Here is a 114,032-nt window from a genome sequence, read left to right on the forward strand (position 1 = left end):
CACATCACCGCGCCCGACCCCAGCGGCAGCGGCGTGGTGCTGGTGATGAAAAACGCGCTGCGTGATGCCGGCATCGCGCCGGAGGAAGTGGATTACATCAACACCCACGGCACCAGCACGCCGCTCGGCGACGGGGCTGAAATCAAGGCAATCGAGCAGGTGTTTGGCGCGCACGCCGAGAAGCTGAACATTTCCTCGACCAAGAGCATGACCGGCCACCTGCTGGGCGGGGCCGGCGGTATTGAGGCCGTGGCCTGCCTGCTGGCTATGCAAAACGGCCTGGTGCCGCCCACCATCAACCTGCACACACCCGACCCGGAAATCAACCAGGCGCTGAATTTTACGCCGAACGTGGCCCAGGCCCGCGATGTGCGCGTGGCCGTGAGCAACACGTTTGGCTTTGGCGGGCACAATACTTCGGTGGTATTCCGGAAGCTGTAGTTTCAGCATACCACACATCGCCAGAACGTCATGCTGAGCGCAGTCGAAGCATCTCTACCGCACCGGTAATCCGTACGATTGGATTACTATTGCACGCGAGATGCTTCGACTGCGCTCAGCATGACGTTCTTTGTTTACAATAGCGCCGTCCTCTACCAACTTTAACTCTTCCTTTCCCTTGCTCGGTTTCGTTTCCCGTTTTTTTGCTTCTGATAAGTCGTTTCGGCAGGCCGTGGCGACGGTGACGGGCCAGACGCCGAAAAATGCCAAGCTGTACCGGCTGGCGTTTACCCATTCGTCGGCGGTACGGCAGCAGCCGGGCGTGGGCCGGCACCAAACCAACGAGCGCCTGGAGTTTCTCGGCGATGCCGTGCTGGGCACGGTGGTGGCTGAGTACCTGTTTAAGAAATACCCCTACGAGCAGGAAGGCTTTCTGACGGAGGTGCGCTCGCGCATCGTGAACCGCGAAAGCCTGAACGGCATTGCCCTCAAGCTGGGACTTGATAAGTTGGTGCAATTGGATGCCGCGCAGGGCCGCGCCGCCCGCTCGCGCTCCGTAAATGGTAATGCGCTGGAGGCGCTGGTGGGGGCGGTGTACCTGGATTTAGGCTATGCGGCGGCCCGGAAATTTGTGCTCAGCCGCCTTGTAAAGGGGTTTGTGGATGTACATACCCTCACCACCACCACGGCCAACTTCAAGAGCAAGCTGGTGGAATGGGCCCAGCGACAAGGCAAAGCCCTGCGCTACGACATCACCGGCGAAGCCCGGCCGGGCGGCATGATGGAATTCACGGCCACGGTGCTGCTGGATGAGGAAGTCGTTGCCACCGGCATGGGCCTAAGCAAAAAGCAGGCGGAGCAGCTGGCGGCGGAACGGGCGCTGACGGAGCTGGGGGTAGCTTAACGCTTCGCTTAATGAAGAATTAGGAATGGGGAATGAAGAATGGTTTGAGTCAGGTTGAAGAAAATGGGCTTGATGAAAACACGGCTTTGAATTGGGTCGTTGTTAAGCCGGAGAGCCTCCACTCTTCATTCCTCATTCCTAATTCTTCATTAAGCGAAGCGTCATGCGTATTGCCGGAGCCGCCCTCAACCAGATTCCCATTGACTGGGAGAACAACCTGCGCAACATCAAAACGGCCATTGAGCAGGCCAAAGCGGCCGGGGTGGAGCTGCTGTGCCTGCCCGAGCTGTGCCTGACGGGCTACGGCTGCGAAGACCTGTTTTTGAGCGACTGGATGCCCGAGGCGGCGCTGGCGCACTTGCAGCAGGTACGCGAATGGACGCAGGGAATTTGCGTGGTGGTGGGGCTGCCGGTGCGCCTCAACCACCGCACCTACAACACGGCGGCGGTGCTGCGCGATGGGCAGATTCTGGGCTTTGCGGCCAAGCAGTTTCTGGCCAATGATGGGGTGCATTACGAAACGCGCTTCTTCGCGCCGTGGGTGGCGGGCGAGACGACGACCGTGACGTGGGAAGGGGAAACCTGGCCGCTGGGCGACCTGATTTTTGAGCACCAGGGCGTGCGCTTCGGTTTCGAGATTTGTGAGGATGCCTGGCGGGCCGATAACGTGCGGCCCGCCTGCCGGCTCATGGGCAAGGTGGATTTGATTGTGAACCCCTCGGCCAGCCACTTTGCCATGAGCAAAACCGACGTGCGCTACCAGCTGGTACTGAAGGCCTCGCGCACGTTCGACTGCACGTATCTGTATGCCAACCTGCTGGGCAATGAAGCGGGGCGCATCATTTTCGATGGGGAAATTCTGATGGCGCGCAACGGCCACTTGCTGAAGCGTAACCAGCTGCTGAGTTTCAAGGAAGTTGATTTGGAATGGACGGACGTGGACTTTGCCACCAAGCCCGAGCCCGCGGCGGCAATAGTGCCTTTGCCCACGCCGGATGAATATAAGGAGCTGAACCAGGCCATGAGCCTGGGCTTGTTTGACTACCTGCGCAAGGCGCGCAGCCGCGGCTTCGTGCTGAGTTTGAGCGGCGGGGCCGACTCGTGCTTCTGTGCCGTGGGCGTGGCTGAGATGGTGCGGCTGGGCGTGGAGGAACTGGGGTTGGAGGAATTCAAACGCCGCAGCGGCTGCTTTCCGGTCTCGCCATCGGCGGGCAAGGAAGAATTAGCCGAATCAGCTAACCAGACAATTCCTCGTTCCCAAAAAGAATTGGTGCAGCAGCTGCTGACTTGTGCTTACCAGGGCACCGTCAATTCTTCGGACGATACCTTTAATTCGGCCAAAGAACTGGCCGATAGCATCGGGGCGCGGTTTTATAACTGGGGCATTGATGAAGAAGTGACCGGCTATGTGGGCAAAATTCAGAATGCATTGGGCCGGGAGCTGACCTGGAAAACCGATGACCTTGCGCTGCAAAACATCCAAGCGCGGGTGCGGGCCCCCGGCATCTGGCTGCTGGCCAACGTGCAGAACTGCCTGCTCATCACTACCTCCAACCGCTCCGAAGCCAGCGTGGGCTACTGCACCATGGACGGCGACACGGCCGGCAGCATTTCTCCCATTGCGGGCGTCGACAAGGACTTCGTGAAAAAGTGGCTGCGTTGGGCCGAAACCGAGCTGGGCTACCTCGCCCTGCGCCATGTGAACGCCCTGCAACCCACCGCCGAGCTGCGCCCCCTCGAAGACAAGCAGACCGATGAGCGCGACCTCATGCCCTACACCCTGCTCAACCGCATCGAGCGGCTGGCCTTCTACGACCGCCTCAGCCCGAAGCAGGTGCTGGCCGCACTGGGCGGGGAAGAAACCGGGTTTGATACCGAGCAGCTGAAAACGTTCGTGCGGCGTTTTTATACCCTCTGGAGCCGCAACCAATGGAAGCGGGAGCGGTATGCCCCGAGCTTCCATTTGGATGATTACAACGTGGACCCGCGCTCCTGGCTGCGGTTTCCCATCCTCAGCGGCGGCTTCTCGGAGGAACTGGCGGGGCTGTAGCTGGCAAAATAGGGTTGGGCAAGGCTTTTTGTGATAATTAGTTATTGCCAATCAGTATTTTACAAAATATATTGAGTTGCCGCCGCAAGTTTTGGCTGCTGATGGTACCTGACTGGCCATATCCCTGGTAATTGCCGCGACGAGCCGGCGCGGGGGATGCTTATCATACCTTCAGGCCTGTTCCTTTGGCTAATTCATTCCCGCTGCTTGTGGCTCAGGGCCTCCTCACTGATACTCGACTGAGCCCGCTGCCGGCCGCTGATGCTGCTTTGGTGGCGCAGTTGCAGCAGGGCAGCGAAGTTGCGTTTCGCACGTTGGTGGCGCGCTATCAGGACCGGATTTATCAGACCGCGTTTTCGCTCCTGCGGTCGGCGGAAGAAGCCGAGGACGTGGCCCAGGAAGTATTTGTAGAGGTTTACCAAACCATTGGCCGATTTCGGGGCGAGGCGGCCCTGAGCACCTGGCTCTACCGGCTGGCCACGTCGCGGGCCCTAAAAAACCGGCAACGGGCTCGGGCCAAAAAGCGCTTCGCCTTTTTCACCAGCTTGCTGGGTTTTAACAATGAAACCCTGCACGAGCCGCCCGACCATGGCCACCCTCAGGCACTGCTTGAAGGCCAGCAGCAGCTGCAATTGCTACTGGCCCACATCGCCCGCTTGCCCGACCAGCAACAGGTAGCTTTTACGCTGCGCCACGAGCAGGAATTGAGCTACGAGGAAATTGCGGCCGTGCTCGAAACCACCGTGTCGGCAGTGGAATCGTTGTTGTTTCGGGCCCGCCAAACCTTGCGCAAACACGTTAACCCTCTCCTTCGCCATGTCTGATTCTGCAGCTCACTCCAACTCTGATGAAGCCTGGGATGACTTGATGGGCCAGTTGGCTGCCCAGCCAAAGTACCAGCCCCAGCCCTTTTTTTATACTCGGGTGCAAGCCCGGCTAGCCGCCCAGTCGGCCACTCCTCCCATATTAGGTTGGCTGCGCCGGCCCGCCTACGCGGTGCTGCTGGGCGCTTTGGTGCTCATGCTAAGCGGCGACGGCTCGGCGCTGCGCCCGGCTGTAGGAGTTGTGCATGACAACGCCAGCCCCCGGTAGCTGGCCGCCTTCATTGTTGCGCCGATAAAGGCGCAAGCCCAAGGGGGAGTACCTTTGAAACCATATTTCACTTACGCTACGCATGTCGCCTTTTCTCGCCGCCATTTATTGGAACGTTAACCCCATCATTGCCCACATTGGCTGGGTTACCCTGCGCTGGTACGGGCTGTTTTTCATGCTGCCTTTCGTGGTGGGCACGTTCATTCTCACGCACATCTACCGCTCGGAGCGGGTATCGCCGCAGTGGGTTGATGTGATTACGATTTACATGCTGGTGGGCACCATTGTGGGGGCGCGGCTGGGCCATATGTTGTTTTATGACTTTGACGCCCTGATGGCTGACCCCATGGTGGTGTTTAAAATCTGGCAGGGCGGATTGGCCAGCCACGGCGCGACCATCGGCATCTTGCTGGCATGCTGGCTGTTTGCCCGCAACAATAAGTTCGACTACTTGTGGGTGCTCGACCGCATTGTAATTGTGGTGGCCTTGGGTGGGGCCTGCATCCGCACGGGCAATTTGATGAACTCCGAAATTGTGGGCAAGCCGACGAATGCGCCGTGGGCCTTCGTGTTCCCGCGGGATGCCGAACACCTGCAAAGCTTTGCGCCCAACCAGCCGGTACCGGCCGGCTCGTACGCCGTGCAGCGGGTGGCCAATCCGCAGGCCGACAAAGAGCCCGATGTAGTGGGCCAACCGATAAACGGGCCGGTTACTCCTGATACAAAAGTGGCCGTGCCGCGCCACCCAACCCAGATTTACGAGGCGCTTTTCTGCATCTTCCTGCTCATCCTGCTTTATTCGATGTGGAACCGCACCAAGGAGCGCACACCCCGCGGGCAGCTGTTTGGGTTGTTTGTGGTGCTGCTGTTCATCCAGCGTTTTCTGGGCGAATACCTGAAGGAAAACCAGGTTGATTTCGAGAATGGCCGCCTGCTCAACCAGGGCCAGCTGCTAAGTATTCCGCTGATTTTCATCGGTATCTGGGTGCTGTGGCGGGCCGGCAAAGACCCCGAAAATCCCTACGGCTACGCCCCGCGCGACCTGGGCAAGGAGGGCGACCCGCAGCCGAAAGTGGAAACGACTGCTCGGTAACGCTTTCGCGCGAAGTTTCGCGAAGTTGAAAAGGGAAGTCCCGCAAAGTTTGACGTTCTGCCAGACTTTGCGGGACTTCCCTTTTCAACTTCGCGAAACCCTGCGCGCCTATGGCAAAGTGTACTCAAAAAGCCCGCCCTGCTCGGTGCTGATGAGCAAGGTATTGTCATCTTTAAATACGGCACCTTCCGTCTGGCCGGCGCCGGTGAGAGGAATTTCGCGCGGCGTGGCTTTCAGAATTTCCGCCCAGGAATTTCCGTCGAGAATGAACAGCTCGCCCCGGCCCAGCAGCACCAGCCGGTGGCCGTCGGCGCGGATGGCGGCGTCGGTTACTTCGCCCGGAATGGGCAGCGAGGTTATTTTTTTGGCGGTGTAGGTGCCGGGCTGGTCGGGCACGGTGTAAACGTTGCTGGTGCTGGACTGGCCCCGGTCTTTGGTGAAAAGCCACACCTGGCCGTCGTGCCAAAGGCTGGCTTCGCAGTCGAAATTGCGTTGCTTTTTCTTGGGCGGAAACTCGCGTTGGTCGGGGTAGGAGAAGGAGATGGTGCCGACTTGCTTGGGCGAATCGGGCCGGAACTTGTAGAGCTTGAGGTCGCGGCGCGAGCTTTCGTTGTTGCCACAGTCGCCGATGTAATAGTTGCCCTGGCCGTCGCGGCTCAGGCTTTCCCAGTCGGTGTTGGTGGCCGGTACCTCAATGGTCCGAATGAGCTTGCCCACGCCGCTGATTTCGTAGAGCGTGGCCGAGTTGCCGTCGTCGCCGAAGCTATAGTAGCTCTGGCCCGAGGCTGCGGAAGCCAGGCCCGAGCTTTCGGGCACCACGCCTTTAAGGGAGCCTACTTTGCGCAGGCCGGGAATTTCGGCGGCGGCGCTTTTGTCTTTGCGCCGGTCGCCGCCTTTCACTTTCGCCGCTTCGCTGCCGGGCGCTTGGGTGGTATTGTCAGACTGGGCTTGGGAGCAGGCCGAGGTAAATAAGAGGGCCACTGCGGCCGGCAGGAGGGGAATGAAACGCATTAACAGAAAAGCAGAGTGTGAGGTCGGCTATACGAAGCCAACGGCTCAGGGTACGGGGTCGTAGCCGTGGCCGCCCCAGGGGTGGCAGCTGGCAATGCGCCGCAGGGCCAGCCAGCCGCCGCGCCAGGGCCCGTATTTGCCAATGGCTTGGGCCGCATACACCGAGCAGGTGGGCGCATAGCGGCAACTGGGCGCGGTGAGCGGCGAGATAAAGCGCTGGTAAAACCAGACGAGGCCGAGGAATAAGGCGCGGAATAGCCGGGAAAGCATCGAGTGAAGGTAAAGAAAACGAAAAGGTTCGGCTACTTCGGTAGCGCGTTCAGCTCCGTTTTCCAGTGCTGCCAATCGGGCATGAGGCGCGTTTGCAGGTCGTAGAAGGCCTTGGAATGGTCGCCTACCAGCAGGTGGCAGCACTCGTGCAGCAGCACGTAATCGAGGCATTCGGGACGGGCGCGCACCAGTTCAGGCGAGAGGCGAATACGGGCCGTGCGCGGCGTGCAGCTGCCCCAGCGGCTGCGCATCTGGCGTACAAACAGGGTAGGGCGCCCGAGGTGGAACTCGGCAAAGCGCGGCCACACCCGTTCCAGCGACTCGGCAAAAAGCGAGCGGGCCTGGCGGGCGTACCAGGCCTGAAGCAGCGTTTCGACCTGGGGGGCTGTGAGCGCGACGGGAGCGCCGAGCACCAGCTCATCGGCCTCGATGGCTACGGTGGGGCGGCTGGCGGTGGCAAAGCGCAGGCGGTAGGGGAAGCCCTGGTAATAATGTACGCTGCCGGCGTCGAACAGCCGGGCGGGTGCCGGGGCCGGGCGGTTGGCAAAGGCCTGCTGGTGCTTGAGAATCCAGTCGGCTTTTTTGAGCACCTGCTGGGCCACCCACTCGGGCGAAGTGCCGGCGGGGGCGCTGATGTGCACGCTGCCATCGGGCCGCACGGCGAAGCCGATGGTGCGCCGTGAACGGAACACGAGGGTATAGTGAAGCGACTGGTTTTGGTAAGCGAGGGTTTCGCGGCGCGGCGCGGCGGAGAAGGAGCGGGGCATAAAGGTGGCAAGTTCGGCAGGAGGGCCGCAACGAATAACCACGAAGCCCGGCAAAATAATTTCTTGCTGAAATCAGCCAATTGGGGCCAAAATGCTACCTTCCGGTTATGGAACACTGTTTACCCCGGTATTTTTCTATTCTCAGTCTTTTTTTGGCCTTGTTGGTGCTGCCGGTGGCTTCGGTGTGGGCGCAGGGCAACGGGCCAGGGGTGCGGGGTGCCCGCGCCGCCGGGCTCAGCAATGCCTCCGTGGCCCTGGCCGGGGAGGTATGGAGCATGGGCAACAACGTGGCCGGCATCAGCGAGATACAGCGGCCCAGTGTGGGCTTTTACGCCGAAAACCGCTACTTCAGCTCGGCGCTCAACGTGGGCGCCCTCACCGTGGCCCTGCCCCTGGGCCGCACTGCTGCCCCCAATGCCAGTGGCGTGATGCCCGGTGCCGAAGGCGCGGCTCCGGCTTTCAGTCCCGCCGCTCCCACATATGCCCGCAACGGCGTGGTGGCTTTCGAAGCCCAGCGCTTTGGGGGCGTGCTCTACAACGAAACCCGCGTTGGGGCCGGCTATGGGTACCGCTTTGGGCAAATCAGCCTGGGTGCGCGGGTCGATGTGTTGCAGGTGAGCATCGAAGGGTTGGGGAGCAAGCGCGTAGCGCTGGGCACGCTGGGCGGCCAGATTGAAATAGTGCCCCGGCGGCTCAGCTTCGGGGCTTCGCTCTACAACATTAGCCAGACCAAGCTGGCCAGCTACCAGGACGAGCGGGTGCCCACCGTGCTCAAGGCCGGCCTGGCCTACCGGCCCGGCTCGCAGGTGATTCTGCTGGTTGAAACCGAAAAGGATGTGGAGCGCGACGCCAATTTCAAGGTGGGACTGGAGTACCGGCCAGTACCGATTCTGGCGGTCCGGCTGGGCCTGGCTTCGCTCACGGAGCAGGCCAGCGCGGGCATTGGCGTGGTAGCCGGCGCGTTTCAGATTGACTACGCGGCGGCGTTTCAGCAGGCGCTGGGATTCAGCCAGCACCTGAGCGTGAGCAGGACGCTGCGCTCAATGAAGAATGAGGAATGAAGAATGAGGAATTGGCTAGTGTGGTGGAGGAAGGAAGTGAAAATATTATTGCTTTAAAATCCTTTGGTTTGGCAGTGCGTGTGGTAAAGCTGTGTCGCTTTCTGCGCGAAACCAAGCCGGAATATGTGCTCAGCAAGCAGCTTCTGCGCAGCGGAACTTCCATTGGAGCAAACGTGGAAGAAGCAATTGGCGGCATATCACGGGCTGATTTTTCGGCCAAAGTCAGTGTCGCCTACAAAGAGGCGAGGGAAACCGGCTATTGGCTCAAGCTCCTCTATGCCACCGATTACCTGACCGAAGAGGCGTTTCAGAGCATGCAAAACGATTGCGAGGAGGTTTGTCGAATTCTGAGAGCTATTCTGAATACAACAAGAATCAAAGGCAGCCGCAACGACTTATGATGAAATACTTTACTTCATTCATCACGAAATGGCGCAGAAGGAGCGGAGCGCTGGAAGCGTGCTTGCAACCTGACGGCCAGCGGCTGCTACTGCTCGCCATACTCATTCTTCATTCCTCATTCTTCATTCCTCATTCGCTGAAAGCGCAAGATTATGTGCGGCGCGCGCCCGACCTCGACCGCCTGACGCAGGAGTTATTCGCCGAAATCCAGTCGGATGAGGTGCCGTATGAGGACCTCTACGAAACGCTGCTGCAATACTACCAGACGCCCATCAACCTCAATACCGCCACCCGCGAAGAGCTGCGCTCGCTGCTGCTGCTGAACGAGAACCAGATAACTACCCTGCTGCGCCACCGCGAAGTAAACGGCGACCTGCTGAGCGTGTATGAGCTGCAAAGCATTGAAGGGTACGACCTGCGAACCATCGGCCGCATTCTGCCCTTCGTGAGCGTGCAGAGCAGCAACACAAATTCCAGCCGGGGCAATTTGTGGCAGCGCATTGCCCGTGAGGACAACAATGCCCTGTACCTGCGCTACGAGCGGGTGCTGCAGGAGCGGCAGGGCTACACGCCGCCCACCATCTACCAGGGCCAGCCCACCACGCGCTACCTCGGCTCGGCCGACAAGATGCTGATTCGCTACCGGGTGAGCCACACCAAGGATTTCAGCCTGGGCTTTTCGATGGAAAAGGACGCTGGTGAGCAACTGATTTGGAACCCGCAGAACGGTCAGTTTGGCGCCGACTACGTGTCGGCGCACCTGCTCATTCAGGAGCGAGGCAAGCTGAAGTCGCTGGCCCTGGGCGACTACCAGCTGCAGTTTGGGCAGGGGTTGTTGCTGTCATCGGGCCTGGGCGTGGGTAAGGGCGCCGAAACCATTACCACGCTACGGCGCTCATCGGTGGGCGTGCGGGCGTATTCGTCGCTGTTGGAAAATACGTTTTTTCGGGGCGGCGCGGCCACGTACCAGGTGGCGCCCACGGTGCAGGCCACGGCTTTCGTGTCGCACAAAAACGTGGATGCCAACCTGCAGCAAAGCCTCGATTCGCTGGCGCAGTACGATGAGTTTACGTCGGGCTTGCTTTATACCGGTTTCCACCGCACGGCCTCGGAGCTGGCCAACCGCCACCAGCTGGCCGAAACCATTGGGGGCGGCAACGTGACCTACACCAGCCGCGACGGCAACCTGGCCATCGGCGGCACGGGCGTGTTCACGCACTACGGCACGGCCATTCTCAAGCGGCCCGAGCCCTACAACCACTTCGAGTTCAGCGGCAAGGAAAACCTGGCCCTGAGCATCAATTACAGCTACGTGTACCGCAACTTCCTGCTGTTTGGCGAAACGGCGCGCAGCACCGGCGGCGGCCTGGGCACCGTGAACGGCCTGCTGGCCAGCCTGGGCTCCACCGTGGACGCGGCCCTGCTGGTGCGGCACTACGACCCCAATTTCCACACCCTCTACGGCAACGCCTTCAGCGAAAATACGCGCAACATCAACGAAACCGGCGTGTACATCGGCCTGAAAGTGCGCCCCGTGGCCAAATGGGAAGTTTCGGCTTACTACGACCAGTTCCGCTTCCCGTGGCTGCGCTACCGGGCCGGCGCCCCCACCGACGGCCACGATGCGCTGGTACGCCTGGCCTACTCGCCCACCAAAACCAGCCTGCTCTACGTGCAGCTGCGGCAGCGCCTCAAGCCCCGCGACCTGAGTACTGCCGAAATTACCGACCTCAACCCCGTCCGTGCCCTGCCGCTGCCGGGCGAGCAGCTGCGCCAGAGCATTCTGGTGTACTACAACACCGCCGTGACGCCGCAGCTGGAATTGCGCACCCGCATGCAGGCCCTGCGCCTGCGCGACGACATTGGCCTGCCCTGGCGCAGCGGCTACGTGCTGGCCCAGGACGTGGGCTACCAGCTCAACCGCACGCTCAAGCTCACGGCCCGCTACTCTATTTTCGACGCCGACGACTACGACTCCCGCCAGTATGTGTATGAGCAGGACGTGCTGCTGGCCGTGTCGGTGCCGGCCCTCTACGGCCAGGGCACGCGCCTGTACGGCATCGCCGAAATCCGCCTCAACCGCGCCATGACGCTGTGGCTGCGCTACGCCGAAACCCGCTACCGCCACCAGAACACCGTAGGTACGGGCCTGGAAACCATCCAGGGCCAGCTGCGCGGCGAGGTGAAGGCGCAGCTGCGGGTGAAGTTTTAGGGGAATGGGTAAGCTTGGAATTTGAACGTCCTGCTGAGCGCAGCCGAAGTATCTCTCCCGTGGATGTAATCCAATCAACTGGGTTTACTATTGCCGGTAGAGATGCTTTGGCTGCGCACAGCAGGACGTGCTGCTTACTTTTCAGATTTCCTGCCTAACTCTCGGTCTTTACTAACACCACCTGCGCCTTGTCCGCAGCGCTGATTTTGCGGCGGAAATCCACGTAGCCGGGGTAATCGGCTTTGGGCAACCGGGCCCGCTTAAGTTCCAGGCGGCGAATATATTGGATGGTTCCGTCGGGCAGGGTGGCGTACTGGCTGGCGTAGGTGCCGAAGGCGGTGCTGAGCTGCACGGCGGCAGGTACGTTTTCGGGCCGGAAGCCGGCGGGCAGGTGCAGCCGCACGGTATCGGCGTGCAGGCTGGCGCGGGGCAGCCACAGGTCGGACTGGCGCTCGCCTATCTGGGCGGGCAGCGCGGGCAGGCGACTCAGCAAATTGGGGTTGATAAACACGCGCTTGCCGCTGGGCGGCGCAAAGCCCGGCAGCGCCAGTGCCAGGTTTTCGACCACGCCCGGCAGCGGACCGGCCGGCGCGGCGGCCAGGTTGAATTTGGTGAGGGTGAAAGTGGGCAGCTGGAGGTGGTCGGTGATGTATTTTTTCTGCTCCACCGGGCCCAGCTCGTGCAGCAGCTGGGCGTAGAGGTCCTGCTCCTGGCCGGTGCGCAGGGTGCGGGCCGTGGCCGTGGCGCTGCCCGAAGCGTCCAGAAACACATCGAGGCGGCGCACCTGGCGGTTTTCTGGCAGGCCGTAGCGGGGCGTGGCCACCAGCTTGCCGCCTTCGGGCGTGAGCAACAGCGCGTGGCGGTTGCCGGTGAAGCTGCCCATGTAGCCGAAGGCCTCCGTTTGGCTCGTGCATTCCAGCCAGAGCGTATCGGGGCGGCCGGCCGGGGCCATGGGCACGCACACAACAACGTGGTTGAACTGCGAACCGGGAAAATCGGCCCGGACGTCGGCGTGGTCCGAGCCCGCCCCCACCAGGGCCACGTAGGCCGGCACGCCGGCGGCAGCCAGCAGGGCTTTGGTGTAATTGCTCAGGGCTTTGCAGTCGCCGTAGCCGCTGCTGGCCACGGCGCTGGCCGGGAAGGTTTGCCAGCCGCCCAGGCCCAGCTGCACCGAGATGTAGCGGGTGCTGCCCTGCAGCATTTCGTAGATGCGCCGGGCTTTGGTACGGGCATCGGGGGCATTTTTCACCAACTCGGCTACTTTGGCCAGGGTGGCGGGGGGCAGCACGTCGCGGCCGGCGTTCAGGTCGTAGTTCCACTGCCCGAAGCTTTGCCAGGTGGTGGCGGCGCCCTTGTGGCCCTGCACCTCAAAGGTGCCGGGGGCCAGCACGACGGCGGGCGTGAGGTCGGCCAGTGGCGGGGCGGCTTCCTCTTCTTCCACAGCGGGCAGGCGCTTCAAATGCCACTCGTAAGTTTCCTGGCCGCCGGCGGTGGTGCGGGCCACGGCGCAGCCAGCCGGCAACTGCCGTTCCTGGTAGCGCAGGGGCAGGGCGGCCGGGGTGGTCACGCGCAGCGACGCTGCTTCCACGGCCAGGCCTTCGGCTTCCTGGGGCTGCCAATCGGGGTAAAACAAGGTATTGTCCGACACCAGCTCGTAGTCAAACTCCACGGTGTAGGGCGTTTGGGGCTGGCGCAGGTCGGCGCAGCGCACCCGCACATCGGTCATAAAGTTGCCCGTGTAGCTGTCGATGGCGGCGTCGCGGATTTCGGCCGGGCGCAGCTGGTGCAGGAGGCGGCCATCGGCATCGTACACGGCCCCGCGCAGGTAGCTGAGGCCGTTGAGGGCGTCGTAGCTCACGCAGTGGCGGCCCAGGTCATCGCCGGCGCCATCGAGCACGGTGATGACCCGATGCACGGTATGCACCAGCCGACTGGCCGATTTCACGGTCACCACCTCGTCGTTAGCCCGCAGCACAGCGTGGGCGCCTTCGCGCAGGGCGGTTGGAATATCGGCCACGGCATATTTCAGCACCGGCGCCGCGGTATGCAGGGGGGCAGCGCCGCTCAAGGGCAGCAGGAGCAGCAGGGGCAAGGCCGTGTTCAGGGCCAGGCGGCAGACGAAAAGCGCCATAAACAAGGTAGGTTAGAAAGTGGGCGAAGAGGCGTGGTGCGGGGAATTCCGGCGCTAAACCTTTTTCTTGATAATGAGCTTTTCGCCTTGTTTTTCCAGCATCAGCCGATAAAACTCGCGCAGGCTGGCGTAGTCGGTGGCCGCGTACATGGCCTTGCGCAGGTTGAAGCGGCTGGTGAGCTGCACCACGCCGGGGGCAGCCGCTGCCACCTGAAACATAAAGCGCCCGCCACCGTCGGGCAGGTCGACCACGGCGGGCTTGGGCAGCTCGGCCAGTTCGTAGCCGGCTGGCAGGTTCAGGGTTATCATCGACGTTTCTTCCTGCGCGGCCCCAAAATCGACGGGAAACAGCCGCGAATCGTGGCGGAAGGGGTTTTGCTCGCTGGCAAACAGGCGCAGCGGGCTCAGGTAAAACGTGCCGGGCGTGGAGTTGTCGTCGGCGGGCTGCGCAAATTCGTATTCCAGGGCCAGGGGCTTGGCCACGTTTTCCTTATCCAGCACCGCAAATTTGGGCACGCTCCAGCCGTTGTGCGCCGCCGTTTGGGCGGCCATGTATTTTTTCTCGCCCAGCTCCCCCAGCTCTTTGCGGGCCTGCGCGCCGGCGTAGCCGCTGTGCTCGTCGTGCACTTTGCCCGTGAGGCCACCCTGCGCGTCCAGGGTCAGGGCCACCTGCTGGTAGCGCACGTGGCGCTGGGCCGGCACCAGGTCCACCCAGCGGCCATCCTCCGGTTTTTTCATGATGAGCCGGCCGGACTGGTTCAGGCAGCGCTCGGGCAGCACGCCGCAGGGCAGCAGCGGCTCGGTAGCGTCCACCAGCAGGTCTTTGCCGTCGGGCAGGGCCACCAGGCCCACCACGTAATTGAAGCGTTCGAGCAGGGGCAACGACTCGAAAATGCGGCCGTGGTCGCGGGTGCTCAGCAGCACGGGGTTGGCCGGAATGCCCGCCACGCGCAGGGCCGAAATCAGCAGCAGGTTCACATCGGCCGAGCTGCCGAGGTGGGCGTCGTAGGCCTTGCGCAGCGAGGTGCGCGAAGAGTAGTCGTTGCTGCCGTTGTAGCGGATGCCACTCATCACCACTTCGCGCACGGCGGCAGCGCGCTGGCTCAGGTCGGGGTATTTGGCCACCAGGGGTTGGAGCTGCTCTTTCAGAAAGCCTGCCCGGTCAAGCTGAGGGCCGAAGCTGTCGTCGTTTAGCAGCTCCATATCAATTTTGGCCCAGGTGCCGGCCACGTTCTGGTAGGCCTGCCCCGGATATTGCACGCCCTCCAGCTGGAAATTGAGGCGGTCGACGTAGTCCTGGGCCGTGGTCATGTAGGGCTCGTCCCGAAACGCGGGCACGTCCTTCATGGCCCAGCGGAAGTTCATGACGCGCGCCGACACGGGCTCGTTGGTTGCCGACTGGCGGGTGGTATTAAAGCCGCTGCCCGTGGAACTGCCACCGGAGTGCACGACAAATTGGGTGGTTGCCTCGTTTTGCTCCTGCACGTCGACCGTGTGGTAGCCCTGTATCAGCTTTTGGTAGTGAAAATATTCCGGAATAGACGCCCGAAATTCGCTCCACCGCACCGGAATGTCGCTTTGAAACCGCCAGTTTTGGAAGTTGAACAGGAAGTCCGAGGTCACGGTATAGGCGTACTCAATCACGGCGCCTTCCCGCACGTCGGGCATCGTAAACTTGCGCACCCGCACGTTGGGCGTCATCTCCTCGGTGAACGCATTGCTGCCGTCGAGCTTGGTTTTTACCACCTGCCCGTTCACCAAGTTGTAGGTGGTGCCGCGCAGGCCCGAAATCTTTTCCGTTCGCGTGTCGCGGTGGTAGAGCGGCACGCGCACCGTGGCCGCGTCGTAGCCAGATTTTTTCAGGATTTTGATGCGCGTCACGCGCTCCGACACCAGCTGGAAATCGTTGCTGATGTACTCAAATCGGGTGGTGCCGTAGTCGCACAGCACCACGGCCGAGGCCGCACTGTCGCCCACGAAAGGCGCGGCGGTCAGCTCCTGCGGCTCAATCTTGCCAAGCTTGATGGGCTCGGGTTGGGCCTGGGCCGCGAAGGCCCCAAAAAAGCCGGCCAGCGCCGGGAGCAGAAAAGGGTAGGGGTTTTTCATGCAGGAAAAGGAATGGTTTGAGGGAAATATTGAACAATAGCAGCGAAGACGCCAAGGGAGTGCTTTCGATGGTTAAGGCAGATTGGCAATTATGTTTCGCTGTGCTCGGCATGGCCGGTGGCTTATAGCAGGCTTAAAGGCACTGCCTGCACGGCCGCGCTATCAGCCGCCGGCTTTTTTCTGAATAATCAATTTTTCGTTTTGGCGGGCCAGCAGCAGGCGGTAGAGCTCGCGCAGGTTGGGGTATTGGTTGGCCGCGTACACGGTGTTGCGCAGGTTGAGGCGGCTGGTAAGCTGCACGTTGCCGGGGCCCACGGCGCTCACGCTGTAGATGAAGCGGCCGCCGTTATCGGGCAGGTTCACCACGGCGGGTTTGGGCAATTCGGCCAGTTCGTAGCCGGTTGGCAAGGCGAGGTCGACCACCAGCGTTTCTTCCAGCGGCACGCCCAAATCGACGGCGAATGTGCGCGCCTCGTGCCGGAAGGGATTTTGCTCGCCGGCAAACAGCCGGAGCGGACTTAGGTAAAAAGGCCCGGTTGCCGCCTTGTCGTCGGCGGGCAGGCTGAATTCGTATTCCAGCGCCAGCGGTTTTTCCACGGCCTCCACCTGGGCCACGGCGGCTTTGGTAAATGCCCAGCCTTCGTGCCGTTGCGCCAGAGCGGCCAGGTATTTCTTTTCGCCCTGCGCGGCCAGCGCGGCACGGGCATCGGCGGCGGCGTAGCCGCCGTGCTCGTCGTGCACCTTGCCCGTGAGGCCGCCCTGCGCGTCGAGGGTCAGGGTGGCCTGCTGGTAGTGCACGTGGCGCTGGGCCGGCACCAGGTCCACCCAGCGGCCGTCCTCGGGCTTTTTGGTGATGAGGCGCCCCACTTTGTTGAGGCAGCGTTCGGGCAGCACGCCGCAGGGCAGCAGCGGCTCGGTGGCGTCCACCAGCAGGTCTTTGCCATCGGCCAGCGGCACGGCCGCCACCACGTAGTTGAAACGCTCGAGAAGCGGATATTCCTTGCTGATGTGGCCGTGGTCGCGGGTGCTCAGCAACACGGGGTGCGCCGTGAGGCCGGCATCGCGCAGGGCGGCAATCAGCAGCAGGTTCACGTCGGCTGAAGTGCCGCGGTGGGTGTCAACGGCTTTGCGCAGCGGCTCCTCGGTGCTGTAGCGGTTGGTGCCGTTGTAGCGCACGGCGGCCATCACGAGCTGGCGCACGGCGGCGGCGCGGGCCGTCAGGTCGGGGTACTGGGCGGCCAGGGCCTGCGCCTGCTCGTGGAGCGGACTGTTCCGGCCGATGCGGCCTCCAAATGCTTCTTCGCCCAGCAGGCTGGCGTTCATTTTTTCCCAGCTGCCCGAGAGGTCGTGGTAGGGCGAGTTGGGCCACTGCTCACCGGTCAGCTCAAAGTCGAGCCGCGCCAGGTAGTCCTGGGCAGTGGTCATGTAGGGCTCTTCCCGAAACGCGGGCAGGTTTTTCAGCACCCACTGGTGCTCCTCGGTGGGCGAGGCAATGGTGAGCATGCCCGCCGACTGGCCAGAAGCCAGCCCGCCGCCGCTGGGTATCTTATTTTCCACCAGCAGGCTTTCGGAGCCCACTTTGGAGGTGCTGACGTCGAACTCCCGGTAGCCCTGGTACAGAATTTTGTACTGGTAAAACACCGGAATACTCACCCGGTACTCGCTCCAGCGCACCGGAATCTCGCGCTCAAACGTCCAATCCTGAAAGTTGAACAGGAAGTCCGAGGTCAGGGTATAGGCGTACTCAATCACGGCGCCTTCGCGCACGTTGGGCAGCGTGAACTTTTGCACGTTGATGTTGGGGGTGCGCTTCTCGATGAACGCGCTGGTGGCCTCCAGCTTGGTTTTTTCCACCTGCCCGTTCACCAGGTTGTAGGTGAAGCCGCGCAGGCCCACCACCTTTTCCTGGTCGTCGTTGCGGTGGTAGAGCGGGATTTCGACGGTGGCCTGGTCGTAGCCGGCCTTGCTGAGAATCTTGATGCGCGTGACCCGCTCAAACACCACCTGGAAGCCGCCCTGGTTGCCCTTCAGGCGCGAGCGGCCGTAGTCGCAGAGCACCACGGCCGGGGCCGCGCTGTCGCCCGCAAAAGGCGCGGCCGTCAGGTCGTTGCGGTCTACCTGACCAAATTTGATGGGTTCGGGCTGGGCCTGGGCCCCCAGGGCGGCCCCAAACAGGCCCGTGAGCAGGGGCAGCGTCCGCCGCCAGCCGTTGAGCAGTATCGCTGCTTGCATCGACGAAAAAGAAAGGAGTAGACAATCTTTGAATCCCTAAAACTATAGGAATTAATTGAAAGCTCACCCATTTTTCATCTATTTCTTTACCTGTATTTGAATACGGGGTGATATGCCCCGGCTCGCTTTGGAAAGCCAGCCGATGCAACGAGTATAAACGCCTCCAAATGTCTGACCAACAACCGGCAATGGTTTATATTACTTCTTCCGGGGTAGGGGAGGGCTCCATTTCGGGCGCAATTACCGGGGGCGTGGTCGGCGTCAGAACTAAATAAACCACGGCTGCCAGCACGCTCAGCAGGCTGAGGCCGTGCACGTAGGGCAGCCGGCCGGGCTGGTTGGCAAAAATCCAGCCCGCCAGCAGCGCGCCCGCGCCAATGCCCACCTCCAAGGCAATGTACATGGTGGCCACGCCCCGGCCCCGGCGCTCGGGGTGGCTCAGGTCGACGGTCCAGGCGTAGAGCGTGGGCGAATTCAGCCCCGTGCCGATACCAAAAACGACGGCCCCCAGCAAAAACACCGGCACCGACGGCGACCACACCAGCACCGCCAGCCCCACCGCCAGCACCCCCGCCGACCACCGCAGCACCGGCACCCGGCCGTAGGTATCGCTGGCCTTGCCCGCCACCAGCCGCACCACCAGCGCCGCCACCGTGTAGCAGATGTAGAACAGCCCTTTGCTGGGCAGGCCGAGCAGCTTGCTTTGGTCGGGAATGACGGTGAGCACGGCGCCGAACGGAAACAGGCACAGGACGGTAACGATGGCCGGGGCAAATACCAAAGGCTCCAGCACTTCCTCGCGCCAGTTCAGCCTGAGCAGGGCGAAGCTAAACCGCCGCCGCTGGGCCAGGGGCAGGGTTTCGGTGAGGGAGCCCTGCACCAGCACCGACAGCAGCGCCATGCCTGCCGAGCAATAAAACATGGTGTTGAGCGAAAAATGCGCCGCCACCTGCGTGCCCAGCCACGGCCCAATGGCCATGCCCAGGCTGCCCGTCATGCCCAGCAGGCCCATGGCTTCGCCGCGCTTGTCGGCCGGCACAATGTCGGCCACGAAGGCGGCCGTGCCCGTGGGCTTGAAGCCCGTGCTGAACCCGTGCAGCAGCCGCAGCGCCAGGAAGCTGCCAACCGTGAGCGCCCACGGATAAATCAGCCCGCACACCACGCACACCAGCGAGCCAAACACCATCACCGGGATGCGGCCCACGGTATCGGCCAGCTTGCCCGAAAAGGGCCGCGAAATGGCCGCCGTGAGCGTAAACAGCGCAATGATGAAGCCTTTGTACTGGCCGCCGCCCAGCCGGGTGAGGTGGTCGGGCAGCTCGGGCAGCAGCAGGTTGAAGCTGGCAAAAAACAGGAAGGACGACAAACACATCAGCCAGAATCCCATACTGTAAGTAGGGCCTGCCGGAGCCGGTGAAAAAGTGGGTTTTTGAACGCTCAAGAGTGTTTTGCTAAATCAGGGTGTGCCAGGGTTGGCTAGGTTTTACACGAGTCTGCCACCCTTTTTGCCACCTTTTTAAGTGTTCTTACGGGCTGTGCGGCGGTACCAGGCCAGCAGCTCGGCCTCGTTGATGCCCAGGTAGTGGTTGAAACTGGCCTCGGTCTGGTGGCCGGTGGTCATCATCACCTGGGAGCGGGGCACGCCCTGGGCAATTTTGAGGGTGGCGAAGGTTTTGCGGCCGGTATGGAAGAGGATGGGCAGACGCGTGATGCCAGCCAGGTGCTGCACGTGGGGCAGGTAAAGGTACGGAAAGGTGACGCGGGGCAGGCACCATTTCGGGTCCTGGCCGGCGTAGGTCCGCAGCAGGGAGGCCGGCTTGAACACGTCGTCGTCGACCAGGGGGATGATGCAGGTGACGCCGGTTTTGGCGGCCTTCACGCGGGCCACGTCGCCGTGCAGTTGGGCGGGCCGCAGGTTGTCCGCATCGCCGATGCGCAGGGCCGTATAGGTACAGAGCAGGAACTTGTCGCGCGTGAGCTGCAGCCGGCGCAGGTGCTCGGCCGTGGTAATCATGCGGCGCGGGCCGGCGCTGGCCTGCTCGGGAAACTGCTGCTGCACGTAAGCCCAGACCTCGGGGCTGGTGAAGTCGATGCTGGCGATGGCCAGCACCTCGTCCTCAGTAAAGGATTCGACGAAGGTGTGGTGTTCGATGGGCTGCAGCACCTCGCGGAACCGCCGGTTGACCGGGTGCCCTTCCTGCGCGGCCCAAATCAGAAAGGCCCGCACCAGGCCCAAATAGTGGTTGTAGGTGCCGGGGCTGCGTCCGAGCGTGCCGAGCAGGTGATTGCGGAAGGCCTCGTTGAAGCGCGCATCGATGCCGGCGTAGGTCAGGGCCGTGGGGCTGGCCTGGGCAAAGCTGGCCAGGTCGAGGGCGGCACGGCGGTGGTTGTTCACGACCTTGTTGTTGATGCGCTGGCCGGTGCGCCGGGAGATGCGGGCGGCCACGACCGTCTCGACCCAGTGCGCCATCTCTTCGGCCACGGCGCGCGGGGCTGCGGTGGGAGGGGCAGGGATATCCGGCAGCCCACTGGCGGTGCGCAGCAGTTCCAAGTAGCGGCGCTCGATTTCGGCGCGCATGGCTTCCTTGCCGAGCACCTGCCCTTTCATGGTGGCCTCGTGCTCGGCGGCCGTGGCAGCGTCGGTGTAGTACTGCAGTACCTTGTTGATGTCGCCAAGGAAGGTGCCGGGCTTGGCTTTGGCGCGATGTTGCCGGGCGTCCCAGTCCTTGGGGGCTACCTTCTGGCCGCTGCTCAGCCGTAGGCGCTGGCCCGCCCAGCAGAAAGTGAGCTGGATGCGGGCCAGACCTTTTTTACTGGCCCGTTCGGTGAGGAGCTGGCGGGTTACTTCCATAGGTGAGCTTAGCTCGCCATTCTACGGAGCCATTCAGATTCTGTCAATCCAACGCGAGAAACCTCAACTGCAAAACGCCCAGCAATACGCTGTGCGTGTGCAAACTTGAGGTCAGCAATCCAGATATAATCAACAGGCTCTCCTAATGCGTTGATTCCTTTAAAGACCCATTCCTGAATTTCTCCTTCCCTCTTTTCAGCTCTGATTAATTCGGCTTTTGGAGTAAAGGTGAATAGCTCCATATTGTATGGCTTTACATCTACTTTTAGCTCGCAAAATTCCCCTTTATCTTTAATTACTATATCAAACTTAGGCTTTTCAGGCTCTGGTACAGGAAGCGGAATTAGTTTTAAAAAGGGGAAGCGTCGAGCACAAGTTAACCTGACGCAATCGCATACTGGTTGTATGCAAACGTAGTAGTCAGACGCTTTGCCATTCCGAACAGCAACTATACTACCTAAAGTTAAATAGGGAGGAGGTTCATTATAATGTGACCGAATCGTTGTTAACATTGAAAAATCTCTGTCCTTGTCTTTGCCCGTATCATCACTGAGCATGGTATTAGTGAACCTGCTGGCTTTATCTCGTTCGGAAGCTTTCATCTTCTTCATGAAAGCATTCCATGCGGCGTTAGGGGTTGTGTAGACAGATTCGTCATGCACTCCTTTTACTACGGCATCTAATACAAAGTCAGGCAGTTGTTCTGCTGACATGTCTCTAAAATCTGATTTAAGCTTTACTTTGGTAGATAGTCCTTTTATCCAGAATTCTATCTGTTCAGGTGCAATTGATTCCGTCACCCCATTACCTTCCAGTACGTCCTGCATCTCTGAAGCAATTAGTGCGACTGGATGGGATTGTGTTTCCTCTACTGGATTTGTAAGAGCACGGTGGGTTAGATAAGGTGCGTCAAGACTAGGATTGAATTTTTGAAGGACTTTGTGGGTGTTTTGCCTCAAAGCCGTCATTGCTTCTATCGCTACATTTGACAAAAGCCCCTCAGTAAGTAACGTGAATTCATCAATTATCTTATCTGTTAAGGCAATTACATCGTAAGTCCGACCATCGGCAGCCTTGGTCGTTCCACCTGACTTTCTGAATACACAAATTCGGGTGGATTCGTGACCTAATTCATAATCACCGAGCTTTTTAAAAACTGACGGCGAGCCAGCATTCAGGTGGTCGTAAATCGCGTCTCTGATTTTAATAAGGTCTAGGCTCTGAGTATAAATCACAATCAATCGCAGCCTGCCGCTCGATTGAAAGAGATTGTTTCTTTTACCGTCGTCGCTCAATAGAATGCGGTCGATTATAGTGAGCGCGGTCCGTCCAGGTGCGTCTCCAACCTCCATTTTCCAATCAAGAATAACGATGTCAGCCCGTTTTGCTGTCTTTTCGACCCGGTCAATTATCTCTGCTTTCCCTGCTTCTGCTACAGGCGGACGCAAAAAACCACAAACTATTCCGTGCTGAGCGAAAGCTTCGTTCAGAGCTTTAATCGGTAGAACTTCCTCATCTAATAAGTTAGGAATAGGCGATGCTGGCTCCGTCGGAACAAGTACTGAGTGTAATTTTTCCTTGTCCTCGCCTTTGATGATTTGGTCGGTGGTTTCTGCAGGCGTTTTAGATAGAGTAGATACTTTTTGCCCTCCGCGGCTTGGTGAAGTCAATACAGATGTAGGGGTAGCTTCGGCGGCACCTGGTTTCGTTTTAGGGTCGGTTTCCGCCTTGTCGTCAACAACGACGACACTCTGTAAGAAATCTGCGGCGATGCTTAGGGAGTATGCATGGAACTCCGCGTAGGCTTCTTGAGAAGACATTGCAACAATCTACTTAGGTGAAATTCTGAATGTAATACTCATGCCCGGGCGGGGTGAATCATCCACGCGAATTGAATATCCTGCTTTATCCAACGCTTCTCGCGAGATGGATAATCCTAGCCCACGGCCACCGATTTTGTAAGAAACCCCAGACTCGAAGATGGCTTCGGAGCGACTGGGCAGTAACTCAGTCCCATTATTAGAAACCAAAAAGTCATTATTCTCGGCGTCAAACTCTATTGTTTTGCCCTCTTTTCTATCCTTCGACCAATAGATAGCGTTGTCAACTAAATTGACGAATACGGGTAGGAAAGAAGATAAATACCCAGTAATCCGCTGTTTATTAAATCGTGGAGTTACCACTAACTTAATGTTGTGACGCTCAAATCTGGTCTCAAATAGATTGGTGATGTATTCTACTATTTCCGGACCAGATATAGGGGCGGCGCGACGGTAAAGGCGGCGTTGAAGCGGCGTGAATAACGCAAGGTATCCATCTAAATGTTCGAAGCTGACGCGCAGGTCTTTATATACGCCGCTGAGGTTTTCGTTCATATCAGCCCACCCTTTAAGTCGACGCAGGCCATCGCGAAAGCCTTTGACCGTCGACTCGAACTCGTGGCTAATGATTTCAATGGACATGCCCAGCTGGCTGAGGCGCATCTGCTCATCATCCTGCTCTTCTAATGTCACTACCCGCTGCTCTAGAGCATCCAATTCGTCTACCTGACGGGCGGCATTTTCAGCAAGATTAATGTTTTCGAGTTGAGTGCGTATAGCCCGAAACAATTCCTGCTTACGGTCTTTTACTTCAATAATTCGGCTCTCTAACCGGTCTCGGACTTCAAAAACGGCGGATTCATCCATGTTAGTGAAATCGATGGTGTTGAATTCCATCAGCACATTGCGCACTTCATCATTGATTTGCACAACGCTCTCCTTGACTTTGTCCTTGACCATCTCATCCATCGACTCCAAGGTGGTGATGGTATCCTTGCGTTCGGTGCGGCCTACGCTTTCGGCTTGTGTAGCCAATTCTCGTAGAGAATGCTCGACGCGCACCCGCCGGTCTAATTCTATTCGGGCACGTTGGGCAGCTTGACTTACCTCTCCTTCAACCAACTCTCTGAAGACGGAGAAAGTCTTTCGTTGGAGCTCATCGTACAGGTGGAGGTAGTCATTGTAATCTCGTTCTAAAGCACGAGTGGTGGCAAAGCCTCGTGGTTTTGCCACACGATACTTCTCTTCCAAAGCTCGCAGTTGTTGTCGAGCATTAGATTCTATTGTGAGAAATTCATGAGCTGCCCGCCGACCATCGGCAATCGTAGAGGCAAGTCCCAACTGACGTTGAAATTGAGTAGTTAACTCGAAGGCTTCGCGCTCCGGGTCATTGTTGCGAAGGGCTTGGTTAAACGATTCTAGTTGAAGAGCAAATACCTCACGTTTGCGTTTGCTTTGCTTTTCGCGCGTTTTACGCAGCTCCTCAGCCTGCTCCAGTTCTTTGCGGCGACCTATAAACTCACCGCTGTAAACCCCGGTTTCATTAAAGAAATCAGCAGCCAGTTTTAGAAAGAAGTTTTTGAGAATATCCCGGAACTCCCGGTATGCTTTGTTTTCTCTAAAGCCCTCTCTTCCGGCCTTTTCACTCAATTCCTTGTTGCTAATCTGGTCTATCTCAACGGCCCCGAACATGCGCCGATGCGAAAAGAAGTACGTGCTGGCCTTCTTTGTTCTCCGTTTTTCAATTTCCAGCCAGTCGTAGTTGGTATCTCCGTAAGGTAGAATACGGATGCCGTTTTTGTAGATATAAAGACCACCAAACCTTTCAGCCTTTTGGAACAAACGGTTAAAGTCCTCGGTAACCAGAGTGGTCTGGTTGGCTTGCCCTTGGATATACGCAATGTTTATTTTAAACGGACCGCAAGATGTTTTCTTGCCTTTTGCGCCGTTCCATTCGATGGCGTAAGGAGTATCCCGTTCTCGGTATATTGAAATCCGGCCATTGAACTGGCCAAACTCATCAAACACGCCCTCGAAGTGGTGATCGGTGCTGAGAAATTCAGCGGATGTAAAGAATTCACCTTCTCCTATCAAGTCCCTTACAAAGTCGCTGGATTTGTGGTCTCGGAATGCCGTTTTGATATCAGGCTCCATGTAATCCGGCGTCATCGTGTTGGTAAAGCCCAACAAAGCTTTTTCAAGCGGTGAAGCCTCGTCGTTTGTGGCTTTGTCGATGTCGGCATCGAGCAGTTGACTTGCCGGTGCGATGATGAAGTGCGTGCCGTGGCCTTCGGCGAGGCTCATATAAGGCACATACCCGTCCACCTCCTCCAAGCTCAGTTGAGTTGCAGCGAAATCAGCTTGGAAGCGAGCTCTCTCTCCGTCAGAAAGGTATTTTAATTTGTCCAGATTGCGTGCAAATTCAGCCAGCATTTCCGCAACTTCATGCTCGCCAGGCAACACGCCGCCAGTGTAGGTACGGATGGGAATCTGTATTTCATCTAAGTCGATACCTGGTTGCTCGAAGATGCCCCAATGAATATAGGCTACGACGGTATCCTGCAGGCTTTCATCACGCAAAGCGCGGGAAACGATGAATACTTGGCTGCCGATAGCGGCAATGGCCAAGCGGCCGATGCCCTTCTCGCCTAGCACCGGACGTGGTGCTTTGCCCAATGCCTGAGGGGGCAGTGACATACCGGAATTACCTCCAACCTTGCTCTCAGTGCCTAGCGTTAACCAACGGGTTTCAAAATCTTCCCGCGTCATGCCTAAGCCGTCGTCGCGGAGCACGAACAGCCGGTCAGAACGGTAAAAATCTACCTCAACCCGGTCGGCATAGGCATCATGGGCATTCTTGAACAGCTCACTGATAGCCGTGGGGATACCAGAAATTTGCTGACGGCCGAGCATGTCAACCGCACGCGCTCTGGTTTTGAAGTTGGCCATGTAAGTAAATCCCTGCGGTAGAAGTGGTTTAAGGGCGTTTCAGCGATGACTCTTAATTAGGCCATCAATGAAAAACGCTAGCTAGGCTACTGCGTGTCTTTGCAGTGCTGCACTGATTTGCACGGCATGGGCTTTAATGAACAGTGGTGGCAAGGCATTACCTATCATAAGAGCAACTTTTTCCTTGTTGATAGGGGTATTGAATTTGTAATTGCCAGGGAACGTCTGCAAAAGAGCTGCTTCGCGCGGAGTGATGGCACGGTCTTGCTCCGGATGCAGGAACCGGCCTTTCGATGGGTTGGTGCAGCCGCCCGTGATGGTAGGAGCCACATCATTCCAAGCCATACGCCCATAGATGTCTGTGAAACCATTGCACCGTTGGTGGCACGGCAACTGCATCTCATCCGGCAAATCGGACCGACTTCCCCCGTCATGAGGAATAGCCCTGATTTTGGTCATAACGGCCTCTGAACGCCTTTCAACAACGTCGTGCATGGCATCACCGGTTTCGCCCGGCTTTTCCAAGCCACCTATAAACTGCTGGACGGTGGCCCGCTCAGCTATCGGCTGAGCGTACGTGACTGGCCCCTTGGTGCTGGTAAGTAGCACCATGCGCTTGCGGCGCTGCGGTACACCATAATCAGAAACATCGAGCACCTGCACAGCATCAGGGCCATTATAATAGCCCAGCTTGCCAATGGCTGCCAGAAATTTGGTCATCCTTCCATCGGCTGCTAGTGCTGGCACATTTTCCATCATAACGGTCTTGGGCTTGAGTTCCTTAATCAGCCGTAGGAACTGATAGACCAAGTTATTATTCTCGTTATCGATGGTGATTTTGCCGTTCTTGGTGTTGATGGAGGAGAAGCCCTGACAAGGCGGGCATCCGGCCAATAAATCCAATTCGCCTTGCTTGAGGCCTAGAGCAGCGAGCATGTCTTTGCTTCTGACTTTGCGGATGTCCTGCTTCCAGACATGCACGTTGGGAAAATTCAGAAGGTAGGTATCGACGGCCTTCGGTTCCATTTCAACGGCGCCGACCACGTCGAAGCCAGCAAGGTCAAGGCCGCAGGTGAGGCCGCCACATCCGCTGAACAAATCGACGGCCTTGGGCTTTGGAGAGGTAGGAAGGAGCTGAACAAGCGGGGGCATTGTGAGTAGAAGTCTTGGCTGGTAACACCCCTCTCAACACATAAAGTATGCTAAAATATGCGCCAAGTCATTTGTTTGCAAGGCGTTGGGCCCATGCATTTATTGAAAAGGACCGGTTAGTGCGAGGAAGGTAGTGTAGAATTGCGCACGAAAGGTAGTAAATCCGTACGTTTGTACAGTACGTTACACTAAAATAAATAGCAAAGGGTAGACCGCATTTTGCTGGTGCCTAAAAGGACGAAGTTAAGCCTGCTCGGGTGATTCGTCGGGGGCAAGGTCGCTGTCCGGGGCTTCCTTTTGTGTATGTGGGGCATTGGGGGAAGACTTATGACGGTCTAAAAAGTGCGTAAAAAAACCACCCGTCCCAGTGGCAATGTCGAAACCTGAATTAAAGGCTGTATTGTTAACGCCCCATATATTCTCATTGAGAAAGCGCATGATTTCGGCGGCAGTGAAAAATCGGCCTTCATTGATGGATGTGGCTACGTCCTGCAGCGTGGATTTATCCTCTGCTGAAATAGTTGCCTTGGCAATAATGGCCTCCAGTTTCTTAATCTGCTCGTTCTTCTCGTGAGTAAGTTTCTCTAACTCGAACTGGCTCTGGACCATGTGCGAATTGAGTTGCTGAACAAAGCTGCTCATCTCGTCAGCACTGCCTGCCAATCGGTTTAGCTGTGATAAGAGATTGTGAATTAGCGGGTCGTTCGAAAAATTGGGGTAGCGAAGTTGATGGTCCACCTCACTCCACCCCTCTTCAAAGATGGTGCGGACTTGAATCTCGACAAAGCGCTTTGCACGTGTAGGCGAGGTTTCGACAATGTAGTGTACCGAACGGTAGCCCTCCGGATGAGGCTTTACTTCGCAGTTCTGCTTTGTAAACATGTCTAATACCTGTTCCGAATCGCCCTCGCGGTAATATGCTGTAGGCTTCTCGTGCAGCGCCCAAGAATCAGTAATGAACTTGTGAATATGCTTCCAATCTGACTTAAACAGGTGCAGGGCTCTAACGCCAGCTAGGTCAGTTAACTCTTGCTCATAGTTATCGATAGTGATGATACGCTGCGAATTCTCTATACGCTTTCTGATTATTTTTTTCAGCAGATGTGTTGAATCCTTTACCCTGTAGCGCCCGGAGTGCACACTGTGCGCCTTAAGTAGAATGCCAGTAACAGACTCGGCGGCTTGCTCATAGCTAGCTGTCTTTTTCTCAAAGTCTTTCTGAATGGCTGTGAGTTCGTCCAAGTTGGTACCAGCTTTCTCGATATTTTCCGGGTTGAAATAGTCGATTGTTGCCATGGTAAGGGTAGATAGTGACGTTGTTAATTCGGCCGGTTATATCCCCCACGCAGCAGCGCCAGCATCTCGTCCTTAGCAGCCAGGAGTTGGTCCTTCATGGCCAGTTGCTCGCGGAGCGACTGGGCCTCTTGGCGGGCAAGGTCGCGCTCGGCCTTGTAGGCGTCGCGCTCTCTTTCGCATTCGGTTAGGATGATGTTAGTCTGGTTGGCTTTGCCACCGGCTACATTGACTGCGTTCTTTTTGCCGGCAATATTGGTTTGGGTGAGCCCTCCATCTGAGTCAGTCTTGAAAGCAGCCCCTCTACCTGTTAACAACCACTCCAAATTTGTCTGGGGAAATTGGAGGGCAATCTTCTCTAGTACGTCGGAGCTAGGCTTAGTCCCTCGGTCGGTATAGTTGCGAATATTGGTTTCGCTAACATCTATCGCCTGTGCAAACTTCCTAACACTGAACTCCGTTGCCTCGATTAAAAATTTAATCCTTTGGCCTATAGATTGTTCTGTCATATTAAGGTAGATGCGCCAAATATTTGTTAAAAATATTTGCGCCATATATAACGCATTGCCGTATGTTTGTGCAGTGTACAGTACAGAGCAGTTGCAAGAAAGCAACTGTCGGGTGAATTGTGCCAAACACGAATCATGACTGAGCGTCAGAAGTACCTGCGGCTGCTCTCCCTCGTCATCGAGGACCTGCCCAGCAGCGCCGTCGACACCGCCGTGCGCGACGACTACGAGGCCAAGGCCTCCATGCTCAACAACGTGCGCATCGGCCGGGTGATGAACCTGGAGCACCTCGTGGCGCTGGTGGGCTACGGCCTGCCCAAGTATGAGATTCCGGCCGAGCTGCTGCCGGCTCCCGTCCCCGTTCCCCTCGGCCTGTAATGGAAGCGCCCGCACCCTATCACACGGCCTCCAAAGGCCCCCGCGACCTCTCGGCCCCGCTGGCCGCTTGGCTGCGTACGCAGGGCTTTGTGGCCACTGAGCAGGTGCGCCCGACGATGGCCACCGTAGCTGCGCACTGGCTGGGGCCGCAGGGCGAGCGGTTCCAGCTTGAATACGCCTGGGTGAGTGGCCCGGTGCCCAGCGCCACCTGCTGGCTCACGGTGCAGTACCCCGGCCAGCCTCGGCCCGAAACCCTCTTCACCGGCCAGTTGGTGCGTCGCCTCCGCGAGGCCCGCCAGCTGCTGCTCGGCAGCGTGCGCTACGCCAACGCCCGGCTGCTGGCCCCGGCCATACCCGTTTCTCCTTCCTGCTAAACGCTTTTCTTTACTTCATGCAAGCCACCCTCCACCTGCCCGGCACCGCCCCGCGCCTTCTCACCGCCACCGAACTGGCCGCCCTTGGCATCCACCAGAGCCCCAGCGGGCCGACCCTGGACTTTGCCGCTGCCGAGCCCGTCCTGCGCACGCTGCTGGGCACGGCCGTCCCGGTCGAGACGCTGGCCAGCGGTCCGGGCTACCTCATCGTGGTGCCGGAAAACGCCGCCGACTACGATTTCGGCGTCACGCCCAGCGCCTCGGCCGACGTAAAGCGCCTGACCGGCGTGGCGATTGACGAGGAGGACCCGCTGACCGGCCCGCTGCTCGTCATCGAGGGCTAGGCCTCCTGAAGTAAGGAATGCGGTGCACGCGCACCGGTTGCCAGCACCCTGGCGGCCGGTGAACGGTACCCTCATGCCCATTGATTTCTGCTTTTTCCTCACCTGAAGCGCTGTTTCCCATGCACCTCAACACCGACCCCGCCGTGCCGATGCGCAAGCCCTGCATCCGCGATTTGGCCACTCTCACCGCCACGCTGCTGCCCCCGGCGCTGGTGCAGCTCGCGCCCCTGAAGCAGCTCCGGCGCCGGGTGCGCGAAATCAACGCCACCCACCCGCACTACCAGGAAGAAACCCCGCTGGTGCTGGCCTGGGAAGAGCAGCGGCGCCAGCGCCTGCGCGGGGAATTGCACGTCGCGGGCCGCCCGGTGGCGCCGGCTGCTTCCGTCCACTCCCGGCCCGTCTCGGCATGAAGACGTTCGCCACGCCCGTCTCGCTCACCGACGCCCGCACCGGCAAGCGCCTGCGCCTCGACGCGCTGCCGGCGGGGGCGGCCCTGGTGGCGGCCCCGGAGCCCATCCTGGGCTACTGCTACCGCGCCGGCCACCTCACGGTCTACGTCAACGGCTCGATGCCGCTCGACCTGCGCACGGCCCAGGAAGAAGGCTTTACCGCCGCCGAAAGGTGGCTGGTGGACGAGCCGCCGGCCGGCATCCGCGAAATCGACGTGACCGATTGCCGCCGTGAATACCACGTGCTCCTTCCCCCCAAAGCTGCCTGAATCCGATGACCGCCGCCGATTTGCTCACCGTGGGCTTTTTCGACCAGTGGGCCCGCGCCCTGCTCTCCCGCGTGGAAGCCCTGCCCACCGCTTCCGCTGCCGCCCCCAGCGAGGTGGTGCTCTACAGCATCGCCAAGCTCGCCGCCGTCTGCGACGTGGACGTGGCCACGGTGCGCCGCTGGCTCAAAACGGGCAAAACCGGCAAAAAGGGCCAGCCCATCACCCTGCAGGCTTACTACTTCACCTCCGAGGCCCGCATTCCCTGGCCGGCGCTGCTGGCCTACGAGCGCGGCGAGGCCTTCGATTTGGCCACGCTGCCGGCGCCGCTGCTGGCCGCCCCCGAGACCGTGGTGCCGGCCGTGCCGCCGCGCCCCGAGCAGCCCACCCCGGACAACGCTGCCCCGGACAACGCTGCCCCGCTGCGGCCGGCCTCCTGACCCCGCTTTTCTCCCTTTTCTAGCCTCCTTCGCATGGTTATCAACGTCTACACCTCGAACCCCGCCGACCAAGGGCTGGCCGGGTTCGCCCTGGCCCTGAGCCACAACCTGTGCCGGCCGGTGCGCCTGCTGCCGCTCACCCAGTTGCCCGCCCCCGACCCGCAGCGCCGGCAGGCCCTGCGCGTGGAGCGCGGGGAACTGCTCGCCTCCATTGCCGACGCCGAGCACGATTTGGAGCGCCTGCGCTACGGCGACGTGCCGGCCGACGCGGGCCGCGAGAACGGCCTGCTGGCCGACGTGGACGCGCTGCGCAGCCGCCTGCGGGCTGTGAATGCGATGCTGGGCGCGCCGAAAGAAGGGGGGAGCCGTGCCTGAGCCCACGCCCTGGCCCCGCTTCTGCGCCGAGCCGGAGGCCGTGCTGGCCTGGCTCAACACCGTGCGCCCCCAGGACAGGGCCGGGGCCAAGGCCGTGCTCACCCTGCGCTGGCTGCTGGGCGAGGAGCTCGAGCGCCGGCGGCCGGGCCCGGTGCCGGCGGCCATCACCCAGTTCACCCCCGACAACGGCCCCGTGGCCGGCTAGGGCGCTTTTTCTTCCCCGAGCCCACCGCGTAGGGCGCCCGCCGTGGTGGCGGGAGGGCCGGCTTCGCCGCCGGTCGGGGAGCACAGGGTCTGCAGCCGCAGTTCCGGCGCGGGGCGGCAGGGGCGGACACGCCCCGCCTGCCCACGCCACTTTTTCCTCACCCCTCACCTACGACCTCACCATCCTTTTCATGCTACCACTTCCGCTGACCCTGGCCCAGGCCCGCCGGCGCTGGCACCAGGACTACGAAACGCAGTGCGCGGCCCTGCCGCTGCAGCTGCGCTGCCGCACCCACCGGGCCAAGGTCGACGCCGAGGGCCGCGTGCTCGCGCCGGCCCGCACCGAGCGCTACTACGTGCAGCCCAAGGCCGCCCCGGCCACGGCCAAGAACACGATGAGCGAGTTGATTCTGCTCGGCCTGCGCGCGCTGGAGCGCCGCAACCGCGAGGGCCTGGACCCGGGCCCGGCCGGGGCCGATGGCCTGCCGCAGCCCCCCAGCATTTCGGTCAACTGCAAGCAACTGGCCGGGCGCTTCTCCATGTCGGCGCGCTCGGTGCGCACCCACCTGGACCTGCTGCTCAAGCTCGGCGCCCTTACGGCCAAGGCCTGGCACGGCACCCGCGCCGACTTCGAGCTGTGGATAAACCCCAAATACCTGTGGCAAACCCCCGAAAACGCGGTGGAAAGCGATTTAGACCGCCTGCAAATCGGCGCGATTCTCCAGGGTGAGCAAACAAAATTTCCGCTTAGTGTAGCATTTGAAACACTGGAAACACGGAAACTGGAAACTAGCCAGGGGGAAAAATTACTGCCGCACGAGGCCCCGGCCCCGGAACGGGCCACACCGGCAACACTTACTGGCAACACAGGGCCGCAGGCCGAAGCAGCACCGGCCGTGCCAGCGTCAGAAAAGGCCCACGCCGGGCCGCGGCGCCTGCCGCGGGCCACGGCCCGCCAAAAGGCCCAGGCCGCGCCCACGGCCCCGCCAGCGGGCCCGACCCGCGAGCAGAAGCAGTGGGTGATGTCGCTCTGGGCCTACGCCCGGCAGCAGCTCTACGCCGAGGTGGCCTTCGACGAGGCCCAGCACGCTCGGGCGCAGAACGCCATCTGGTTCGGTGTGTTCGGGGCCTTCCGGGCCGAGCTCAGCGAGCGGGAGTGGGGCCTCTACCACCAGCAGGCCCTGGAGCGGGTCGATTTGGTGGCCGACTGGCTCAAGCGCCACCCCGGCCGCTTCCTGCCGGCGCCCTACGCCGAAATCGTGCTGGGCCGCGGCTACTTCGACCGCGAAAACGCCCAGGGCTTCGCGGCCACCGAGGAGTGGCTGGCCCAGAAGATGCTGCGCCGCCATGATTACCACGTGGCCACCACCCTGCGCCGGGCCGGGGCCGAGCTGCGCGGCTGGCGCCTGAAAACGGCCAGCCGGCGCGTGCTGGCCCTGACCGCCTCGCAGCTCTACCACAAGCACCTGAAGAAGGTGCAGGCCCTGCGCGACCCGCGCGCCCTGGAAAAGTTCTACCTCATCGCCGCTGGCGGCAAAGCCTGATGCATTCTCCACCTCCACTTAATCCCGACCCGTTTATGTCACATCTGCCCTCGGCCGCCGGCCAGAAACTCAAGGACGAAGCCCTCACCAAGCTGCTGATTTACTTCAAGGACGGCAACTCCCGCACTTTCCACGGCCGTCACAACGCCAGTACCTACACGCCGGCCGACCCGCGCGAGCTGGAGATTAAGCGGCTGAAGAAGTACGCCGAGCGCGTGCAGCAGCACGTGAGTGTGGCCATCCTCTACGATTTGCAAACCGGCCAGGAAGTGGCCCGCCTGAAAAACGGGGCCTGGGTATGAGGCTGCCCGCCCTCGACCAGCGGGTGCTGCTCGAGCGGGGCGAGGCCGGCGTGCTGGCCGCGGCCCTGGGCGTGCTCGTGCGCGACGTGACCCACGCCACCCGGCCGGTGCCGCTGCTGGAGGCCATCGCCCTGCCGGCCCTGAGCACCCTGGCCACCCGGCTCGGCCGCCTGCACCAGCGCGAGCGGGCCGCGCCCCCGCGGCCCGGCCAGCGGCCCCGGCCGCGCGCCTTTCGCGTGAGCTACGACCAGCTGGCCGTGCTGCTGCACTACCGGCTTTGCCTGCCTTACTGCGGCCTGGGCGCGCTCGGGCAGCAGCAGGTGCAGGTCGTGGTGGGCAAGTTCCAGCAGCAAGCCCTCAACCTGGAGCACCTCCTGCGCATTCCCACCTGAGCCCCGGCCCGCGCCGCTTCTTCGTCCTTTTGCCCCGTCGCTGCCCGCGGTAGGTTTGATTACGCCAAGTCCGCTACCCCCGTGAAGAGAATTGACTTTCCCATTCGGCCCTACCTGCTCAAGTACCTGCAGGTGCACCTCAAACTCACGCGCCTCAGCGAGGCGCCCCTGCAACTGGAGGATTACGTGCTCTCGAAAAGCAACCGCTTCGGGCTGGCCCTGGACTTGTTGCTGCGCAAGCCGGTGAAGTCGGCGCGCCACGAGGGCAGCATCGACGACTGCACGGCCACGCTGGGCGTGAACCTGCGCAATTTCAACGCCGCCTACTACGACCTGACCCGCGGCAAGCTCACGCCCTACGCCATCTTCCAGTTCAACGACACGGTGGACGACCACTTCAACGCGGAGCTCTACTGGTGGGTGGGCAAGCACGTCGACCGGCGGGCCACCATCAAGGACGCCATCCGCTCCTTCATGGTCTTTTACGACATCATGGAGGACGACCGCTCCTACGAGTCGCTGCGCAAGCTGGTGCAGCGCAACGCCGAGTTGCCTGCCAAGAAGAAAAAGCGGGCCACCACCGGGAATTTTTCGATGAATTCGTCCCAAAAAATCGGCGAAGTGTCCCGAAAAAAGGGCCTGGTGTCCCTAAAAACGGGCGTTTTGTCCCACAAGGACACCTTTAAGGCTGTGCGTGAGCAACTTATGAAGCTGCCGATTGCGCTCTTTGAAACCGAATTTTACCATGCCCGCTCCTAAGCCCGAGGACCTGCGCAACCTGGCCCAGGCGCCGGACGACAACCTGGGCGGCATCGAGGCCCTGTGGTACACCCGCGCGGCCGACCTGCTCAACTTCCCCGCCACCGGCGAGCTGGTCATCGCCCAAAACCTGGTGCTGGCGCCGGGCGCCTGCTGGTACCAGCTGGTGAGCGTGCGCGAGAGCGTGCGCTACAAGCAAGCGCCCAAGGACCTGGGCCGCCACGGCAACAGCTACGCCCAGACGCTCACCGGCACGCTGGCCCGGCACACGGCCGCGCTGGCGGCCGGCCTCGAAGCGCTGGAAGGGCAGGAGCTGGTGGCCCTCTACCGCGACCACAACGGCGAGGTGCAGCTCGTGGGCACGCCCGAGCAGCCGCTGAGCTGGAAGGATGCCTACGACGCAGGCCTGGTCAGCGGCACGCGCAACAACTACGACTGGACGCTCAGCGGCGAGACGCCCCGCCGGGCCCGGCCCTACCTGGGGACCTGGGAAGTGTCGGGCCTGGGGCTGGAGTCGGGCCTGGTACTGGGTACTGCCGGCGGCAACATTGACATCCGCGACCGGCGCGGCAACCTACTGGCCACCGTCGACGCCGGCCGCACCGTGGTGCTGCGCTCGGGCTTCCGGGTGGCCTTTACCATCGTTTAACTTATGGCTGCTTCGACTACGCCCCCGCCCAGCCTGCCCATCGAGCCGGAGTTCCTCCCGGCTCAATTGGTGCGTTTCGCGGACAATGAGTTCATGAACATCACGGAGCGCTCCTTTCGGGACTTCAGTGGTGACGTGGACAAGACCTTCGTCAAACTGGCCGACCTCACGACCAACCTGGTGCGCGGGGCGGTGTTCCGCACGCCCAACGTGGTGCTGGTCGGGGGCCAGCCCACCGTTGATACGAGCCTGATTCCGCCCCGTTACCGCATCCTGGGCATGGAGGCGATGGCCGAGAACGGCGTGGATGCGGCCACCGCGGCCACCGGCGTGCGGGCCGACCCGGTGTATTTCAAGCTGCTGCCGTTGGCCACCGGCCCGGTGCAGGCCCTGGTCGACGCCAAGGCCACCACCGGCACGCGGGTCTGGGCCCAGTGGGTGCGCACCAGCGGCACCGATGAGCAGCGCATGTCCTCCTACCCGGTGCTGCCGCTGGATGACACGCCCCTTTATAAGGGGGAAGTGTACCAGCACACGTTTACGGACCTAACGCCGGCCGTCACGCGCTTGTTTGAGGTGAAGCAGAACATCAGCCAGTTTGCCACCCCGCTGCCGACCGGGCTGGACTCGGACCCGAACTACAAGCCGTTTGCGCCCCTGAGCGCCACCAGCCACGAGCAGAACAGCGACCTGGGCACGTACCAGCCGACGTTTACCATCCGCCTGGCTAGCCAGGAGCGCGGGACCGGTGCCGTGCGGACGGTGCTCGTATTCGAGGGGATGAACCGCCAAGCCGCGGCCCTGTCGTTTCGGGCCCAGGACGCTGATGGCGTGCGCCGGCCGGCGTTTGAAATGTGCCTGGCCTGGACCGGCCGCAGCGCCGACGTGTGGGTGCCGCTGGGCGGGGACAGCAGCGCGGCCGTGTCGCAGCTGCAGGCGGCCATTGATGCCCAAACCGACCGGCTCAATAACCTGGTCGCCGGCGCGCCGGAGGCGCTGGATACGCTGGCCGAGATTGCCGCGCAGCAGGCCGCCGACGAAACCGGCACGGCCGCCATGCTGGCTACCCAGCAGCAGCACACCCAGCAGCTTGCCGCCAATGCCGGCTTCCTTGGCACGCTGAGCAACCTGCTCACGACGGCCAAGGGGAGCCTGGTGGCGGCCGTGAACGAGCTGTACGGCAAAATGGGCACGGTCAAAACCATCAACGGCACCGCGCCCGACGCCGCCGGCAACGTGGTAGTGGCCAGCGGGGCCGCCGTGGCCATCGGCACCGGCACCGTGATTCACTTCGACCAGGACCGCGACTACCAGGAATTGAGCAGCGGCACGTTCACGTTTGACAAATCGGTGCTCACGCCGCATGCTGTCGTCACGGCGCTGCTGGGGACAGGCTGTACGGCTCCGGTACTGGACGGTGATTTCGAGGGCAGCGGCACGTTCACCGCTGGGCAAAAGCATCGCTACGTGTTCTGGATTGCACCCACCGCGACAGCGGGTAAGATTCAATACGCCATTATTCCCCGCGCATGAACCGCCGCCTGCTATTACTTATGGGGGCAGAAGCCGCCACCAGCCCCGCTGGAGTTCCCAAGGCCGTTACGCTGGCTTTTGTGACAGAAGCACTTCCGGGGGACCGGAGCTATTTTTTGGATTATATCCACGTTCAAGGGCTAGACGGGCAGTGGATACCGGGCATCATTGCCAACGAGAGCTTCGAGGCGCAAGTGGTTGGCTTTGGCAACATGGCCGACATGGACCCAGCTGTTAGCCTTTGGCAAAAGGTAAACGAAGGAAACGCCATCATTTGCCATCAAGTCGGCCCCTTTTATCCCGGCGACATTGAGGGTTCACAAGTCCTGGTTCTGCAAGGTGGCGGGGTCGGCGTTTCGCAGGTAATCACGCTAACGACCGGCCGATATTACCAATTTAACTTTTATGCCCGGCAGCGTTTTGGGGATTCCGGGCAACACATTTACGTCTTGCTTGACGGGCAAATGATACAAGCATTTCAGGTTGGGGATTGGACCCAGTGCATCACCGACCCTATTTTAATTTCTTAACTTTTCAAGTATGGAAACACCCCACCAACACACTGCTCTCGACGTTTGGGTGAACCCGCTTCTGTGGGATGGCGTCGTGTTTCAGCGCCGCACCCGCCGCATCGGCGTTAACGTGATTCAGCACCCCGACCGACTGGAACTGGCCATTCTCATCACGGTGCTCATCACCCACCACCACACACTGCCCGATGGTACCCCGGGCGAGGAAGCGCCCATTTTGTGCCCGCGCCGGATGCGAACCTACATGGCCTCGAACCGTGAGGTCCTGGACTTGGCCACCAGCCCGCCCGCGCTGGCTTTTGAGCGCGTGCAGGAAACCGATGCCGAATGGCTGGCGAAAATTGCGGACGATGCGCGTCCGCTGCTGCGCCGGGGCGACGCCTACGAGGCGCAGATGAACAGCGGGGCACAGGACATGGTGGGACCGGTGCAGGCCGCGATGGAAAGCGCCAACCAGGCCCCCTACTTTATTTACGGTGACCCGGCCGATGGCCCAGCTACGCAACACGCCCTGGGAAGCGTGCCCTACCGTGATAGCTTCCCTGCTTAAAATCGGTGGCTGGCTGCTGCTGGCTAGCCTGCTGTTCTGGCTGGGCTGGCACTGCCCGGCTGCGCTGCTAAATTCGTGAAGGCGTTTTCGTGAAGGCGTTAAAGCCCCGCCCCACCCGGCGGGGCTTTTTCGTGTCCTTTTTCCCGGTTTGGGCCGCCGGCAGCTTTGTGTCATTCAACCCGGAACGATGCTCGGCTTATTCTCCCGCCTAATCTCTTCGCCGTGGGCCATTTCGATGGAACACGCCCAAACGTACCTGCCGCTGCTGGCCAACCTGCTGACCGGCAACGGCCCGCTCGTGACGGGGGAGAACCTGGCCGAACTGCGGGCGGAAGCGGCCCCGAAAGACTTCGTGGCCACGGTCACGGCCGGCGGCATCATCGCTTACGGGGCCCGCCAGCAAGCGGCCAGTGGTGGTTCCAGCGGGGGTACCACCGACGGCCTCATCGTCCGGGTGATGGGCGTGAGTGGTCCGCTGCTGAAGGCCGACCAGTTTTGCGGGCCGGTGGGGCTGATGACCATCGCCGGTGACCTGCAGCGGGCGGCCCGCGACCAGGAGATTTCGGCCGTGCTGCTGAAAATCGACTCGCCCGGCGGGCAGGTGTTCGGCACCCAGAGCGTGGTCGACGGCGTGAAAGCCTGCCAGGCGGCCGGCAAACCCGTCGTGGCCCTGTGCGAGGACGGCCTGATGTGCTCGGCCGCCTACTGGATTGGCTCGGCGGCCAACACCCTCATCGCCACCCACGAGACGTGCACCATCGGCAGCATCGGCGTGATGGCCAGCTGGATGGACGCCCAGCCCTACTTCGAGAAGCTGGGCGTGCAGTTCCACGAGGTGTACGCCGAGCAGAGCACCCAGAAAAACGCCGACTTCGCCGCCGCGGCCAAAGGCGACTACACCGCCGTGAAAGCCAGCCTGACGGCCATCGCCACCGGCTTTCTGGGCGACGTGCGCGCCAACCGCGCCGGCAAGCTCGATGCCAAGCTCTTCGAGAAGTCCGGCGCTGCGGCCGGCAAAACCTTCTACGCCAGCCAGGCCGGCGAAATCGGCCTCATCGACGCCATGGGCTCCTTTCAGGATGCCCTGGGCGAGTGCGTGCGCCTGGTGCAGGAAGGCCAGAAACGCCCCTAACCTCAACCCCATTTTTTCAATAATCCCATGTTAAATCTGTTCAATAAAGCGGGTGCTGCCCTCGTCTTTGGCGCGGCCATGACGGCCCTGGTGGGCAAGGAAACCGTGACGGCCGAAGAGGCCGTCGCCGCCAACGAAGAGTTGACGGAAGCCGGCATCAAAGGTGCCCAGCTCATCAACGAGGCCTCGTTCACCGAACTGACCGAGAAGGCCGGCCGCGTCGACGTGGCTGAGAAAGCCGCGGCTGATGCCGCCAAAGCCACCACCGATGCGTTGGCTGCTGCCGGTGCCGATTCCATCGAGGCCCTCGTGGCCCAGCGCGACGGCTACAAGGTGAAAGCCGACAAGTTCGACAAGCTGCCCGGTGCTACCCAGACCACGCCCGTGCTGAAGGCCGGCGAGACGGATGTGGAAGAAACCGAGCCCGACGTCCACCAGCAGGCCATCGACGAGCTGCCCCACAACAAGGCCATCGCCGGCCACCCGATGTTCGGCTAAGCCCCTGCTTTTTCATTTCCGGCGACCGAAGCCGGCGCTCCATTCTCCTCACTTCAATCCCTTAACCGATGGATATCCAGGATATCATCACCGAGTACGGCAACTACTACCGCAACGGGGGCCAGAACCTCTCGCGCATCCTCAAAAAGCCCTACATCGCGTCGCAGACCGAGGCCCTGTTCGGTCTGATTCCGACCGACGACACGTCGTACCAGATGGGCTCGACCGAGCTCAGCCGCGTGCTGCAGCCCTTCCAACCCGGCTGGACCCCACTGGGCGAGCTCAAGGCCGCCCCCATCGTGCTCACCCAGACGCCCTTCAAGGTGGACCTGGAGGAGAACCCCGACAAGCTGGAGTCCTCGTGGCTGGGCTTTTTGGCCGACAGCAACCTGGACCGCGCCCAGTGGCCCTTCGTGCGCTACCTCGTGGAGGAGCACCTCTACGCCCGCCTGGACGAGGATTACGAGCTGAACGAAATCTATTTCGGCAAGTTCGTGGCCCCCACGGCCGGCACGCCCGGTGCCGCCGGCACCGGCATGGACGGCATCCGCACGGTCATCAACCGCGCCATTGCCGCCAGCAAAATCACGCCCATCGCCCTGGGCGCCATCCCCACCGACCCGCAGGCCTTCTGCGAGTACGTGGAAGCCTTCGCCGCCAGCTTCACGCTGCGCTACCGGGGCCGGGCGATGGAGGTGTGCATGAACACCACGCTGGCCCGGCGCTACGCCGTGGGCCGCCACGCCAAGTACCGGTTGGACACCAACGCCACCGAGGCCAACCCCATCATCGACGGCAACGGCGACCAGCTGCAGTCCTACCCGATTGAGTTCACCAACCACCGCGTGGTGGGCCTCAACTCGATGGGCGACTCCCAGAAAATCTGGGCCTCGCACAAGGACAACCGCAAGCGCCTGACCAAAAAGGCCGTGAACACCCGCGCCGTGCGCATCGAGAGCGCCAAGCGCCAGGTGTTCATCTACACCGACTTCTACAAGGGCCTGGGCTTCCCGGTGCTCGAGGCGGTGTTCACCAACGACAAGGACCTCACCCTGTAAGCAGCCACCCGGCCGGCCCACGTGACCGGCCGGGTGCGTCCGTTGGCATTTCAGCAGTAGTTGTGTTCCCTCATTTTCCAAGCTTAATCCCGCCGCATCATGGCAGACGATAACAAAGAGCTGACGCCCGCGCAGCAAATCGCGGCCCTTAAAAAGCAACTGGCCGACCAGGGCAAAGCCCACGGCGAAGAAATCCAGCGCGTGCGCGAGGAGTCCAGCGCCAAAGACGCCATCATCGAGGGTCAGGCCCAGCAGCTGGCCGCCGCCAAGGCCCAGGGCGCCGGCCAATTGTCAGTGGTGACCCACGAGGGCCAGCACTACCAGGTGCTGGCCGGCCAGTTTACCACCGCCGCCGGCCAACTGGTGAAGCACGACGAGCTGCAGGCCAACCCCGCGTTGGTGCAGCAGCTGCTCGACGACGAGTCGGGCCTGCTCCAGCTCCTCGAGGCGCAGGCCGAATAGTCGGGGTCGGCCCGGCGATTAATCCATTATCCACTGACTGAAGCGATTCGATATGAATACGTTTGCATTGAGCAACCTCGAAGGCCCCCAGGGCGACGACAACACGCCCGGCTTGCTGGGCTATGTGCTGACGGCGCGCGAGGACGACTTCACGACCATCGCCAAGGCGCCGAAAACCGGCACCACGCCCGGCGAAACGGCCCGCATCGTCGCGGACCACGTCTTCAAGACGGGCAAGGGCTTCACCAAGCAGTACATCACCCTCGACTCCAACCAGCTCAAGGCCGCCATTGTCGGCGAGCGCGACGGCCGGGGCCTGAAGGTGAGCTTCGAGGGCTTCCACCCCGGCAACCGGGCCGCGGCCCTGGAGTTCGCCCGCGTGGTGAAAAACCTGGGCCTCATCATGCTGGTGCCCGATGCCGACGGCACCTACCTGCAGGTGGGCTCGGAAGGCCTGCCGGTGGAGCTGGCCTGCGACTACGACTCGGGTAAGCTTTCCAGCGGCCGTCGCGGCTTCACCGTGAAAGGGGAGTGCTACGCCAACGGCCTCTACATCTACGAGGGCGACGTCACGATGAAGCCCTAAGCGATGGCCCAATCAATTCACCAGCTTCAACCCGAGGTCGCCGCCAAGTACCGGTGCCGCATCGTCCCCTGCCGGGTCGAAATCCAGCGGCTCGGGCGCACGATTGACCTGCGCACGCTGACCGTGGCCGAAGCGGACGAGTTGGTGAAGGACCCGCTGTTCACCTACTTAGTCCCGAAGCGCAAACGTCCCAAGTCGGCGAACTGAAGTCAGCCTGAACAGCCGGGAAAGGCCCCGTTGCCTCGCGCAACGGGGCCTTTTTACGTCCTTTTTTGCCGTGACATCCATCGGCAACTTCGGGGCATGGAACGTGGCAACATCACCGCCTGGCTGGCCTCCGCGCAGCCCTACGCGCAGGGCGCGGCCCTCTACGCGCAGGTGGGCACCAACAAGACCTACCTGCGCCTTTTTGCCCTGCCGGAGACGGTCCACAGCCGCCAGGCGCTGGTGCGCGAACTCCGCGCCCTGGTGGCCGGCGGGCGCCCGGAAATCGCCGGGCCGACCCCGCCCGCGCCGCCCGCTGCCGCTGCGGAGCCGGTGGCGCCGACCGGTGGGCCCACCTCGCCCATCCTGGCCACCGTGCGCCAGCAGCTACGGGCCGTGCGTGACGAGCGCAGCCAGCGCCACGCGCAGCTCACGGCCCGCAACCTGGGCAAACGGGCCCGCTACGAGCTGGCTGTCCGCATCCTGGCCCTGACCGACCAGGAAGGGAAGCTGAAGGCCGCCGAAGCGCACGTGCGGCAGCACGGCCGCCTGCCGGGCCCGGTGCCCACGGCCGAAATCACCGATGCTGGCGTGCTGCGCCAGCGCCTGGGCAACCTGGTGAGCCAGCGCACCAAGCTCCGCAAAAATCCCGACCGCGCTGCCGACCTGGCCGGGGCGGAAGCCGAAATCACCCTTATCCGCTCAAAACTTAAATCCTAATCCGTGTCTGACGAATTCATCCCCCTGGAGTGGCACAATGCCCGGCGCCGCGTGCGCGACCTGGTGCCGCTGAGCTACAACCCCCGCATCCTCACCGACGAGGGCCGGGCGCGCCTGCAGGCAAGCCTGGCCAAGTTCAACCTGGTCGAAATTCCGGCCATCAACACCGACGACGTCGTTGTGGCCGGCCACCAGCGCCTGGCCATGCTCCTCGATGCCGGCCGCGGCGAGGAAATCATCGACGTGCGGATGCCCAACCGCCAGCTCACGAAAGACGAGCTCGACGAGTACAACATCGTCAGTAACGTCGGGGCCGGCGTTTGGGACTACCAGAGCCTGATTGATAACTTCAGCCACCTGCACCTGCAGGCCATCATGGACGTGCCCGCGCTCGATGCGCTGGCCAAGCTCACGGCCTCGCTGCTGCCGCCGGCCGAGGAGCAGGAGTTCGACCCCACGCCGCCGGCCGTGCCGGTGTCGGCGCTGGGTGACGTGTACGAGTTTCACAGCGACGGCCAGGCGCTGCTGCACCGCCTGGTGTGCGGCTCCTCGACCGATGCCGACGTCGTAGGCCGCGCGGTGGGCGAGGGCGTGCTCGTTGACCTGGTCAACACCGACCCGCCCTACAACGTCGACTACCAGGGCAAAACCAAGGAGGCCCTCAAGATTGAAAACGACGCGATGGGCGACGGCGACTTCCGCCAGTTCCTCTACGACTTCTACGTCAACTGCTTTGCGTTTATGCGCGAAGGGGCGCCCATCTACGTGTTTCACGCCGATAGCGAAGGCGCCAACTTCCGCCTGGCCTTCAAGGAGGCCGGCCTGAAGCTGAGCCAGTGCCTGGTGTGGGTCAAGCAGCAGTTCGTGATGGGCCGGCAGGACTTCCACTGGCAGCACGAGCCCATTCTCTACGGCTGGAAGGAGGGGGCGGCCCACACCTGGTGTTCCGACCGCAAGCAGACCACCGTGCTGCAGTTCGACCGTCCGCAGCGCAATGCCGAGCATCCGACCATGAAACCGTTGGATATTCAGCAGTACCTCGTGGAGTGCTCCAGTACGCCCGGCGCCATCGTGTTCGACGGCTTCGGCGGCTCGGGCACGATGCTCATCGTGTGCGAAATGAGTGGCCGCCAGGCCCGCCTCGTGGAGCTGGACCCGCGCTACGTCGACGTGCACGTGCGCCGTTACCTCCAGTTTATGCGCGACAACCACCGTCGCTTCACCATCATCCGCAACGGGGAGGAACTGACCGATGAGCAACTCGCTGCCTTCGCCCAATAGCCTGCCCCACGCCGACCAGTTGCTGCTGGCCAGGTCCACCGCCGTGGAGCGCATTTTCGCCGCCTATCACGACGAAAACGGCACCGGGCTGGATGGCCTCAGCCGCGACGATAAGTTGGTGCACAGCCAGCTGGAGGCCGCGTATGGGCTGATTCTGAACTACCACTCCTTTGAGCAGGCCTGGCCGCTGCTGGCCAAGCAATTCGCCATCAGCCGGGCCACGTGCTACCGCCGGCTGCGCGACGCCCAGAACCTGTTCGGGGACGTGAAAAAGGTGAAGAAGGAGGGCCGCCGGGCCGTGCTGCTGGAGTTTGCCCGCAAATTGCTCCAGTTGTGCCTCACCATGCGCCCGCCGGACGTGAAAGGGGCCATGGCCGCCATGAAGTTCGAGGCCAACGTCTCGGGCCTGCTGCGGGCTGATGCGGCCGGCGAGGAGGATGGCTCTGGCTCGGGCAACACGTCGTATGTCATCCACATGAGCCTGGAGGGCCGCAAACCGCGGCAATTCGACATCAGCCAGCTCGATAACATCTCCGATGCCGATTACGAACTCATCCAGGACGCGGTGAGCCAAAACGTGTTTGGCGCCGATGCCATGCAAGTCATGCTGGCCGAAACCAGTGGAAAGGAGCTGCCGGATGGTAGTCGTTGACCAGGTCCAACTCACCTTTAACCAGCCCCAGCTGCGCTACGTCACGGCCCGCCGGAAAAAGGAGGGCGTCAGCGTCTGGGGCCGCGGGACCGGCAAGTCCAGCATCATTGCCTGGGACATTCACAAGATTGTGTCGACGATGCCCCGCAGCTGCTGGGTGATTGTCGGCTCGACCTACAAGCAGGTGCTCACCCGCACGCTGCCCTCGACCGTGGCGTCTCTGGAGCGGTTGGGTTACCGCCTGAACCGCGACTACTACATCGGCCGCAAGCCCCCGCCCACGTTGAACTGGGACCGGCCCTACGAAGGGCCGCTGAGCTACGACCACTTCATCATTTTCAAGAACGGCACCGGCTTTCACCTGGTCTCGCTCGATGCCGGGGGCAGTGCCAGCCGCGGCCTGAACGTGGACGGCTTTATCGGCGACGAGGCCCTGCTCTTCGATAAAAACAAGCTGGATGCCGACCTCTCGGCTACTAACCGGGGCAACGGGCAGTACTTCGGCAAAAACCCGATGCACCACGGCGTGTTCCTGTTTTCGTCGATGCCCTGGGGCGATAACGGCCGCTGGCTGCTCGACAAGTCGAAATATTACGAGGACGAGGGCGTGGACCTGGTGGAGCGGCAGAATGAGCTGATTGACGCGCAGGTGCGCTTTCTGGACGCCAAAACCGACGAGGAGAAGCTGCACATCTGGAAAACGGAGGTGCTGAAGTTCCTACGCGACATCACCTACTTCCCCTCGGCCAAGGACAAAGGCACCTTCTATTCGGAGGCCAACGCCTTCGACAACATCCACAACCTGGGCCTGCAGTACCTGCTCGACCAGCGGCGCTTCATGACGGACTTCACGTTCCTGATTGAGATGATGAACCGCCGCCCCACCACCGTGGAGGGCGGTTTTTACCCGCAACTCAACCAGGCTCGCCACGTGGTCGAGGCGGCCGATGACGGGTTTGTGCTGGACCTGATACTAGGCCAGGAGTTGAAGGCCAAGGCGCTGAAGGTGCTGGCTGATAAGGCCGATAACCATCTGGAGAGCGATAGCCGCATGGACAGCGATTGCCGGGCCCACCGGCCCCTGCGGGTGTCCGTGGACTGGGGCGCCAAGATTACCACCATGGTGGTGGGGCAGCCCCACCCAGACAAGCAGGAGTACCGCTTCCTGAAGGGCTTTCACGTCAAGCATCCGGCCTTCATCGACGAGTTGGTCGAGGACTTCACCACTTACTATGCCTACCACGGGAAGCGTGAGATTGAGCTGCTGCCCGATAGTGAGCGGGGCGATAACCGCCGCGAGGACAGCGAGCTGACCCTGAACGAGTCCCTTATCAAAGCCTTCAACGCCCGCGGCTGGCGCGTACGCCGGATGAACATCGGCCGGGCCCCCAGCCACGGCACGCGCTACCTGCTGGCCCAGAAGCTGCTCGCCGAGCGCGACCCCAAGCTCACGCGCATCCGCTTCAATAAGGTCAACTGCAAGGACGTGGTGACGGCCATGCTGCTGGCCCCGGTGAGCCAGGACAGCAAGGGCCGCATCATGAAAGTCAAGTCCAGTGAGAAGAAGGAGAGCTTCCCGCAGGAGCACGCCACCCACTACACCGACAACGTCGACATGCACCTGCTCAGCGTGGGCACCGACGTGGTCAATGCCGGCGTCGACTTCACTCAGCTCCTCATCGTGAGCAGTTAACTGACAGCTGCCAACGACCACCTAAGCCTCGACCCTGCGGTCGAGGCTTTTTGTTTGCCTGAACCCCAGCACGGTCGACGGCCATCGGACGGCCCTCCCCACAGATATCCCCGAGGCAGCCCTCGGCAACTGCCATCGGCCGACAGTGCAAGCCGGGGTCTTCTGCTCGACTGGTGAGACTGTAAAACACTGTCGCAGCCCAAAAACGGCCATTGCAGCGCGTGGGCGCAATCGGCAGTGAGATTGGCTTTTGGGGCCTTTTCGGGGCCGCTGATGCGGTTTTGTGTCCTTTTTCCGGCCTCGGTGGCGTGGCTGCTTTGTAGCACCAATGGAACAGCCCACTATCCGACTTAAAGATGCTTTGGACCTGCTCGACGGGCCCGCCCCGGTGGCCGTGCAGTGGGTCAAGTGCGACCGGCGCCGCGGCACCGGCGGCGACTTCGGTAAGCTGCCGGCCGCGCGCATCGGCCGCGGCCACCGCCAGGCGGCCGGTGAGTTGCGCACGCCGCGGCCGGAGGAGGAAACCGACGCCGACCGGGCTGCCGTCGCGGCCGACGGGCTGGTGCCGGTTCCAGCCGGCCCCAAGAACCCGGACCACTGGCGCCATGCCACCCGCAACCTGGTCGATACGCGCACCGGCACCCTGGTGAAAATTCACATTTACCTGCTCACGCACGTCGCGGGGCGCAAAGTCTACCTCTAAATGCAGCCACTTGTATTTGCCGGCAACGGCGTGGGCTACCACCGCCGGCTGAACGCCATTGTTCGCACGCCGGGCGCCCTGCGCGCCTCCGGCGGCAGGGGCAGCGCGCCGGCCGGGAAACCGGACGGCGCGGCGCCCACGTCCCCGGTGGACAAGCTTACGGCCAACGGCCTAATTGCCCCCTGGGGGGCGGGCAACGACTTTCCGCAGCAGGTGCGGGCCGCCATCGCCAAGAGCACCATCCTGGGGCCGGTGCTGGACTGGAAAACCCGCGCCATTTACGGCAAGGGCATCATCTACGGCACCGTCACCGGCTACAAAGCGGACGGCTCGGAGGTCTTTCAGCGGAAGAAAGACCCGGTGGTGGAGGCGTTTTTTCGCAAATCCAACCTGGCCCGCTTCGGCTTCGAGGGGCTGCAGGGCCTGACCTACTACGCCAACGCCTTTCCCGAGCTGGTCCTGAGCAACGACCGCAGCCAGGTAACCAGCCTCTGCATCCAGGACACGCCCTTCTGCCGCTACGCCGCGCAGGTGCTGGGCCAGGCCGTGCCGCCGTGGGTGTACATCTCGGCCAACTGGCCGGATGCCGCGCCCGGCGACGCCTACACCACCCGCGTGCCGGTGCTCGACCCCTACCACGACCCGGTGGCGGCCCTGCGCACCGACACGCGCGGGTTCAAGTACATTTTTCCGCTCTCGCTGCCCAGCCCCGGCCAGACGCTCTACCAGCTGGTGGCCTGGGACCCGATTCGCAAGTCGGGCTGGCTCGACGTGGCCCAGGCCATTCCCGAGTTCAAGAAGCAGCTCTTCATCAACCAGCTCTCGATTAAGTACATCATCGAGGCCGACCTGCGCTACTGGGAGTGGAAGTACCCGGACTGGAGCGAGAAGAGCGAGTCGCAGCGCAAGGGCCTCATCGCCGAGGAGCTGGAGGCCTTCGAGAAAACCATGGCGGGCACGGACGGGGCCGGCAAGTCCATCCTGGCCGTGACCATGCCCGACCCCAACGGCGGCCCGCCCATTTCGGTGTTCAAGGTCACGGCCATCGACGACAAACTCAAGTCGGGCCTCTACATCGAGGACTCGCAGGAGGCCAGCAGCCACATCTACACCGCGCTGCAGGTGGACCCCACGCTCAGCGGCATTTCGCCGGGCAAGGGCATGGGCGCCGGCTCCGGGTCCGACAAGCGCGTGGCGGCCAACCTCTTCCTCAACACGCACACCTTCCACCAGGACCAGATTCTGGAGGTGCTGCACTTCGTGCGCGATTACAACGGCTGGGACCCCGAGCTGGAGTTCCGCTTCCTCAACCCCGAAATCAACACGCTGGACAAGCCCACCGAGTCCACGCCCAACACCACGCCCTGATGGCCCTGCTCAACACCCCCGCCGAACTCAAACAATACGTCAGCCTCGATGTCAGCCAGGTGCCGCCGGCCCTGGCCCTGGCCCTGCGCGAAGTGGAAAACACCACCCTCGCCCTGATGCTTGGCAAAGACCTGCGCGCCTGGCTGCAGGCGCAATACGACGCGCCGGACTTCAGCCCCACGGCCGACTCGCTGGCTGCGGAGCTGCTGCGCCGGGTGCAGCGGCCCATCGCCCGGCTGGGCGTGGCCGCCGGCCTGGCCGAGCACCAGGTGAGCATCGACAACACCGGCATCCACATCCTGACCACGGAAACCAGCAAGACGGCCTTCCAGTGGCAAACCAACCAGCTGCGCACCCAACTGGAGCAGCGGGGCCAAGGCGACCTCGATGCGCTGGTGCAGTGGCTGGAGGAGAACCGGGATGCGTCCGACGAGTTGCGGGCCTGGGCCGCGTCGGAGGCCGGCCAGCGCCACCGCCGGGAGTTGTTCACCAGCACCGCCGACTTTCAGCAGTACGAGAACATCAGCGCCGCGCGCCCGGTGTTCCTGGCCCTGGGCCCGGTGCGCCGCCGGCTGGAGGCCTTCGAGCTGGCCCGCGTGCTCGGCCCCGACTTGCTGCAGGAACTGCGTGAGCAGGTGCGGGCCCGCAACCTGTCGTTGGACAATCAGCACCTGCTCCGCACCTACGTGCTGCCGGCCCTGGCCAGCCTCACCGTGGGCCATGCCATTGTTGAGTTGGGGCTGAAGCTGACCGGCGACGGCATTGAGCTGATGGTGGCCCGCCTCGACGACAGCAACTCGAAAGAGGCCGATGCCGGCCTCGACCAGCTCATGGCCAAGCGAAGCCTGGAGGCGCTGGCCACCGGCGCGCGCTACCTGCGCCAGCTCACCCGCTACCTCGACCGCACGGCCTCGGCCACGCGCTTTGCCCCCTACTTCCACTCCGCGGCCTACACCGCGCCGGCCCCGCCGGCCGCGCGTGCGCTCACCGCAAAAACCTTCAGATTCTGCTAATGGAGCCCACGGCCGACAAAATCGAAATCAGCCAGCAGCAGACCCGCAACTGGATTCTGGTGGGCGTGTGCGCCTTCCTCATGCTGCTGGTGCAGGGCCTCTACACCTTCGCCATCAACAGCACCGGCACGGAGCTGCGCGAGACGAACCGCAGCCTGGTCGAGCTGCTGGGCACGGTGAAGGTGCACCAGGCCCAGCTGGACTACCAGGGTGCCGAAATCAAGGACCTCAAGCTCAGCCGCAAGGATGCGGAAGCCATCCACAAGGCCATCGACAGCCGCCTCAACTCGCTGGAGCAGCGCGCCGCCCTGCACGACCAGTGGATTCAAGCCCATACCCGCTAACCCGTCGTTATTCCCCATGCCCATTCCCAATTACCTCCGTCGCGCGGCCTCCGGCCTGGCCATGGCCGCCGCCATTTTCCTGGGCTTGCCCTTTCTCATTCGGCTCTACGACCCCACGGCCGGCAGCTTCGGCGTGGACCTGCTCAATGCCCTGGGCCTGGCCGCGCTGCTTTTCAGCGGCGCCCTGCACATGGGCCTGTACGCCTACGAGAAGTTTCTGCCGCGCTTCCGCACCTACCAGGCCGAAAGCCTGGAAGGGGAGGGGATGCTGTTCGAAAACCTCACGACCGAGCTGCGCAAGCCCCTGTTCGAAGAAGCCAACATTTACCCCGACCGCCTGGCCCAGCTGACCGAGCGGCGCAAAGTCCACCAATTCATTTTCCTCGTGCGATGCGTTCGATTGTCCTTCTGCTTGCTCTCGCTGGCCTATTTGCTGCACCTGGCCGCGCAAATGCTGACCCTGGCCATGACGGCCGTGCCGGGCTCCGCGCCCGCATTGTAGCCGAGGCCCGCAAGCTGGTCGGCATCCGGGAGCACGGCTTCAACCGCGGCCGGGAAGTGGACGCCCTGGTCCGGGAAGCCGGCGGGCAGCCCGGCCAGGCGTGGTGCTCGTGGACGGTGGTGGCCATCCTGCGCCGGGCCGGCCTGCCCGTGCCGCGCTTCGGCCGGGCCCTGGCCTGGTTCGACCGGGTCCACACCATCTGGCGCAACGGCCAGCCGGTGGCGGGCCGCCCGCCGCCGCAGCCGGGCGACGTGCTTGGCTTTACGTGGGGACAACGGGCCATTTGCCACGCCGAGACCCTGCTGGTGTGGGGAAGTGGGCCCAGCTGCCGGGCCGTTGGCGGCAATACCGGGGGTGGGGGTGCCCTGCAGCGCGAAGGCGAGGGCGTATTTGAAAACTGGCGACTCAAGCGCATGGTAGCTGCCGTGGCCAACGTCGCCGATAATCCCAGGTACTGATGCAACAACTCCGACGATTTTGCCACGCCCTGGGCGTGTTAGCCAGCGTGTCCCTCCTCACCTTGTTGGCCCTGGCCTTGCTGCTGGCGGGCTGCAACCGCGAGGCCTATCAGGGCGCCCGGCTCAGCCCCGCGGCGGACAGCGTGGTTCGGGCCACGCTGCCCAGCGCGCGCAAGTACAAGCTGAGCGGGCCGGTGAACATTACCATTCAGCAGGGCCGGGGCAACGTGGCCAACCCCGTGGCCACCGGCAAAGCCAAAGCCGATGCCGCCGCCATCGGCGCGAGCCCCACGGCCTCCGCGACCAGGCCCACCCAGCCTTGGGTGACTTACGGGCTGCTGCTGGCTGGTGGGCTCACGCTGGGCGGTTGGGCCGGGCGACGGTTTTTCCCGGTATGATGTTTACCGGCAGCTAAGGGGTTACCTTTAGGCATAGCCTCCCCCTTAGCCGCAATTTCGATGCGCTCTTACCTATGCATGCTGCTGCTGCTGCTGTTTGCAAGCGGCATGAACAGCCAAGCCGCCGCGCAGAAAGTAATGCATGTTCCCGAGTTGCAGGACATCCGAGACGTTCTGCTCGACTCTGCAACGGGCCGCACGTACTGTTATGAGAGTATACCGGTGGAATACGTTTCCAAAGCGGAGCTTAATTGCCGCGCAAGAGAGCTGGCAGTTAATAATCTAAACGGCGATGGTTATGTCGTTTCCCACTCTAAATACCCAATCACCGTCATTAGAATTGAAGAATCTAACGTCGGAGATATCACCTTTCGCGGCTTTCACGACAAAATCGTGAAAGACTTCGGCAACGGCATGCAGCAGCGGCTCTATTTCACCGTAAAAATTTCAACCATAGATGGCCGCTATCGATACGAGTTGCTGGACTTCGATTTTCAGTCCGATGCCAGTGGCGAAGTCGTGCCGGTGGAACAGTTTTTGAAGGTTGCGTATTCAGCCGATGGCGAGCCCAACTACGCTGCGCTGACCTTTGCCGAAGTGTTCTTGATGTGCAGAAGGGTGCTGATTTACGACATCAAAAAAGGGATGAAAACCAATGGAAGCTGGTGATAGTTGGGCGGTTTATACCCCATCGGTTGACTGTAGTAGTGACTTCCAGTGCATTCCCCCCCCCTTAGCGGCCCGCTTGCACCCAGTGCAGGCGGGCATTTTTGATTCTGAACTTCCCCACTTGGCGTATCTTCGCTAGGCAAACACATCAGGGAAACGAAAGAAACCGATAGTCCTCGGCCGTCAGCTTACGGCCGGGGAGTAGAGCGGGAGCATGACCCGTATGCGTGGGACCGTCGGTCCTGATGTGTTTGCAGCGATTTCCCCGGCTTGCCTGATTGCTGCTATGGCTAAAACAAAGAATGCCCCGCCCATTGGCTTCGGCCGTATTCCTTTCGACGACCTCGACGACGCCACGGATGAGGGTGCAAAGCACCAGCCGGAGGAAAAGCCACTAGAGCCGCCGCTGGCCGAGCCCATCTTCGTCGACAACGCGGTGATGTACGAGTTGTTTAAGCGCTACAACCTGTGGCCGCTCACCCCACTCAGTCCCTTCGAGCTGCAACTGGTACAGGTAATCGGGGGCTTGGAAAAGCGCGTCCGGGAGCTGGACCCTGACTTATAAAATCTATCCTTTACCAAAGCCCCGCCCCACCCGGCGGGGCTTTTTTTGCACCGTGCCAGTCACCGATTCGACCGTGCCTGGAATCTGCGCTAACGCACTCAAAAACAAGTTATTTAACTTGACTTGTCGGGCAGAAGGATGCGTTGTTTGTCATACTAAACGACAGCAAAACAACGCCTTACGCCATGACCGCCGCCCAAATCCTCGCCACGACCGGAACCACCAAAACCTGGAAGATGCAGCAGCTCTTCCAACTCGGCCACACCCGCCGCGAGGTGGCCACGATGATGGGCGTCGGTTACGGCTTCGCCCAGAACGTCTACGCTGCCTGGATGGCCACCGGCGCCGAGCGGGCCCTGGTAACGCCCACCCGCACCGCCACCGCCCAGGCCCTGGCGCCCTTTACCACCGGCCCTTTCAACCGCACCTTCGGCGTTGAAATCGAAGCCTTCGGCGTAACGCGCGCCGCCTTGCTGGCCGAGCTACGCGCCCAAGGACTCGAAGCCGAAAGCGAAAGCTACAACCACAGCACCCGCCCCCACTGGAAAATCACCAGCGACGCCAGCATCAGCGGCGCCAACGCCTTCGAACTGGTAAGCCCGGTACTGCAGGGCCTCGAAGGCCTAGCTGACCTGGAACGCGCCTGCCGGGCCCTGCGCATCTGCGGCGCCCAGGTCAACAGCAGCTGCGGCCTGCACATCCACCTCGGGGCCCGCGACCTCAGCGTCGAACACATGCGCCAGCTGGTACGCAACTACCTCGTCCTGGAGCCCACCATCGACCAGCTAGTACCGGCCGAGCGCCGGGGCAACGCCGCCTACTACTGCCGCAGCCTCCAGCGTGGTCGGACCCTGGCCCAGGCCGAGCAAGCTATCTTGAGCGCCACCACGGCCGAGGCCTTGAGCGAAGCGGCCAACGGCGGCTGCCGCTACCACAAGGTCAACATGCAAAGCTATTTTCGCCAGCGCACCATCGAATTTCGCCAGCACAGCGGCACCACCAACTTCGAAAAAATCAGCTTCTGGATTAAATTTCTGGCCAATCTGGTCGACTTTTCGAAGCAGCGCCTCGTAACCCCGGCGCTCCCCGTAAGCGAGTTTGCTACCTTTAACCAGCGCGACATTGCCACCTTCTACCAGCGCCGCCGCACGGCGCTGGCCACCCGCTAAGCCCTACCTATGAAATATGAAATACTCGGAGGCGGCCACATCGAGGCCGCCTCCCCTTTGGAACTAGTCGAAGCCTTGCGCCAAATCGACCTGCAGTGGATTCACTCGGTCGGGGTGGAGGATTTTATGGAAAACATGGCCGAAGGGTGCAAAATCCAAACCGGGGCCCTCGTGCGCACCGATTCGGTGGAGCACTTCCTGCACGACCTGCAGCAAGGCGGGTTCATTACGCCCGTCTCATGAGCTACCAAGAGGATATGGAAGCCCCGCCCCACCGGCGGGGCTTTTTTGTGTCCTTTTTCCCCGTGGCAGGCGCCGGCAACTTCGGCCCATGGAAACCCTGCAAATCGGCACGACCACCCGGCAAGTGCCCTCCACCTGGAATGAGCTCACCCGGCCGCAGCTGCGCCAAGTGCTGGCCGAACTCTACGCCGGCCCACCTGCCGGCAGCCGGCTGCGGCTGCTGGCCATCCTCACCGGCTTCCGGCTGCCGCTGCTCAGCGGGCTGCCGGCCGACGTGCTGGCCCAGCTGCTGCCGCTGACCGACTTCGTTTTATCCGAGGACCACTGCCTGACGGCTCAGCTGCTTCCCACCCTGAAAGTGCCCGGCCGCCACGTCACCGAGCCGGTGGCCACGCTGCACGGCCCGCGCGCCTCCCTGAGCAACGTCACTTTCGGCGAGTTCATTTTCGCCGACACGTTTTTCCTGCAGTACCACCTGGCCACGAAAAAGGCCCGGCTGAATAATCGGGCTACTTACCTCGACCAGTTTCTGGCCGTGCTCTACCGGCCGAGCAAGCGAAACCCCAATCCGGAGGCCCCCGACTGGAACGGCGACGTGCGCATCGCCTTCAACGAAAACCACCTGGAGGCCCGCACCCCGCGCTTGGCCCCGGTGCCCGACCTCGACAAGCTGGCCGTGCTCACCTGGTACCGCGGCTGCCGGCAGCAGCTGGCCAGCGAGTTCCCCGACGTGTTTACCGTGGCCGATGAGCACGAGGCCGGCCCCCAAAAGGCGCCCGAGTGGGAGCGGGTGCTGCGCAAGCTCTCGGGCGGCGTCTTCGGCCCGGTGCAGCAGACGGCCACCCAGCCCCTGCGCCTGGTGCTGGCCGAAATGCAGGATGCCGCGGTGGAATACCTGCGCCTGAAACACCCATCCAAAACCGCTTAATCATGCGCAATTCAGCCTATGCGGCCCTGTTCAAGGGCCTGGCCGAGCGGCACGTCCGCATCCGCCACCGCGACGACTCGCCCCGCTTCGCCCGCATCATCGTCAGCGTCGACCCACTGCAGCGCCAGGTCGACCTGCTGGAGATGCAGGAAACCCTGCTCGGCCGCTTCCTGAAGCCGGGCGCCGGGGAACAAGTGTTGGTGCTGGAGTCCATCCAGACCCAGTTGGCCGACAACAACGGCGATAACTACACCCGCCAGAGCCGCGGGGCCTTCTTCCTGCTCGAGCAGAAGTCGGCCGAAGTCGACGCCTGGACCATCCTCGACCGCACCGAGCAGTCCGGGGAGGAAATTCTGGCCGCGGCCCGGAAGCAGTACGAAGACCAGGTAAAGGTGCGCTGGCCCATCGGCGCCATCCTGAGCGACGCCGTGGGTCCGCTGCACGACGGCACCTGGTACGGCACGCGCTTCGACTTCGAAATCATTTCCCCCGCCAACGCGGCCCTGGCTTACAACCCGGCGGCCTTTACCCCTGCCCCCTGATGTATCTACTCAAGAGTACCTGGGTTTTCTTTTCGGCCGTCATCGACACCGATAACAACTACCTCGACCCGATTTACAAGGGCGACGTGTACGAGTTTGACGAAACCACCCGCACGGTGGTGCACAGCCCCGACGTGCAGCAGCAGGCCCCGGTGCCGGGCCCGCCCGACTACAGCCGCGACCCCACCCAGGAGTTCTACGTGTGGGTGGACGGGGCCACGCGCACCGGCTACTTCCACGACGGCAACGGGGGCGTGACCACCGTCATCACCACGCTCGTGCTCACGGCCACCGTCACGGCCGCGGTCTGTTACGGTGGCAACACCGGCGCCATCGCGCTGGTGACCGCGGGCATGGCCGGCCCGTTCACCTTCAGCTGGAGCGACGGCGTGACGACCCAGAACCGCGGCCCGGTGCGCGCCGGTACCTACCGCGTCGTCGTCACAGACGGCCCCAGCGGCGCCATCGCCCGCGCCACCGTGCAGGTGGGCACCAACCCGGAGCTGGCCGTCACCGTGCAAAGCATTGGCCCCAACATCACGCTGCAGGTAACCGGCGGCAGTGGCCTCTATACTTATTTATGGAGCGACGGGGCCACCACCCGCGACCGCACCGGCCTGGCCGCTGGCCCCTATTCGGTGACCATCACCGACGCCCTGGGATGCTCGACCGAAGTAGCCGTGCAGGTGAACACCGACCTGTTTTTTTGGTCGCGCAACCCCATCACCCTAGCCCTGGACGCCGGCAACGCTTACCGCCTGGACCACACGCTCAAGCCCAACTTAACCTTCCTCTGCGAGGTGTGGGTGGAGAAAGTGTACCTCAGCGGCGACTTTACGCTGGTCGGCGGCGTGCTCGAGCAGCCGGCCGACCGCGACGGCCGCACCGAGTTCCAGGTGCAGGCCCTGCTCGACACCTTCCTGCAGCATCACGTGCCGCCGGTCGGCGCCACCGGCGTGCTGCGGGCCGACCCGCTGTTCCGGCGCTTCTACTTAAAGCACGCCGAGAGCTTTGGCGACACGCCGGTGCGCGCGGCCACCACCGTGCTCGTGCAGAACTACGTGGTGCTGGGCGGGCTCAACTTCTACGAGTCGCGCAGCCGTACCTTCTTCACCACCTACCAGCCGGCGGTGAAGCCGTTTCTCACCTGGGAGCCGCCGGTGAAGTCGGTATTGGCCGACCAGCCTGAATTCCTCTACTACCTGGTGAGCGAGTCGCCCGCCGGCTTTCGCTTCCAACTCCGGGTGCAGTACACCGATGGGACCAACGAAGTGCTCAACCTGGGCGGCGTGGATACCGTGCGCCTACACGAGGTGTACTGCCGGCCGGTGGGCTACCAGGCCCTGGGCCTGGCCAGCCTCGCCGGCCCCAAGCAGGTGCTGTGGTGGGAAACGTGGGTCACCACCCCCGACGAAGCCACGGTGCTGAGCGAAACCCGCCGCTTCGTGCTCGATACGCGCGTGTTCCCGCACCGGCGCTACCTGCTGTTTGCCACCAGCCTGGGCGGCATGGCCACCTACGCCGCGCTGGGCGAGGCGCTCACTGAAGGCGAAGTCACCGGCGACGAGGGCGCCCGGACGCTGACGCCCTATTCGGACCCGCTGCTGGGCGACACGGCCGTGCAGACCCGCCAACTGCGGCCGGTGGTGAAGCTGGCCAGTGGCCCGCGCACCCGCGCCCAGATGCAGGCCGCCCAGGACCTGCTGCTCAGCCGGCGGGTGCTGCTGCTCGACCAGGGCCGCTGGGTGCCGGGCTTCATCAAGGCCAAAACCAGCCCCCTGCGCGACGAGAGCAAAAACGTGCCCACGCTCGACTTCGATTTCTACCTTACGACCGAGGAGCTGTACACCCCGCGGCTGGGCAGCGACCAGGTCACTTATGCGCTCGGCTCATGATTGGCTTAAAAGTCGCCGCCGGCTGGCTGGTACTGGCCCCCGGCACCATCACGGTGGACATCAACAGCCCGTTTTTCAACCCCGACAGCGTGCCGGGCACCATCACCTACCCCTTCGGGCTGCCGGTGGCCGGCAACGCGCAGGCCCTGAACTTCCCCGACGTGCGCGCCGCCCAGGGTGACGTAGTGGCGCCCGAGCCCTGCAAGTTCTACATCGACGAGCAACTGCGCTGGGTCGGCTCGCTGGTGTACCTGGAGTGCGACGAAAAGAAGGGCCTCTACGCCTACAACTTCGTGGCCGATGCCGCCGACCTGCAGGCCCGCATCGAGGGCGTGACCCTGCCGTCGCTAGACCTGGGCCGCGTGCCCCTGCAGCTAGTGCACAACGCGGCCGATTACGCCCTGCCCTGCGTGCGCAATTACACCTTTTACGGGGGCGAAGTGGCCAACTACGGCATGACGCTCAACTACTACGCCAACGGCACTTACCGCCCGGCGGGCACGCTGGCCTACCACCAGCCCATCGTGCCCTTCCTGCGCCTGGTGCCGCTGCTGCACCGCGTGCTGGGCGCCGTGGGCTACGCGCTGAGCGGCCCCTGGCTCGACACGCCCGAGGCCCAGGCGGCAATTCTGTACTCCGACCGCACGGTGGAACAGGCCGATGGCAGCCTGCCGGCCGATTTCGCCGTGAACCGGCACGTGCCCGACCTCGAGGTCGGTGCCCTGCTGGTGCAGCTGCAGAAAGTCTACGGCCTGGGCTACGGTTTTCACCCCAAGCGCCGGGAGCTGAGCATCCGCGCGCTGCGCGACGTGATAGCCGACCCGGCGTATCTGGACCGCACCGGCGGGCTGGGCCGCAGCACGGCCGTGACCCAGACCGGCTGGGTGCTGAGCATGGGGCTGGAGAGCGACGACGAGCTGAACAAAACCCTCGACACCGGCTGGGCCACGCTGCGCGTGGGCAACGGCAAGCAGACGCTCAGCACCGAGGCCGGCACGCTGCACGTGGTCGAGGAGCCCGACTACATCAACCCGGCCCGCACCTGGCGCCTGCCGGCAGTCGACGCCAAGGGCGCCTCGCTGGCCTTCGGCGTGGGCGACGACAGCCACTGCGGCCTGCGCCTGCTCTACGACCGCGGGCTGTGCCCCGACAGCCAGCAGCAACTCTACCCGTTGGCCACCTGGGACCGGGAAGACATGCACGGCAATACCGTGGGCCCCAGCACCCTGCACTGGGACGGCGAGGCCGGCCTGTACGCCACCTGGCACCGGGCCTGGCTGGACTTTCTCGACCGGGCCACCACCCGCGAAGTACTCATGGAGTTCCGGGTGGCCGACCTGCTCACCCTCGACCCAGCCCGCAAGGAATTGGTGTACTGGCAGAAATACCTCTGGGAGAAAGTCTCCCTGAGCCTGAAAACCACCGGCCGGCGCCTGGAGGCGGCCACCTTCACCTACCGCCTTAGCCGATGAACGCCAACCTAACCCCGCGCCAATTGGCCGTGGAGTGGCTCGACATCACCGTGGAGCGCTTCGTGGCCAACCTGCGCCGGCTGAAAATCGAGCACACCGGCGCCCTGCTGGCCTCCTTCCGCAAGGAAGTCATCGGCGCCGCGGAGGGCGACCAGCTCCGCCTGCGGCTGAGCTACGCGCTCTATGGCAAGTTCGTCGACATGGGCGTGGGCCGCGGCCACGGGGCCGGCATCCGGAAGGGCGACGACGGCTACGACCGCCTGCGCAACTCGCGCGGCAAGCTGCGCCGGCTGCAGCGCAAGGCCCGGCCCTGGTACTCGAAGGAGGTGGCCCACCAGACCAAGCGCCTGAGTGAGCTGATGCTGGAACTGTACGGCCAGGTGCTGGTGGCGAAAACCGTAGAGGCATTGCCCGGCGAGACGACCATCCGCTTTTAACAATTAACTGATAAGTAAGCCCTCATGGCAGCAGATAAGGAAACCCGGGAGTTAGAAATCCTCCTCAACGCCCAGCAGGCCAACGCCAGCATCAAGGACATGGCCGCGGGCGTGGCCCTGATGAACAACCAGCTCACGAAGATGAGCCAGGACGACCCGCGCCGGCAAGCGCTGCAGCGCGACTTCCAGGTGCTCACCCAGCGCGTGGGCGCCGCCCGCGCCGAAATGCGCACCTACGTGCAGTCGGAGGAGGAAGTGCGCGCGGCCACCGAGAAGATGAACCAGGAAAACCTGCAGGTCATCCTCAACGGGCAGAAAATCAACTCCTCGTTTAAGGACATGAAGGCGGCCTCCGCCCAGCTCGAAAAGCAGCTGCAGGAGATGAACGGCGACGCACCCGGCCGGCAGAAGATGTTGGCCGATTACCACGCCCTGCAGGACCGCATTGCCCAGGTGAGCACCGAAATCAAGGGCGCCACCGAGAGCACCGGCTGGCTGAAGCAGGGCTTCGCCAACGCCTTTGCCTTCCTCACGGCCGGCGGCATCATGGGCTTGGTGCAGCAGTTGTTCGGCTTCTTCTCGGCCTCGCGCGAAGAGTTTCTCAGCAGCGCCAAGTCCGGCGCCGACCTGGAGGCCACGCTGCACGCCACCAAGAACGCCGCCGGACTCACGGCCGATGAAATCCGGCGCATCGGCACGGAGCGGGCCAAGGTGACGCTCTTCGACGACGACGAAACCAACCGGGCCTCGGCCATGCTGCTCACGTTTAAAAACGTGAAAAAGGGCGTGTTCGAGGACGCCATCCCCGCCATTCAGGACCTGGCCACCAAGATGGCCGGCGACGGCCCGGCCGATATGAAGGGCGCCAGCATCCAGCTCGGCAAGGCCCTGAATGACCCCATCAAGGGCATTACGGCGCTGACGCGCGTGGGCGTAACCTTCTCCGACCAGCAGAAGGAGCAGATTGCCCAGATGGTGAAGGTAGGCGACGTGGCCGGCGCCCAGAAGCTGATTCTGGCCGAGTTGAATTCCGAGTTCGGGGGCTCGGCCGAGGCCGCCCGGAAGGCGGCCGGCGGGATGGCCACGCTGAGCCTGTGGTTCGGCGAGTTCAAGGAGACGGTGGGGGGCAAAGTCAACCAGGTGCTCGAGCAGCTGGGCCAGTGGTTCGGGCGGGTACTGGATAAAAGCCAGCCGCTGCTGGACATGGTCACCGAGCTGGTCGACCAGTTCATGGCCTACTACCGCGAAATCGGCGACGTGCTGGAGGGGCTGGGCTTGTTCAACGAACAGACCGACACGGCGTCGATGGCCGTTGACATCCTGAAAACGGCGCTCACGGTACTGCTGCTGCCCCTGCGCGTGCTGCTGGCCGTGAGCCGCGACGTGATTGACAACTTCATCGAGTGGTACAACAAATCGGAACTGCTGCGCGGCATCCTGGGCGGGCTGGGCGCCGTGGTGGTGAGTTTGTTTACGACCATCAAGGACGATGCCCTGAAAATCCTGGGCGGCGTGGGGGACATCATCATCGGCATTTTCACCCTCGACAAGGATAAAATCGTCGCCGGCTTCAAGTCGGCCCTCAGCGCCACGGCCGACGTGGCCCTGAGCAGTGGGCAGCGCGCGGCCGAGGCCTTCGCCGCCGGCTACCAGGCCAGCAAAAACAACCGCATCACCCGCTCGGTGCGCGTGGAAACCACCGAAACCAGCTCCGGCGGGGGTGGCACGGCCGCCAGCAGCGGCGAGGAGGCGCCGGCCGGCGAAACCGAGAAGCAGAAGAAGGCCCGCGAGGCGGCCGAAAAGAAAGCCAAGGCCGACCGCGACCGGGCCGACCGGGAGCGCCTGGCCGATGCCAAGCGACTGAGCAAGGAACTGGGTGACGACCTGATGCAGCGCAATTCCCTGCTCGACCAGCTGGACCGCACCCACCAGAGCGACGAGGAAGTGCGCCGGGAGGAGGAGCGGCAGAAAATCCTGGACGCGGCCACCAAAAAGGTCGACGCCCTGACCGGGCTGGAGGCCGACTACACCGAACAGGTGGCCGCCATCGTGGCCGAGCGCGACCTGCGCCTGCGGGAGTTGTGGGAGAAGCATGCCGAGGAAGAAGAGAAGCGTCGGCAGGACGACATTGATAAGCAGATTGCCCAGGCCAATGCCGATGCCGAGTTGCTGGAAGCGCAGGCCCAGTTGAACCTGGCCAACAAGCTGCTCACCCAGCAGCAGTACGAGGATGCGGTGTACGCCCTCAAGCAGGCCGCTATGCAGCGGGAGCTGGACCTGATTAAGCAGCGCGACGCGGCCGAGTCGGTGGCGTGGAAAAAGCTGCAGGCCGACAAGCTCAAGGACGAGGCGGCCCACGTGAAGAAGGTGAAAACCGAGGACGAAAGCCTGACCGAGTTCCGCAAGAAGCTGGCCTTCGTCGAGAAAACGATGCAGGACGAGGGCGTGAAAAACCTGGAAGACGCCCTGGGCGAGCAAACCATCTTATATAAGGTGTTCAAAGCGGCCCGGAAGGCGGAGGCCATCGCCAGCATCGGCATGAATTACGTGGACGAGGTGCAGGGCTATTGGGCCACGGCCGCGACCATGGGCCCGATTGCCGGCCCGCTCTACGGCTTGGGCATGAGTGGGCTAGCCACCTTCCGCGCCGGCATGGCCATCGCCAAGATTGCCGGCTTTGCCAAGGGGGGGCGCACCGGTGATGGCGCTACCGTTGCCACTGGCGGCCAGGCTGGCAGCCTGTGGGACGTGTTTGCCATGGCCACCGGCATGAGCATCGGCAGCAATGGCAAGCTGCAGGACGGCAGCGGGCACGCCGTGGCCGGCATCGTACACGAGGACGAGTACGTTGTGCCGAAGTGGATGCGGGCCGACCCGCAGGTGATGCAGGTGGAAGGCTGGCTGGAGCAACGCCGGCAGCGCGGCTATTACGAAGGCGGCCCCACCAGCGAGGGCAGCAGCCGGGCTTCGGTCGACGAGTGGGACGTAGTAGTGCCCAAGGCGGCCGTGAACGAGCGGATGCTGCAGGTGCTGGAGTCGTTAGATAAACGACTCGAAGGCGTGGAGCAGTGGGCCACCACCCTCGAAGTGGTGAATGACTTGCTGGCCCTCGACCGCGACCTGGAGAAGATTAAGCAAACGAAGGCCAAGTCCGAAATTCGGCCGAAGTAGTTTGAAAGCTTAATTTCTCTTGTTTGCTAATTCGAGCAAAACCAAGATCCGCTGGCGAAAAGCGCCTGAGCCGATGTGATTGAAACACCAGAACACCCCGAAATAGGTATTGTATGTATCAAATCACGACCATATTTTTGGGGTACAGTACAGCAAAGTACTTATATACAAGAATACTTAACCTCGTCTCATGCTTAAACTTATACTTCCTTGTTTACTGATGCTGCCCCTGTTCAGCGGCTGTAGTAAAAAAGACGCGACTCAAAACGCGCCGGTACTGCCCCCTTCTTATGCTTCTGCTTCCTTTGCTTACCAAATTACCGGTTATTCTCCTGTGAAGACCGGTGCTTTGGTTGAATTGGGGACATTTCCAGGCGCTCGAACCGATCGGTATGAAGTCAGGATTATCGCCAATTACCAGCCGAAGCCTGGCTCAACAACAAACGGAGTGGAAAGCATCTTCCTCTTCTATAACAAGCCCAGCAAAAGCTCGCCTGACACTGATTTCGTTCTGCACGATGCTCAACTCAATGGGTTCGATTCATTTGGGTTTTTTGGTACCAGATTTTCACCACCCCTTAATGGTACTTTAACCGCAGGTACCAAACCCGGAACGTGGTCTGGAACCTTCTCGGCTGGGAGCGGAGGCTCTGTACTTGTTGGCCAGTTTGTTAATCTAGAAAAAAGTCAATAAAACGGCCCAGTTCGCTGTATAACTTTAAGGTGGCTGCTGCTGAATCCGGGTTCAGCAGCAGCCACCTTGTCTTTTCTGAAATGCTACTTGGGCATGCTTGCGGAGGGCCTAACCTCGCCTATTGGCCTGAATAGAATTTTAGAAACTGGTTCACGAATCAAAGTTTACGAAACGCGCCAAGGAGATGAGTTTCGTAAACTCCGAGCCCTCCAAAAAACGGGGCAAAAAAACGGCCCGAAAAACCTGCGTTTCCGGGCCGTTTGGGCACTGTGCGAAACCCTCCAGAATACGTCCGTTTTTTGGAGGGTTCGCAGTTTACGAAACTCATCTACTTTACGCGTTTCGTAAACTTTGATTCGTAGACGAGTTTCTTAAACTCGCCAGGTACTGGAGCGGTCTGTTGGCCATCTTTTTCCAAGCTACTGGATTAGTTTAGTAAACCGAGGGTTATCAAGGCGCATCGCTAGCTACTTTTGGGGCCAATCCAAACAACAGAATAGCATATGCGAAAACATTGGTGGAAAGCCTTAACTGTCCTCATTCTACTCTATGTGTTTTGGGCTGGCCTGATAAATCCCGTCCCAAGATTGCCGCTGTTGCATGAAGCCATTCGCAACACCTTTTTCCATCCCCCCTTGTGGATTGCGATGGTTATTCTGCTGTTCGCTTCCGCTTGTTTTGCCATTCGCTACCTGCGTAAAGGCCGACCAGACGACGACCTTATTTCGGTGGAACTTGCCAACACCGCCCTTTTATTTGGCGTTTTAGGATGCCTCACGGGTTCTGCCTGGGCCTATTTTACGTGGGGCGCACTCTGGCCCAATGACCCCAAAACCAACGGCGTAAGTGTCGGCATGCTGATTTACTTGGCCTATTTCGTCTTGCGCGGCTCCATGAATGATGCCATGAGCAAGGCCCGAATTTCGGCCATCTACAACATCTTCGCTTTCTCCGTTTTCATTCCCCTTATCATCATTTTACCGCGTTTGACGGATTCATTGCATCCCGGGAATGGCGGCAACCCGGGGTTCAATCAATACGACGCCGACAGTTCTATCAAAATGATTATTCGCCCCGCGTTTGTCGGCTTCACACTGCTGGGCTTCTGGATTACCCAACTCCGCGTCAGAATCCGCCGGTTAGAAGCGCATTTCGATGAACAGGATGATGCCGATGTCAATAATCCAGTGAAAGAGGTTTACGCAACCAAAGACTTAACCTAAAATGATTTTGGTATCCCTTTCATTAACAGATTTTCTACGCTCCGATGGCAAATTGTGGGTCGTCCTATTGGTTATTGCCATTATTTTGTTAGGATGGCTGTTTTATGTTCTTCAGATTGGGAGCCGGGTTCGCAAGCTAGAACAAAGGAATAGGCGCTAAAACAAGGTGCCTTCCTTGCAACTAAGTAGTCTGCGAAAACGGTACTACGTTGAACGCGCTCAATTTAGAAAAACGAGCGTTTGCCAGTTTCATAACGTCAATAGAGTTGTGAGAATCAATGCTTGTTTCTTGCGCTTAATTCTCACAACTCACTTCGCTGCTTTTTCCAACTTGCCACTATTTTATGACGAACCTGTTACAAACGAATGGCCCTGGTGGCGCCGTGAAACTCTTGCGAGCTCTCGGCTGCGCCATTTCGTTTAGCGCCCTCCCCCTATTCACGAGTTGTCAAGTGCAAAATCAACCGGTGGGTTGCTACGCCCACTTCGCTGAAGAAGACACGCTTCGACTTTCGCTATTGACTCTATATCCTACTGTTTCTGGGACCATGATTTACGATGGCGGGTCTGACCATTACACGGGCACGGTTACCGGCACCATGCACGGAGATACGCTCCTGGGAGAATACACAGCGGGAGCGGGAGAAAATGGTTCGGCGCTCACCACGCCCATTGCTTTTTTGCGACGCTCCGACGGGTATGCCCAGGGCGGTTGTGAACTGGTGATGCGGGATGGAAAATTCGAATTCGAGCGGGTATCTGCCTTGAAATTCGGTAAAGAGGTCCTTAAACCAGTGCCCTGCACCAAATAGCTCTCTTCAGTCGAAGTGGAAATAGCTCCGTCGTAGTTCAGGAAAACGGTGATATAAAACTACACAGTAGCGGTTGGTAATTTTGGGTATGAGAGTCGCCATCTACGCCCGCGTGTCCACCAACGACAAAGGCCAAGACCCGGAGAACCAGTTGCACCAGTTGCGCGCCTTCGCTGAGCAGCACGGCACCATCTACAAGGTGTTCACCGAGGAAGTGTCCGGGGGCAAGGCCGACCGCCTGCAGTTTAAACTGCTACTCCTCGAAGCCTACCAGAAGAAGTTTGACCTGGTCGTGTTCTGGCGCCTGGACCGCTTCAGCCGCGAAGGCACGCTGGCCACGCTCAAGTACCTAAAGGAACTGAGCGACCACGGGGTGAACTACAAGTCCTTCATGGAGCCGTACCTCGACACGCTCGGCCCCTTCGCCGACGTGATTGTCTCGATGCTGAGCACCATCGCCGCCCAGGACCTGATTAAGATTTCGGAGAACACCAAAGCTGCCCTGGCCAAGAAGAAAGCCGCCGGCATCAAACTTGGTGCACCGACGAAAGGGTCAGTGGTAGTAGAGCAGGCGCGGGTCCTGAAAGGGGAGGGCAAGTCCAACGGATTCATCGCTCGCACCCTCGGAATTTCCCCAAGTACGGTGGCAAAGTACGTGGCAGTCGTAGTCTGATTTGCCACCATTTCTGCCACCCTTTTTTGTGAAAAGTGCGAAATTAGGCTGTGAACAAAATATTGATAATTCTCAGCCAGAAGCCGAGGGTGTAGGAATGGGAAGCAGGAGCGGGCGTTGCGGGCATGGGGGCCGCAAAGGTCGGCAGGAATGGGCGGCGGCTGTTGTGCCGGCCTACGGCTCGTCGTAGCGGGTGGGCATCGGCGGCAAATCGGAGAGAGGAAGCCAACGAAAGCCAGGGCCAAAATCCGGTCGAAGTAAGCCGCTGGTAAGGAGGGCGACTACTTTTGCCGCATGGAATTTCAAAAGAAGAAGTACACGTTTCGCGGCATGGACGGCTTTGCCGGTTTCCGCCGTGACAAAGAATACGAGCTGGAGTTGGGCATGACGGCGGCCGATGACGAGGAGCACCCGAGTGAAGTCGTCATCGTCAATCCGGTTTCCAGGCTCTGGAGCTATTGGAGCAAGAAGGACTTCACCGAGCGCTGGGAGAAGCATTGAGCCCTTCCAAAACCAACGCTTAGATAGGTTTCCTTTAGCTTTAGAGGCTTTCTGTTCTACACTACCCAGGGCTGTCAGCAACCCCGGACCAATGCTGTTCTGCTCCGGTAGTTCAATCAGTACCCGCGTAGCACACGGGTGGCTATACTGGCGCCGAAGGAGAAATACCTGATTCGATTTACTTCCCAAGACCAGGCAACTTTGCTTAACCTCTCGCCTGTATATTTCCGGCCTCATCCCACCCGACCACATCCATGGCTGCTTTTCGTCGCTGGCCCCCGGTCCTCGTCCTGGCTGGCCTGGCCGTGATGGGCCGGCCCCACCCCGCCCGGGCCCAGACCGCCGGGACCACGCTGTTGCCATGCAGATTGTCGGCGGACTCATTAGAATAGCGCTGTAAGCCTACAATATTGGTTTGCTTTTCTACCGTTTTCTTACACATCGTTATCCGCGCCTCCGATGGCCTTGCCCTACTCCCCCGCCCAGCAGCAGCAGTTCCGGCTCGATTTTGCTCCCGTCGTGGGCCGCTACCACCGGCGCAAACGGCGGGCCCGTCGCTTCGCCCTAACCAGCGGGGGGCTGTTTTTGGTCCTGGTCTTTACCGGGTCGTGGTCGGCGGCGTGGTTTGACCTGCTGTTCGTGCTGCTGGTGCCCCTGGTGCAGGCAACCATTGTGCTCACCATCTGGGCCATCATCCCCCCCAAATGCCCGGGCTGTGCCGTGCCGCTGCTCAAATTCGGGGCGTATTGCCCGGAGTGCGGCAGCGCCGGGCTGACCAAGCCCGGCAGCCAGTGGACGGATGAGCACCCGGCCCACTGCGCGGCTTGCGGCAAAGACATGCTCCAGCGCCCGCCGCGGCCCCCCGGTGCCCGGGGCCAGTCCTTCCCCTCGCGGCAATACCGCATCCGCGCCTGCTCCAGTTGCGGCTTGTACCTGACCGAGGAGGGCCTGTAAGTCGAATTCGACGGGCTAGCGCGGTTTCGGAGTCGATGGAAGTAGCGTGAACTTTGTAGTTCGCGTGCCCGCGCCGTTTCAACGTTTACAATCTGTGCAGGGACGCGAACTACACAGTTCGCGCTACTTCCATCGACTGTATACCGACCCCGAAACCGCTCTAAGCTTCGTTCCGCTCACGGCGCCCGCAGTGGCGGCTACCTTTCCACCATTTTTCTGAACCCATAGCACAGGGTAAAACCCGTTACGTGCCGCCTTGAGAAGCATTGCGCCGCAATAGATAGGCCATCACTACGGCAATGGCAGGCGCGAAGCCGCTACCATACAAAACAAACGTATTCATGTGTTTTACATGGGTAACGAGAAAGAATAAGTACAGCGCCGGATAAGCGAAAAACGCCCAGATTAGGACGTGATTACGTCTAATGCTTGGGCAGGGGAAGAGACGCTGCAATCCCCAATAAGTGATGCGGCCCAACAGGTACGGAGGCAGATAGAGCAAGAACAAGCCGTACACAAGTAGAATCAACATGGAGCTATGGTAGCGGTTAGTGGCACTGCTCTTTTCCTAAACCAGCGACGGTTTTTACCCTCCATTTGGTAAACCACTTGCAGCGGCCCGCTACTGGGTCCCTGCAAGCTACTGCAGGACCTACAGCCGTTTCGACGTCAGTGTACGTGCGGTCAGTAGCGCGAACTTTGTCGTTCGCGTGCCAGAACGAGCTAGCGGCGCGGGGACGCGAACTACACAGTTCGCGCTACTCTACACCAACCCCGACACCGCGCTAGTGAGTTTAAGAAACTCGTCTACGATTCATCGTTTACGAAATGCCCCGAAGGGATGAGTTTCCTAAACGCCAGTATCCCCAAAAAATGTCCGTGTGCTGAAGATTTTTTGGCATGCTTGAGCAGGCGCATGGCCGTAGCGCAGACGACAAAGTCCGCGCTACGGGCTGCGAAAACGGCCGCCTCCCAAACCCGGCCCCACCCTTGCCACCGCCTCGGCCATGTTTGACTTCCTGAAATCCATTTCCGCCAAAAACCCCAACGCCACCGCGCGGCCCCGAAAAGCCCGCCGGGCAGGTAGCGGCGTTGTGGTTGCTGCAGGCGTTGCGCAAGCACCGCCAGCCCCGCCGGCCAAGGTTGCTACCCCGCCGCGTCAAACACTTCGCTCCACTCCACGGCCAGGTCGGGCAGCACCGTGACCGGCATGGGGCCGGGCGCGGCGTACTCGCCGGCCACCTCGTAGCGGCCGTGCTCGTCCAGCAAGTAGGCCAGCACGGTTTGCTCGCCGGGAAACACCACCCAGTATTCGCGCACCCCGTTTTTCTCGTAGAGGTCGAACTTCGTTTTGGTGTCGTGCTTGAGGTTGCCGGGCGACACGATTTCGATAATCCAGTCCGGGGCCCCCACGCAGCCGCGCTCGTCCAGCTTGGCGGGGTCGCACACCACCATGAGGTCGGGCTGCACCACGGTTAGCACCTGCGCATCGCCCGCGCCCGCGTTGCGCGTGAGGCGCACATCGAACGGGGCGTAATACAGCTCGCAGGAGCTGCGCCGCAAATGGCTGTCAATCGCAAAGCCTAAGCGCCGCGACACCTGTTGGTGTCGGCGGCTGGCCCCCGCCATCGGCCGCAGCACCTTGCCCTTTATCAACTCCACAGACTCGTCAAACCGCCACGTCAGGTAATCGGCGTAGGTGTACACGCCGTTGGGGTCGAGCTGCGAGAGGGAGGTGATAGGGGCCATGACACGGGGCAGTTGAAGGGGGTGGAAGGCGTAAACAAATATACCGGGCCCAGGGGCAGAGCCCGCCGCCAGGCGTGTAAGGGCATGTTTGGAAATTTGAAAAGAACGTCATGCTGAGCGCAGCCGAAGCATCTCTACTGTGCAAGTAATCCAATCGACAGGATTTACTATTGCAGTAGAGATGCTTCGACTGCGCTCAGCATGACGTTTTGGAACAGGCTAGGCAAAACCCAAACACGTTCTAAGCCCGGCCAGCACCGGTGCGCCGAGACGCCTGATAAGTCACCGCCCCCGGCCGGAACCGCAAGAAGCCCCAGCCGCTGGCGGGGTCGGGGCTTCTTGCGGTTCATTTATGAAAAGCACGGGTTATTTGCATCTGCTCTTATGGCCGGTTCCTCCATTACCTGGTCACTTACACCCCTGCCATGTCCTTCTTGCTTCTAGCCACCTTGTTTTCGATTGCTAGTCCCCCGCCACCGGAGCAAACCGCGTTCAACTACTTCGCGACCGTACTCGTGGCCCGCTACTACCCAACGGCCAAGCACCTGTACTTCCCCGGGCACAGCGAGCCCACCGCCTCCTTGGCAGGACCCTTTGCCGCTTGCTTTCCCGGGACGGGTTTCGATGCCTTATGGGGGGAACAACCGACTTCGACGGGCGCACCAGTACCCATTACCACAAGCGGGTTTCCACTCTTTAAACGCACTGGCTTCCTGCGTCGCGGCGGGTTACAGGTTCGCATGTATCGCGCCGTGGCTGGTCCCGGCGGGGTTTACACCAATCTGTACGTGTACCGGGCGCAGCACTTTGTAGACCATTATTTAATCAAAGTTTCCGGCAGCACCCCAGCGGTGGTAGAGGTATGTCGGGCCAGTGAAATTATTTAAGAACGTCCCGACCCGGCCGGAACCGCCAGCAGCCCCAGCCGCGGGCGGGGCGGGGGCTGCTTAGGCTACTCTGGTGAATGAATTAGGGCTCCGCGCAGACTTGCGCCAGCGGGAACCTTTTTTTGGGAGTAATTTGAGCGTATCTATCTTTCGGAAAACCACCGTTTTCGTGAAAGAACTATTGCCGCAAGCTACAAGGCGGTATAGGTTAAAATGACTTTGCAAGAGTACGCCGGGGCCCACCCTTCGAGCACTAGGGTTCTGGGCGTCAGCTTGAGGATTTTATAGCGCCTCTCCACCGCCTGGGCTTGGCCTGGGGCCGCGTACCACATGGCGAGTTCGCGCCCTTCCGCTAGGAACCGCCACGCGAAGCGGCGAGCTTGCGGAAACCGCGGGTCGCACGGAAGGGCTCCTTCGTCGTCCACGTAGGTCCCATCCGCTTTAAACACTGTGAAGTCGTCCCGAACGCAGGGTTCTTTGTCAGCAGGCGGGTCATATGCACCGGGCAGTGGGGGAGCATCTGGGCAAAACACGTAGTCGCTTAAGTGCCACCTCGGCACCGTCAAGATGGCCAGCGAAGAAACCTCCTTGCGCTCGCACGCTACGGCCGCAACCACCCCGGCCAAGAACAAGACGAGGCGCACACTGTAGGATAATGGCATGAGACAAACAAAAGGTGGAGGCAAGCGCACAATCAAATAACGCTCCTTTGGGTAAAATATTAGCAGGGTCTCAAAACCAAGCGGCCATCAAGCTACTGCAATAAGCCCACCCCCTGCCAAAACGGCCGCCCCCCAAACCCGGCCCCAACCTTGCCCACGCCCGGGCCATGTTTGACTTCCTGAAATCCATCTCCGCCAAGAACCCCAACGCCGGGCGCGGCCCCGAAAAGCCCGCCGTGAGCGTACGCGAGCGGGTATCGGCCCTGCGCCACCTGCCCGCCTTCCTGAAACTCATCTGGGCCACCAGCCCCGCGCTGGCCTCCGCCAACCTCGTGCTGCGCCTGCTGCGGGCGTTTCTGCCGCTGGCCACGCTCTACGTCGGCCGCCTGATTATCGACGACGTGGTGGCCCTCACCAAGCTGCCCGCCGCCGCCCGCCAGCTCACGCCCGTGCTCACCCTCGTGGGCCTCGAGTTCGGCCTCGTACTCCTCGCCGATGCCCTGGGCCGCGGCGTGGCCCTGCTCGATTCGCTGCTCGGCGACCTCTTCGCCAATCAGTCCTCCATCCGCCTCATGGAGCACGCCGCCCGCCTCGACCTCGACCAGTTCGAAGACAGCACCTTCTACGACAAGCTCGAGCGCGCCCGCCGCCAAACCCTCTCCCGCACCGTGCTCATGAGCCAGGTGCTCAGCCAGGGCCAGGATGTCATCACCCTCGTGCTGCTCGCCGGTGGCCTCGTCGCCTTCCAGCCCTGGCTGCTGGGGCTGCTGCTGCTGGCCGTGGTGCCCGCCTTCCTCGGCGAGTCGCACTTCAACGAGCGCAGCTACTCCCTCTCGCACTCCTGGACGCCCGAGCGCCGCGAGCTCGACTACCTCCGCCAAACCGGCGCCTCCGACGAAACCGCCAAGGAAGTCAAGATTTTCGGCCTCTCCGATTTCCTCATCACCCGCTTCCGCACCCTCTCCGACGACTTCTACCGCCAAAACAAATCCCTCGTGCTGCGCCGCGCCGGCTGGGGCACCCTCTTCGCCGCCATCGGCGCCGCCGGCTACTACGGCGCCTACGTCTACATCATCGCCCGCACCGCGGCCGGCAGCATCTCGCTGGGCCAGCTCACCTTCCTGGCCGGCTCCTTCGCCCGCCTGCGCGCCCTGCTCGAAGGCATCCTCAGCCGCTTCAGCTCCGTGGCCGACGGCGCCTTGTATCTGCAGGATTTCTTCGACTTCTTTGCGCTCCGGCCGCGCATCGTGCGCCAGGAGCTCACCGGCGAACGGCCCATTCCCTTCCCCCGGCCCATTCAGCAGGGTTTTCAGTTTGAAAACGTCGGCTTCCAGTACAAGAATGGTACAAAATGGGCCATTCGGAACCTCAGCTTCACCCTGCAAGCCGGTGAAAAGCTGGCCCTCGTGGGCGAAAACGGCGCCGGCAAAACCACCCTCGTCAAGCTCCTCGCCCGCCTCTACGACCCCACCGAAGGCCGCATCCTGCTCGACGGCCACGACCTGCGCGAGTACGACCCCGCCGAACTGCGCCAGGAAATCGGCGTCATCTTCCAGGATTTTGTGCGCTTCCAGCTCCCCGCCGGCCAAAACCTCGCCGTGGGCCGCATCGAGGAGCGCCACAACCAACCCCGCATCGAAACCGCCGCCCACCAGAGCCTCGCCGATACCGTCATCGCCAAGCTCCCCGGCGGCTACGACCAGATGATTGGCCGCCGCTTCAACGGCGGCGTGGACCTGAGCGGCGGCGAGTGGCAGAAAATTGCCCTCGGCCGCGCCTACATGCGCGACGCCCAGCTCCTCATCCTCGACGAGCCCACCGCCGCCCTCGACGCCCGCGCCGAGTACGAAGTCTTCCAGCGCTTCAAGGAGCTCACCCAGGGCAAAACCGCCGTCCTCATCAGCCACCGCTTCAGCACCGTGCGCATGGCCGACCGGATTTTAGTTATCGAAAACGGCCAGTTTGTGGAAATCGGCAGCCACGAGGAGCTGCTAGCGCGGGGCGGGCGCTATGCCGAATTGTTTGCATTGCAGGCCGCAGGGTATCGGTAGGACCGGGAATAGGCGATAAAAATTGCCATAATCATAATGTTATCGCCCCTGCTCCGACCGCTAAGTGCCTTAGGTTTCGTATATTGGTAGTACTAAATCCCGATACTGCACATTTATGAAACCTACGATTACGCTACTGCTGCTGGCTGCAATGTGCCTGGCAGGCTGCATGACCACCCGCGAAGCCCGCGTGGATTCGGACTACAGCTACCGCGGCAATTTCCGCCACTACCGCACCTACGATTTCGTGACCGGCACGGGCCTCACCTCCGACAGCAGCCGCTTGGGCCAGACGCTACGCGAGGCCATTCAGCAGCGCTTCCTGGCCCAGGGCTACCGCAAAGCCAGCCGCCGCCCCGACATGCTGGTGAATTTCCGGGTGTACGAGGGCGATATGAACTTCCACGGCTTCCAGCAGGAAGACCTCAGCCAGTGGATTAAGCGCAACATTGAGGAAAACGACGACACGCCCAAGGAAGACCGCCAGGGCTACCAGCCCGTGCGCCTGCTGCTGGCCGAAGGCACGCTCCTCGTCACCCTCATCGACGTGAAAACCAACCGCGCCGTGTGGAACGGCTACGCCTCGGGCGTGACCGTGCCCGAAGGCCCCATGGGCGAAATCGTACTCAAACGCTCCGTGCGCTCCATCCTCGACCGCTACCGCGTGTTCACCGAAGAGTTTGCCAACGGCAACGTAAACCCCACCGGCGCCAACGACACGGAGCGGTAAGGACGCTGGAATTAATGAAGTACGTCATGCTGAGCTTGTCGAAGCATCTCTACCACAGTAGTAATCCAATCGAAAGGATTTACGCTCGCGGTAGAGATGCTTCGGCTGCGCTCAGCATGACGTTCTTTTTTCCACACTACTCCGCTTCCCGCCGCACCTGAATCAGCTCTGCCGCGATGCTGATGGCAATTTCCTCCGGCGTTTGGCTGTAAATGGGCAGGCCGATGGGGCCGCGCAGGCGCGCTATTTCGGCGACCGAAAAACCTTCTTCCCGCAGTCCTCGCCGCAGCTCGGCTACTTTGGCTACGCTGCCCATCACGCCCAGGTAGCGGAAGGGCCGGCCCAGCAGCTGGCGCAGCACCACGGCATCGGTGCGGTAGCCCACGGTCATCACCACCACGTAGCGGTGCGGGCCGGCGGTCACTTCGGCCGCCACATTTTCATAATCGATGACGTGCCGGTGATGGGCGGCGTGGTTGTTGTCGAGCGTGGGCAAGTCGGCGCGGTCGTCGAGCACGGTCAGCTCGAAATCCAGCGCCGCCGCCACGTTCGACAAGGCCAGGCTCACGTGCCCGCCGCCTACAATGGTGAGCTGGTCGCGGAAGCCCAACTTTTCGCGGTAGCGCCACGCCGGGCCGGGCCGGTAATCGTAAAACGGCGTGTCTGCAGCAGCGGCGGCCACACCGGCCGCCAGCGCTTCCAGTCGCAGCCCAGTAGTTAGGCTCAGCGCCACAGAGCCGCCTGTGTTTGTTTGCAGGGCCTGTTCAATGGCTCCCACGGTGGCCAAATCAACAGGCGTCAGCGGCCACAGCAGCACTTCCTGTTCGCCCGAGCACATCATGCCGGAGCGGTCGGCCGGCGCCTCGCGGCGGTGAATCTGGGGCCGCAACAGCGACGCGGTGTCAGCCTCGCGCAGGCGCTGGCGGGCCAACTCCACCCACTTGTGCTCCATGATGCCCCCGCCAATGGAGCCCGCCACGGTATCGGCCGTCACGGCCATTTTGAAGCCCTGGCGGCCGGGGCTGCTGCCTTCGCTCCGCACCACGCACAGCAGCGCCACGGGCGTGCCGGCCCGGAGGCTGGCCGCCGCCAGGGCCCAAACGGGGAGGTCGCGGGGGTAGGAGGGCATTAGGAGGAGGGGTTTGAAAAGAACGTCATACTGAGCGCAGCCGAAGCATCTCGCTTGCCACCACTAATTCAATCGTTGAATAAAAGAATTGCTGCCACACGCGAGATGCTTCGGCTGCGCTCAGTATGACGTTCTTTTCGTTATTGCTCAAACGTGCTACTTGTTCTGCGCGCCTTGGTTAATCCAGCACCCAATGAGGTCACGCTCTTCCTGGGTAATCTGGGTTTTGTTGTTCTGCGGCATCGTTTTCGTTACCACCACGCGCTGCATTATCTTGTCTTTCAGGCGAATGATGTCCTCCGGAGTGTCGTACACCACACCATTGGGCGGCGACTTGAATACGTCGTCCGTCGGGTGAGCGGAGTGGCACTGAATGCAGCGCTTCTGCACAATCAGGTTCACCTGGCTCATGCTCACCTGCTGGGTGCAGGCATTGGCCGCGCCCGCCGTGCCACCGCCCGACTGAGCGGGCGGGGCCGTTACAAATACCACGCCCAGGAGCAAGGCCACGGCGGCAGGCAGCACCCACACGGCGGTGTCGGTCTGGTGCTTTTCGCGCAGGTTCAGCCAGTGCTTCACGCCGGCGGTGCCCAGCGTGATGGCCGCCAGAATGGCCCACGGATAGGAGTGCCCGAAGGTGCTGGGGAAGTGGTTGCTGACCATCACAAACAGCACCGGCAGCGTGAAGTAGTTGTTGTGCAGCGAGCGGGCCAGGGCGTTTTTGCCCAGCTGCGGGTCGAGGGGCGTGCCTTCGGTGGCCGCCTTCACCATGGCTTTCTGGGCCGGGATGATGGTAAAGAAAACGTTGCCCACCATGAGTGTGCCCAGCATGGCGCCAAAGTGGATGTAGGCCGCCCGGGCGCTGAATACCTGCGCATAAAAAAACGCAAACCCCGTGGCCAGAATGAAGCCCACCACCTTGAACCACGGGCTGCGCACAAAAGCCGTGCGGCACAGCCCGTCATAAATCAGCCAGGCCGCCACAAACGAGCCCACCCCAATGCCCACGCCCGCCAGCGGCGAGATGTCCAGCACGCGCGGGTCAATCAGCATGGCGCTGGCGTTGAAGTAGTACACCACAAACAGCAGGCTGAAGCCCGAGAGCCAGGTGAAATACGCCTCGTACTTAAACCAGTGCAGGCTTTTGGGAATTTGCTTGGGGGCCGTCTTATATTTTTCGAGGTAGTAAAAGCCGCCGCCGTGCACGGCCCAGAGGTTGCCGGCCAGCTCTTCTCGCACGTTATCGGTGCGGTTGAGGGCGTTTTCGAGGAACACGAAGTAGAACGAGGCGCCAATCCAGGCGATGCCGAAGGTGATGTGCATGAGGCGCACCACAATGTTGAGCCATTCCATGATGTGGCCCGACCACGGCGAGTCGCGCGCCAGCACGTAGGCAATGCCCACCGCCGCGACGACGGCCAGCAGAATCAGGGCGTAAGAATAGCCTTCGAGGGTGAAGCTGCCGTCGCCCACGGCCCCGCCGCCGGGCCGCGTTTTAGCCGCCCGCTGCAGGGCGAAGATGACACCCAGCAGCAGCAGAAAAGCGAGAATCAGGGCAAATAGGGTAACGTATTGGAGCATGTGGGAAAGCGGGTAATTAGGGTATTTTGGGTAGAGGAGGAGAGCGGCAAGAATTAATCGTAACGTCATGCTGAGCGGAGTCGAAGCATCTCTACCGCGCAACTAATCAATTTTAGTATTGCGGTAGAGATGCTTCGACTCCGCTCAGCATGACGTTCCATCTCTTTCTTCCCGCCAATTAATTAAACCGGGAAAAAGCCCCCAATTTAGCGCCAAATTCCCTACTCATGTCAACTCTCGCTTTGCGCAGCCAGCGCGTCGTCACGCCCGAGGGCGAGCGTGCCGCCACCATTCTGATTGAAAACGGCCGCATCAGTGCCCTGCTGCCCCACGATGCCGACGTAGCCGGCGCCCCGTTGCTCGACGTGGGCACCCACGCCGTCCTGCCCGGCGTCATCGACCCGCACGTGCACATCAACGAGCCCGGCCGCACCGACTGGGAAGGCTTCGACACGGCTACCCGCGCTGCGCTGGCCGGCGGCCTCACCTCCTTGGTGGATATGCCGCTGAACTCTGCGCCCGTTACTACCTCGGTGGCCAATCTGGAGCTGAAAAAAGCCGCGACCAAGGGCCAGCTGCACACCAACGTGGGTTTCTGGGGCGGCGTGGTGCCGGGCAATGCCGCTGAGATTGAACCGTTGATTACGGCCGGCGTGCTCGGCTTCAAGGCCTTTTTGACGCACTCCGGAATTGATGATTTCCCGAATGCGACGGAGGATGATTTGCGGCGGGTGATGCCCATTCTGGCGCGACACAAGCTGCCGCTGCTGGTGCACTGCGAACTGTCGGAGGATAGTGACGAGTGGAAAAAAAACGACCACCGCTCGTACCCCAACTACCTAGCCTCGCGCCCCAAAAAGTGGGAGGACGATGCCATTGCCATGATGATTCGCTTGTGCGAGGAGTTCGACTGCCCGGTGCACATCGTGCATTTATCGTCGGCCGATTCCATTGCGCCTATTGCCGCCGCCAAGGCCAAGGGCCTGCCGCTGACGGTGGAAACCGGCCAGCACTACCTCTATTTCAACGCCGAGGACATTGCCGACGGCCAGACGCAGTTTAAGTGCGCCCCGCCCATCCGCGAGGAGGCCAACAACAACCAGCTGTGGGCCGCTCTGCAGAGCGGAGTTATCGACTTCGTGGCCACCGACCACTCGCCCGCGCCGCCCGATTTAAAGCAAATGGACAGCGGCGATTTTACCACCGCCTGGGGCGGCATTGCTTCGCTGCAGTTTGCGCTGCCGGTGCTCTGGACGGCTGCCCGCCGGCGCGGCGCCAGCCTGTCCGACATTGTGAAGTGGCTGAGCTCCAACCCGGCGAAACTGGCCGGCCAAAGCAAGAAAAAAGGACAAATAGCGCCCGGCTTCGATGCCGATTTAATCGTGTTCGACCCCGAAAAGACCTTTGAGGTGAGCGAGGAGATGATTCTGCACAAACACAAAGTATCCCCTTACATTTGCCAGGAATTGGCGGGTGTCATTGAATTAACTTTTCTCCGCGGCGAACAGGTTTTCCAGCGCCCGAATTTCCTCCGCCTCAACCACGGCGAATTTTTAACCCGGTAGCGGAATGCAGCAGGAATACACCGCGCGCGCTGAGCGAATCATGCAGCGCATCAACGAGTTGGCCGCCATCAGCGAAGACGCCGACGGCGTGACGCGCACCTTCGGCACGCCCGCCTTCCTCGAAGGCCGCGACTTGGTGCAAAGCTGGCTCGAAGCCGCCGGCCTGCTCACCCGCGTCGACGGCATTGGCAACCTGCGCGCCCGCCTCGAAAGCCCGAACCCTGACGCGAAGACTTTCGTGCTGGCCTCGCACATCGACACCGTGGTGAACGCCGGCAAATTCGACGGCCCGCTGGGCGTGCTCATGGGGCTCGATTTGTTGGAAAACCTGCGGGCGCAGAAAGCCGAATTGCCCTTCCACATCGAGTTGATTGCCTTTAGTGACGAGGAAGGCGTACGCTTTCACACCACCTACCTGGGTAGCAAAGTGGTGACGGGGGCCTTTGACCACGCCCTGCTGGGGCGGTGCGACGAAGCCGGCATCTCCCTCGACCAGGCCCTGGTGGCCATGGGCGGCGACGCCTCGCAGCTCTCGCTGGACGCCATTCCGGCCGCCGAGTGGCTGGGCTACTTCGAGCTGCACATCGAGCAGGGCCCGGTGCTCTGGGAGCGCCACGTGCCGGTGGCGCTGGTAACGGCCATTGCCGGCCAGCAGCGCGTGGAGCTGACGTTCCGCGGCATGGCCGGCCACGCCGGCACCGTGCCCATGAACATGCGCCAGGATGCCCTGTGTGCCGCGGCCGAGTTCGTACTGACGGCTGAGCAGTTTGCGCAGGCGCACGGGCAAGGCCTAGTGGCCACCGTGGGCAAGCTGGCCATTAACCGCGCGGCCAGCAACGTTATCCCCGGCGAAGTGACGTGCAGCCTCGACCTGCGCAGCCCCGACGAGCAACAACTGGCCCAGGCCTACGATTTCCTGCGCAGCCACGCCGAGGCGTCGGCCCTGCACCGCAACGTGGCCCTGGACTGGAAGCCCGTGCAGCAAACCGCGCCCGTTGTTTGCGATGCTGATTTGAACGTCCTGCTGGCCCGGGCCATTGCCGACAGCGGCTATGAAACCATCCGGCTGGTGAGCGGCGCCGGCCACGATGCCGTGCCCGTATCGTTCGTGGCGCCGGCCACCATGCTATTCATTCGTTGCTACAAAGGCATCAGCCACAACCCGTTGGAAAACGTGGAGTTGGCCGATTTGGCCGCTGCCATTGCGGTGGCCGACCGGTTTATGACCCTTCTCCGCACCCAACATCCCACCCGTTAATTACTATGGAAATGTCCGCCCTGACGCGCTCCGTTGTGAAGCGCAACCACGCCATCATTGCCCCCGACGGCTACATCAACAGCAACGTGCCCGGCTGGACCGGCTGCACCACCAACGTCATCATCAACGAGCAGATGGGCGCGCGCCTCTGCCAAACGCTCATTACCCTCACCGAGACCGGCCACGTGCAGGGCGAGACCGAGGCTTCGCAGATTTTTTTCTACGTGGTGCAGGGCAGTTGCACGGCCACCGTGGGCGGCGAAACCCGCAAGTTGAAAGTGGGCGAGTACGTGTACGTGCCCGTCGGCCAATCCTATAGTTTCAGCCAGCCCGAAGCCGGTACGCAGCTTCTGACCTTTCATAAAGTGTACGAGCCGCTAGCGGGCCACGCCACGCCGGGCATTTTCTGGGGTGAGCGCGACTACAGCAAAGCGCCCATCTACATGAACGATGAGGCCCTGCGCATCCAGGAATTGCTGCCGAACGAACCGAGCTTCGACATGGCCGTCAACATCTTCACCTACGGCCTCGGCGGCAACCTGCCGATGGTGGAAACCCACATCATGGAGCACGGCCTGATGTATCTCGAAGGCCAGGCAATCTACATGCTCGACCAGTGCTGGTACCCGGTGAAAAAAGGCGATTCCATCTGGATGGCGCCGTATTGCCAGCAGTGGGCCACGGCCATGGGCCAGGAGCCGTCGGTGTATATCTACTACAAGAACGTGAACCGGTTTCCGACGGTGAAGTAGCGAAATCAAAACGAAAAAGAACGTCATGCTGAGCTTGTCGAAGCATCTCTACCGCTTCGTTGGACGAGCCCATACGAAGCGGTAGAGATGCTTCGACAAGCTCAGCATGACGTGCCGAATTGCCTGTCAATGACCCTATCAGAACTAAATAACCTCCCCAAACCCGCCCTCGCCGAAGCCCTGCAAAAGTGCTGCGGCTCCACGGCCTGGGTGAAAAATATGGGCGCGCAATTCCCCATTGCCAGCACTCAAATTCTGATGGAGCAGGCCCAAACCCAGTGGAATAAATTGACCGAAGCCGACTGGCGCGAAGCCTTCACCCACCACCCCAAAATTGGCGGCGATGTGGAAGCTCTGCGCGCCAAATTCGCCAGCACCAGCACCTGGGCCGAAGGCGAACAAGCTTCTGTGAAACAGGCTTCGCAGGAAACTTTAGAAGCCTTAGCCACGGGCAATGAGGACTATGAGTGCAAGTTTGGCTACATTTTCATCGTGTGCGCCACCGGCAAAACGGCCGCCGAAATGCTGGCCCTGCTGCAAGCCCGCCTGCCCAATAAACCCGAAGATGAAATCCTGATTGCCGCCGGCGAGCAGGATAAAATCACCCGCATTCGCCTCGAAAAACTCCTCGCCGCATGAGCCAGATTACCACCCACATTCTCGATACCACCAAGGGCAAGCCGGCGGCCAATGTCAGCATTGCGCTGCTGCAGCAGGTTGGTGATAATTGGCAGGAAATTGCGCGCGGCAAAACCAACGCCGATGGCCGCATTCCCGATTTATTACCGAAGGAAAAACAGGTGGAATTGGGCGTGTATAAAATGAAATTCTATACCCAGGAATACTTCGCGCAGGACGGCACGGCCAATTTCTACCCCTTCGTGGAAATCGTATTCAACGTAGCTGAAAACGCGCATTATCACGTGCCGCTGCTGCTGAATCCGTTCGGCTATTCCACCTATCGCGGCTCGTGAAAAAATGCCGAACGAAACACTAGCACGTCATGCTGAGCTTGCCAAAGCATCTCTACTGCACAAGTAATTCATTTACTATTGCGGTAGACATGCTTTGGCAAGCTCAGCATGACGTGCTAGGCGCGCCCGACATCAAATAATGAACACCCAGATTCCCACCATGAAACTCAGCTTACAAGATTCCGACAAAGCCGCCCTGCTCGACCAGTTGGGTGAAGCCAATATCAAGTTCCAGCACACTTACCCCGGCGACCGGCCCGACCGCCAGCCCGTGCACACTGTGTACGGCGGGGCCAACCTCTTCAAGGCCGATACCTGCGTGCGGATGGGCGAAATCGCCCTGAATAACCTGCTCACCTACGCGCCCAACTTCGTGGAGCTGGCCCGCGCGCTGCAGTTTAAAAACCACGAGTACTTGCCGCATTTGGAAGCCGACGTGGCGGCCTTAACGGCGAAGCTGGATGCCATGAGCCCGGAGGACCGCAAGCAGGAGCCCGCTTGGCTGGCTTATTCGGTCTACAACAAAATCGTGGCGAAGCTGAAGCGCGAGGCCGTGGAAGACTTCCGCGTCGACTTTGAAGATGGTTTCGGCAACCGGCCCGATGCCGAGGAGGACGAAACCGCCGTGCGCGCCGCCAAGGAAGTGGCCAAGGGCATGCAGCAGGGCACGCTCTCGCCATTTATCGGCATCCGCATCAAGCCCTTCACCGAAGACCTCAAGCAGCGCGGCGTGCGCACGCTCGACATCTTCCTGACCACGCTGCTGACCGAAACCGGCGGCAAGCTGCCCGACAACTTTGTGGTGATGCTGCCCAAAGTCACCATCCCGGAGCAGATGACGACGATGGTACGCCTGTTTGAACTGCTGGAGAAGGCCAACGGTCTGGCCCCCGGCACCCTCAAAATGGAAACGATGGTGGAGGCCACCCAGATTATCATGGACGAAGAAGGGCGCAACCCGCTCATGCGCATCATCCGGGCCAGCGAGGGGCGCTGCATCGCGGCCCACTTTGGCACCTACGACTACACGGCCAGCTGCGGCATCACGGCCAAGTACCAGACCATGGGCCACCCCGTGAACGACTTCGCCCACCACATGACCAAGGTGGCGCTGGGCGGCACCGGCATCTTCCTCTCCGACGGTGCGACCAACGTGATGCCCATTGGCCCGCACCGCGGTGATAATCTGACCTTCGCCCAGCTGCGCGAAAACCGCGAGTCGGTGCACAACGCCTGGCGCCAGGCCTACCACCACAGCACGCACTCGCTCATCAACGGCTTCTACCAGGGCTGGGACCTGAACCCCGCGCAGCTGCCGATGCGCTACGCCGCCACCTACAACTTCTTCCTGAGCAGCTACGAAGACGCTGTTTTTCGCCTGAAAACCTTTGTAGAGCGCGCCGCCATTTCCACCCTCACCGGCGATATTTTCGACGACGCCGCCACCGGCCAGGGCCTGCTCAACTTCTTCCTCAAAGCCTTGAACTGCGGCGCCATTTCGGAAGAGGAGATTCTGGCGACTGGTTTGACGCTGGAAGAGGTGCAGACCCGCTCGTTCTACCGCATTCTGCAAGGCCGCCGCGCCAAGGCTACGGCGTAGCCGGCGACTGCCCGAAAACGAAAAAGGCTTCTCCCGGTGAGAAGCCTTTTTCGTTTTCGGGCAGTCGCCTGGCCGTACCGGGCCTTTTCGGCTCAAGGGCCTTAGTACTGGGTTTGGGTGCTGCTGTACACTTTCTGCTTCCCGGCCATGCTCTCCGTGTATAGCTTATAGTACCCAGCAGCTTTTTCGGGACCATACGCTTTTTTCGGCAGGCTTTCCACGTCGTAGTCAGCTCCTTTCTGCACGGGGTCCATAATAAATAGGTAGGAGTAGGTGCCATCGGCCTCAGCCTTGGTCGGGTTGAGCACCCGTGTATGGCGGAAGGCCTGCTGGTCGGCCCCACTCACCTTGGCCGCGCCCGGCCAGAAAATCTCATTAATAAACCGCTCGTACTGGGTTCGCTTGTCGGCTTTCACCGGGGTCACGATTACCCACACCGCCTGCCCGGTGCTGGCCATGGCGCGAGGAGCCGTTTTTTGGGTGCTGGCGGTGGTTCCCAGTACGCTTAGGGCTGCTATAGCGAGTGCAGCCATGGCACCACCCAGGGTCTTTGGATTAGAAGTGTGCATAAAGAAAGTGGTTGGAATGGAGGTAAGCCGCTTGTTGAGCCCGGCTGAGCTACTAAAGCGAACAAACATGGTTAATCCAACTAATAATAGAAAGTTTTTTATATATTCGCCGGCTCACCTACACACTAAGAAGGTAAGGCTGTATGAAGGCGTTGTATACTCTCGGGCTGGCACTTCTCCTGACTGGGCGCACATGGGCGCAATCAGCTCACCCGGACGTGATTCTGACCGGCGGCAAAATTTTCACAGCCGACCCGGCCCGGCCCTATGTTCAGGCCCTGGCCGTGCGCGGCGAGCGCATTGTGGCCGTTGGCAGCACCGCCGACATCGCCAAACTGGCCGGCCCGCGCACCCGCCGCATCGACTTGCGTGGCCGCACCGTGGTGCCGGGCATCAACGACGCGCACACGCACCTGCCGCCCGGCCATCCGCTGGGGCTTTTTTTCGATTTCCCCAAGGCGGAGATGATAGCCGGCCCCAGCCCGGCGCAGCTGCTGGATACCCTGGCGGCGCTGGCCCGCCGGCTGCCGGCCGGCACCTGGCTGGAAGGCGAAGTAGGCCTGGCGGTGCTGCAAAGCCCGCTGGTGCGCCGGGCCCAGCTCGACCGCGTGGCGCCCAACCACCCGGTGCTGCTGCGCACGCCCTGGGGCCACGGCAGCGTGGTAAACTCGGCAGCACTGCGGAAGCTGCGCATTGCCGACGGCGACCCGGACCCGCTGGGCGGCTCGTTCGAGCGCCAGCCCGGTTCCCGGCAGCTCACGGGCTTCCTGTCGGAATACGGCGACTGGGGCCCACGCCGCGACTTCAATAACCTGGTGCCCGATGCCACCTGGGTGCAGCAATTGCAGCAGTACGGGGCTGAGTCGGTGCGCTTTGGCATCACCAGCGTACAGGACATGGCCAGCGACCTACCACCCGCCCAAACCCTGCGGGTGGTGCGCGCGGCCCGGCTGCCCATCCGGCTGCGCGTTATCCCGTTTCCGATGACGACAGCGCGGGGCATCAACCACCGCGAGTGGCGCGGGGTGGAGAAAAATCCCGCCCCGCTGGCCCGGGTCGATGGCCTGAAATACATTCTGGACGCCACCCCGCTGGAGGGCGGCGCGCTGATGCGCCGCGCCTATCCGGGCCGGCCGGGCTGGTACGGCCACCTGAATTTTTCGGTCGATACCGTGCGGCAAATGCTGCGCGATGCCCTCACGAGCCCGCAGCAGCTGATGCTGCATATCTCTGGCGACAGCACGGCCAGCCTGGTTCTGCACCTCATGCACGAACTGGCCGACGACGCCACCTGGCGGCGCAAGCGTGTTCGTTTCGAACACGGCGACGGCGTAGCCGCCGACCTGCAGCCCCGCGCCAAAGCCCTGGGCGTGGTCATCGTGCAAAACCCTTCGCATTTCATCAATGCCGCGGTAGATAAGCAGCACGGCGCACCGGCTGGTTTGCACGGGTGCTTCCGTTCCTTGCTGGAAAGTGGCGTTCCCTTCGCGCTTGGTTCCGATGGCCCGTCCAACCCGTACCTGAACATCCTCTTCGCCACCACGCTGGCCGACCCCAAAGAAGCCCTGACCCGCGAACAGGCCGTGCGCGCCTACACCGCCGGCGCCGCCTACGCCGAGTTTCAGGAGCAGCACAAAGGCACCCTGGCCCCCGGCAAGCTGGCCGATTTGGCGGTGCTCTCGCAGGACATTTTCACGGTGCCGCTGCCCGCCCTGCCCGCCACCGTGAGCGAGCTGACAATGGTGGGCGGCAGGGTGGTGTATGAGGCACAGCCCACTGGCAAGCCCCATGAAGGCTTTTAGAAAGAGAATACACAAGGCGGCGCGTAAAAAAAAGCCGGTTCTTTGGAACCGGCTTTTTCGCTTAAAAACTTACTGTGGGCTAGTTACACCTGGGCTGCGCCGCCGTCTACGAACAACTCGGCGCCCGTCACGAAGCTGCTATCGTCGGAGGCCAGAAACACGAGGGCTTTGCCCACTTCATCGGGCGTGCCCAGGCGGCCCAGCGGCACAGTGCTGGCCAGGTAAGTCTTGATTTGTTCGGCCTGCACGTCATCGGCCGCCAGGCCGCTGAGGCCGGGCGTGTCGATGGGGCCGGGGCTGATGGCGTTGACGCGAATTTTGCGGTCCTTCAGGTCGGCCGTCCAGGTGCGGGCGAAGGAGCGCACGGCGGCTTTGGAGGCGCTGTACACACTGAAGTTGGCGCCGCCCTGCGAGCCGGCGGTGGAGGCCATCAGGATAATCGAGGCGCCTTCGCGGAGCAGGGGCAGCGCCTTTTGCACCGTGAAGAGGGTGGCCTTCACGTTCAGGTCGAAGGTGTTGTCGAAGTGGGCTTCGGTGATGCCGCCCAGCGGAGCAAACTCGCCGCCGCCTGCGTTGGTGAACAACACGTCGAGCTGGCCTTTTTCGGCCTGAATGGTAGCGAAAAGCTGGTCGAGGTCGGCCGGGCTGGTCACGTCGCTGCGAATGCCGCGGGCGTTGGCCCCGAGCTGCTGCACGGCGGCATCCAGTTCGGCCTGGCGCCGGCCGGTGATAAAGACGAAGGCGCCTTCGGCAACGAAGCGCCGGGCCGCGCCCAGGCCGATGCCCGTGGTGCCGCCGGTGATGAGGGCCACTTTACCGGCTAATTTCAGATGGTTGCTCATGGCAATGAGATAAGGAACAGGGATGAATTTGGTGGAACAGCGGGGCGTGTTTCGCCCGCTTTGGCAGCGAAGCGGTACCCGTTTGGCTGGCTTCAGTTGCTGTTACAAAGGTCCTTTTCTGCTCACCCTCACTCCATTGACATTTGTCAAAAAAGCGTGCTGATAAATGTCAACGATTGTCGAATAAAATATTGATTAACAGAATATTGTATGTGTAACACGTGGCTTGGCGGCTACACAATGTGCCGGCGAATGCGGCTCAGGGTTTCGGTGGTCATGCCCAGGTAGGAGGCCACCATGTGCTGCGGAAGGCGCAGAGCAAAGGCTGGGTACTGTTGGAGAAAGGCGCGGTATTTTTCCTCGGCCGAGTAGCTGATGGCCGCCTGAATACGGTTTTGGGCGGCCAGGAAACTGCGGTGGAGAATGTCATTAACCAACTCGTTTAGCGCGGGAATTTCCTGGCGCAATTGCTTAAACTGCTCGTCCCTGATGAGCACAACGGTTGAGTCCTCCACGGCCTCAATGTTATAGCTCGATGGTTGGCCGGAAGTCAGGCTCTGGCGGTCGCCCGTCCACCAGTTTTCGACCGCGAAGTTGAGGATGTGCTCCGCGCCTTTGGCATCGATGGTATAGGTGCGCAAGCAGCCACTGGTTACGAAGGCATTGTAGACCCATACCTCACCCTCCTGCAGCAAAAACTGACGCTTACGCAATTTCCGGACAACGCTGGCTGCTTCGATTTGCTGCAACTCGTTCGCCGTAAAAGCGGCCTTGCTCAGCAGGTACTTCTCAAACAAGTCAAACATCTGTGCGGAGGCTAAAGGGCTATTCCGCGCAAAGAAAAGGCTTTCTGAGAGTGCTGGCGCGAACCAGCCGCCCTGGCCCTGCCCAACTGCCACCTAAACTGGGTAGTCGAGCCCGGCGAATTCGAAGTGCTGGTGGGCAGCTCCTCGACGGATATTCGGGCGAAGCAGACGTTCGTGAGCAAGGCGGAGTAGCTCAAAGCTGCCCAACGCCTTCCCCAAAGCTCTGAGCTGCGGCAGAAACTGAAAGAGGCTGAAGCTACGGGAGCTTCAGCCTCTTTCAGTTTGCGAAGGGTTAATCCGCGGTTTCTAATTCTGCTGTCTGAAGCAGGTTTCTATTTAAGAACATTTTTGCACCTGTGCGCTCTATCTGGTCGGCGATGAGTTCGGCTTCGTCAGTGGGCAATACTTTCAACATTGGTTCACCTTGGATGGCGCGCCAAAACTTATGCTTATCTGCGTCAACCTGTTCGTCCGGTTCATCGGCCAGCAGATACAGGACATTTGACTGCGGCTTATGCGGCCTGTAATGCTCTGATAAACTCTTTATTGCAAAACGACATTCGCTGAAGTGCTGCTGTAGTGTATCAATTCCCAACTGGTCAATTGGTAAGCTATGAGCTCCAATAAGTGAACCATTCATGCCTACACAATCCAAGTTCAAATTGAAAAACAAGTCAGGCAATAGCTTTGGCGTTAGCTTGACATTCGTATGAACAGTTGACTTAACACGTTGGATTAACGTTCGAACGGCACCCTTTACCAGCGGTTTTACTCGGTTGGGTTTCAGCGGCTCGTTAGCGTCAACTAGGTTCGCATACAGCTGGTTGAATACTGTGGTAACATCATCATCTGGAAACAGGGCCACGTTCATCAGGCTGTCAACCCTAACCATTCCATTGGAATAACGAGCCAAATATTCCCAGTCGGCGCGATTCATTAGGCGTGATGATTCAGGCAAACTTCCTGTCAATAACGCTTGACGCCTTACCGTGGTATCTGCTTCTACACGAGCTTCAATTTGACGTACCGCGTAGCGGATGGTCGTTTCTGCCTGTTTGGCAAGCAATACTGCCAAGCGTAGCTTGAGAGTAGAGACTTGCATTTCATGACGTGTCCCATCAAAGAGTACCAAACCTACCACCACGGCTTCGCCAGATGCCGGATTGGGCACAACGCGCAACAAGGTGTAAAAAGGGGTGGTATTCATTATTGAGGCAAAGAAGCAAAGAATTCGTCCCAAAGCGACGAAATCCGTTTACGGCAAAACAGGAAATAGAATAAATGAGTTTGCTCCGATTCGCTTAATTGGTAGGGCTCCGGCAGCAAGCTACAGATGAACGCAAACTGCTGACGACAGTTCGCAATGCGAAGGTAATAGCCATCCTTCAACTCACTTTCCCACCAAAGCGGCCGCTGCTCCTGCCACCGGTTTAACGTGGCCCGCGTTGCAGCTGCTTGTGACAGGTTTGCATTGTAACTGAAGTAGGTTTCGTTATGGTCAAGCTGTTCAAACGGTTGGGAGGTGAACGTGAATGCGTGGTCAATGGCCCAGCATTTAAACTTGCCTCTTCCGGAAGTGGTATCGGGCGCTACGACCAGATTATGATGGCTAGCCCTTCTGTCGTCATTCGATACCCAAGCATCGAATAGCGCAATCCATAGCAAGTCATCTGAGTTTGTAAGCGAGGCCAACTCTGCGGGAGAACCTTGCTGAATGAAGTCGCTACTATCAATCGCGCCTTGAATCAACTGTGAGCCGAAGGCAGGACGTTGCAGGTAGCGTATTGTCGATTGAGCGGCTGCTGGAAAGGTTGGGAAGATTTCTGGCGGCACCGTCAATAGCGCTGTTTCAGGAGTAGGAATATTCCACAGCTTGAGTAAGTAGTGGCAAATCCATTCGCACTTCAACTCATAAAGTTGATGTCTGGCATACTTGAGGTAATAGATTTCCCCATTCTCGGCCAGTACCAGCAGTGGCCGATGTGCTGTCTCAATGATGTCCCGTACCGTCCGAACTCTATACGTGTCCGGTGGCTTCAGCATTTGATGTCGCGCAATGAGTTATAGAACATAAAAGCGCGTGAGGTCAGAATGATAGATTCGTGGGAATTGAAGGGCCGCGAAGTTACATAAAGCCAGTCAACTGCAAGCTGTTCGTTGCATTTGAAAGGATTCATCACGTAGAAGCCCCAAATCCCACCCTAATCCCGCGCCACCGCAGCCGCCTCACTCACCCCCACAAACTCCGGGTACAAGCTCACCAGCACCTTTTCCGGCGTCATCGGCGCGGAGAAGGGGAGGGCCGTGTGGCCCTGGAAGGCCCGCACCGCGTCGCGCAGGGCGAAGTAGGTGCCGATGCCGTACATGAGCGGCGGCTCGCCCACGGCCTTGGAGCGCAGGATGGCCTTGGGGTGGCCCGGGGTGTCGAGGAAATGCACGTCGAGCACCCGGGGGGCGGCGTAGATGTCGGGGATTTTGTAGCTGTTGAGCGAGTTGCTGAGTAGGCGGCCCTCGGCGTTGTAGGCCACTTCTTCCATGGTCATCCAGCCGATGCCCTGCACCGCGCCGCCCTCAATCTGGCCCCGGTCGATGACTTCGTTGAAGCTCTGGCCGAAATCGTGGGCAATGCGCAGGGCGTCCACGGTGTAGGTGCCGCGCAGGCAGTCCACCGTCACGCTGGTGAGGGCCGTGCCGTACACGTGGTAGGCGAAGGGGTGGCCCTGGTTCACGGTGGGGTCGAAATGCAGGTCGGGGGTGGCGTAGTGGGCGTTTTCGGTGAGGGCCACGCGCTTCCAGAAGGCCGACGACACCAGCTTCTCCCAGTTGGTATCGGCGGGCACGCCGGCGGCCAGCACCTGCTCGTCGTGGATTTCGAGGCCCTCGTAGTTGAGCGTGTACTCGGTGCTGGCGTGCTCGAGCAGGCGCTTGCGCAGGGCGGCGCAGGCCATTTCGGTGGCCTTGCCGTTGAGGTCGGCGGTGGCGCTGGCGGCGCTGGGCGAGGTGTTGGCCACGCGGGTGGTGTTGGTGGTTTCGATTTTGATGCGCGAAATCGAAATACCCAGCGTGCGGGCCGCCACCTGCGCGATTTTCGTGTTCACGCCCTGGCCCATTTCCACCGCGCCCGTGCTGATGCCCACCGAGCCGTCGGAGTAGATGTGCACCAGCGCCCGCGTCTGGTTCATGGGCGTTTTGGTGAATGAGATGCCGAAGCAGATGGGCATCACCGCGAAGCCCTTTTTCTTTAGCTTATTGGTCTGGTTGAACTTCTCCACCTCGGCCCGCATGCCGGCCAAATCGAACTCGCGGGCGGCCGTGTCCCAGGCCTGCTCGGCGTGGCACATTTCGGCCGCCTGCCGGTACGAGAACAGGTCGCCCTCGCGCAGCAGGTTGCGCCGCTGCAGCTCGTGGGTGGGCAGGCCCAACTCCTCGGCCGCCTTGGCCAGGGCCGACTCAATCACGAACATGCCCTGCGGCCCGCCGAAGCCCCGGAAGGCCGTATTCGGCGGCAGATTGGTGCGGCACGAAAAGGCCGTGGCCGTCACGTTGGGCACGAAATAGGCGTTGGTGGCGTGGAAAAGCGTGCGCTCCATCACGGCCGGCGAGAGGTCGGCCGCCGCGCCCGCGTTCTGGTAGAACGTGACTTCGTAGGCCACGATTTTCAGGTCGGCATCGAAGCCGATTTTGAAATCGGACGAGTAGGGGTGGCGCTTGCCGGTCATGCGCATGTCGGCCATGCGGTCGAGCACCAGCTTCACCGGCTTCTTAGTGATGAAGGCGCCCAACGCGGCCAGCGCGCCCCAGGGCGTGGCCTGGTCTTCCTTGCCCCCAAAACCGCCGCCGAGGCGCGTCACGTCCACTTCTACCTGGTGCATGCCCACGCCCAGCACGTGGGCCGTGTGGCGCTGCACGGCCGTGGGCCCCTGCGTGGACGAAATCATGCGCACGCCGCCCATTTCCGTCGGGAAAGCGTAGGCGCCCTGCGTTTCGATGTACAAATGCTCCTGCCCGCCGTTCTCGGCCACGCCCTCAAACACATGCATGCAAGCCGCCCAGGCCGCTTCCGAATCACCGATTTTGAAGGTGCGCGGCGGCACGATGAACTCGCCCTGCGCCGCCGCCACCCGCGGGTCGGTGATGATGGGCAGCGGGTCGATTTCGACCTTGATGAGCTTGAGCGCGGCGTGGGCCTGCGCCTCGGTGCGGGCCAGCACCAGCGCCACCGGCTGCCCCCGGAAATGCACGTGCCCTTCGGCCAGCAGCGGCTCATCGGCCACGATGCCGCCAATCTGATTTTCGCCGGGAATGTCGGCCGCCGTGAGCACGCGCGCCACGCCGGGCGCCGCCAGCGCGGCGCCGAAATCGAGGCTGCGGAGTACGCCGTGGGCCAGCGGGCTTTCAAACACGGCCGCGTAGAGCGTGCCCTGCTGGGTGGGCACATCGTCGAGGTACTGCGATTCGCCGCGCACGTGGCGCTGAGGGTCAAGGTGATTCATGGGGGTTGTTGTTCTAACGTGCGCCTCACCCCCTGACCCCCTCTCCGAAAAAGAGAGGGGGCACCGGCTATGCGCGGACGAAAATCGTCAGGCTCCCCTCTCCTTTTCGGAGAGGGGCCGGGGGTGAGGCGCTCCGCGGAGGGCGCTCGTGTAAGTTCTTATATCAATTCATCCACCGCCAGCTCCGGCGCGAACTCTAGGAAGTGCGCCCACAGCAGCTGCCGCAGCAATAGCCGCTTGTAGTCGCTGGTGCCGCGCACGTCTGAAATCGGGCTGATTTCGGACTGCATTACCTCGTTGGCGGCCGTCACGGTTTCGGGGGTCAGCTCGCGGCCCTGCAGGAAGGCGCTGGTGCGGGCCAGGTACAGCGGTACCGGCCCCACGCCGCCGGCCGAAACGCGGGCTGCTTGGATGACGCCGTTTTCGACGCGCAGCCAGGCAGCGGAATTTACGCTGGCAATGTCGAGGTGGGTGCGCTTGGACACCTTTTCGAAGTGGAAGAAGTCGCTGGCCAGCGGGGCGGGAAAGCTGATTTCGATGACCTGTTCATCGGCTGCTTTCGCCAGCTTTTTGTAGCCGAGGTAGAGGTCGGGCAGGGCCAGTTCGCGGGAGGCTCCGGCGGCATCGAGCAGCGTGATGGACGCGCCCAAAGCCAGGAATAGGATGGTGAGGTCGCCGATGGGCGAGCCGTTGATGAAGTTGCCGGCCACCGTGCCCATGTTGCGGATGGGCGTACTCGATACCAGTTTCAGGTACTGCGGCAGGTTGGGGAACAGGCCGCGCATCAGGTCCGATTCGAGCAGTTGGCTGGCCGTGGTGGCGGCGCCCAGCACCACGCGGCCAGTGGTTTCGTGGCGGATGCCGCGCCGGCCGGGCTGGTCGAAAATAAGGCGCACACCCGGCTGCTCGCGCAGCTCTTCGAGGCGTTGTACCATAAGGTCGGTGCCGCCTCCCACGAGGGGATGGGTAAATGGGGGAGTGGCCGAATGGCCGTGGTCGTTCTGGTTCTGGGCGTGGCCGTTGGATGAGGTCGAAACGCTGCCGCCGTTGGCGTGGGGCGTAGCTGCAGCGGCTATTGTTACTGCAGCGGCTCCCGTTGTCGTGGCCTCGGTGAGTTTCAGCTTGGCGAGTCTGGCTGGAATTTCGGCAAAATAGCCGGGCACAAACTGCTTCTCGCTAAGCCAGGCCAAGGCGTTTTCACTCGGGCGCTGTTCCAATTCGGCAGTAAGCCTGGCGGCGGCGCGCTCCAGTGACTTGTAACCCGTGCAGCGGCAAATGTTGCCGTCGATGGCCGCGATGGTGCTTTTTTCGGTGGCGGGCTGGGTGCTGAGGCTGTGGCCCGTCAGCGACATCACGAAGCCCACCGTGCAGAAGCCGCACTGCGAGCCCCCTTCGTCCACAATAGCTTTTTGCACCGGCGTGAGTTGGCTGCCGGCCGCGTTGATGCCTTCCACCGTCACGATGTGCTTGCCGTGGGCATTGCCCAGCGGCGTGAGGCAGCTGGTCATGCTCTGGTAGTTCACGGTCTGGCCGTCGGCGTTCAGTTCGCCTACCAGCACGGTGCAGGCCCCGCAGTCGCCCTCGCGGCAGCCGATTTTCGTGCCCTTTAGCTGCTCATGGTAGCGCACGAAGTCGAGCAAAGCGCTGGCTGGGGCCTCGCTGGTGCGGATGGGCTGGTCGTTGAGGTAAAATTCAATCATAAATTGGAATCCAATAGGAACGTCATGCTGAGCGGAGGTGAAGCCTCTCTACCGCGCAACTAACTCGGAATTTAGTGAATTACTGCTGCAGTAGAGAGGCTTCGCCTTCGCTCAGCATAACTACCTTTTCAGTTGACTAATACTCCGTCTTGCCTTCCAGTTCCGTCCACGCCTGAAAACCGGCCAAGGCCTCGTCGCGCAGCAGTTGCGTCATGGGCAATTTACGGTTTTCCATGGGCTGGTCCAGCTCTTCGTAGATGAACTGGTCGTCGAAGCCGATGGCGGCGGCATCGGCTTTGGTATTGCCGTAGAACACCCGGCGCGGGCGGGCCCAGTAGATGGCCCCGAGGCACATGGGGCAGGGTTCGCAGCTGGTGTAGAGGTCGCAGCCGTCGAGCTGGAAGGTGCCGAGTTCCTTGCACGCTTTGCGGATGGCGTCGACTTCGGCGTGGCAGGTGGGGTCGTGGGTGGTGGTGACCTGGTTGAAGCCGCGGGCAATGATTTTACCGTCTTTCACCACCACAGCGCCAAAGGGGCCGCCGTGCCCGGCCTGCATTTTTTCGATGGACAGGCGAATGGCTTCGCGCATGAATTCGGGGTTGGGAGCTTCCATAGGGTGGGAAAGTGGAGGCGGAGAGAGTGCCTAAAGTTTTGAAAAACGGGCAACAAAGAAAGCCATAGAATGCCACATTCGCAGTGCAGCGCAGGGAGGCCGTATCGGGTTGATTGGCCAGTACAACCCCCGCTGTGGCACATGAACCAAGCAAATGAGGCGGCACCACGCCCGAAAAGTCGTGGTGCCGCCCCCTGCATGTTGCGCATTAAGCCCCTGTGCTTACTTGGAAAAATTGGGAATGCGCACCTGAAAGGCTATCGAGGGCACAAACGTCATGCCGCTGAGTGAGGTGCTGGCCCCGTTCAGCAGGGCGTATTCGCCGTAGTTCTGATAGAAGATGGAGATGGCCGGAATCACGTAGAAATAGCGATACCCCAGCTTGAGATTGAGGAAGCCCCCGAAGGAAGAAAAGTTGCGGCTCTGGTTGGGAAGCTCCGGAATCTTGTTGGAATTGATGTATACATTGCCCGGCGCAAAGCCGTAGTTCACCCAGCTGTGGGCATATACTACGCCGTAGCTAACCGCCCCAATTTCTTCTTCGGGTCCGAATGACTGGCTGAAAATGAGCGGGATAAGTAAGTCGTTGCGGGTGGCTTTGAAATTCAGCACCGAGTTGATGTCGCTCAGGAAAGGCAGGCTGGGCAGCTTGGCGCGCTGGGTGGCAAACTGCAGGCCGACGCTGCCGTAGGTGACGCCGCTCACGGCCCCACGCTCGGGGTTTTCGGGCGAGCCGGTGGGACCCATGAACTGGTACTGCGCATCGAAAACGTGCGAGCCGAAAGCGTATTTGTACCCTGCATCGAGGTGCGGCACAATGCCGTAACGAATGCTTAGGTCGGCGGTGGGCTGCACGGGGTCCAGGATGTAGGCCAGCGCGGCCGCCTGCAGGTTGGTGATAGAGCCGCCGTAGCCCACGGTGTCCTTAGTGGCCGCCGTAGTGGCCGCCGATTTCAGGGCCGAGCCGGCTTTGCTCAATGGCGCGGTGGCAATGTTAAACCCTTGGTTGTACGCCACCCGGAACTCGCCCTGGGGCGTGACTTTGCCCGTGGCCACAATGGCGCGCGGGGCCGTGCAGGAGCTGGCTAAGAGCAACGCCGAAGCAGCCAATAAGCTGGCCAGCGGCCGACGGATATTCTGGTAAAAAAACATATTCGTGAAGTGAGCGAGAGGCCTTTTTAGCGGCTTAAACGAAAACCGGGCCGAAAATGACGGAACCGCTGTTGGCCGGTGAGCGTCTGGTACGTGCCCGCCACCGCTAAGCGGGCGGGCTATTGCCGGTTTGCTATGTAACTTTTGGGCTGCAAGCCGGTCCAAGCCGGCACCCTGCAACGCAGCCACCTCACCGGTTCTTGTTGCCGGGTGCTGCCCAAACGGATACCACCGGCTTTTCCTTATCTGCGATGCCGCTTTTGCTACTCTTGCTGCTGCGCTTTTTCGGCCACGCGCCGGCCCCCGCACCGCGGGCTACGGTGTACGTGTTTCTGGCTGAAACCTGCCCCATCAGCCAGGCGGCCACGCTGCCGCTGCGCGAGCTATACGCCCGTTATGGAGCGCATGGCGTGCGGTTTGTGGGCGTGTTTCCGGCGCGTGAAACGACACCCACCGGCCTCGCGGCCTTCGCCAAAACCTACCAACTGGCTTTCCCGCTGCAAACCGACGCGGACCACAAGCTTACCAAGCAGCTGCACGCCCGCGTAACCCCCGAAGCGGTGGTGCTCGGGCCCAACGGCCGCACCGTGCTCTACCAGGGCCGCCTCAACGATGCCTACGCTGGCCTGGGCCAGCACCGCGCCGTAACCTCGCACCACGAGCTGGCCGATGCGCTGGCCGCTGTGGCTGCTGGCCAACCAATTATGGTGCCTCGCACAGAACCAATTGGCTGTTTTATAGAGTAAATTTGAATTATCTAACTTGTTGTATTTGACAAGGTAAACGGAACGTCATGCAGCGCGCAGCGAAGCATCTTTACCTCGGAAGTACATCTGATTAGTCACACAGTAAAGATGCTTCGCTGCGCGCTGCATGACGTTCTGAATTGTTCTAAACTACCTTACTGAACCCTCCTCTCGACTAACCGAACACCATGATGAAACGCTACCTCTCTTTATTCCTGCTGGCGCTGAGTATCGGCGGCATTCGGCCCGTGGGCGCGCAAGCCTCGCCGTACACGTTCAGCCAGGACATTGCGCCGCTGGTGTACCAGCACTGCACCAGCTGCCACCGCACCGGCGAGGTAGCGCCGTTTCCGCTCACTAGCTATGCGGAAGTGGTGAGCCACGCGCAAACCATTAAGTACGTGACGGGTACGCGCTACATGCCGCCGTGGAAGCCCGACCCCAACTACCGCCACTACCTCGACGAAAACACCCTGACCGATACCGAAATTGCCAAAATCCGCACCTGGGTGGATGGGGGCATGCCGCAGGGCAACCCCGCCCTCACGCCGCCGGTGCCCACGTACCCCAGCGGCTCGCAGCTGGGCACGCCCGATTTGGTGATTCCGATGGCCCACGCCTTCACTCACCAGGGCAATGGCCAGGACTTGTACCGCATTTTCGTGCTGCCCGTGAACCTGCCCACCGACCGCGACATTGCAGCCATTGAGTTCCGGGCCGGCAATAAAACCATTGTGCACCACTGCATTATCGGGATGGATACCACCCAGCAGGCCCAGGCCCTCGATGCCGCCGACCCCGGCTATGGCTACACCCAGTTCGGTGGTTTCGGCTTCAACCCCGTCGAGAATATTTTTGCGGCCTGGGTGCCCGGCATGCAGTCGCGCTTTTACCCTTCGGGCATGGGCAAGCGGCTCTACCGCCACTCCTCGCTGCTGCTCCAGATTCACTACGGCCCCAACTACGTGACGCAGAACGATTCGTCGGTGGTCAATATCTTTTTTGCCCGCCAACCTGTCACGCGCTACGTGCAAACGCTGGCGGCCATCTCGCCCACAGTGCTGACGAACGGGCCGTTTGTGCTTCCGGCCAACCAAATGAAGACCTTTCACGCTCAGCTCACGGTACCGTTCGACCTGACGGTGCTGAGCACGGCGCCGCACGCGCACTTCCTCAGCAAAAGCTGGAAAGTGTGGGCCGTGAAGCCTAATGGGGACACAATTCGGTTCGTGAAAATCAACAACTGGGATTTCCGCTGGCAGGGCAACTACCGCTACACCAACCTGGTGCGGCTACCGGCCGGCTCGCGCCTGATGGCCGACGCCACCTACGACAACACGGCCCAGAACCCGCGCAACCCCTTCAGCCCGCCCCAAACCGTGACCTGGGGCGAGAGCACCACCGCCGAAATGCTGCTCACCTACTTTGAGCTATTGCCCTACCGCACCGGCGACGAAAACATTGTGCTGAGTACCGCGCCGGGCCTGGCCACCACGCCAGGCACCGTGCAAATGGCCGTGTATCCCAACCCCACCAGCAGCGCCACCACGGTCAGCTTTCAGCTGGAGCGCCCCGGTCCCGTTACGGTGTCGCTGCTCGATAACACGGGCCGCCTGGTGCGGACCGTGACGCGTGAAAAGGCTTACCCGGCGGGCCCGCAACAGCTGCCGCTGCCGCTTTCGGGCCTGGCGGCGGGCATCTACGTCGTGCGCCTGGAGTCGGACGAAGGCACGCGCACCGAGAAGCTGGCTGTCACGCAATAAATTATGGATTGACGCGGAACACAAAAGCCCTGACTGCTTCCAGTCAGGGCTTTTTGTTGCTTGGTAGCGGGTCCAGGCACTGCCGGGGCCGGCAGAATTTTGGTTATTTGCCAATCAATTGACTGAATGCTCTGTCCATAATCAGCGGCAGCAGGGTTAATTCAGCCAAAAACAGTGCTATGAACATACTGTACGGAGTACCCGGCGAGGGTTTGGGCCATGCCACCCGCAGCAAAGTTGTCATCGGTCATTTGCTGGCCCAGGGACACCAGGTATGCGTGGTGAGCAGCAGCCGGGCCTACAAGATGCTGGCCGCCGCGTTTCCGGGCCGGGTGCACGAAATTCGGGGCTTTCACCTGGCTTATAAGGGTTTGGCCGTGAGCAAGGCGCGCACCGTGGCCCTCACATTGCGCACGGCCTCGGAAGATTTGCGCATCAACTTTGCCAAGTACCGCGAGCTGCTGGGTGATTTTGAGCCGGAAGTAGTGATTTCGGATTTTGAATCGTTCAGCTACCTGTTTGCCAAAATGCACCGGCTGCCCATTGTCAGCATCGACAACATGCAGATTATCAGTCGGGCCAAGCTGAACATGGCCGTGCCGAAAGCCGAGCGCGGCAACTACAACCTGGCCAAAAGCATTGTGCGGGCCAAGCTGCCGCACAGCCGGCACTATTTTGTCACTACCTTCTTCGACCTGCCGCTGGCCAAGGAGCGCACTACGCTGGTGCCGCCCATCATCCGGCCCGAGATTCTGGCAGCCGTGTCCACCAAAGGCAGTCATATTCTGGTGTATCAGTCGGCCACCACGCAGCAGAACCTGGTGCCGCTGCTCCAACAGCTGCCCGACCAGGAATTCCGAGTGTACGGCTTCAACAAAGAGGAAGACCACGGCAACGTGCAGCTCCGCGCCTTTTCCGAAGCCGGGTTCATTGCCGACCTCGCCGGCAGCCGGGCTATTGTGACTAACGGCGGCTTCTCGCTGATTTCGGAAGCCGTTTTCCTGCACAAGCCCATTTGCGCTATTCCCATTCCGGCGCAGTTTGAGCAGTGGCTAAACGCTGCCGAGGTGGAGAAAATGGGCTACGGCCGACATTTCGAAACCATCACGGCCGACAACCTGCGGGCGTTTATTTACGGATTGGCCAGTTTTGAAAACGCGCTGACCAGCTACCGGCAGAGTGGCAACGAAGTCCTGTTTGCCCAGCTCGACCGCGTGCTCAAGGACATTGGCGGCGAGTATTTGCCGTCGGAAGCCGCGCCGCAGGCCGACTCGTGGGGCGGCGAGTGATGCCCGCGTGCGCCGGAGCCCGGTCCGGCCCCAATTCCTTTTGGGCCGTAAGCGCAAGCTGAAGCCTGCGCTATTTTCAACTACTATGCTCATTCGTACCCTTCGCTGCTGGCCGCTGCTGTTGCTGGTGGCCGCCTGTGCCCGCACCCCACGCCCCAGCGCCGACCTGGCCAACAAGTACCACGACGCCACTATTCGCCAAATCGGCACGGCTCAGGACGAGCGCAACACCGCTGCGCTGCTGCCCTTTCTCACCAATGCCAACCCCACTTATCGGCGCGAAGCCGCTTTAGCTTTCGCCTCGGTGCAAGCCCAAGCGGCCGTGCCCGGCCTGATTCCGTTGCTGCGCGATGCCGACCCCAGCGTGCGCCGCGCCGCTGCCTATGCCCTGGGCCAAACCGGCGACAGCACCGCCGTGGACAGCCTGCGGGTGCGCGTGCTGAAGGAAAACGATGGCCAAGTGCGCCGCTACGTGCACGAGGCACTGGGCCGGACCGTCACGCGCACCAGCCTGCCCGAGCTCTGGCGCGTAGAAACGCTGAACGATACGGCCCGCGCCACCGCTTTGGCCTGGGGCCTGGGCCGCGCCGCCTTACGCGGCCTTGGCTCCGCTGAAAGCATCCGGCGCACGGTGGGGCTGCTAAACCTGCCCAGGCTCTCGACGGGCGGGCGGTTGGCAGCGGCCGTGGGGCTGGCACGCACCCGCGGGCTCGATGCTGATTTGGCGCGTCTGGCCGAAACTACCCTGTTGCGGGTGGCACAGAAAGACCGGAATTACGCCGTGCGCGCCGCCGCCGCCAGCACCTTGGGCAAGCTGGCGGGCGTGGCCGAAAATGCCACAGCCGCCAGCGGTAGCGCCGTTACGCCATCGCCTTCCCCAGCCGGCCCGGCCGCCGTACTGGTGCGGCTGGCCACCAAAGACCCCGACTACCGGGTGCGGCTGAGTGCCATTCGGGCGCTGCCTTTCGGGACCAGCAATTATGCAGCTAGCCGCAAAGCGGTATTTTTCGCGCTGAGCCACGACCGGGCCCCGGTGGCCCTCACGGCGGCCGAATGGCTCCTGGCTCACGCAAAAGGAGAGTCGGGCGCTTCTCTGGCGGCCCTAGCCGATGGTAATAAGCAGGCTTCGGTGCGGGTGCGGGCGGCTTTGCTGCGGGCAGCCGTGCGCCACGCCACACCCGCCGCCCGCCCCAGCCTCGTCGAAACCATTGAGAAGCGCTACCCGACGGTTTCCACGGTGTATGAAAAAGGGTTTTTGCTGGAAGCGCTGAGCGAAGCGCCCGCCGCGTTTGACTTCGTGCGCAGTGAGGCGTTTGCGGCGGGGCAGTCGCCGGTGGTGGCGGGCTACGCGCTGGCGTCCCTGCTCACCATGCGCCGCAATGCTGATTTCCCAGCCGCCCGCGCCGCTGATTTTGCGGCGGCTATGCGCCAGGGCTTGGCTGGTGGCGACGTGGCCCAGCTCGGTACCGCCGCCGAAGCCCTGGCCGACCCCAAGCTCTACCCCGAAGCGCAGGAAGCCGACCTCACGGCCCTGCTTCAAGCGCAGGGCAAGCTGCAGCTGCCCCGCGAAATCGAAGCCTGGCAGGGCATTCAGCAGGCGCTGGACAAGCTGACGAAGGCCCCGAAGCCCACGCCTACGCCGCTGGCCACGGCCGCGCAGCACCCCATCGACTGGGCCGTGGTGCAAAGCGTACCGGTAGGCCAGCAAGTGCGGCTGCGCACCAGCAAGGGCATCATTCTGCTGGAGCTTAAGCCCAACGAAGCGCCCGGCGCGGTGGCTAGCTTCGTCACGCTCATCGGCCAGAAGTTTTACGACAACCTGTATTTCCACCGCGTGGTGCCCAACTTCGTAGCCCAGGGCGGCGACCCGCGCGGCGACGGCAACGGCAGCGCCCCCTACAACCTGCGCTCCGAATTTGGCGACTTGCGCTACCAGGAAGGCAGCGTGGGGTTGGCCTCGGCCGGCAAGGATACCGAAAGCTGCCAATTCTTCATCACCCACACGCCCACGCCGCACCTGGATGGCCGCTACCCTATTTTTGCCGAGGTGGTGGGCGGCATGGATGTGGTGCACAAGCTTGATATTGGCGACCAGATTCTAGGTGTGGAATTGGTGCCGGTGCAGTAGCCAATTGGGGCAAGCCCGATTGCTCTCTATTTTTACAGGCGCTGCCTGGCACTGGCTTGCCGGGAGCAACTTACCAGCTGCCGCAGCACCATGATTGAAGTTGACCTCATTACCAAACACGGAAAAAAGGCCTTGGGCATGGAAGAAAGCCACTCCGCAGCAAAAGGCTGGCGGCATCGGCTGCCGGAGATTCTATTAGAAATTGGCATCATTGTGTTCGCCGTCACGCTGTCCATTCAGTTGCACGCCTGGCACGAGCACTCGGTGGAGCGCGCCGAGGAACGCAAGTTTCTCACCGGCCTGCGTACCGACTTGCGGGGCGACCTGACCGAATTGCGGCTCGATTCGCTGGCGTATGCGCAGCTGTTGGACGGGTTTCGCTACTTCCGCACCCTCACGCCGCAAACCCTCAGCGTCGATACCGTGCACCGGTACCAGTGGACGCTGTACAATTCCACGAACCTGCTGCCCAACACTTCCCGGTTCGAAGGACTAAAATCGGCCGGCAAGCTGGGCGTGATTGAAGACGACGAACTGCTGAACGACATCCTCGACAATTACCAGGAACTGGTTCCCGGCCTGGTGCGCATGACGCTGGGCTTCACGGCCTACAAAGAGCAAAACATTCAGCGCTACCTCGACGAGCACCTCCAGGCATCGGGCAATAATTTCATGGCCGTGATGCAGTCCGACCCCATGCGCAACTACCTGAATAAGGAAGTGGGCGTGCACGAGATTATTCACAAGTACCACCTGGTGATGGCGCAAAACCGCAAAATCATCAGAAAAATCAATTCGCAGTTGGCGTCCGAGTAAGGTCCGCCGGTTGCCGCCACCGTCCTTGTCCCCTTCCCGTTATCTATGAACCAAGTCGCCACCTACGCCCAGCAGCTTCAAACCCTCGCGCTCCTCTACCTGCCCCGCGTGCTGATGGCCACGGTGGCCTTGGTAGTGGGCTGGTGGCTTATTGGCTGGGCCAGCCGGCTGATTGCGGCGGCCACCACGCGGCTCGATGTGTCGCTGGCCTCGTTCCTGACCAGCTTGGTCAACATCGTACTCAAAGTGCTGCTGCTGATTACGGTAGCCGGCATGGTGGGCTTCGAAACCACTTCGTTTGTGGCCATTTTGGGGGCGGCTGGGTTGGCGGTGGGCTTGGCCTTGCAGGGCACGCTGGCCAACTTTGCGGGCGGGGTGCTCATCCTCATTTTCAAGCCCTACGTGGTGGGCGACACGATTGAGTCGCAAGGCAAATCGGGCGAAGTCAAGGAAATCCAGATTTTCAACACCATCCTCGTCACGCCGCAGGGCGACACCATCATCCTGCCCAACGGCGCCACTTCAAACAACGTCATCGTGAACAAAACGGCCCAGAACAAAGCTCTCGTCGAGATTCTGGCCGAAGTCGACAACAACACCAACCTCGATACGCTACGGGGGTGGGCCGTCCCGCTCATGCAGGCCGATGCGCAGGTGCTGCCCAGCCCGGAGCCGCAGGTGGCGGTGACCGGCCTCAAGCCGGGCGGCATGTCGGTGGCGTTTCGGGCCTACACGGCCGCCGGCCAGAACGCCGGCGCGCAGGCCCGCCTCATCGAGCAGCTCCAGCGGGGCCTGGCCCAGCAGGGCGTGGGTGCTCCCGTACCGGTGTCGCACAGCTACGTGCGCACCTTGCCCGGCTAAAAAGCACAACGGCTGATGACAGCTGGGCGCAGGATGTAAACAAGTAAGCCTAAAAAAGCCAGAAAAAGACGAGAAAGCACTACCTTTTGGCCAGTTCCGGGGCAACACCGTGCAGCCCGATGTTGCTGATACGTAACGGACCAGAAACCATTGTTGTCGGGTCGGTTCGAAACCTTCGCCTGCTGGGCTGGTTAAATCCCCCGCTGCTTTTTGCTATCTATTTTCTGTTATTGTGCTTCCCGATTCTTTTGCAGCCGAGCTGGCCCATGCCCACGCCTCTGTGCCCGATGCCTTGCCCGGTGCCGCCTTCTGCGCCCTGGCCGATAGCCTGCTGGCCTTGTTGTTTCCACAGCGGGCCGAGCGGCCCCTGCCCACCGCCGATGCCGTAGCGGCCGACTTGTACCATTTCCGCTCCGAGCTGGCCGTGCTGTTGGCCAAAGTGCCGCACCTGCCTGCGCCCGCGCCCGAACTGGCCGACGAGTTTACTTCTCAGTTGCCGGCTTTGCGAGCGGCCCTGCTGCGCGATGCCAGCGCCATTTTGGCCAGCGACCCCGCCGCTCAGGGCCTGGGCGAAATCATCAGCTCGTACCCCGGCTTTTACGCCACGGCTCTGTACCGGCTGGCCCATGCGCTGCACCAGCGCGGGCTGCCGCGCCTGCCGCGCCTGCTCAGCGAATACGCCCACCAGCGCACCGGCATCGACATCCACCCCGGCGCACACATCGGTCCGGCCTTCTGCATCGACCACGGCACGGGCCTCGTCATTGGCGAAACGGCCATCATCGGGGCCAATGTGCAGATATACCAAGGCGTAACGCTGGGTGCCCTCAGCGTCACCAAAGGCCTGCAAGGCACCAAGCGCCACCCCACCATCGAAGACTACGTGGTGATTTACGCCGGGGCCACCATCCTGGGCGGCAGCACCGTCATTGGCACGCGCAGCGTCATCGGTGGCAACGTGTGGCTGACGGAAAGCGTGCCCTCGCACTCGCGCGTGTACCACCGCGCCCACATCCAGATTTCCCGCTCCGTGGACCCCGCTGCCGAACTGGTTTTTTCCATCTAGCGGTGAGGTGGTGAAATAGTGAGGTGGTGAATCATGTCTTTCCAGTCTATTAGACGTAGAAGCACATCCCTTACCATCTTGCCTTTTCATCGACTCACCATTTCTCAACTCACCATTTCACCATATGAAAGCCACTTCCATTCTTGACACCATTGGCAACACGCCCCTGGTACGCCTCAACCGCCTGTTTGCCGCCGTGCGCCCCGATGTGGAGGTGTGGGTAAAGCTGGAGCGTGCCAACCCCGGCGGCTCCATCAAAGACCGGATTGCGCTGAGCATGATTGAGCAGGCCGAAAAAGACGGGCTCATCACCAAAGACAGCCTGATTGTGGAGCCCACCTCCGGCAATACCGGCGTCGGGCTGGCCCTGGTAGCGGCAGTGAAAGGCTACAAGCTCACCCTCGTCATGCCCGAAAGCATGAGCATAGAGCGCCGCCGCCTCATGGCCGCCTACGGCGCCAACCTGGAACTCACGCCCCGCGAAAAGGGCATGAAGGGCGCCATCGAAAAAGCCCAGGAGCTGGTGCGCACCACGCCCGGTGCCTGGATGCCCATGCAATTCTCCAACCCCGCCAACCCGCAAATCCACGCCCAAACCACGGCCCAGGAAATCCTGCGCGATGCGCCCGAAGGCTTCGATTTCCACATTACCGGCGTGGGCACCGGCGGCCACATCACGGCCGTTACCGAAACACTAAAACCGCATTTCCCAGGCATGAAAACTTTTGCGGTAGAGCCCGAGGCGTCGCCCGTCATCAGCGGTGGCGCGCCGGGGCCGCACCCCATCCAAGGCATTGGCGCCGGCTTCATCCCAGACAACCTGCACGTTAACATCCTCGACGGCGTTATCCAGGTGTCGCAGCAGGAAGCTTATGAGATGACGCGCCGCGCCGCCCGCGAGGAAGGGCTGTTCGTGGGCGTGTCGTCGGGCGCCTCATTGGCCGCCATCGCCAAAAAGCTGCCCGACGTGCCCCAGGGCGGCCGCATCCTTACCTTCTGCTACGATACCGGCGAGCGGTACCTGTCGGTAGAAGGATTGTTTGTTTAGCCACTCGCGTCGACGCAATCGACTTCGCTCGAACGCCGTGTAGAACCGGTCGAAGCATCTCTCCCGCGCAAGTAATGCACATTACTTGCGCGGGAGAGATGCTTCGACTCTGCTCAGCATACCGGTGATAAGCAAAAAGCCCGGCCAGGAAACTGGTCGGGCTTTTTGCTTCATGCACTTCTTCTGTGGAGAATATCGGAGTCGAACCGATGACCTCTTGCATGCCATGCAAGCGCTCTAGCCAGCTGAGCTAATCCCCCAGATTTGTGGGTTACCACCGTGCCTACTGCGCTTTGGTTCGACAAAAGTACGGTGAGATTTCAATAGCGCAAGTGCGCAGGCAAAGATTTTAGCTAAGCGGCGTAAAGTCAGGCCGAAAGATTTCCATGCGGGCTGCAAAAAAGCCTTCATGCCTAAAAAACAACAGCCAGCTTCGAGGCGAAGCTGGCTGTTGCACCGGTAACCAAGGCGCAGCTAGTAGATGGCTACCCCGAGGTCGGTTTGTTTGCGGAACGGCGGCGCTGGCGTGGCCGGCGTAGTGCTGGTGGCAGCCTTGGGCCGAGCGAAATCGAGCCCACTGTAGGTCGTGGTGGCCCGCACCGTGGTTGTGCTGTTCACATACAGCGCCGTGGTGATGCGCTGAGCACCGGCCCGACGGCCCGGCAGGTTGTCGCTGCTAAATACGAGGCGTACGACTGGCGCTGGCTGGCCATCTGCTACCACAATGGCGGGCACCGTTACGGTTTGCGTCGTCGTGGTGGGTGTTACCGTGGCTACGGCACCAGTGGCCACATAGGGGTAAAGCACGCTCCCGTCGCTCTGAGTGGCGGGGGTTACCACATACACTTCCAGCTTGGGATTCACCAATACTGTGTCGGTGCTGAGGGGAGAGGTTGCGGCTAAGCTGTAGTTCACAGTCACCGTCTGGCTCTTCGTGGGGCGCGCGGGGGCCGGGTCGGTGTTGATTTCCGAGCATGAAGCCAAAGCCATGCCCGCAAACAACAATAAAAAGCTATTTTTCATGGAATAAGAAATTAGGTTCCGGAATGAACGACTGATTTAGTTGAACGTGTAGCGCAGGCCCAGCTGAATGCGGTAGCGCGACGATTCCGTGGTGACGTAACGGGTCGTGGTGTTCAGCGTTTGCACGTTCAGTGAAGTCGAGCCATCCGGCAACACCGTCCGCGCGTTGGTGATAGGGTTGAAGTTAAAACGCGGCTGGCCCGTAGCTTGGTCGAAATTGACGGCATCCAAGCTAATAGGGTTGTTGCGCTGTTGCGTCTGGCTTACACCCCAATTCCGGTTGATAAGATTGCCAATGTTGAACACGTCCAAGCTAAACTGCAGCGTGTTGCGGTTCTTACCAATGTTGGTGAACACGTCTTGCAGCAAGCGGGCATCGACAAAAGCCACCCAAGGCAATACGGCGCCGTTGCGCTCGGCAATTTCACCGCGGTGCTGGCTGAGGTATTTGTCTTGGTTGATGTAGTTGTCAAGGTCGGTCCACTGTTGGTCAGCACTATAAATAGTCTGCTGCGGGGTGCCACTGAACAGCGTCAGAGGGACGAGATTGATTTCGCTGCGAGTGCGCGGAATGTACATCAAGTCGTTGTTGCTCACGTTGTCACCATTTAAGTCGCCATTATACACGTACGAGAAACGGCCGTTGGGACCCAAATCGAGGAAACCGGAAAGCGTAGTGGCCAAGTGACCAATGTATTCTTTGCGGTACGAGAGCGAAGCAATAACGCGGTGCGAGCGCAGGAATTCTGAGTAGCCGAGGACGTTGGCATTGGGGTCGCCCGAGATGGGGCGTGCCGACCACAGCGAGAAGGGCGTCGAACCGCCGATGGCCACGTCGCGCGAGTCAGAGTAGGTGTAGCCCAAGCTGGCCGCGAGGCCATTGCTGAACGATTTTTGCAGCATGGCCGTCAGGGTATAGGAATAGCCTTTGTTGGTGTTACGCATCACGATGGCCCCGTCCGTGTTCACGATTTTAGGGCTTACTTGGAACGACTTCGTATTCAAAGCTGTCGGCAAGCGGTAGAGCTGACGGGTGTCGGCACCTTTGGCGTTGGCGAGGGGCTCCGGCAGGTTCACGTTGTCGAAGTACACCGCGTTGATGTCCTTCGTGAAAATAGCGTCCAGGGTCAGCACCACGTCGCCGGGCAGGCGCTGGTCAACCCCAAGGTTGGTGCGCCACACTTGCGGGAACTTGAAGTTGTGGTCCGTAACGGCCAGGTTGTAGGTAGCCGGCAGTTTGGTTTGGTCGATGGCTGCCGAAGTAGGAATATAGCCGGCCGTGGGGTTGAAAGCCACGCCGCTGGCGCTGTACACACCGCCGAGCAAGCCGTTGTTGCTGGCCTGGTTCGAAATCCATACGAAGGGCACGCGGCCGGTGAAGATACCGGTACCACCGCGCACCTGGGTTTTGCCGTCGTTGTTCACGTCCCAGTTCATGCCGATACGGGGCGAGAACATCACCGACGTTTTCTGCACCTGGTCGGTCAGAATCTGATAATCGCCGCGGAATTTGATGCTGGCCGCGTCGTTGTTGCGCTGCAGGTCGCTGAGGATAATCGGAACGTCGATGCGCAGACCGGTCGTAATCTTCAGGTTGGTTTTGGCGTTCCATTCATCCTGGGCATAGAAACCGAGCTGGGCAGCTTTGGTCTCGGCCAGGGGGAAGCTCAGGCTGGGGTTGCCGTTGTCCACGTTGAGCGGGTAGCGCACCGTGTAGTTGTTGGTAGCCGAGGCTAGGGGAACTGGAGTTCCATTAAGGTCTGGGTTTGCCGTGCCGTCGGCCATACGTGGTGCCGGCACCCCTTGGGCGTTTATTACGTAACCTGTGGAGGCGTAAAAGTCGCCGAGTGAGTTGAAGCGGTAGCGGCCATAGAGGTCGGGCGCAAAACCGTTGGCGAACTTGTAATACTCGTTGTAAGTGCCCAGCGTGAGCACGTGGTTGCCCACCGTCTTGCTGATGTTGTCCGACAGCTGATAGATGTCGGAGTTCAGGATGTTGATGGGCGAGAACAGCTCGTAGCCGAACGAAGTGAATTCGTTGTTGACAGCGCCGGGGCCGCTGGCATTGTACAGGATGTCAACAAACGGGAACGGCGAGCCGCCCAGCGAAGAACGGAAGTCGCGCTGGGCCGTGTAGCCAGCTTGCAGCTGGTTGGAGATGCCACCGCCGAGGGTGGAGTTCAACTCGGCAATAAACGAATTGAGGTTGTTGTTGATGCGGTAGTACGCTGCCTGATAGGGGAGCGTGTTGGTCGACATCGAGCGGCCACCCGTTACCGTGGGCGAGCCCGAGCCCGAGGGCGACACGTCGCGGTACGACTTCAGGTAGTTGTACTTAATGGAGAAGGTGTTCTTGGAGTTGATGTTCCAGTCCAGCTTGGCCGTAATCTTGTCCGAGTTCTGAGCCAGCTTGTAGCCTTCGTAGGGGCCCGTGCTGTAGTTGTATTTGTTTTTCAGGAAACCCGACAGCACGTCGAGGTCAGCGGCGCTGGCGGCCGAAGTCGTGCTGGTAGGGCTGGGCACGGGCAGGCCGGGGCGGTTGGCCACAAACGTGCCGGGCGGGTCGTCGCGGCGCTCCCCTTCCACGCTCACGAAGTAGAACAGCTTGTCTTTGATGATGGGACCGCCCACGCGCGCACCCAGCTGGGTCAGCGAGAAGTCCGGGAATTTCTGGTCGATGTCGCGCACTTTGCTGCCCACCAGGCTGCTGGAGCGACGGAAGCCGTAAACCGACGCCGAAATGTCGTTGGTACCCGAGCGGGTCACGGCGTTGATGCCGGCACCCGTGAACGAGCCCTGGCGCACGTCGTAGGGCGCCAGGTTCACCTGAATTTCCTGCAAGGCGTCCAGCGAGATGGGCTGGGCGTTGGCTTGGCCCCCCACTGTGCCGCTCAGGCCGAAGGAGTTGTTGAAGATGGCACCGTCGATGGTGATGTTGTTGAAGTTGCCGTTGCGGCCGGCGAAGCTGTTGTTGCCGGTGCCGCTGGCCTGCGGCGTGAGGCGGGTGAAGTCGGCAAACGAGCGGCTCAGCGAAGGCAGGCGCTCAATTTGCTCGCGCTGCACCGTGGTGCTGGCGCCGGTGCGGCCGGCGTTGATAACCGGGTCGCGGCGGCCGCTCACAGTCACTTCGGCCAGCTCGGTGGTGGCGTCGCTCAGGGTCTGGTCGAAGCGCTGGTTCTGGCCCAGGCTCAGGTAAATGCCCTCGCGGGAGAGGTCCTTGTAGCCTACAAACGTGACGCGCACCGTGTAGGGGCCGCCCACGCGCATGTTCTGGATGTTGAAGCGCCCGTCAGAGTTCGTAGGGGCTACGTACTGCGTGTTGGTGGGCGTGTGGATGGCAATAACGGTGGCGCCGGGCAGGCCCGCGCCGGTCTTGTCCGAAATAACACCGCTCATAGCGGCTGTCGTGGCGCCCTGGCTCCAGCCCAATCGGGCGGTCAGCAGCAGCAGCGCCAGTAACAGGAAATGGCGTAAACTTAGATGATTCATACAGGAAAGCTTTGGTGAAACAAGTGAGAATGGTGAGAAACGAAACAAAGGTAAGACCGGGCAATATCGGCCAATATTACGGAAATTTTACTATTGACCCGACGGGGCATATCGGCACTTTTAGGCTGCAAAGGTAGTCGGCACGCCTCACAATCGGGGCCGCACCGCCCGAATAAAACGGCTCAGGTAATAATCGGATTCCAAGCTATTTTCCACTACTCCCAGCGAAGTAGACGCGTGAATGAAATCAACACCCTCCTCATCCACCACCGTTACCAGGCCCACGTGCGTGATGGTGCGGCTGCCCGGCGAGGCCCCAAAAAATACTAAATCACCGGGTTGCAGGTCGGTGGTCTTCACCGGGTCGCCCCACACGGCCTGTTCGTTAGACGAGCGGGGAATCGTTACCCCGGCTTCGCCAAAGGAAAGTTGTAATAAACCAGAACAGTCGAGGCCCAGCCGCGTAGTGCCGCCGTAGAGGTAGGGAGTGCCCTGGTAGGAGCGGGCTGCCTCAATCACCGAGGCCAGCGTGCCCGTAGCGCTGCCCACGCGGGCCGGGCGCTTCACCACTACTTTGGTTTTGCCGCCGCTGGGCGTGGTACCCAGTACTTTGGTTTTGCCGGCGGGGCGTGCCACCACGCGGCTGCCGCCTTTTTTGAGGCGTACCATCTCGCGGGCCGAGCGGTACTGGCCGTCGCGGTAGTTGAGCTTGCGGTGGCAGCCTGCCAAAAGAGCCAAGGCCAGCAGCAGTGGTAGTATCTTCGTTGTCACCCTCCCCATCGGCCGCAAAGATAGTTTGCGCGGCCTTTCTAGTTTTGCCGCTCATGAATTTTAACGACCTGACCCCCGAACTCATTGTGGCCTTCGAGGCAATTGTGGGCCCCGCGCACGTGCTCACGGCCCAGCGCGCCGAAGCGGCCGCCACCGCCGATGCTTACGCCGACTACGGCCGCGACCACACCGAAGACTTTCACTATGCCCCCGACGTGGTGTTGCGCCCCGGCTCGGCCGAGGAAATTGGCGCCGTCATGCGCCTGTGCCACCAGCACCGCCTTCCCGTCACGCCCCGCGGGGCCGGCACTGGCCTGAGCGGCGGCGCGCTGCCCATCCACCACGGCGTGGTGCTCAGCACCGAGCGGCTCAACAACATCATTCAGATTGACGAGCGCAACCTGCAAGCCACCGTGGAGCCGGGCGTGATAAACGAGGTGTTTCAGAATGCGGTGAAGGAAGTGGGCCTGTTCTATCCGCCCGACCCGGCCAGCAAAGGCAGCTGCACCCTGGGCGGCAACCTGGCCCACAGCAGCGGCGGCCCCAAAGCCGTGAAATACGGCACCACCAAGGACTATGTGCTCAACCTGCAAGTGGTGCTGCCTACCGGCGACGTCATCTGGACGGCTGCCAACACCCTCAAAAATTCCACCGGCTACAACCTCACCCAACTGATGGTGGGTTCGGAGGGCACGTTGGGCATCATCACCAAAGTGGTGTTCCGGCTGCTGCCGTATCCGCAGCACAACATCCTGATGCTGGTGCCCTTCCGCCAGGAAGCCCAGGCCGCCGATGCCGTTTCGGCGGTATTCCGGGCCGGCATCATCCCCTCGGGCATGGAGTTTATGGAACGCGAAGCCATTGCCTGGTCTTCCGATTACCTGAAAATTCCGCTCACGCTGCCCGAAGACATCAAAGCCCACCTCCTCATTGAGTTGGATGGTCAGGACCTGGACCAGCTTTACAAAGAAGCCGAACAGGTGTACGGCGTACTCGAAACCTACGACGTGGGCGAAATCCTGCTGGCCGACACCGCCGGCCAGAAAGACGACCTCTGGCGCATCCGTCGCAACATTGGCAATTCGGTGCGCTACAACTCTGTGTATAAGGAAGAAGATACCGTGGTGCCCCGCGCCGAGCTGCCCACGCTCCTGAAGGGAGTAAAGGAAATCGGCACCCGCTACGGCTTCAAAAGCGTGTGCTACGGCCACGCCGGCGACGGCAACCTGCACGTTAACATCATTCGCGGCGACCTCGACGACGAGATGTGGAACGTGGGCCTGCGCCAGCCCATCAGCGAAATTTTCGAGCTTTGCGTGAAGCTGGGCGGCACCATTTCCGGCGAGCACGGCATCGGGCTGGTGCAGAAGGGCTACATCGGCATTGCCCTCAAAGAGGCCAACCTGAACCTGATGCGTGGCATCAAGGGCGTGTTTGACCCGCATGGGATTCTAAACCCGGGCAAGATTTTTTAGGCAGTCGTTTTCAATCCTGTCATCCTGAGCATCAGCAAAGGACCTTGGCGCGCTAGCATTGGTGGCAGCAAACCACTAGCACAAACCTGATAAGGTCCTTTGCTGCGCTCAGCATGACAGCATAAATCCGTTACACCGCCACCGTCGGCAGAAATTTTGGGGCCGTGCGGTGATGCGTGGCCTGTTCATACGCATACCCGAAAGCCAGCAACGGGCCTTCCTGGTAGGCCGACCCTACAAACGACAAGCCTACCGGCAGCCCCTGCACCTGCCCCATGGGCACGGTGAGGTGCGGGTAGCCGGCCATGGCCGCTGGCGAAGAAAAATCGACGCCCGTGGAGTAGTCGCCATTCACCCAATCGATGCACCAGGCCGGGCCCGTTGTCACGCCGATAATGGCCGTCAGGCGGTTGGCTTTCAGCAGCCCGTCGATGGCCTGGCGGGCGCCGGCCACAGTTTTTTGCACGGCGGCTTTGTACTTGGCATTGCCCAAGCCATCGGTGGCTTCGGCCCGAATCAGGGTTTCCTGCCCGAAAACAGGCATGGCCTCGGCGGCGTGGGCGTTGTTATAAGCAATGACGTCGGCCAGGTTTTTTACGGTGGCGCCCGCGCCGGCCAAGTATTTATTCACGCCCTCCTTGAATTCATAAAGCAATACGTCGAATTCGGCCTCGCCCAGCGGGTTTACCAGCTTGTTCAGTTCGACTTCGACTATTGTAGCGCCTTGGGCTTTGAGCGCGGCTACGGCTGCTTTTAGCAGCGCGGCCACTTTGGGCGGGCCGTTCAGGTGCGCTTTTTCCACGCCCAGGCGCTGGCCTTTTAGCGCATTGGGTTTGAGAAAAACCGTGTAATCGGGGGGGGGACCGGCCGGGATGGGCAGTTTGGCGGGGTCGGCGGGGTCGGGGCCGGCCAGTGCGCCCAGCAGCAGGGCCGCGTCGCGCACGGTGCGGGCCATGGGGCCGGCGGTGTCCTGCGTGCTCGAAATCGGAATAATTCCGCTACGGCTTAGTAGGCCTACCGTGGGCTTAAGACCCACCAACCCGTTCACCGACGAGGGCGACACCACCGAGCCGTCCGTTTCGGTGCCAATAGCCATGGCACAAAGGTTGGCGGCCACGGCCGCGCCCGAGCCGGAGCTGGAGCCGCTGGTGTTCCGGTCGAGTACGTAAGGGTTGCGGCTTTGGCGGCCCCGGCTGCTCCAGCCGCTCACCGAGTGCGAGGAGCGAAAGTTGGCCCACTCGCTGAGGTTGGTTTTGCCCAGCAGCACGGCTCCGGCGGCCCGCAGCTTCTGCACGATGAAGGCATCTTGCCGGGCCTTGTGGCCGACGAGCGCCGAAGCCCCGGCCGTGGTCATCATCTGGTCGCCGCTATCGATGTTGTCCTTTATCAGCACCGGAATGCCGTGCAGCGGGCCCCGCAGCTTGCCTGCTTTTCTGGCCTGGTCGAGGCCGTCGGCGAGGTTCAGGGCATCGGGGTTAATTTCGATAACGGCCCGCAGCATGGGCCCGGCTTCATTCAGGGCTTTGATGCGGGCAAGGTATTTCTCGCAGAGGCTACGGGCCGTCTCGGTCCCCTTGGCCATGCGCTCCTGCAAGTCGGCCACGGTCGCCTCGTGCAGCGCAAAGGGCTCATCGCCCGCTTTTTCAGGGCCTGTTGCTCCGGCTGCTTCTGCGCGAGTATCAGCGGCAGCCTTATCGGGAGTAGCATGACAGGCCACGGCGGGCAACAGCGCGGCGGTTAGGGCAACTCGGGTGCCCTGATTCAAAAAAAGACGACGGTCCATGGGTTGAGCGCAAAATGAGGGAGAGCACACGCCGTGTGTGCCGCCGCTGGCAATGATACAGCACAATTCCCGGCCAGAAACCAGTGCCGTGTGAATAATCCGACTTTCAACAAAACGAAAAGCCAGCCCCAGCAAGGGACCGGCTTTTCAGTGCGGCGAAAATACTTTTGAGCGGTGGCTTACGTAGCCTGCTGTCCTTTTAGCTTGTCCTCGCCACCATAGGGCGCGCCCGCTGTGATATCGCCGCGCAGGCCGCCGTGGTCCGTTGTGCGGGGGGCACCCGTCTGGCCGTCGGTGGGCACTTCGCTGGCCCCGGTGCCCGCGCCTGCCGTACCCGTAATCTCGGCAGCGCGGGCCACGTAACGGCGCTTCGCTTCTTCTTCGGGTACCCCCTTGAATTGGTTCCACGAATCCCACTGCGCCTGCGACAGGCCGGCCGGGCCATTGGCCTGGTCGGCAGCGGTTGCATCTACTTCACCGGGCTGCATATTTACGTCGCCTTCGGTGGCCTGCTTGTAAAGGCCGTAAAGTTCGGTCATATGCTTGGCCGCGACGTCGCCGGGAAGGTTGTTTATTTGCTGGGCGGCCGCTTGAAATTGTTCGTTAAGCTTCATGTGTTGGGGGCTCAGGGCGAAAAATGAGTGAATAACGTGGGCAGGGCGTGCTCAACAGTAGAAACCGCTTGAAAATCAGTAATCCACTGCGTCACACGACCCATCATGACACGGGGCTGCGAAAAATTTGCAGTCAATTGTGCTATCCACAATACCTCGGCGCGGACCTTTAGGTTGCGGGGGCGTACTTTTGCGAGCTACTATGTGCGGAATAACCGGAGTATTTGCTTTTACCGAAACAGGTCGTCAGTCACTGGCCAACCTGCAGGCGTCCACCGACGCCATCATCCGTCGCGGCCCCGATTCGGAAGGCCATTACGTGTACGACCAGTGCGGCCTGGGTTTTCGCCGGCTGGCCATCCTCGACCTGTCGGCCGACGGCAACCAGCCGATGACCGATGAGTCGGGGCGCTACACCATCGTCTTCAACGGCGAAATTTTTAATTACCGCGAGCTGCGCGAAAAGCTGATAAAGCGTGGCTGTCGCTTTCATTCGCAGACGGATACGGAGGTCATTCTCCAGCTCTACATCACCGAAGGGCGCAGCTTTATCAAGAAGCTGAACGGCTTTTTTGGCTTCGCTATCTACGACAAAGAAGAGAATTCACTGCTCATTGCCCGCGACCGTTTCGGTGTGAAGCCCCTGCTCATCTACCGCGACGAGGACAAGCTCTTCTTCGCTTCCGAGATGAAGTCCATCATGGCGCTGGGTGTGCCACGCAAGCTCGACTACGTGGCCCTGAGTCAATACCTGCAGCTCAACTACATTCCCGGCCCCGCCAGCATTTTCAAGGGCGTGAAGAAGATGCTGCCCGGCCACTACCTCTACATCAAGGACAACAAGGTGGTCGGCAAAGCGTGGTATAAAATCCCCTACGACCCCAAAAAAGTCGCCAAAAACAAGCTCAGCTACGAGCAGCAGCAAAAGAAGCTGGTCGAGCTAATGGACGGCGCCGTGCAGCGCCGCCTCGTGGCCGATGTGCCCTTGGGGGCCTTCCTCAGCGGCGGCATCGACTCCAGCGTGATTACGGCGCTGGCCGCCCGCCACACGCCGCACCTCAACACGTTCAGCATTGGTTTTAAAGACGAGCCTTTCTTCGACGAAACCAAGTACGCCAACCTCGTGGCCGCCCGCCACAAGACCAACCACACCGTTTTCTCGCTCACCAACGACGACCTGTTCGAGCACATCCACCAAATGCTGGACTACCTCGACGAGCCGTTTGCCGACTCCTCGGCCTTGGCGGTGTACATCCTCAGCCAGCGCACCCGCCAGCAAGTAACCGTAGCCCTGAGCGGCGACGGAGCCGATGAGATGTTTGGCGGCTACAACAAGCACATGGGCGAGTTTAAGGTGCGCCAAGGCGGTGTAGCGGCCGAAGCCGTGACGGCTCTGGGCTTCGTGTGGGACGCGCTGCCCAAGTCGCGCAACGGCTTCTTTGGCAACCGTATCCGTCAGCTCCAGCGCTTTTCGCGTGGCATGTTGGCCGGGGTAAAAGACCGGTACTGGGACTGGGCCAGCTTCGCCTCCGCCGCCGATGCCCGCAACCTGCTCAGCGCCGCCAGTCGCCGCAAAGTGGGCAAGAAGCTCGCCGCCAAGCGCCGCAAAGACATCTTGGAGCACCTCCACGCCGACGGCGACCTCAACGAGGTATTGCTCACGGACATGAACCTCGTGCTGCCCTACGACATGCTCACGAAAGTGGACCTGATGAGCATGGCCAACTCGCTGGAAGTCCGTACCCCATTCCTCGATTATAAAGTGGTCAACTTCGCCTTCTCGCTGCCCG

109 protein-coding genes and 1 tRNA gene (2 of these 110 cut by a window edge) are annotated in these 114,032 nt (G+C 61.2%); 78 read left to right on the top strand and 32 right to left on the bottom strand.

Features of this window, described 5'->3' with window-relative positions:
* From fabF to lgt, 6 genes are all read left to right on the top strand, one after another.
* Positions 1-441, top strand: partial view of a beta-ketoacyl-ACP synthase II gene (gene fabF, locus JKL48_RS04760; protein WP_201979245.1) — the 3' portion only. Its footprint begins 810 nt before the window's first position; only the last 441 of its 1,251 coding nucleotides appear in the window; its start codon lies beyond the left edge, outside the window; its stop codon occupies positions 439-441.
* 178 nt (positions 442-619) lie between these two features.
* Positions 620-1,345 (top strand): ribonuclease III, encoded by a 726-nt coding sequence (rnc, locus tag JKL48_RS04765; protein ID WP_201979247.1) that lies wholly within the window; start codon positions 620-622, stop codon positions 1,343-1,345.
* A gap of 163 nt (positions 1,346-1,508) precedes the next feature.
* On the top strand, positions 1,509-3,395 hold the full coding sequence (gene nadE, locus JKL48_RS04770; RefSeq protein ID WP_201979250.1) for an NAD(+) synthase: 1,887 nt from the start codon (positions 1,509-1,511) through the stop codon (positions 3,393-3,395).
* Positions 3,396-3,604: 209 nt separating this feature from the next.
* Entirely contained in the window at positions 3,605-4,219 is a 615-nt protein-coding gene (locus tag JKL48_RS04775) for an RNA polymerase sigma factor (protein WP_317191895.1), read from the top strand.
* Positions 4,212-4,487, top strand: coding sequence for a hypothetical protein (locus tag JKL48_RS04780; protein WP_201979252.1), 276 nt, complete (start codon positions 4,212-4,214; stop codon positions 4,485-4,487). The genes JKL48_RS04775 and JKL48_RS04780 overlap by 8 nt, the downstream gene beginning before the upstream one ends.
* Positions 4,488-4,569: 82 nt before the next feature.
* Positions 4,570-5,580, top strand: a complete 1,011-nt coding sequence (lgt, locus tag JKL48_RS04785) for a prolipoprotein diacylglyceryl transferase (RefSeq protein ID WP_201979253.1) — start codon at positions 4,570-4,572, stop codon at positions 5,578-5,580.
* A 108-nt stretch (positions 5,581-5,688) separates the two neighbouring features.
* Here lgt and JKL48_RS04790 read toward each other — a convergent pair whose 3' ends face one another.
* The 3 genes from JKL48_RS04790 to JKL48_RS04800 are packed head-to-tail and all read right to left on the bottom strand — an operon-like array spanning position 5,689 to position 7,628.
* The gene (locus JKL48_RS04790; protein ID WP_201979254.1) at positions 5,689-6,591 is read right to left on the bottom strand and encodes a hypothetical protein; all 903 of its coding nucleotides are present in this window, start codon (positions 6,589-6,591) and stop codon (positions 5,689-5,691) included.
* 45 nt (positions 6,592-6,636) lie between these two features.
* The gene (yidD, locus tag JKL48_RS04795; RefSeq protein ID WP_201979255.1) at positions 6,637-6,861 is read right to left on the bottom strand and encodes a membrane protein insertion efficiency factor YidD; all 225 of its coding nucleotides are present in this window, start codon (positions 6,859-6,861) and stop codon (positions 6,637-6,639) included.
* A 32-nt stretch (positions 6,862-6,893) separates the two neighbouring features.
* On the bottom strand, positions 6,894-7,628 hold the full coding sequence (locus JKL48_RS04800; protein ID WP_201979256.1) for a M48 family metallopeptidase: 735 nt from the start codon (positions 7,626-7,628) through the stop codon (positions 6,894-6,896).
* Between the two features lie 107 nt (positions 7,629-7,735).
* Here JKL48_RS04800 and JKL48_RS04805 point away from each other — a divergent pair, with 107 nt between their 5' ends.
* The 3 genes from JKL48_RS04805 (at position 7,736) to JKL48_RS04815 (ending at position 11,303) form a co-directional block, all read left to right on the top strand.
* Positions 7,736-8,689 carry a PorV/PorQ family protein gene (locus JKL48_RS04805; RefSeq protein WP_201979258.1) on the top strand — a complete coding sequence of 318 codons (954 nt, stop codon included), beginning with the start codon at positions 7,736-7,738 and terminating at the stop codon, positions 8,687-8,689.
* A complete protein-coding gene (locus JKL48_RS04810; protein ID WP_201979260.1) occupies positions 8,686-9,090 on the top strand; it encodes a four helix bundle protein in 405 nt (134 codons plus the stop codon). Before JKL48_RS04805 ends, JKL48_RS04810 begins: the two co-directional genes overlap by 4 nt.
* Positions 9,091-9,152: 62 nt before the next feature.
* A complete protein-coding gene (locus JKL48_RS04815; RefSeq protein ID WP_236668621.1) occupies positions 9,153-11,303 on the top strand; it encodes a helix-hairpin-helix domain-containing protein in 2,151 nt (716 codons plus the stop codon).
* 154 nt (positions 11,304-11,457) lie between these two features.
* On the opposite strand, the gene JKL48_RS04820 is transcribed toward JKL48_RS04815, so the two are convergent.
* From JKL48_RS04820 to JKL48_RS04865, 10 genes are all read right to left on the bottom strand, one after another.
* Positions 11,458-13,434 (bottom strand): DUF3857 domain-containing protein, encoded by a 1,977-nt coding sequence (locus JKL48_RS04820; RefSeq protein WP_201979263.1) that lies wholly within the window; start codon positions 13,432-13,434, stop codon positions 11,458-11,460.
* A 54-nt stretch (positions 13,435-13,488) separates the two neighbouring features.
* A complete protein-coding gene (locus tag JKL48_RS04825) occupies positions 13,489-15,540 on the bottom strand; it encodes a DUF3857 domain-containing protein (RefSeq protein ID WP_201979266.1) in 2,052 nt (683 codons plus the stop codon).
* Between the two features lie 162 nt (positions 15,541-15,702).
* On the bottom strand, positions 15,703-17,772 hold the full coding sequence (locus JKL48_RS04830) for a DUF3857 domain-containing protein (RefSeq protein ID WP_201979269.1): 2,070 nt from the start codon (positions 17,770-17,772) through the stop codon (positions 15,703-15,705).
* Positions 17,773-17,965: 193 nt separating this feature from the next.
* Positions 17,966-19,159: an MFS transporter gene (locus JKL48_RS04835; protein ID WP_201979271.1), complete on the bottom strand. Its 1,194-nt coding sequence runs from the start codon at positions 19,157-19,159 to the stop codon at positions 17,966-17,968.
* Between the two features lie 129 nt (positions 19,160-19,288).
* A complete protein-coding gene (locus tag JKL48_RS04840; protein WP_201979273.1) occupies positions 19,289-20,623 on the bottom strand; it encodes a tyrosine-type recombinase/integrase in 1,335 nt (444 codons plus the stop codon).
* 8 nt (positions 20,624-20,631) lie between these two features.
* Positions 20,632-22,443 (bottom strand): response regulator receiver domain, encoded by a 1,812-nt coding sequence (locus tag JKL48_RS04845; RefSeq protein WP_201979276.1) that lies wholly within the window; start codon positions 22,441-22,443, stop codon positions 20,632-20,634.
* 9 nt (positions 22,444-22,452) lie between these two features.
* Positions 22,453-25,392 carry an ATP-binding protein gene (locus JKL48_RS04850; protein ID WP_201979279.1) on the bottom strand — a complete coding sequence of 980 codons (2,940 nt, stop codon included), beginning with the start codon at positions 25,390-25,392 and terminating at the stop codon, positions 22,453-22,455.
* Positions 25,393-25,473: 81 nt separating this feature from the next.
* Positions 25,474-26,544, bottom strand: a complete 1,071-nt coding sequence (locus tag JKL48_RS04855; RefSeq protein ID WP_201979282.1) for a DNA cytosine methyltransferase — start codon at positions 26,542-26,544, stop codon at positions 25,474-25,476.
* Between the two features lie 243 nt (positions 26,545-26,787).
* Positions 26,788-27,840, bottom strand: a complete 1,053-nt coding sequence (locus tag JKL48_RS04860) for a RelA/SpoT domain-containing protein (RefSeq protein WP_201979284.1) — start codon at positions 27,838-27,840, stop codon at positions 26,788-26,790.
* A 23-nt stretch (positions 27,841-27,863) separates the two neighbouring features.
* Positions 27,864-28,472: a helix-turn-helix domain-containing protein gene (locus tag JKL48_RS04865; protein WP_201979286.1), complete on the bottom strand. Its 609-nt coding sequence runs from the start codon at positions 28,470-28,472 to the stop codon at positions 27,864-27,866.
* Positions 28,473-28,481: 9 nt separating this feature from the next.
* On the opposite strand from JKL48_RS04865, the gene JKL48_RS04870 reads away from it, so the two are divergent.
* The 50 genes from JKL48_RS04870 (at position 28,482) to JKL48_RS05110 (ending at position 66,455) form a co-directional block, all read left to right on the top strand.
* The gene (locus JKL48_RS04870) at positions 28,482-28,724 is read left to right on the top strand and encodes a hypothetical protein (protein ID WP_201979288.1); all 243 of its coding nucleotides are present in this window, start codon (positions 28,482-28,484) and stop codon (positions 28,722-28,724) included.
* The gene (locus JKL48_RS04875; protein WP_201979289.1) at positions 28,724-29,098 is read left to right on the top strand and encodes a hypothetical protein; all 375 of its coding nucleotides are present in this window, start codon (positions 28,724-28,726) and stop codon (positions 29,096-29,098) included. Before JKL48_RS04870 ends, JKL48_RS04875 begins: the two co-directional genes overlap by 1 nt.
* 17 nt (positions 29,099-29,115) lie before the next feature.
* Positions 29,116-29,442: a hypothetical protein gene (locus tag JKL48_RS04880; protein ID WP_201979290.1), complete on the top strand. Its 327-nt coding sequence runs from the start codon at positions 29,116-29,118 to the stop codon at positions 29,440-29,442.
* Positions 29,443-29,561: 119 nt separating this feature from the next.
* Positions 29,562-29,852, top strand: coding sequence for a hypothetical protein (locus JKL48_RS04885; protein ID WP_201979291.1), 291 nt, complete (start codon positions 29,562-29,564; stop codon positions 29,850-29,852).
* Positions 29,849-30,160, top strand: coding sequence for a hypothetical protein (locus JKL48_RS04890; RefSeq protein ID WP_201979293.1), 312 nt, complete (start codon positions 29,849-29,851; stop codon positions 30,158-30,160). Before JKL48_RS04885 ends, JKL48_RS04890 begins: the two co-directional genes overlap by 4 nt.
* Before the next feature lie 5 nt (positions 30,161-30,165).
* Positions 30,166-30,597, top strand: a complete 432-nt coding sequence (locus JKL48_RS04895; RefSeq protein WP_201979295.1) for a hypothetical protein — start codon at positions 30,166-30,168, stop codon at positions 30,595-30,597.
* 33 nt (positions 30,598-30,630) lie between these two features.
* Complete coding sequence (locus tag JKL48_RS04900) at positions 30,631-30,972, top strand: hypothetical protein (protein WP_201979297.1); 342 nt, start codon at positions 30,631-30,633, stop codon at positions 30,970-30,972.
* The gene (locus JKL48_RS04905; protein ID WP_201979299.1) at positions 30,965-31,177 is read left to right on the top strand and encodes an ammonium transporter; all 213 of its coding nucleotides are present in this window, start codon (positions 30,965-30,967) and stop codon (positions 31,175-31,177) included. The genes JKL48_RS04900 and JKL48_RS04905 overlap by 8 nt, the downstream gene beginning before the upstream one ends.
* A 190-nt stretch (positions 31,178-31,367) precedes the next feature.
* A complete protein-coding gene (locus JKL48_RS04910; protein ID WP_201979302.1) occupies positions 31,368-32,720 on the top strand; it encodes a hypothetical protein in 1,353 nt (450 codons plus the stop codon).
* Between the two features lie 35 nt (positions 32,721-32,755).
* Positions 32,756-33,022, top strand: coding sequence for a hypothetical protein (locus tag JKL48_RS04915; RefSeq protein ID WP_201979305.1), 267 nt, complete (start codon positions 32,756-32,758; stop codon positions 33,020-33,022).
* Entirely contained in the window at positions 33,019-33,414 is a 396-nt protein-coding gene (locus JKL48_RS04920) for a hypothetical protein (protein ID WP_201979307.1), read from the top strand. The genes JKL48_RS04915 and JKL48_RS04920 overlap by 4 nt, the downstream gene beginning before the upstream one ends.
* 81 nt (positions 33,415-33,495) lie before the next feature.
* Positions 33,496-34,173 (top strand): hypothetical protein, encoded by a 678-nt coding sequence (locus JKL48_RS04925; protein ID WP_201979309.1) that lies wholly within the window; start codon positions 33,496-33,498, stop codon positions 34,171-34,173.
* A complete protein-coding gene (locus JKL48_RS04930) occupies positions 34,160-34,822 on the top strand; it encodes a hypothetical protein (RefSeq protein WP_201979312.1) in 663 nt (220 codons plus the stop codon). Before JKL48_RS04925 ends, JKL48_RS04930 begins: the two co-directional genes overlap by 14 nt.
* Positions 34,823-34,825: 3 nt before the next feature.
* Positions 34,826-36,355 carry a hypothetical protein gene (locus JKL48_RS04935; RefSeq protein WP_201979314.1) on the top strand — a complete coding sequence of 510 codons (1,530 nt, stop codon included), beginning with the start codon at positions 34,826-34,828 and terminating at the stop codon, positions 36,353-36,355.
* Positions 36,352-36,885 carry a hypothetical protein gene (locus JKL48_RS04940; RefSeq protein WP_201979316.1) on the top strand — a complete coding sequence of 178 codons (534 nt, stop codon included), beginning with the start codon at positions 36,352-36,354 and terminating at the stop codon, positions 36,883-36,885. The genes JKL48_RS04935 and JKL48_RS04940 overlap by 4 nt, the downstream gene beginning before the upstream one ends.
* Before the next feature lie 10 nt (positions 36,886-36,895).
* Positions 36,896-37,435, top strand: coding sequence for a hypothetical protein (locus tag JKL48_RS04945; RefSeq protein ID WP_201979318.1), 540 nt, complete (start codon positions 36,896-36,898; stop codon positions 37,433-37,435).
* A gap of 235 nt (positions 37,436-37,670) precedes the next feature.
* Positions 37,671-38,567, top strand: a complete 897-nt coding sequence (locus JKL48_RS04950) for a S49 family peptidase (protein ID WP_201979321.1) — start codon at positions 37,671-37,673, stop codon at positions 38,565-38,567.
* Between the two features lie 27 nt (positions 38,568-38,594).
* Positions 38,595-39,065 carry a hypothetical protein gene (locus JKL48_RS04955; protein WP_201979324.1) on the top strand — a complete coding sequence of 157 codons (471 nt, stop codon included), beginning with the start codon at positions 38,595-38,597 and terminating at the stop codon, positions 39,063-39,065.
* Positions 39,066-39,133: 68 nt separating this feature from the next.
* Entirely contained in the window at positions 39,134-40,123 is a 990-nt protein-coding gene (locus JKL48_RS04960) for a hypothetical protein (protein ID WP_201979326.1), read from the top strand.
* 99 nt (positions 40,124-40,222) lie between these two features.
* Entirely contained in the window at positions 40,223-40,585 is a 363-nt protein-coding gene (locus tag JKL48_RS04965) for a hypothetical protein (protein ID WP_201979328.1), read from the top strand.
* Between the two features lie 52 nt (positions 40,586-40,637).
* The gene (locus tag JKL48_RS04970; protein ID WP_201979331.1) at positions 40,638-41,171 is read left to right on the top strand and encodes a hypothetical protein; all 534 of its coding nucleotides are present in this window, start codon (positions 40,638-40,640) and stop codon (positions 41,169-41,171) included.
* A gap of 3 nt (positions 41,172-41,174) precedes the next feature.
* Positions 41,175-41,378, top strand: a complete 204-nt coding sequence (locus JKL48_RS04975) for a hypothetical protein (protein WP_201979334.1) — start codon at positions 41,175-41,177, stop codon at positions 41,376-41,378.
* A 96-nt stretch (positions 41,379-41,474) separates the two neighbouring features.
* Complete coding sequence (locus tag JKL48_RS04980) at positions 41,475-42,095, top strand: hypothetical protein (RefSeq protein ID WP_201979337.1); 621 nt, start codon at positions 41,475-41,477, stop codon at positions 42,093-42,095.
* Positions 42,096-42,098: 3 nt separating this feature from the next.
* Positions 42,099-43,376, top strand: coding sequence for a DNA modification methylase (locus JKL48_RS04985; protein ID WP_201979340.1), 1,278 nt, complete (start codon positions 42,099-42,101; stop codon positions 43,374-43,376).
* Positions 43,348-44,028 carry a hypothetical protein gene (locus tag JKL48_RS04990; RefSeq protein ID WP_201979344.1) on the top strand — a complete coding sequence of 227 codons (681 nt, stop codon included), beginning with the start codon at positions 43,348-43,350 and terminating at the stop codon, positions 44,026-44,028. The genes JKL48_RS04985 and JKL48_RS04990 overlap by 29 nt, the downstream gene beginning before the upstream one ends.
* On the top strand, positions 44,015-45,721 hold the full coding sequence (locus tag JKL48_RS04995; RefSeq protein WP_201979347.1) for a hypothetical protein: 1,707 nt from the start codon (positions 44,015-44,017) through the stop codon (positions 45,719-45,721). The genes JKL48_RS04990 and JKL48_RS04995 overlap by 14 nt, the downstream gene beginning before the upstream one ends.
* Before the next feature lie 283 nt (positions 45,722-46,004).
* Complete coding sequence (locus JKL48_RS05000; RefSeq protein WP_201979349.1) at positions 46,005-46,424, top strand: hypothetical protein; 420 nt, start codon at positions 46,005-46,007, stop codon at positions 46,422-46,424.
* Positions 46,425-47,792, top strand: coding sequence for a KH domain-containing protein (locus JKL48_RS05005; RefSeq protein WP_201979351.1), 1,368 nt, complete (start codon positions 46,425-46,427; stop codon positions 47,790-47,792).
* Entirely contained in the window at positions 47,792-48,805 is a 1,014-nt protein-coding gene (locus tag JKL48_RS05010; RefSeq protein WP_201979353.1) for a DUF6712 family protein, read from the top strand. Before JKL48_RS05005 ends, JKL48_RS05010 begins: the two co-directional genes overlap by 1 nt.
* Complete coding sequence (locus JKL48_RS05015; protein ID WP_201979355.1) at positions 48,805-49,149, top strand: hypothetical protein; 345 nt, start codon at positions 48,805-48,807, stop codon at positions 49,147-49,149. The genes JKL48_RS05010 and JKL48_RS05015 overlap by 1 nt, the downstream gene beginning before the upstream one ends.
* 16 nt (positions 49,150-49,165) lie before the next feature.
* On the top strand, positions 49,166-49,651 hold the full coding sequence (locus JKL48_RS05020; RefSeq protein ID WP_201979357.1) for a hypothetical protein: 486 nt from the start codon (positions 49,166-49,168) through the stop codon (positions 49,649-49,651).
* A 56-nt stretch (positions 49,652-49,707) separates the two neighbouring features.
* On the top strand, positions 49,708-50,109 hold the full coding sequence (locus JKL48_RS05025) for a hypothetical protein (protein ID WP_201979359.1): 402 nt from the start codon (positions 49,708-49,710) through the stop codon (positions 50,107-50,109).
* Positions 50,109-50,507 carry a hypothetical protein gene (locus JKL48_RS05030; RefSeq protein ID WP_201979362.1) on the top strand — a complete coding sequence of 133 codons (399 nt, stop codon included), beginning with the start codon at positions 50,109-50,111 and terminating at the stop codon, positions 50,505-50,507. Before JKL48_RS05025 ends, JKL48_RS05030 begins: the two co-directional genes overlap by 1 nt.
* Before the next feature lie 78 nt (positions 50,508-50,585).
* Positions 50,586-51,176 (top strand): DUF4468 domain-containing protein, encoded by a 591-nt coding sequence (locus JKL48_RS05035; RefSeq protein WP_201979365.1) that lies wholly within the window; start codon positions 50,586-50,588, stop codon positions 51,174-51,176.
* A gap of 286 nt (positions 51,177-51,462) precedes the next feature.
* Positions 51,463-51,741, top strand: coding sequence for a hypothetical protein (locus JKL48_RS05040; protein WP_201979368.1), 279 nt, complete (start codon positions 51,463-51,465; stop codon positions 51,739-51,741).
* Positions 51,742-51,926: 185 nt separating this feature from the next.
* Entirely contained in the window at positions 51,927-52,910 is a 984-nt protein-coding gene (locus JKL48_RS05045) for an amidoligase family protein (RefSeq protein ID WP_201979370.1), read from the top strand.
* A gap of 9 nt (positions 52,911-52,919) precedes the next feature.
* Positions 52,920-53,153 carry a hypothetical protein gene (locus JKL48_RS05050; protein WP_201979373.1) on the top strand — a complete coding sequence of 78 codons (234 nt, stop codon included), beginning with the start codon at positions 52,920-52,922 and terminating at the stop codon, positions 53,151-53,153.
* 88 nt (positions 53,154-53,241) lie between these two features.
* The gene (locus JKL48_RS05055) at positions 53,242-54,081 is read left to right on the top strand and encodes a hypothetical protein (RefSeq protein WP_201979376.1); all 840 of its coding nucleotides are present in this window, start codon (positions 53,242-53,244) and stop codon (positions 54,079-54,081) included.
* A 2-nt stretch (positions 54,082-54,083) separates the two neighbouring features.
* A complete protein-coding gene (locus JKL48_RS05060; protein ID WP_201979388.1) occupies positions 54,084-54,623 on the top strand; it encodes a hypothetical protein in 540 nt (179 codons plus the stop codon).
* Positions 54,623-56,518: a SprB repeat-containing protein gene (locus tag JKL48_RS05065; RefSeq protein ID WP_201979392.1), complete on the top strand. Its 1,896-nt coding sequence runs from the start codon at positions 54,623-54,625 to the stop codon at positions 56,516-56,518. The genes JKL48_RS05060 and JKL48_RS05065 overlap by 1 nt, the downstream gene beginning before the upstream one ends.
* On the top strand, positions 56,515-57,990 hold the full coding sequence (locus tag JKL48_RS05070) for a hypothetical protein (protein WP_201979395.1): 1,476 nt from the start codon (positions 56,515-56,517) through the stop codon (positions 57,988-57,990). Before JKL48_RS05065 ends, JKL48_RS05070 begins: the two co-directional genes overlap by 4 nt.
* Complete coding sequence (locus JKL48_RS05075) at positions 57,987-58,427, top strand: hypothetical protein (RefSeq protein ID WP_201979398.1); 441 nt, start codon at positions 57,987-57,989, stop codon at positions 58,425-58,427. Before JKL48_RS05070 ends, JKL48_RS05075 begins: the two co-directional genes overlap by 4 nt.
* 24 nt (positions 58,428-58,451) lie before the next feature.
* Positions 58,452-61,598: a hypothetical protein gene (locus tag JKL48_RS05080; RefSeq protein ID WP_201979400.1), complete on the top strand. Its 3,147-nt coding sequence runs from the start codon at positions 58,452-58,454 to the stop codon at positions 61,596-61,598.
* Positions 61,599-61,788: 190 nt separating this feature from the next.
* Positions 61,789-62,292, top strand: coding sequence for a hypothetical protein (locus JKL48_RS05085; RefSeq protein ID WP_201979403.1), 504 nt, complete (start codon positions 61,789-61,791; stop codon positions 62,290-62,292).
* Positions 62,293-62,795: 503 nt separating this feature from the next.
* Complete coding sequence (gene ccsA / locus JKL48_RS05090) at positions 62,796-63,515, top strand: cytochrome c biogenesis protein CcsA (protein ID WP_201979411.1); 720 nt, start codon at positions 62,796-62,798, stop codon at positions 63,513-63,515.
* A 1-nt stretch (position 63,516) separates the two neighbouring features.
* Entirely contained in the window at positions 63,517-63,675 is a 159-nt protein-coding gene (locus JKL48_RS23020; protein ID WP_236668622.1) for a CcmD family protein, read from the top strand.
* Between the two features lie 184 nt (positions 63,676-63,859).
* Positions 63,860-64,327, top strand: a complete 468-nt coding sequence (locus tag JKL48_RS05095; protein WP_201979415.1) for a hypothetical protein — start codon at positions 63,860-63,862, stop codon at positions 64,325-64,327.
* Positions 64,328-64,415: 88 nt separating this feature from the next.
* The gene (locus JKL48_RS05100; protein WP_201979418.1) at positions 64,416-65,000 is read left to right on the top strand and encodes a recombinase family protein; all 585 of its coding nucleotides are present in this window, start codon (positions 64,416-64,418) and stop codon (positions 64,998-65,000) included.
* Positions 65,001-65,294: 294 nt separating this feature from the next.
* Positions 65,295-65,501 carry a hypothetical protein gene (locus JKL48_RS05105; RefSeq protein ID WP_201979421.1) on the top strand — a complete coding sequence of 69 codons (207 nt, stop codon included), beginning with the start codon at positions 65,295-65,297 and terminating at the stop codon, positions 65,499-65,501.
* Positions 65,502-65,960: 459 nt separating this feature from the next.
* Positions 65,961-66,455, top strand: a complete 495-nt coding sequence (locus JKL48_RS05110; RefSeq protein ID WP_201979424.1) for a hypothetical protein — start codon at positions 65,961-65,963, stop codon at positions 66,453-66,455.
* Positions 66,456-66,699: 244 nt separating this feature from the next.
* Here the strand turns inward: JKL48_RS05110 and JKL48_RS05115 are convergent, their stop codons facing one another.
* Positions 66,700-66,987 (bottom strand): hypothetical protein, encoded by a 288-nt coding sequence (locus tag JKL48_RS05115; protein ID WP_201979426.1) that lies wholly within the window; start codon positions 66,985-66,987, stop codon positions 66,700-66,702.
* Between the two features lie 614 nt (positions 66,988-67,601).
* Positions 67,602-68,204, bottom strand: a complete 603-nt coding sequence (locus JKL48_RS05120; protein ID WP_201979428.1) for a Uma2 family endonuclease — start codon at positions 68,202-68,204, stop codon at positions 67,602-67,604.
* 1,716 nt (positions 68,205-69,920) lie between these two features.
* On the opposite strand from JKL48_RS05120, the gene JKL48_RS05125 reads away from it, so the two are divergent.
* On the top strand, positions 69,921-71,804 hold the full coding sequence (locus JKL48_RS05125; RefSeq protein ID WP_201979429.1) for an ABC transporter ATP-binding protein: 1,884 nt from the start codon (positions 69,921-69,923) through the stop codon (positions 71,802-71,804).
* 115 nt (positions 71,805-71,919) lie between these two features.
* Positions 71,920-72,534 carry a DUF4136 domain-containing protein gene (locus JKL48_RS05130; protein WP_201979431.1) on the top strand — a complete coding sequence of 205 codons (615 nt, stop codon included), beginning with the start codon at positions 71,920-71,922 and terminating at the stop codon, positions 72,532-72,534.
* Between the two features lie 136 nt (positions 72,535-72,670).
* Here the strand turns inward: JKL48_RS05130 and JKL48_RS05135 are convergent, their stop codons facing one another.
* Positions 72,671-73,663 (bottom strand): XdhC family protein, encoded by a 993-nt coding sequence (locus JKL48_RS05135; protein ID WP_201979433.1) that lies wholly within the window; start codon positions 73,661-73,663, stop codon positions 72,671-72,673.
* A gap of 156 nt (positions 73,664-73,819) precedes the next feature.
* Positions 73,820-75,244 (bottom strand): urate hydroxylase PuuD, encoded by a 1,425-nt coding sequence (locus JKL48_RS05140; protein WP_201979435.1) that lies wholly within the window; start codon positions 75,242-75,244, stop codon positions 73,820-73,822.
* Between the two features lie 227 nt (positions 75,245-75,471).
* Between JKL48_RS05140 and allB the strand changes: the two genes are divergently transcribed.
* The 6 genes from allB (at position 75,472) to JKL48_RS05170 (ending at position 81,393) form a co-directional block, all read left to right on the top strand.
* Positions 75,472-76,809, top strand: coding sequence for an allantoinase AllB (allB, locus tag JKL48_RS05145; protein ID WP_201979437.1), 1,338 nt, complete (start codon positions 75,472-75,474; stop codon positions 76,807-76,809).
* A 4-nt stretch (positions 76,810-76,813) separates the two neighbouring features.
* Complete coding sequence (locus JKL48_RS05150) at positions 76,814-78,067, top strand: allantoate amidohydrolase (protein WP_201979439.1); 1,254 nt, start codon at positions 76,814-76,816, stop codon at positions 78,065-78,067.
* A 5-nt stretch (positions 78,068-78,072) separates the two neighbouring features.
* Complete coding sequence (gene allE / locus JKL48_RS05155) at positions 78,073-78,819, top strand: (S)-ureidoglycine aminohydrolase (RefSeq protein WP_201979441.1); 747 nt, start codon at positions 78,073-78,075, stop codon at positions 78,817-78,819.
* Between the two features lie 129 nt (positions 78,820-78,948).
* Positions 78,949-79,458: a 2-oxo-4-hydroxy-4-carboxy-5-ureidoimidazoline decarboxylase gene (gene uraD / locus JKL48_RS05160; protein WP_201979443.1), complete on the top strand. Its 510-nt coding sequence runs from the start codon at positions 78,949-78,951 to the stop codon at positions 79,456-79,458.
* Positions 79,455-79,793 carry a hydroxyisourate hydrolase gene (gene uraH, locus JKL48_RS05165; protein ID WP_201979446.1) on the top strand — a complete coding sequence of 113 codons (339 nt, stop codon included), beginning with the start codon at positions 79,455-79,457 and terminating at the stop codon, positions 79,791-79,793. The genes uraD and uraH overlap by 4 nt, the downstream gene beginning before the upstream one ends.
* A gap of 139 nt (positions 79,794-79,932) precedes the next feature.
* Entirely contained in the window at positions 79,933-81,393 is a 1,461-nt protein-coding gene (locus JKL48_RS05170; RefSeq protein WP_236668623.1) for a DUF6986 family protein, read from the top strand.
* A gap of 101 nt (positions 81,394-81,494) precedes the next feature.
* Here JKL48_RS05170 and JKL48_RS05175 read toward each other — a convergent pair whose 3' ends face one another.
* Entirely contained in the window at positions 81,495-81,926 is a 432-nt protein-coding gene (locus JKL48_RS05175) for a hypothetical protein (protein WP_201979448.1), read from the bottom strand.
* Between the two features lie 254 nt (positions 81,927-82,180).
* Between JKL48_RS05175 and JKL48_RS05180 the strand changes: the two genes are divergently transcribed.
* Positions 82,181-83,764 (top strand): amidohydrolase, encoded by a 1,584-nt coding sequence (locus JKL48_RS05180; RefSeq protein WP_201979450.1) that lies wholly within the window; start codon positions 82,181-82,183, stop codon positions 83,762-83,764.
* Positions 83,765-83,847: 83 nt separating this feature from the next.
* Here JKL48_RS05180 and JKL48_RS05185 read toward each other — a convergent pair whose 3' ends face one another.
* The 8 genes from JKL48_RS05185 to JKL48_RS05220 form a co-directional block, all read right to left on the bottom strand.
* Positions 83,848-84,606, bottom strand: a complete 759-nt coding sequence (locus JKL48_RS05185) for an SDR family NAD(P)-dependent oxidoreductase (protein ID WP_201979452.1) — start codon at positions 84,604-84,606, stop codon at positions 83,848-83,850.
* A 233-nt stretch (positions 84,607-84,839) separates the two neighbouring features.
* Positions 84,840-85,412 carry a Crp/Fnr family transcriptional regulator gene (locus JKL48_RS05190; protein ID WP_201979454.1) on the bottom strand — a complete coding sequence of 191 codons (573 nt, stop codon included), beginning with the start codon at positions 85,410-85,412 and terminating at the stop codon, positions 84,840-84,842.
* A gap of 292 nt (positions 85,413-85,704) precedes the next feature.
* Positions 85,705-86,619, bottom strand: coding sequence for a DUF3037 domain-containing protein (locus JKL48_RS05195; RefSeq protein ID WP_201979456.1), 915 nt, complete (start codon positions 86,617-86,619; stop codon positions 85,705-85,707).
* Positions 86,619-87,455 carry a HipA family kinase gene (locus JKL48_RS05200; RefSeq protein ID WP_201979458.1) on the bottom strand — a complete coding sequence of 279 codons (837 nt, stop codon included), beginning with the start codon at positions 87,453-87,455 and terminating at the stop codon, positions 86,619-86,621. Before JKL48_RS05200 ends, JKL48_RS05195 begins: the two co-directional genes overlap by 1 nt.
* 158 nt (positions 87,456-87,613) lie before the next feature.
* Positions 87,614-89,905, bottom strand: coding sequence for a xanthine dehydrogenase molybdopterin binding subunit (locus JKL48_RS05205; protein WP_201979463.1), 2,292 nt, complete (start codon positions 89,903-89,905; stop codon positions 87,614-87,616).
* A 158-nt stretch (positions 89,906-90,063) separates the two neighbouring features.
* On the bottom strand, positions 90,064-91,605 hold the full coding sequence (locus JKL48_RS05210; protein WP_201979465.1) for an FAD binding domain-containing protein: 1,542 nt from the start codon (positions 91,603-91,605) through the stop codon (positions 90,064-90,066).
* A gap of 136 nt (positions 91,606-91,741) precedes the next feature.
* On the bottom strand, positions 91,742-92,218 hold the full coding sequence (locus JKL48_RS05215; RefSeq protein WP_201979467.1) for a nucleoside deaminase: 477 nt from the start codon (positions 92,216-92,218) through the stop codon (positions 91,742-91,744).
* Positions 92,219-92,440: 222 nt separating this feature from the next.
* Complete coding sequence (locus JKL48_RS05220; protein ID WP_201979470.1) at positions 92,441-93,370, bottom strand: hypothetical protein; 930 nt, start codon at positions 93,368-93,370, stop codon at positions 92,441-92,443.
* A gap of 251 nt (positions 93,371-93,621) precedes the next feature.
* On the opposite strand from JKL48_RS05220, the gene JKL48_RS05225 reads away from it, so the two are divergent.
* The 8 genes from JKL48_RS05225 to cysK all read left to right on the top strand — a co-directional run bounded on the left by JKL48_RS05225 (position 93,622) and on the right by cysK (position 103,087).
* Positions 93,622-94,116, top strand: a complete 495-nt coding sequence (locus tag JKL48_RS05225; RefSeq protein WP_201979473.1) for a redoxin domain-containing protein — start codon at positions 93,622-93,624, stop codon at positions 94,114-94,116.
* Between the two features lie 188 nt (positions 94,117-94,304).
* On the top strand, positions 94,305-95,879 hold the full coding sequence (locus JKL48_RS05230; RefSeq protein ID WP_201979478.1) for a T9SS type A sorting domain-containing protein: 1,575 nt from the start codon (positions 94,305-94,307) through the stop codon (positions 95,877-95,879).
* Positions 95,880-96,058: 179 nt separating this feature from the next.
* On the top strand, positions 96,059-97,168 hold the full coding sequence (locus tag JKL48_RS05235; protein ID WP_201979480.1) for a glycosyltransferase family protein: 1,110 nt from the start codon (positions 96,059-96,061) through the stop codon (positions 97,166-97,168).
* An 85-nt stretch (positions 97,169-97,253) separates the two neighbouring features.
* Positions 97,254-99,296: a peptidylprolyl isomerase gene (locus JKL48_RS05240; protein WP_201979481.1), complete on the top strand. Its 2,043-nt coding sequence runs from the start codon at positions 97,254-97,256 to the stop codon at positions 99,294-99,296.
* A 90-nt stretch (positions 99,297-99,386) separates the two neighbouring features.
* Positions 99,387-100,112: a hypothetical protein gene (locus tag JKL48_RS05245; protein WP_201979482.1), complete on the top strand. Its 726-nt coding sequence runs from the start codon at positions 99,387-99,389 to the stop codon at positions 100,110-100,112.
* 45 nt (positions 100,113-100,157) lie between these two features.
* Positions 100,158-100,973: a mechanosensitive ion channel family protein gene (locus JKL48_RS05250; protein ID WP_201979488.1), complete on the top strand. Its 816-nt coding sequence runs from the start codon at positions 100,158-100,160 to the stop codon at positions 100,971-100,973.
* Positions 100,974-101,205: 232 nt separating this feature from the next.
* Positions 101,206-102,039, top strand: coding sequence for a serine O-acetyltransferase (locus JKL48_RS05255; RefSeq protein WP_317191896.1), 834 nt, complete (start codon positions 101,206-101,208; stop codon positions 102,037-102,039).
* Between the two features lie 124 nt (positions 102,040-102,163).
* Positions 102,164-103,087, top strand: coding sequence for a cysteine synthase A (gene cysK, locus JKL48_RS05260; RefSeq protein WP_201979491.1), 924 nt, complete (start codon positions 102,164-102,166; stop codon positions 103,085-103,087).
* Positions 103,088-103,273: 186 nt separating this feature from the next.
* Here cysK and JKL48_RS05265 read toward each other — a convergent pair.
* The 4 genes from JKL48_RS05265 to JKL48_RS05280 all read right to left on the bottom strand — a co-directional run bounded on the left by JKL48_RS05265 (position 103,274) and on the right by JKL48_RS05280 (position 108,337).
* Positions 103,274-103,347, bottom strand: a tRNA-Ala gene (locus JKL48_RS05265).
* Between the two features lie 214 nt (positions 103,348-103,561).
* Positions 103,562-104,110: a hypothetical protein gene (locus JKL48_RS05270; protein ID WP_201979494.1), complete on the bottom strand. Its 549-nt coding sequence runs from the start codon at positions 104,108-104,110 to the stop codon at positions 103,562-103,564.
* A 36-nt stretch (positions 104,111-104,146) separates the two neighbouring features.
* A complete protein-coding gene (locus tag JKL48_RS05275) occupies positions 104,147-107,599 on the bottom strand; it encodes a TonB-dependent receptor (RefSeq protein ID WP_201979497.1) in 3,453 nt (1,150 codons plus the stop codon).
* Positions 107,600-107,746: 147 nt separating this feature from the next.
* The gene (locus JKL48_RS05280) at positions 107,747-108,337 is read right to left on the bottom strand and encodes a C40 family peptidase (RefSeq protein WP_236668624.1); all 591 of its coding nucleotides are present in this window, start codon (positions 108,335-108,337) and stop codon (positions 107,747-107,749) included.
* 86 nt (positions 108,338-108,423) lie between these two features.
* Here JKL48_RS05280 and JKL48_RS05285 point away from each other — a divergent pair, with 86 nt between their 5' ends.
* Entirely contained in the window at positions 108,424-109,845 is a 1,422-nt protein-coding gene (locus JKL48_RS05285) for an FAD-binding oxidoreductase (protein WP_201979503.1), read from the top strand.
* 130 nt (positions 109,846-109,975) lie between these two features.
* On the opposite strand, the gene JKL48_RS05290 is transcribed toward JKL48_RS05285, so the two are convergent.
* Both JKL48_RS05290 and JKL48_RS05295 read right to left on the bottom strand, forming a co-directional pair.
* Positions 109,976-111,628 carry an amidase gene (locus tag JKL48_RS05290; protein ID WP_201979507.1) on the bottom strand — a complete coding sequence of 551 codons (1,653 nt, stop codon included), beginning with the start codon at positions 111,626-111,628 and terminating at the stop codon, positions 109,976-109,978.
* Between the two features lie 179 nt (positions 111,629-111,807).
* Positions 111,808-112,242 (bottom strand): acyl-CoA-binding protein, encoded by a 435-nt coding sequence (locus JKL48_RS05295; protein WP_201979510.1) that lies wholly within the window; start codon positions 112,240-112,242, stop codon positions 111,808-111,810.
* Between the two features lie 202 nt (positions 112,243-112,444).
* On the opposite strand from JKL48_RS05295, the gene asnB reads away from it, so the two are divergent.
* Positions 112,445-114,032, top strand: partial view of an asparagine synthase (glutamine-hydrolyzing) gene (asnB, locus tag JKL48_RS05300; RefSeq protein ID WP_201979513.1) — the 5' portion only. 362 nt of this gene lie beyond the right edge of the window; only the first 1,588 of its 1,950 coding nucleotides appear in the window; it begins with the start codon at positions 112,445-112,447; its stop codon lies off the right edge, out of view.

Source organism: Hymenobacter rubidus, assembly GCF_016734815.1.
Lineage (GTDB): Bacteria > Bacteroidota > Bacteroidia > Cytophagales > Hymenobacteraceae > Hymenobacter > Hymenobacter rubidus.

Excerpts from the sequence above, each read along its gene's own strand:
- JKL48_RS05125 (WP_201979429.1), top strand. The coding sequence starts at position 69,921 with ATGTTTGACTTCCTGAAATCCATCTCCGCCAAGAACCCCAACGCCGGG.
- JKL48_RS05230 (WP_201979478.1), top strand. The coding sequence starts at position 94,305 with ATGATGAAACGCTACCTCTCTTTATTCCTGCTGGCGCTGAGTATCGGC.
- allB (WP_201979437.1), top strand. The coding sequence starts at position 75,472 with ATGTCAACTCTCGCTTTGCGCAGCCAGCGCGTCGTCACGCCCGAGGGC.
- JKL48_RS05175 (WP_201979448.1), bottom strand. The coding sequence starts at position 81,926 with ATGGCTGCACTCGCTATAGCAGCCCTAAGCGTACTGGGAACCACCGCC.
- JKL48_RS04870 (WP_201979288.1), top strand. The coding sequence starts at position 28,482 with ATGACTGAGCGTCAGAAGTACCTGCGGCTGCTCTCCCTCGTCATCGAG.
- JKL48_RS05170 (WP_236668623.1), top strand. The coding sequence starts at position 79,933 with ATGAACACCCAGATTCCCACCATGAAACTCAGCTTACAAGATTCCGAC.
- ccsA (WP_201979411.1), top strand. The coding sequence starts at position 62,796 with ATGCGAAAACATTGGTGGAAAGCCTTAACTGTCCTCATTCTACTCTAT.
- JKL48_RS05245 (WP_201979482.1), top strand. The coding sequence starts at position 99,387 with ATGATTGAAGTTGACCTCATTACCAAACACGGAAAAAAGGCCTTGGGC.
- JKL48_RS04980 (WP_201979337.1), top strand. The coding sequence starts at position 41,475 with ATGGAACGTGGCAACATCACCGCCTGGCTGGCCTCCGCGCAGCCCTAC.
- yidD (WP_201979255.1), bottom strand. The coding sequence starts at position 6,861 with ATGCTTTCCCGGCTATTCCGCGCCTTATTCCTCGGCCTCGTCTGGTTT.
- JKL48_RS05130 (WP_201979431.1), top strand. The coding sequence starts at position 71,920 with ATGAAACCTACGATTACGCTACTGCTGCTGGCTGCAATGTGCCTGGCA.
- JKL48_RS04950 (WP_201979321.1), top strand. The coding sequence starts at position 37,671 with ATGGAACACGCCCAAACGTACCTGCCGCTGCTGGCCAACCTGCTGACC.
- JKL48_RS05185 (WP_201979452.1), bottom strand. The coding sequence starts at position 84,606 with ATGAGCAACCATCTGAAATTAGCCGGTAAAGTGGCCCTCATCACCGGC.
- cysK (WP_201979491.1), top strand. The coding sequence starts at position 102,164 with ATGAAAGCCACTTCCATTCTTGACACCATTGGCAACACGCCCCTGGTA.
- uraD (WP_201979443.1), top strand. The coding sequence starts at position 78,949 with ATGACCCTATCAGAACTAAATAACCTCCCCAAACCCGCCCTCGCCGAA.
- JKL48_RS05215 (WP_201979467.1), bottom strand. The coding sequence starts at position 92,218 with ATGGAAGCTCCCAACCCCGAATTCATGCGCGAAGCCATTCGCCTGTCC.
- JKL48_RS05070 (WP_201979395.1), top strand. The coding sequence starts at position 56,515 with ATGATTGGCTTAAAAGTCGCCGCCGGCTGGCTGGTACTGGCCCCCGGC.
- JKL48_RS04890 (WP_201979293.1), top strand. The coding sequence starts at position 29,849 with ATGAAGACGTTCGCCACGCCCGTCTCGCTCACCGACGCCCGCACCGGC.
- JKL48_RS05085 (WP_201979403.1), top strand. The coding sequence starts at position 61,789 with ATGCTTAAACTTATACTTCCTTGTTTACTGATGCTGCCCCTGTTCAGC.
- JKL48_RS04875 (WP_201979289.1), top strand. The coding sequence starts at position 28,724 with ATGGAAGCGCCCGCACCCTATCACACGGCCTCCAAAGGCCCCCGCGAC.
- JKL48_RS04825 (WP_201979266.1), bottom strand. The coding sequence starts at position 15,540 with ATGAAAAACCCCTACCCTTTTCTGCTCCCGGCGCTGGCCGGCTTTTTT.
- uraH (WP_201979446.1), top strand. The coding sequence starts at position 79,455 with ATGAGCCAGATTACCACCCACATTCTCGATACCACCAAGGGCAAGCCG.
- JKL48_RS04975 (WP_201979334.1), top strand. The coding sequence starts at position 41,175 with ATGGCCCAATCAATTCACCAGCTTCAACCCGAGGTCGCCGCCAAGTAC.
- JKL48_RS05140 (WP_201979435.1), bottom strand. The coding sequence starts at position 75,244 with ATGCTCCAATACGTTACCCTATTTGCCCTGATTCTCGCTTTTCTGCTG.
- JKL48_RS05045 (WP_201979370.1), top strand. The coding sequence starts at position 51,927 with ATGACCGCCGCCCAAATCCTCGCCACGACCGGAACCACCAAAACCTGG.
- JKL48_RS04800 (WP_201979256.1), bottom strand. The coding sequence starts at position 7,628 with ATGCCCCGCTCCTTCTCCGCCGCGCCGCGCCGCGAAACCCTCGCTTAC.
- JKL48_RS05040 (WP_201979368.1), top strand. The coding sequence starts at position 51,463 with ATGGCTAAAACAAAGAATGCCCCGCCCATTGGCTTCGGCCGTATTCCT.
- JKL48_RS05195 (WP_201979456.1), bottom strand. The coding sequence starts at position 86,619 with ATGAATACCACCCCTTTTTACACCTTGTTGCGCGTTGTGCCCAATCCG.
- JKL48_RS04945 (WP_201979318.1), top strand. The coding sequence starts at position 36,896 with ATGGAAACACCCCACCAACACACTGCTCTCGACGTTTGGGTGAACCCG.
- JKL48_RS04990 (WP_201979344.1), top strand. The coding sequence starts at position 43,348 with ATGAGCAACTCGCTGCCTTCGCCCAATAGCCTGCCCCACGCCGACCAG.
- JKL48_RS05065 (WP_201979392.1), top strand. The coding sequence starts at position 54,623 with ATGTATCTACTCAAGAGTACCTGGGTTTTCTTTTCGGCCGTCATCGAC.
- JKL48_RS04900 (WP_201979297.1), top strand. The coding sequence starts at position 30,631 with ATGGTTATCAACGTCTACACCTCGAACCCCGCCGACCAAGGGCTGGCC.
- JKL48_RS23020 (WP_236668622.1), top strand. The coding sequence starts at position 63,517 with ATGATTTTGGTATCCCTTTCATTAACAGATTTTCTACGCTCCGATGGC.
- JKL48_RS04805 (WP_201979258.1), top strand. The coding sequence starts at position 7,736 with ATGGAACACTGTTTACCCCGGTATTTTTCTATTCTCAGTCTTTTTTTG.
- JKL48_RS04835 (WP_201979271.1), bottom strand. The coding sequence starts at position 19,159 with ATGGGATTCTGGCTGATGTGTTTGTCGTCCTTCCTGTTTTTTGCCAGC.
- JKL48_RS04840 (WP_201979273.1), bottom strand. The coding sequence starts at position 20,623 with ATGGAAGTAACCCGCCAGCTCCTCACCGAACGGGCCAGTAAAAAAGGT.
- JKL48_RS04855 (WP_201979282.1), bottom strand. The coding sequence starts at position 26,544 with ATGCCCCCGCTTGTTCAGCTCCTTCCTACCTCTCCAAAGCCCAAGGCC.
- JKL48_RS04850 (WP_201979279.1), bottom strand. The coding sequence starts at position 25,392 with ATGGCCAACTTCAAAACCAGAGCGCGTGCGGTTGACATGCTCGGCCGT.
- allE (WP_201979441.1), top strand. The coding sequence starts at position 78,073 with ATGGAAATGTCCGCCCTGACGCGCTCCGTTGTGAAGCGCAACCACGCC.
- JKL48_RS05270 (WP_201979494.1), bottom strand. The coding sequence starts at position 104,110 with ATGAAAAATAGCTTTTTATTGTTGTTTGCGGGCATGGCTTTGGCTTCA.
- JKL48_RS05295 (WP_201979510.1), bottom strand. The coding sequence starts at position 112,242 with ATGAAGCTTAACGAACAATTTCAAGCGGCCGCCCAGCAAATAAACAAC.
- JKL48_RS05150 (WP_201979439.1), top strand. The coding sequence starts at position 76,814 with ATGCAGCAGGAATACACCGCGCGCGCTGAGCGAATCATGCAGCGCATC.
- JKL48_RS05080 (WP_201979400.1), top strand. The coding sequence starts at position 58,452 with ATGGCAGCAGATAAGGAAACCCGGGAGTTAGAAATCCTCCTCAACGCC.
- JKL48_RS04970 (WP_201979331.1), top strand. The coding sequence starts at position 40,638 with ATGAATACGTTTGCATTGAGCAACCTCGAAGGCCCCCAGGGCGACGAC.
- JKL48_RS05250 (WP_201979488.1), top strand. The coding sequence starts at position 100,158 with ATGAACCAAGTCGCCACCTACGCCCAGCAGCTTCAAACCCTCGCGCTC.
- JKL48_RS05200 (WP_201979458.1), bottom strand. The coding sequence starts at position 87,455 with ATGCTGAAGCCACCGGACACGTATAGAGTTCGGACGGTACGGGACATC.
- JKL48_RS04935 (WP_201979314.1), top strand. The coding sequence starts at position 34,826 with ATGGCTGCTTCGACTACGCCCCCGCCCAGCCTGCCCATCGAGCCGGAG.
- JKL48_RS05055 (WP_201979376.1), top strand. The coding sequence starts at position 53,242 with ATGGAAACCCTGCAAATCGGCACGACCACCCGGCAAGTGCCCTCCACC.
- JKL48_RS05290 (WP_201979507.1), bottom strand. The coding sequence starts at position 111,628 with ATGGACCGTCGTCTTTTTTTGAATCAGGGCACCCGAGTTGCCCTAACC.
- JKL48_RS05060 (WP_201979388.1), top strand. The coding sequence starts at position 54,084 with ATGCGCAATTCAGCCTATGCGGCCCTGTTCAAGGGCCTGGCCGAGCGG.
- JKL48_RS05275 (WP_201979497.1), bottom strand. The coding sequence starts at position 107,599 with ATGAATCATCTAAGTTTACGCCATTTCCTGTTACTGGCGCTGCTGCTG.
- JKL48_RS04895 (WP_201979295.1), top strand. The coding sequence starts at position 30,166 with ATGACCGCCGCCGATTTGCTCACCGTGGGCTTTTTCGACCAGTGGGCC.
- JKL48_RS05095 (WP_201979415.1), top strand. The coding sequence starts at position 63,860 with ATGACGAACCTGTTACAAACGAATGGCCCTGGTGGCGCCGTGAAACTC.
- JKL48_RS05210 (WP_201979465.1), bottom strand. The coding sequence starts at position 91,605 with ATGATTGAATTTTACCTCAACGACCAGCCCATCCGCACCAGCGAGGCC.
- JKL48_RS05225 (WP_201979473.1), top strand. The coding sequence starts at position 93,622 with ATGCCGCTTTTGCTACTCTTGCTGCTGCGCTTTTTCGGCCACGCGCCG.
- JKL48_RS05010 (WP_201979353.1), top strand. The coding sequence starts at position 47,792 with ATGGCCCTGCTCAACACCCCCGCCGAACTCAAACAATACGTCAGCCTC.
- JKL48_RS05120 (WP_201979428.1), bottom strand. The coding sequence starts at position 68,204 with ATGGCCCCTATCACCTCCCTCTCGCAGCTCGACCCCAACGGCGTGTAC.
- JKL48_RS05015 (WP_201979355.1), top strand. The coding sequence starts at position 48,805 with ATGGAGCCCACGGCCGACAAAATCGAAATCAGCCAGCAGCAGACCCGC.
- JKL48_RS04810 (WP_201979260.1), top strand. The coding sequence starts at position 8,686 with ATGAAGAATGAGGAATTGGCTAGTGTGGTGGAGGAAGGAAGTGAAAAT.
- JKL48_RS04920 (WP_201979307.1), top strand. The coding sequence starts at position 33,019 with ATGAGGCTGCCCGCCCTCGACCAGCGGGTGCTGCTCGAGCGGGGCGAG.
- JKL48_RS04780 (WP_201979252.1), top strand. The coding sequence starts at position 4,212 with ATGTCTGATTCTGCAGCTCACTCCAACTCTGATGAAGCCTGGGATGAC.
- JKL48_RS04965 (WP_201979328.1), top strand. The coding sequence starts at position 40,223 with ATGGCAGACGATAACAAAGAGCTGACGCCCGCGCAGCAAATCGCGGCC.
- JKL48_RS05020 (WP_201979357.1), top strand. The coding sequence starts at position 49,166 with ATGCCCATTCCCAATTACCTCCGTCGCGCGGCCTCCGGCCTGGCCATG.
- JKL48_RS05115 (WP_201979426.1), bottom strand. The coding sequence starts at position 66,987 with ATGTTGATTCTACTTGTGTACGGCTTGTTCTTGCTCTATCTGCCTCCG.
- JKL48_RS05100 (WP_201979418.1), top strand. The coding sequence starts at position 64,416 with ATGAGAGTCGCCATCTACGCCCGCGTGTCCACCAACGACAAAGGCCAA.
- JKL48_RS05205 (WP_201979463.1), bottom strand. The coding sequence starts at position 89,905 with ATGAATCACCTTGACCCTCAGCGCCACGTGCGCGGCGAATCGCAGTAC.
- JKL48_RS04845 (WP_201979276.1), bottom strand. The coding sequence starts at position 22,443 with ATGTCTTCTCAAGAAGCCTACGCGGAGTTCCATGCATACTCCCTAAGC.
- JKL48_RS04830 (WP_201979269.1), bottom strand. The coding sequence starts at position 17,772 with ATGCAAGCAGCGATACTGCTCAACGGCTGGCGGCGGACGCTGCCCCTG.
- JKL48_RS05235 (WP_201979480.1), top strand. The coding sequence starts at position 96,059 with ATGAACATACTGTACGGAGTACCCGGCGAGGGTTTGGGCCATGCCACC.
- JKL48_RS04940 (WP_201979316.1), top strand. The coding sequence starts at position 36,352 with ATGAACCGCCGCCTGCTATTACTTATGGGGGCAGAAGCCGCCACCAGC.
- JKL48_RS04885 (WP_201979291.1), top strand. The coding sequence starts at position 29,562 with ATGCACCTCAACACCGACCCCGCCGTGCCGATGCGCAAGCCCTGCATC.
- JKL48_RS05030 (WP_201979362.1), top strand. The coding sequence starts at position 50,109 with ATGCAACAACTCCGACGATTTTGCCACGCCCTGGGCGTGTTAGCCAGC.
- JKL48_RS05220 (WP_201979470.1), bottom strand. The coding sequence starts at position 93,370 with ATGTTTTTTTACCAGAATATCCGTCGGCCGCTGGCCAGCTTATTGGCT.
- JKL48_RS04915 (WP_201979305.1), top strand. The coding sequence starts at position 32,756 with ATGTCACATCTGCCCTCGGCCGCCGGCCAGAAACTCAAGGACGAAGCC.
- nadE (WP_201979250.1), top strand. The coding sequence starts at position 1,509 with ATGCGTATTGCCGGAGCCGCCCTCAACCAGATTCCCATTGACTGGGAG.
- JKL48_RS05005 (WP_201979351.1), top strand. The coding sequence starts at position 46,425 with ATGCAGCCACTTGTATTTGCCGGCAACGGCGTGGGCTACCACCGCCGG.
- JKL48_RS05190 (WP_201979454.1), bottom strand. The coding sequence starts at position 85,412 with ATGTTTGACTTGTTTGAGAAGTACCTGCTGAGCAAGGCCGCTTTTACG.
- JKL48_RS05285 (WP_201979503.1), top strand. The coding sequence starts at position 108,424 with ATGAATTTTAACGACCTGACCCCCGAACTCATTGTGGCCTTCGAGGCA.
- JKL48_RS04880 (WP_201979290.1), top strand. The coding sequence starts at position 29,116 with ATGCAAGCCACCCTCCACCTGCCCGGCACCGCCCCGCGCCTTCTCACC.
- JKL48_RS05105 (WP_201979421.1), top strand. The coding sequence starts at position 65,295 with ATGGAATTTCAAAAGAAGAAGTACACGTTTCGCGGCATGGACGGCTTT.
- JKL48_RS04955 (WP_201979324.1), top strand. The coding sequence starts at position 38,595 with ATGTTAAATCTGTTCAATAAAGCGGGTGCTGCCCTCGTCTTTGGCGCG.
- JKL48_RS05075 (WP_201979398.1), top strand. The coding sequence starts at position 57,987 with ATGAACGCCAACCTAACCCCGCGCCAATTGGCCGTGGAGTGGCTCGAC.
- JKL48_RS04790 (WP_201979254.1), bottom strand. The coding sequence starts at position 6,591 with ATGCGTTTCATTCCCCTCCTGCCGGCCGCAGTGGCCCTCTTATTTACC.
- JKL48_RS04960 (WP_201979326.1), top strand. The coding sequence starts at position 39,134 with ATGGATATCCAGGATATCATCACCGAGTACGGCAACTACTACCGCAAC.
- JKL48_RS04860 (WP_201979284.1), bottom strand. The coding sequence starts at position 27,840 with ATGGCAACAATCGACTATTTCAACCCGGAAAATATCGAGAAAGCTGGT.
- JKL48_RS04930 (WP_201979312.1), top strand. The coding sequence starts at position 34,160 with ATGCCCGCTCCTAAGCCCGAGGACCTGCGCAACCTGGCCCAGGCGCCG.
- JKL48_RS05240 (WP_201979481.1), top strand. The coding sequence starts at position 97,254 with ATGCTCATTCGTACCCTTCGCTGCTGGCCGCTGCTGTTGCTGGTGGCC.
- JKL48_RS04820 (WP_201979263.1), bottom strand. The coding sequence starts at position 13,434 with ATGGCGCTTTTCGTCTGCCGCCTGGCCCTGAACACGGCCTTGCCCCTG.
- lgt (WP_201979253.1), top strand. The coding sequence starts at position 4,570 with ATGTCGCCTTTTCTCGCCGCCATTTATTGGAACGTTAACCCCATCATT.
- JKL48_RS04910 (WP_201979302.1), top strand. The coding sequence starts at position 31,368 with ATGCTACCACTTCCGCTGACCCTGGCCCAGGCCCGCCGGCGCTGGCAC.
- JKL48_RS05035 (WP_201979365.1), top strand. The coding sequence starts at position 50,586 with ATGCTGCTGCTGCTGCTGTTTGCAAGCGGCATGAACAGCCAAGCCGCC.
- JKL48_RS05050 (WP_201979373.1), top strand. The coding sequence starts at position 52,920 with ATGAAATATGAAATACTCGGAGGCGGCCACATCGAGGCCGCCTCCCCT.
- JKL48_RS05135 (WP_201979433.1), bottom strand. The coding sequence starts at position 73,663 with ATGCCCTCCTACCCCCGCGACCTCCCCGTTTGGGCCCTGGCGGCGGCC.
- JKL48_RS04995 (WP_201979347.1), top strand. The coding sequence starts at position 44,015 with ATGGTAGTCGTTGACCAGGTCCAACTCACCTTTAACCAGCCCCAGCTG.
- JKL48_RS05110 (WP_201979424.1), top strand. The coding sequence starts at position 65,961 with ATGGCCTTGCCCTACTCCCCCGCCCAGCAGCAGCAGTTCCGGCTCGAT.